Origin of the sequence: Cupriavidus sp. TMH.W2 (genome assembly GCF_050847365.1) — a bacterium.
Lineage (GTDB): Bacteria > Pseudomonadota > Gammaproteobacteria > Burkholderiales > Burkholderiaceae > Cupriavidus.
The window spans coordinates 216,174-330,097 of record NZ_CP193794.1; the positions used below are offsets into that span (position 1 = coordinate 216,174).

The 113,924-nt window shown below is 64.0% G+C and carries 102 protein-coding genes and 10 pseudogenes (2 of these 112 cut by a window edge); 42 read left to right on the forward strand and 70 right to left on the reverse strand.

Features of this window, described 5'->3' with window-relative positions; genetic code table 11:
• The 11 genes from ACREYQ_RS30850 to ACREYQ_RS30900 all read left to right on the forward strand — a co-directional run.
• Nucleotides 1–202, forward strand: the 3' portion of a protein-coding gene (locus tag ACREYQ_RS30850) for an inorganic phosphate transporter (protein WP_432262711.1). 881 nt of this gene lie to the left of the window's left edge; only the last 202 of its 1,083 coding nucleotides appear in the window; its start codon lies off the left edge, out of view; its stop codon occupies nt 200–202.
• 72 nt (nt 203–274) lie between these two features.
• Nucleotides 275–1,414 carry a methyltransferase domain-containing protein gene (locus ACREYQ_RS30855; protein ID WP_432262712.1) on the forward strand — a complete coding sequence of 380 codons (1,140 nt, stop codon included), beginning with the start codon at nt 275–277 and terminating at the stop codon, nt 1,412–1,414.
• 18 nt (nt 1,415–1,432) lie between these two features.
• Nucleotides 1,433–2,050, forward strand: a complete 618-nt coding sequence (locus ACREYQ_RS30860; RefSeq protein ID WP_432262713.1) for a carboxymuconolactone decarboxylase family protein — start codon at nt 1,433–1,435, stop codon at nt 2,048–2,050.
• On the forward strand, nt 2,050–3,015 hold the full coding sequence (gene arsS / locus ACREYQ_RS30865) for an arsenosugar biosynthesis radical SAM (seleno)protein ArsS (protein WP_195429164.1): 966 nt from the start codon (nt 2,050–2,052) through the stop codon (nt 3,013–3,015). The genes ACREYQ_RS30860 and arsS overlap by 1 nt, the downstream gene beginning before the upstream one ends.
• A gap of 22 nt (nt 3,016–3,037) precedes the next feature.
• Nucleotides 3,038–5,209 carry an FAD-dependent oxidoreductase gene (locus tag ACREYQ_RS30870; protein WP_432263078.1) on the forward strand — a complete coding sequence of 724 codons (2,172 nt, stop codon included), beginning with the start codon at nt 3,038–3,040 and terminating at the stop codon, nt 5,207–5,209.
• Nucleotides 5,206–5,931: a TVP38/TMEM64 family protein gene (locus ACREYQ_RS30875; protein ID WP_195429166.1), complete on the forward strand. Its 726-nt coding sequence runs from the start codon at nt 5,206–5,208 to the stop codon at nt 5,929–5,931. The genes ACREYQ_RS30870 and ACREYQ_RS30875 overlap by 4 nt, the downstream gene beginning before the upstream one ends.
• Nucleotides 5,931–6,641, forward strand: a complete 711-nt coding sequence (locus ACREYQ_RS30880) for a TIGR04283 family arsenosugar biosynthesis glycosyltransferase (protein ID WP_432262714.1) — start codon at nt 5,931–5,933, stop codon at nt 6,639–6,641. Before ACREYQ_RS30875 ends, ACREYQ_RS30880 begins: the two co-directional genes overlap by 1 nt.
• Nucleotides 6,617–7,267 carry a TIGR04282 family arsenosugar biosynthesis glycosyltransferase gene (locus ACREYQ_RS30885; protein ID WP_432262715.1) on the forward strand — a complete coding sequence of 217 codons (651 nt, stop codon included), beginning with the start codon at nt 6,617–6,619 and terminating at the stop codon, nt 7,265–7,267. The genes ACREYQ_RS30880 and ACREYQ_RS30885 overlap by 25 nt, the downstream gene beginning before the upstream one ends.
• Nucleotides 7,268–7,272: 5 nt before the next feature.
• Nucleotides 7,273–8,124: an S-methyl-5'-thioadenosine phosphorylase gene (gene mtnP / locus ACREYQ_RS30890; protein ID WP_195429181.1), complete on the forward strand. Its 852-nt coding sequence runs from the start codon at nt 7,273–7,275 to the stop codon at nt 8,122–8,124.
• A gap of 100 nt (nt 8,125–8,224) precedes the next feature.
• On the forward strand, nt 8,225–9,586 hold the full coding sequence (locus ACREYQ_RS30895) for a radical SAM protein (protein ID WP_195429191.1): 1,362 nt from the start codon (nt 8,225–8,227) through the stop codon (nt 9,584–9,586).
• An 84-nt stretch (nt 9,587–9,670) separates the two neighbouring features.
• Nucleotides 9,671–10,396 (forward strand): DUF547 domain-containing protein, encoded by a 726-nt coding sequence (locus tag ACREYQ_RS30900; protein WP_432262716.1) that lies wholly within the window; start codon nt 9,671–9,673, stop codon nt 10,394–10,396.
• Nucleotides 10,397–10,573: 177 nt separating this feature from the next.
• Here ACREYQ_RS30900 and ACREYQ_RS30905 read toward each other — a convergent pair.
• From ACREYQ_RS30905 to ACREYQ_RS30950, 10 genes and pseudogenes are all read right to left on the reverse strand, one after another.
• Nucleotides 10,574–10,786, reverse strand: a pseudogene (locus ACREYQ_RS30905) (solute carrier family 23 protein); the annotation flags it as partial.
• Nucleotides 10,787–11,186: 400 nt separating this feature from the next.
• Nucleotides 11,187–13,841 carry an FtsX-like permease family protein gene (locus ACREYQ_RS30910; RefSeq protein ID WP_432262717.1) on the reverse strand — a complete coding sequence of 885 codons (2,655 nt, stop codon included), beginning with the start codon at nt 13,839–13,841 and terminating at the stop codon, nt 11,187–11,189.
• Entirely contained in the window at nt 13,838–14,515 is a 678-nt protein-coding gene (locus ACREYQ_RS30915) for an ABC transporter ATP-binding protein (protein ID WP_432262718.1), read from the reverse strand. The genes ACREYQ_RS30910 and ACREYQ_RS30915 overlap by 4 nt, the downstream gene beginning before the upstream one ends.
• On the reverse strand, nt 14,508–15,170 hold the full coding sequence (locus tag ACREYQ_RS30920) for an ABC transporter ATP-binding protein (RefSeq protein WP_432263079.1): 663 nt from the start codon (nt 15,168–15,170) through the stop codon (nt 14,508–14,510). Before ACREYQ_RS30920 ends, ACREYQ_RS30915 begins: the two co-directional genes overlap by 8 nt.
• Nucleotides 15,148–15,756, reverse strand: a complete 609-nt coding sequence (locus ACREYQ_RS30925; RefSeq protein ID WP_432262719.1) for a hypothetical protein — start codon at nt 15,754–15,756, stop codon at nt 15,148–15,150. Before ACREYQ_RS30925 ends, ACREYQ_RS30920 begins: the two co-directional genes overlap by 23 nt.
• A 195-nt stretch (nt 15,757–15,951) precedes the next feature.
• Nucleotides 15,952–16,521: a DedA family protein gene (locus ACREYQ_RS30930; protein WP_432262720.1), complete on the reverse strand. Its 570-nt coding sequence runs from the start codon at nt 16,519–16,521 to the stop codon at nt 15,952–15,954.
• A 244-nt stretch (nt 16,522–16,765) separates the two neighbouring features.
• The gene (locus tag ACREYQ_RS30935; RefSeq protein WP_432262721.1) at nt 16,766–17,002 is read right to left on the reverse strand and encodes a hypothetical protein; all 237 of its coding nucleotides are present in this window, start codon (nt 17,000–17,002) and stop codon (nt 16,766–16,768) included.
• A gap of 117 nt (nt 17,003–17,119) precedes the next feature.
• Nucleotides 17,120–17,515 carry a PepSY domain-containing protein gene (locus ACREYQ_RS30940; protein WP_432262722.1) on the reverse strand — a complete coding sequence of 132 codons (396 nt, stop codon included), beginning with the start codon at nt 17,513–17,515 and terminating at the stop codon, nt 17,120–17,122.
• A gap of 149 nt (nt 17,516–17,664) precedes the next feature.
• The gene (locus ACREYQ_RS30945; protein ID WP_432262723.1) at nt 17,665–19,116 is read right to left on the reverse strand and encodes a sensor histidine kinase; all 1,452 of its coding nucleotides are present in this window, start codon (nt 19,114–19,116) and stop codon (nt 17,665–17,667) included.
• Nucleotides 19,097–19,771 (reverse strand): response regulator transcription factor, encoded by a 675-nt coding sequence (locus ACREYQ_RS30950; RefSeq protein ID WP_432263080.1) that lies wholly within the window; start codon nt 19,769–19,771, stop codon nt 19,097–19,099. Before ACREYQ_RS30950 ends, ACREYQ_RS30945 begins: the two co-directional genes overlap by 20 nt.
• Nucleotides 19,772–20,240: 469 nt before the next feature.
• Between ACREYQ_RS30950 and ACREYQ_RS30955 the strand changes: the two genes are divergently transcribed.
• Together ACREYQ_RS30955 and bfr are read left to right on the forward strand one after the other, a co-directional pair.
• The gene (locus ACREYQ_RS30955; RefSeq protein ID WP_432262724.1) at nt 20,241–21,020 is read left to right on the forward strand and encodes an FTR1 family iron permease; all 780 of its coding nucleotides are present in this window, start codon (nt 20,241–20,243) and stop codon (nt 21,018–21,020) included.
• Between the two features lie 897 nt (nt 21,021–21,917).
• Nucleotides 21,918–22,394 carry a bacterioferritin gene (gene bfr, locus ACREYQ_RS30960; protein ID WP_432262725.1) on the forward strand — a complete coding sequence of 159 codons (477 nt, stop codon included), beginning with the start codon at nt 21,918–21,920 and terminating at the stop codon, nt 22,392–22,394.
• Between the two features lie 93 nt (nt 22,395–22,487).
• Here bfr and ACREYQ_RS30965 read toward each other — a convergent pair.
• Nucleotides 22,488–22,595 (reverse strand): annotated as a pseudogene (locus tag ACREYQ_RS30965) (transposase domain-containing protein); the annotation flags it as partial.
• 6 nt (nt 22,596–22,601) lie between these two features.
• Here ACREYQ_RS30965 and ACREYQ_RS30970 point away from each other — a divergent pair.
• Nucleotides 22,602–22,802 (forward strand): annotated as a pseudogene (locus ACREYQ_RS30970) (transposase domain-containing protein); the annotation flags it as partial.
• Between the two features lie 157 nt (nt 22,803–22,959).
• Here the strand turns inward: ACREYQ_RS30970 and ACREYQ_RS30975 are convergent.
• The 3 genes from ACREYQ_RS30975 to ACREYQ_RS30985 all read right to left on the reverse strand — a co-directional run bounded on the left by ACREYQ_RS30975 (nt 22,960) and on the right by ACREYQ_RS30985 (nt 26,055).
• Nucleotides 22,960–23,361, reverse strand: a complete 402-nt coding sequence (locus ACREYQ_RS30975; protein ID WP_432263081.1) for a 5-carboxymethyl-2-hydroxymuconate Delta-isomerase — start codon at nt 23,359–23,361, stop codon at nt 22,960–22,962.
• Between the two features lie 4 nt (nt 23,362–23,365).
• On the reverse strand, nt 23,366–24,952 hold the full coding sequence (locus ACREYQ_RS30980) for a sensor domain-containing diguanylate cyclase (RefSeq protein WP_432262726.1): 1,587 nt from the start codon (nt 24,950–24,952) through the stop codon (nt 23,366–23,368).
• 233 nt (nt 24,953–25,185) lie between these two features.
• Nucleotides 25,186–26,055 carry a flagellar brake domain-containing protein gene (locus ACREYQ_RS30985; RefSeq protein ID WP_432262727.1) on the reverse strand — a complete coding sequence of 290 codons (870 nt, stop codon included), beginning with the start codon at nt 26,053–26,055 and terminating at the stop codon, nt 25,186–25,188.
• Between the two features lie 459 nt (nt 26,056–26,514).
• Here ACREYQ_RS30985 and ACREYQ_RS30990 point away from each other — a divergent pair, with 459 nt between their 5' ends.
• The 8 genes and pseudogenes from ACREYQ_RS30990 to ACREYQ_RS31025 all read left to right on the forward strand — a co-directional run.
• Nucleotides 26,515–26,772, forward strand: a complete 258-nt coding sequence (locus tag ACREYQ_RS30990) for a hypothetical protein (protein WP_432262728.1) — start codon at nt 26,515–26,517, stop codon at nt 26,770–26,772.
• 85 nt (nt 26,773–26,857) lie between these two features.
• Nucleotides 26,858–27,100 (forward strand): hypothetical protein, encoded by a 243-nt coding sequence (locus tag ACREYQ_RS30995; RefSeq protein ID WP_432262729.1) that lies wholly within the window; start codon nt 26,858–26,860, stop codon nt 27,098–27,100.
• Between the two features lie 438 nt (nt 27,101–27,538).
• Nucleotides 27,539–28,819: a cytochrome-c peroxidase gene (locus tag ACREYQ_RS31000; protein ID WP_432262730.1), complete on the forward strand. Its 1,281-nt coding sequence runs from the start codon at nt 27,539–27,541 to the stop codon at nt 28,817–28,819.
• 17 nt (nt 28,820–28,836) lie between these two features.
• Nucleotides 28,837–30,222: a porin gene (locus ACREYQ_RS31005; RefSeq protein WP_432262731.1), complete on the forward strand. Its 1,386-nt coding sequence runs from the start codon at nt 28,837–28,839 to the stop codon at nt 30,220–30,222.
• 74 nt (nt 30,223–30,296) lie between these two features.
• A pseudogene (locus ACREYQ_RS31010) lies at nt 30,297–30,856 on the forward strand (FMN-binding protein).
• Between the two features lie 7 nt (nt 30,857–30,863).
• Nucleotides 30,864–31,403: an FAD:protein FMN transferase gene (locus ACREYQ_RS31015; protein WP_432262732.1), complete on the forward strand. Its 540-nt coding sequence runs from the start codon at nt 30,864–30,866 to the stop codon at nt 31,401–31,403.
• 82 nt (nt 31,404–31,485) lie between these two features.
• Nucleotides 31,486–31,650 (forward strand): hypothetical protein, encoded by a 165-nt coding sequence (locus ACREYQ_RS31020; protein ID WP_432262733.1) that lies wholly within the window; start codon nt 31,486–31,488, stop codon nt 31,648–31,650.
• 853 nt (nt 31,651–32,503) lie between these two features.
• Nucleotides 32,504–32,661 (forward strand): annotated as a pseudogene (locus tag ACREYQ_RS31025) (LysR family transcriptional regulator); the annotation flags it as partial.
• 59 nt (nt 32,662–32,720) lie between these two features.
• Here ACREYQ_RS31025 and ACREYQ_RS31030 read toward each other — a convergent pair.
• Nucleotides 32,721–33,695 (reverse strand): annotated as a pseudogene (locus ACREYQ_RS31030) (Bug family tripartite tricarboxylate transporter substrate binding protein).
• Between the two features lie 268 nt (nt 33,696–33,963).
• Here ACREYQ_RS31030 and ACREYQ_RS31035 point away from each other — a divergent pair.
• Nucleotides 33,964–34,110, forward strand: a pseudogene (locus tag ACREYQ_RS31035) (DUF4142 domain-containing protein); the annotation flags it as partial.
• Nucleotides 34,111–34,118: 8 nt separating this feature from the next.
• A complete protein-coding gene (locus tag ACREYQ_RS31040; protein WP_432262734.1) occupies nt 34,119–34,487 on the forward strand; it encodes a plastocyanin/azurin family copper-binding protein in 369 nt (122 codons plus the stop codon).
• Between the two features lie 22 nt (nt 34,488–34,509).
• Here ACREYQ_RS31040 and ACREYQ_RS31045 read toward each other — a convergent pair.
• The 21 genes and pseudogenes from ACREYQ_RS31045 to ACREYQ_RS31145 form a co-directional block, all read right to left on the reverse strand.
• Nucleotides 34,510–35,065, reverse strand: a pseudogene (locus tag ACREYQ_RS31045) (altronate dehydratase); the annotation flags it as partial.
• 182 nt (nt 35,066–35,247) lie between these two features.
• A complete protein-coding gene (locus tag ACREYQ_RS31050) occupies nt 35,248–36,438 on the reverse strand; it encodes a type III PLP-dependent enzyme (RefSeq protein ID WP_432262735.1) in 1,191 nt (396 codons plus the stop codon).
• A 23-nt stretch (nt 36,439–36,461) separates the two neighbouring features.
• Nucleotides 36,462–37,250: an HpcH/HpaI aldolase family protein gene (locus ACREYQ_RS31055; RefSeq protein ID WP_432262736.1), complete on the reverse strand. Its 789-nt coding sequence runs from the start codon at nt 37,248–37,250 to the stop codon at nt 36,462–36,464.
• Nucleotides 37,247–39,016 carry an IucA/IucC family protein gene (locus ACREYQ_RS31060; RefSeq protein WP_432262737.1) on the reverse strand — a complete coding sequence of 590 codons (1,770 nt, stop codon included), beginning with the start codon at nt 39,014–39,016 and terminating at the stop codon, nt 37,247–37,249. Before ACREYQ_RS31060 ends, ACREYQ_RS31055 begins: the two co-directional genes overlap by 4 nt.
• 6 nt (nt 39,017–39,022) lie before the next feature.
• Nucleotides 39,023–40,846 carry an IucA/IucC family protein gene (locus ACREYQ_RS31065; protein WP_432262738.1) on the reverse strand — a complete coding sequence of 608 codons (1,824 nt, stop codon included), beginning with the start codon at nt 40,844–40,846 and terminating at the stop codon, nt 39,023–39,025.
• 4 nt (nt 40,847–40,850) lie between these two features.
• Nucleotides 40,851–42,053, reverse strand: coding sequence for an MFS transporter (locus ACREYQ_RS31070; protein WP_432262739.1), 1,203 nt, complete (start codon nt 42,051–42,053; stop codon nt 40,851–40,853).
• Complete coding sequence (locus ACREYQ_RS31075) at nt 42,050–43,426, reverse strand: IucA/IucC family protein (protein WP_432263082.1); 1,377 nt, start codon at nt 43,424–43,426, stop codon at nt 42,050–42,052. Before ACREYQ_RS31075 ends, ACREYQ_RS31070 begins: the two co-directional genes overlap by 4 nt.
• A 398-nt stretch (nt 43,427–43,824) precedes the next feature.
• Entirely contained in the window at nt 43,825–44,853 is a 1,029-nt protein-coding gene (gene sbnB, locus ACREYQ_RS31080; RefSeq protein ID WP_432262740.1) for a 2,3-diaminopropionate biosynthesis protein SbnB, read from the reverse strand.
• Nucleotides 44,850–45,872 carry a 2,3-diaminopropionate biosynthesis protein SbnA gene (gene sbnA, locus ACREYQ_RS31085; protein WP_432262741.1) on the reverse strand — a complete coding sequence of 341 codons (1,023 nt, stop codon included), beginning with the start codon at nt 45,870–45,872 and terminating at the stop codon, nt 44,850–44,852. The genes sbnB and sbnA overlap by 4 nt, the downstream gene beginning before the upstream one ends.
• Nucleotides 45,873–46,013: 141 nt before the next feature.
• On the reverse strand, nt 46,014–48,308 hold the full coding sequence (locus ACREYQ_RS31090; protein WP_432262742.1) for a TonB-dependent receptor: 2,295 nt from the start codon (nt 48,306–48,308) through the stop codon (nt 46,014–46,016).
• A 90-nt stretch (nt 48,309–48,398) separates the two neighbouring features.
• The gene (locus ACREYQ_RS31095; RefSeq protein ID WP_432262743.1) at nt 48,399–48,668 is read right to left on the reverse strand and encodes a hypothetical protein; all 270 of its coding nucleotides are present in this window, start codon (nt 48,666–48,668) and stop codon (nt 48,399–48,401) included.
• 378 nt (nt 48,669–49,046) lie between these two features.
• Nucleotides 49,047–49,169 (reverse strand): hypothetical protein, encoded by a 123-nt coding sequence (locus ACREYQ_RS31100; protein ID WP_432262744.1) that lies wholly within the window; start codon nt 49,167–49,169, stop codon nt 49,047–49,049.
• Between the two features lie 147 nt (nt 49,170–49,316).
• Nucleotides 49,317–49,517, reverse strand: coding sequence for a DUF4158 domain-containing protein (locus tag ACREYQ_RS31105; RefSeq protein WP_432262745.1), 201 nt, complete (start codon nt 49,515–49,517; stop codon nt 49,317–49,319).
• Between the two features lie 3 nt (nt 49,518–49,520).
• Nucleotides 49,521–50,672 (reverse strand): MFS transporter, encoded by a 1,152-nt coding sequence (locus tag ACREYQ_RS31110; RefSeq protein WP_432263083.1) that lies wholly within the window; start codon nt 50,670–50,672, stop codon nt 49,521–49,523.
• A gap of 44 nt (nt 50,673–50,716) precedes the next feature.
• Nucleotides 50,717–53,821 (reverse strand): efflux RND transporter permease subunit, encoded by a 3,105-nt coding sequence (locus ACREYQ_RS31115; RefSeq protein ID WP_432262746.1) that lies wholly within the window; start codon nt 53,819–53,821, stop codon nt 50,717–50,719.
• A 9-nt stretch (nt 53,822–53,830) separates the two neighbouring features.
• The gene (locus tag ACREYQ_RS31120; RefSeq protein ID WP_432262747.1) at nt 53,831–54,988 is read right to left on the reverse strand and encodes an efflux RND transporter periplasmic adaptor subunit; all 1,158 of its coding nucleotides are present in this window, start codon (nt 54,986–54,988) and stop codon (nt 53,831–53,833) included.
• Between the two features lie 11 nt (nt 54,989–54,999).
• On the reverse strand, nt 55,000–56,334 hold the full coding sequence (locus ACREYQ_RS31125; RefSeq protein ID WP_432262748.1) for a TolC family protein: 1,335 nt from the start codon (nt 56,332–56,334) through the stop codon (nt 55,000–55,002).
• Nucleotides 56,335–56,395: 61 nt separating this feature from the next.
• Complete coding sequence (locus ACREYQ_RS31130) at nt 56,396–56,764, reverse strand: hypothetical protein (protein WP_432262749.1); 369 nt, start codon at nt 56,762–56,764, stop codon at nt 56,396–56,398.
• A gap of 194 nt (nt 56,765–56,958) precedes the next feature.
• A pseudogene (locus ACREYQ_RS31135) lies at nt 56,959–57,457 on the reverse strand (DUF2127 domain-containing protein).
• Nucleotides 57,458–57,483: 26 nt separating this feature from the next.
• Nucleotides 57,484–58,086: a phosphatase PAP2 family protein gene (locus ACREYQ_RS31140; protein ID WP_432263084.1), complete on the reverse strand. Its 603-nt coding sequence runs from the start codon at nt 58,084–58,086 to the stop codon at nt 57,484–57,486.
• Between the two features lie 151 nt (nt 58,087–58,237).
• Nucleotides 58,238–58,615, reverse strand: coding sequence for a sensor histidine kinase (locus ACREYQ_RS31145; protein ID WP_432263085.1), 378 nt, complete (start codon nt 58,613–58,615; stop codon nt 58,238–58,240).
• A 54-nt stretch (nt 58,616–58,669) separates the two neighbouring features.
• Here ACREYQ_RS31145 and ACREYQ_RS31150 point away from each other — a divergent pair, with 54 nt between their 5' ends.
• Entirely contained in the window at nt 58,670–59,068 is a 399-nt protein-coding gene (locus ACREYQ_RS31150; RefSeq protein WP_432262750.1) for a hypothetical protein, read from the forward strand.
• Nucleotides 59,069–59,961: 893 nt separating this feature from the next.
• Here ACREYQ_RS31150 and ACREYQ_RS31155 read toward each other — a convergent pair.
• The gene (locus tag ACREYQ_RS31155; protein WP_432262751.1) at nt 59,962–60,240 is read right to left on the reverse strand and encodes a hypothetical protein; all 279 of its coding nucleotides are present in this window, start codon (nt 60,238–60,240) and stop codon (nt 59,962–59,964) included.
• Between the two features lie 306 nt (nt 60,241–60,546).
• Here ACREYQ_RS31155 and ACREYQ_RS31160 point away from each other — a divergent pair, with 306 nt between their 5' ends.
• The 7 genes from ACREYQ_RS31160 to ACREYQ_RS31190 all read left to right on the forward strand — a co-directional run bounded on the left by ACREYQ_RS31160 (nt 60,547) and on the right by ACREYQ_RS31190 (nt 69,983).
• Nucleotides 60,547–62,124, forward strand: coding sequence for a glycosyltransferase family 39 protein (locus ACREYQ_RS31160; protein ID WP_432262752.1), 1,578 nt, complete (start codon nt 60,547–60,549; stop codon nt 62,122–62,124).
• Nucleotides 62,125–62,310: 186 nt separating this feature from the next.
• Entirely contained in the window at nt 62,311–62,973 is a 663-nt protein-coding gene (locus tag ACREYQ_RS31165; protein WP_432263086.1) for a hypothetical protein, read from the forward strand.
• Between the two features lie 506 nt (nt 62,974–63,479).
• Nucleotides 63,480–65,171: a phage integrase family protein gene (locus tag ACREYQ_RS31170; protein ID WP_432263087.1), complete on the forward strand. Its 1,692-nt coding sequence runs from the start codon at nt 63,480–63,482 to the stop codon at nt 65,169–65,171.
• 128 nt (nt 65,172–65,299) lie between these two features.
• On the forward strand, nt 65,300–65,971 hold the full coding sequence (locus tag ACREYQ_RS31175; protein ID WP_432262753.1) for an ArsR/SmtB family transcription factor: 672 nt from the start codon (nt 65,300–65,302) through the stop codon (nt 65,969–65,971).
• A 25-nt stretch (nt 65,972–65,996) separates the two neighbouring features.
• On the forward strand, nt 65,997–66,734 hold the full coding sequence (locus tag ACREYQ_RS31180; RefSeq protein WP_432262754.1) for an MBL fold metallo-hydrolase: 738 nt from the start codon (nt 65,997–65,999) through the stop codon (nt 66,732–66,734).
• Between the two features lie 3 nt (nt 66,735–66,737).
• A complete protein-coding gene (locus ACREYQ_RS31185) occupies nt 66,738–67,982 on the forward strand; it encodes an MFS transporter (protein ID WP_432262755.1) in 1,245 nt (414 codons plus the stop codon).
• 549 nt (nt 67,983–68,531) lie between these two features.
• Nucleotides 68,532–69,983, forward strand: a complete 1,452-nt coding sequence (locus ACREYQ_RS31190) for a hypothetical protein (RefSeq protein ID WP_432262756.1) — start codon at nt 68,532–68,534, stop codon at nt 69,981–69,983.
• A gap of 29 nt (nt 69,984–70,012) precedes the next feature.
• Here the strand turns inward: ACREYQ_RS31190 and ACREYQ_RS31195 are convergent, their stop codons facing one another.
• From ACREYQ_RS31195 to ACREYQ_RS31260, 14 genes are all read right to left on the reverse strand, one after another.
• The gene (locus ACREYQ_RS31195) at nt 70,013–70,273 is read right to left on the reverse strand and encodes a helix-turn-helix domain-containing protein (RefSeq protein WP_432262757.1); all 261 of its coding nucleotides are present in this window, start codon (nt 70,271–70,273) and stop codon (nt 70,013–70,015) included.
• A gap of 62 nt (nt 70,274–70,335) precedes the next feature.
• A complete protein-coding gene (locus ACREYQ_RS31200) occupies nt 70,336–71,982 on the reverse strand; it encodes a Fic family protein (protein ID WP_432262758.1) in 1,647 nt (548 codons plus the stop codon).
• Between the two features lie 338 nt (nt 71,983–72,320).
• On the reverse strand, nt 72,321–73,601 hold the full coding sequence (locus tag ACREYQ_RS31205; RefSeq protein ID WP_432262759.1) for a hypothetical protein: 1,281 nt from the start codon (nt 73,599–73,601) through the stop codon (nt 72,321–72,323).
• A 151-nt stretch (nt 73,602–73,752) separates the two neighbouring features.
• Nucleotides 73,753–74,106 (reverse strand): ASCH domain-containing protein, encoded by a 354-nt coding sequence (locus tag ACREYQ_RS31210; RefSeq protein ID WP_432262760.1) that lies wholly within the window; start codon nt 74,104–74,106, stop codon nt 73,753–73,755.
• Complete coding sequence (locus ACREYQ_RS31215; protein WP_432262761.1) at nt 74,106–74,870, reverse strand: hypothetical protein; 765 nt, start codon at nt 74,868–74,870, stop codon at nt 74,106–74,108. Before ACREYQ_RS31215 ends, ACREYQ_RS31210 begins: the two co-directional genes overlap by 1 nt.
• A 376-nt stretch (nt 74,871–75,246) precedes the next feature.
• Nucleotides 75,247–76,092, reverse strand: coding sequence for a hypothetical protein (locus ACREYQ_RS31220; protein ID WP_432262762.1), 846 nt, complete (start codon nt 76,090–76,092; stop codon nt 75,247–75,249).
• Between the two features lie 11 nt (nt 76,093–76,103).
• On the reverse strand, nt 76,104–76,406 hold the full coding sequence (locus ACREYQ_RS31225; protein WP_432262763.1) for a hypothetical protein: 303 nt from the start codon (nt 76,404–76,406) through the stop codon (nt 76,104–76,106).
• 6 nt (nt 76,407–76,412) lie between these two features.
• Nucleotides 76,413–76,811, reverse strand: coding sequence for a hypothetical protein (locus ACREYQ_RS31230; protein ID WP_432262764.1), 399 nt, complete (start codon nt 76,809–76,811; stop codon nt 76,413–76,415).
• On the reverse strand, nt 76,804–77,088 hold the full coding sequence (locus tag ACREYQ_RS31235) for a hypothetical protein (protein ID WP_432262765.1): 285 nt from the start codon (nt 77,086–77,088) through the stop codon (nt 76,804–76,806). Before ACREYQ_RS31235 ends, ACREYQ_RS31230 begins: the two co-directional genes overlap by 8 nt.
• 23 nt (nt 77,089–77,111) lie before the next feature.
• Nucleotides 77,112–77,555 carry a tyrosine-protein phosphatase gene (locus ACREYQ_RS31240; RefSeq protein WP_432262766.1) on the reverse strand — a complete coding sequence of 148 codons (444 nt, stop codon included), beginning with the start codon at nt 77,553–77,555 and terminating at the stop codon, nt 77,112–77,114.
• 96 nt (nt 77,556–77,651) lie between these two features.
• Nucleotides 77,652–78,173, reverse strand: a complete 522-nt coding sequence (locus ACREYQ_RS31245) for a hypothetical protein (RefSeq protein ID WP_432262767.1) — start codon at nt 78,171–78,173, stop codon at nt 77,652–77,654.
• 140 nt (nt 78,174–78,313) lie between these two features.
• Nucleotides 78,314–78,637 carry a hypothetical protein gene (locus tag ACREYQ_RS31250; RefSeq protein WP_432262768.1) on the reverse strand — a complete coding sequence of 108 codons (324 nt, stop codon included), beginning with the start codon at nt 78,635–78,637 and terminating at the stop codon, nt 78,314–78,316.
• Nucleotides 78,638–78,643: 6 nt separating this feature from the next.
• Nucleotides 78,644–80,056, reverse strand: a complete 1,413-nt coding sequence (locus ACREYQ_RS31255) for a hypothetical protein (protein WP_432262769.1) — start codon at nt 80,054–80,056, stop codon at nt 78,644–78,646.
• On the reverse strand, nt 80,046–80,486 hold the full coding sequence (locus ACREYQ_RS31260; RefSeq protein ID WP_432262770.1) for a hypothetical protein: 441 nt from the start codon (nt 80,484–80,486) through the stop codon (nt 80,046–80,048). Before ACREYQ_RS31260 ends, ACREYQ_RS31255 begins: the two co-directional genes overlap by 11 nt.
• A 360-nt stretch (nt 80,487–80,846) precedes the next feature.
• On the opposite strand from ACREYQ_RS31260, the gene ACREYQ_RS31265 reads away from it, so the two are divergent.
• Nucleotides 80,847–81,785, forward strand: coding sequence for a DNA-binding protein (locus ACREYQ_RS31265; RefSeq protein ID WP_432262771.1), 939 nt, complete (start codon nt 80,847–80,849; stop codon nt 81,783–81,785).
• Nucleotides 81,782–83,284 carry a tyrosine-type recombinase/integrase gene (locus tag ACREYQ_RS31270; RefSeq protein WP_432262772.1) on the forward strand — a complete coding sequence of 501 codons (1,503 nt, stop codon included), beginning with the start codon at nt 81,782–81,784 and terminating at the stop codon, nt 83,282–83,284. Before ACREYQ_RS31265 ends, ACREYQ_RS31270 begins: the two co-directional genes overlap by 4 nt.
• A gap of 175 nt (nt 83,285–83,459) precedes the next feature.
• Here ACREYQ_RS31270 and ACREYQ_RS31275 read toward each other — a convergent pair whose 3' ends face one another.
• From ACREYQ_RS31275 to ACREYQ_RS31320, 10 genes are all read right to left on the reverse strand, one after another.
• Nucleotides 83,460–86,426: a Tn3 family transposase gene (locus ACREYQ_RS31275; RefSeq protein WP_432262773.1), complete on the reverse strand. Its 2,967-nt coding sequence runs from the start codon at nt 86,424–86,426 to the stop codon at nt 83,460–83,462.
• On the reverse strand, nt 86,423–87,607 hold the full coding sequence (locus ACREYQ_RS31280; protein WP_432263088.1) for an MFS transporter: 1,185 nt from the start codon (nt 87,605–87,607) through the stop codon (nt 86,423–86,425). The genes ACREYQ_RS31275 and ACREYQ_RS31280 overlap by 4 nt, the downstream gene beginning before the upstream one ends.
• A gap of 47 nt (nt 87,608–87,654) precedes the next feature.
• A complete protein-coding gene (locus ACREYQ_RS31285) occupies nt 87,655–90,759 on the reverse strand; it encodes an efflux RND transporter permease subunit (RefSeq protein ID WP_432262774.1) in 3,105 nt (1,034 codons plus the stop codon).
• A gap of 9 nt (nt 90,760–90,768) precedes the next feature.
• Nucleotides 90,769–91,926, reverse strand: a complete 1,158-nt coding sequence (locus tag ACREYQ_RS31290; protein ID WP_432262775.1) for an efflux RND transporter periplasmic adaptor subunit — start codon at nt 91,924–91,926, stop codon at nt 90,769–90,771.
• 11 nt (nt 91,927–91,937) lie between these two features.
• A complete protein-coding gene (locus ACREYQ_RS31295; RefSeq protein WP_432262776.1) occupies nt 91,938–93,272 on the reverse strand; it encodes a TolC family protein in 1,335 nt (444 codons plus the stop codon).
• Nucleotides 93,273–93,333: 61 nt separating this feature from the next.
• Nucleotides 93,334–93,699 carry a hypothetical protein gene (locus ACREYQ_RS31300; protein ID WP_432262777.1) on the reverse strand — a complete coding sequence of 122 codons (366 nt, stop codon included), beginning with the start codon at nt 93,697–93,699 and terminating at the stop codon, nt 93,334–93,336.
• Nucleotides 93,700–93,899: 200 nt separating this feature from the next.
• Nucleotides 93,900–94,385, reverse strand: a complete 486-nt coding sequence (locus tag ACREYQ_RS31305) for a DUF2127 domain-containing protein (RefSeq protein WP_432262778.1) — start codon at nt 94,383–94,385, stop codon at nt 93,900–93,902.
• 35 nt (nt 94,386–94,420) lie between these two features.
• Entirely contained in the window at nt 94,421–95,023 is a 603-nt protein-coding gene (locus ACREYQ_RS31310) for a phosphatase PAP2 family protein (protein WP_432263089.1), read from the reverse strand.
• Nucleotides 95,024–95,174: 151 nt separating this feature from the next.
• The gene (locus ACREYQ_RS31315; protein WP_432262779.1) at nt 95,175–96,527 is read right to left on the reverse strand and encodes an ATP-binding protein; all 1,353 of its coding nucleotides are present in this window, start codon (nt 96,525–96,527) and stop codon (nt 95,175–95,177) included.
• Between the two features lie 167 nt (nt 96,528–96,694).
• On the reverse strand, nt 96,695–97,828 hold the full coding sequence (locus tag ACREYQ_RS31320) for a tyrosine-type recombinase/integrase (protein ID WP_432262780.1): 1,134 nt from the start codon (nt 97,826–97,828) through the stop codon (nt 96,695–96,697).
• A gap of 167 nt (nt 97,829–97,995) precedes the next feature.
• Here ACREYQ_RS31320 and ACREYQ_RS31325 point away from each other — a divergent pair, with 167 nt between their 5' ends.
• The 3 genes from ACREYQ_RS31325 (at nt 97,996) to ACREYQ_RS31335 (ending at nt 100,846) form a co-directional block, all read left to right on the forward strand.
• Nucleotides 97,996–98,943, forward strand: a complete 948-nt coding sequence (locus ACREYQ_RS31325) for a DNA-binding protein (protein WP_432262781.1) — start codon at nt 97,996–97,998, stop codon at nt 98,941–98,943.
• A gap of 509 nt (nt 98,944–99,452) precedes the next feature.
• Nucleotides 99,453–99,641 (forward strand): hypothetical protein, encoded by a 189-nt coding sequence (locus ACREYQ_RS31330; RefSeq protein WP_432262782.1) that lies wholly within the window; start codon nt 99,453–99,455, stop codon nt 99,639–99,641.
• A gap of 1,049 nt (nt 99,642–100,690) precedes the next feature.
• Complete coding sequence (locus tag ACREYQ_RS31335; protein ID WP_432262783.1) at nt 100,691–100,846, forward strand: hypothetical protein; 156 nt, start codon at nt 100,691–100,693, stop codon at nt 100,844–100,846.
• Here ACREYQ_RS31335 and ACREYQ_RS31340 read toward each other — a convergent pair.
• The 3 genes from ACREYQ_RS31340 to ACREYQ_RS31350 form a co-directional block, all read right to left on the reverse strand.
• A complete protein-coding gene (locus ACREYQ_RS31340) occupies nt 100,832–101,482 on the reverse strand; it encodes a carbonic anhydrase (protein WP_432262784.1) in 651 nt (216 codons plus the stop codon). The genes ACREYQ_RS31335 and ACREYQ_RS31340 overlap by 15 nt on opposite strands.
• A 189-nt stretch (nt 101,483–101,671) precedes the next feature.
• Entirely contained in the window at nt 101,672–102,052 is a 381-nt protein-coding gene (locus tag ACREYQ_RS31345) for a response regulator (protein ID WP_432262785.1), read from the reverse strand.
• Nucleotides 102,053–102,119: 67 nt separating this feature from the next.
• A complete protein-coding gene (locus ACREYQ_RS31350) occupies nt 102,120–102,341 on the reverse strand; it encodes a hypothetical protein (RefSeq protein ID WP_432262786.1) in 222 nt (73 codons plus the stop codon).
• A 352-nt stretch (nt 102,342–102,693) separates the two neighbouring features.
• Here ACREYQ_RS31350 and ACREYQ_RS31355 point away from each other — a divergent pair, with 352 nt between their 5' ends.
• A complete protein-coding gene (locus tag ACREYQ_RS31355; protein ID WP_432263090.1) occupies nt 102,694–102,996 on the forward strand; it encodes a DUF2188 domain-containing protein in 303 nt (100 codons plus the stop codon).
• A 245-nt stretch (nt 102,997–103,241) separates the two neighbouring features.
• Here the strand turns inward: ACREYQ_RS31355 and ACREYQ_RS31360 are convergent.
• A pseudogene (locus tag ACREYQ_RS31360) lies at nt 103,242–103,895 on the reverse strand (hypothetical protein); the annotation flags it as partial.
• Nucleotides 103,896–104,466: 571 nt separating this feature from the next.
• Between ACREYQ_RS31360 and ACREYQ_RS31365 the strand changes: the two are divergent.
• The 4 genes from ACREYQ_RS31365 to ACREYQ_RS31380 all read left to right on the forward strand — a co-directional run bounded on the left by ACREYQ_RS31365 (nt 104,467) and on the right by ACREYQ_RS31380 (nt 108,228).
• Nucleotides 104,467–104,730: a hypothetical protein gene (locus tag ACREYQ_RS31365; protein ID WP_432262787.1), complete on the forward strand. Its 264-nt coding sequence runs from the start codon at nt 104,467–104,469 to the stop codon at nt 104,728–104,730.
• Nucleotides 104,731–104,979: 249 nt separating this feature from the next.
• Entirely contained in the window at nt 104,980–105,303 is a 324-nt protein-coding gene (locus tag ACREYQ_RS31370) for a DUF1488 domain-containing protein (RefSeq protein WP_432262788.1), read from the forward strand.
• Between the two features lie 354 nt (nt 105,304–105,657).
• Complete coding sequence (locus tag ACREYQ_RS31375; protein WP_432262789.1) at nt 105,658–106,749, forward strand: sigma factor-like helix-turn-helix DNA-binding protein; 1,092 nt, start codon at nt 105,658–105,660, stop codon at nt 106,747–106,749.
• 249 nt (nt 106,750–106,998) lie between these two features.
• Entirely contained in the window at nt 106,999–108,228 is a 1,230-nt protein-coding gene (locus ACREYQ_RS31380; RefSeq protein ID WP_432262790.1) for a sensor histidine kinase, read from the forward strand.
• A 476-nt stretch (nt 108,229–108,704) separates the two neighbouring features.
• On the opposite strand, the gene ACREYQ_RS31385 is transcribed toward ACREYQ_RS31380, so the two are convergent.
• The 5 genes from ACREYQ_RS31385 to ACREYQ_RS31405 all read right to left on the reverse strand — a co-directional run.
• Entirely contained in the window at nt 108,705–109,268 is a 564-nt protein-coding gene (locus ACREYQ_RS31385) for an Hsp20/alpha crystallin family protein (protein WP_432262791.1), read from the reverse strand.
• A gap of 415 nt (nt 109,269–109,683) precedes the next feature.
• Complete coding sequence (gene dnaK, locus ACREYQ_RS31390) at nt 109,684–111,621, reverse strand: molecular chaperone DnaK (RefSeq protein WP_432262792.1); 1,938 nt, start codon at nt 111,619–111,621, stop codon at nt 109,684–109,686.
• Between the two features lie 87 nt (nt 111,622–111,708).
• Nucleotides 111,709–113,331, reverse strand: coding sequence for a chaperonin GroEL (gene groL / locus ACREYQ_RS31395; RefSeq protein ID WP_432262793.1), 1,623 nt, complete (start codon nt 113,329–113,331; stop codon nt 111,709–111,711).
• A gap of 41 nt (nt 113,332–113,372) precedes the next feature.
• Entirely contained in the window at nt 113,373–113,660 is a 288-nt protein-coding gene (locus ACREYQ_RS31400) for a co-chaperone GroES (RefSeq protein ID WP_022540319.1), read from the reverse strand.
• 148 nt (nt 113,661–113,808) lie between these two features.
• On the reverse strand, nt 113,809–113,924 hold the final stretch of the coding sequence (locus tag ACREYQ_RS31405) for a hypothetical protein (RefSeq protein WP_432262794.1). 265 nt of this gene lie beyond the right edge of the window; 116 of the gene's 381 nt are visible here — the last part of the coding sequence; its start codon lies off the right edge, out of view; it ends in the stop codon at nt 113,809–113,811.

Sequence of the window (113,924 nt, forward strand, 5' to 3'; positions counted from 1 at the left end):
GGTCTTGCTGGCCTCGCCGCTCGGCCTGCCGGTGTCCACGACCCACGTGAGCACCGGCGCCCTATTGGGGGTCCGCTGGAACACCGGTCAGCAGCCAGCGGGGGGAGACGCACTCAAAGGCGTGCTTTACGGCTGGCTGGTCACTTTCCCCGTCGCCGGCCTGATTTCGGCAGGCGCCGTGGCGCTGTCGCGCCTAACGTAGGGCCCGGGCGATTTCCCGGTAAGGCAAGCACAACGACGGGCCCAAGGCGGGCAACTTGGAGAGGAAGCAACCATGTCGATGCAAGACGCAGTGTACGAACGCTATAGCGAGGGTGTCCGGGCCACCGAACCCCAGCTATGTTGTCCGGTCAGCTACGATCCCCGCTATCTGGCGGCAATCCCACCCGAGATCCTCGACAAGGATTATGGCTGCGGCGACCCCTCGCGCTACGTGCGGCCCGGCGACACCGTGCTCGATCTCGGCTCGGGCGGGGGCAAGATTTGCTACATCGCCGCGCAGATCGTCGGCGAGGGTGGCCAAGTGATCGGCGTGGATATGAACGACGCCATGCTGGCGCTCGCGCGCAAGTACCAGCCACACATGGCACAGCAACTGGGCGGCGACAGGGTGCGTTTCCTCAAGGGGAAGATCCAGGAGCTGGCGTTGGATGTCGCTGCCATGGACACCTGGCTCGCCCGCAACCCGGTCCATGACACGCGCGGACTGACCGCGCTTCAAGCCTGGCAAGCCGAGCAGAAGCGTCAGGCGCCGCTGGTGCCTGACGACTCGGTGGACCTGGTGATTTCGAACTGCGTCCTCAATCTGGTGGACGAGCACGAGAAGCAGGCCGTCGCGCGGGAGATTTTCCGGGTACTCAGGCCTCATGGCCGGGTGGCAATTTCCGATATCGTTGCCGATGAGCCGGTGCCCGCAGCACTGAAGAGCGACCCGCAGCTTTGGAGCGGCTGCATCTCCGGCGCGTTCACCGAAACCGCGTTCCTGCAAGCGTTCGTGCAGGCGGGCTTTGTCGCCGTGGGGATCGACACATGGGCGCCTACGCCGTGGCAGGTCGTCCATGGCATCGAGTTCCGCGCGGTCACCCTGGTGGCGCAAAAGCCGTCGAGCCAACCATGTATCGACAAGGGGCACGCGGTCCTCTACCGCGGTCCGTTCGCCTCGGTGACTGACGACGAAGGCCACCTGTTTCCCCGCGGCGAGCGTATGGCGGTGTGTGAGCGGACCTATCAGCTCCTTATGCAGGGTGACTACCGGACGCATTTCATCGGCATCGAACCGGTCAGCGAGCAGGCCGGCAAGCCGTACTGTGCGCCGCCTGGCACTCACCGACCCGCATCGGAAAGCAAGCGGGCGGTGCATTTTCCTGCTGACCAGCGCGCCACCAGCTGCGATCCCAGTACGGGATGCTGCTGACGCGATGAGGCTTGTGCCATGTCCATGATCCCAACGCCAGATGACGCGACCTATCCATGGTACGTGCGCCTGATCTTGTGGCTGCAACGCAGGAAATATGGCGCCGAACTCGAGCCGGCCAGGTTGTGGGGCCGCTCCCCGAGAGTATTTCTCGCGTTGACAGGGCTCTATCGCGCGCTCGACCGGGTGTCTTCCCCCATTGAACCTGCGCTGCGCTCGCTGATCACGGTGCGGGTCTCGCAAATCAACTGGTGCGAGTTCTGCGTCGATCTCAACTCCGCGACATCGCTGGAGCGCAGCGTGGAAGCGGCCAAACTCTCGGAACTGGCCGACTTCGACCAGTCCCCGCGCTACAGCGCTCGCGAAAAAGCGGCCCTGCGCTATGCCGAGACCGTCACCATCACCGGCCGCCGCGTGGACGCCGCCCGGATGAGTGAACTCAAGGCGCATTTCAGCGACGACGCCATCATCGAACTCACCGCGCTGATCGCTTTCCAGAATTTGTCGAGCAAGTTCAACGCGGCGCTGCACGTTCCGGCCCAAGGGTTCTGCCGGATGCCGCCGGGTCCAGCGGACGATGCGGCCAGACAGGCGTCGCAAAGATCGCCAAGTTGCGATCCCACGGAGAAGTGCTAATGCATGCCATCTTCCCTTTACTACGGACGACCGACTTCCCGGCGATACGACGCAGGGCATTGGAGACGCTGCAAGTCAACCTGGGCTATCGCTGCAACCAGACTTGCGTGCATTGCCACGTCAACGCTGGACCGAACCGCATCGAAATGATGGACAGTGCCACCGTCGATCTGGTACTAGAGGTGCTGCGCACCCGCAGGCTCTCGACTCTCGATCTCACCGGCGGCGCCCCGGAACTCAACCCGCACTTCCGCCGACTTGTGGCGGGCGCGAGAGCGCTTGGTGCGCGCGTCATCGATCGCTGCAACCTCACCATCCTGTTCGAGCCGGGGCAGGAAGATCTCGCGGAATTTCTTGCCGCTGAACGCGTGGAAGTCGTTGCCTCCCTTCCGTGCTATTCGGCGGACAACGTCGACCGTCAGCGGGGCGCCGGCACGTTTGACAAGAGCGTATCGGCGCTACGGCACCTCAACGGCCTCGGCTATGGCCAGCCTGACACCGGCCTCGCGCTGCATCTCGTGTATAACCCGCAAGGCCCGGTTTTGCCGCCCAATCAGGAGAGGCTCGAGGCGGACTATAAGCGTGAGTTGTACGTGCATTTCGGCATTGTTTTTAACCAGCTCTTTGCGCTCGCGAATATGCCGATCCAGCGCTTTGGCAGCACGTTGGTCTCAAAGGGGCAGTTCGCGGACTACATGCGCCTGCTGAAAGACAATTTCAGCGCCGCCAATCTTGACGGCCTGATGTGCCGCAGCCTTGTCAGCGTTGACTGGCAAGGCTATCTCCACGACTGCGATTTCAACCAGATGTTGGGCCTGCCGCTGAAGCTCGGCGTTTCGTCTCGGGCTCACTTGCGCGATCTGCTGAGCGCAGAATTGATCGGTCGGCCTATCGTCGTGGCCGATCATTGCTACGGCTGCACCGCAGGTCAGGGCAGCAGTTGCGGTGGTGCGTTGGCCGCCTGAGCCGGAATCCGTGAAACAAACAATGCGGCTCAACTGGTCCTTGATCATTCTGTTGGTGGCAGCCGTGCTGGGCTCGGCTTACTTCGTCCTGGACGTGGGCCAGTATTTGCACCTGGATTACCTGCGGGCGAGCCGCACTGTTTGGCAGGCTTATCGCGCCGACCATCCAGTGGCCTCAATGGCGGCCTATTTCTTGGCCTACGTGGCCGTGGCCGCGTTGTCGCTGCCCGGCGCCACGGTCATGACGCTGGCCGGCGGCGCGATCTTCGGCCTGGTTGGCGGCACGCTGCTGGTGTCGTTTGCGTCGAGCCTCGGCGCCACCCTGGCCTTTCTCGCCTCCCGGCACGTTTTGCGCGACGCGTTGCAACGTCGCTGCGGGGATCGGCTTGCCGCAATCAACGCCGGTATTGCAAGGGATGGCGCCTTGTACCTGTTCTCGCTGCGGCTGATCCCGGTCGTTCCCTTCTTTCTCATCAATGTTGCGGCCGGCGTCACGCCGATCAGGACGCGTACCTTCTATTGGGTCAGCCAGGCCGGCATGCTCGCGGGCACGGTGGTGCGGGTGAACGCCGGCGTGCAGCTCGGCTCCATCGAGCACCTCCCGGATATGCTTTCTCCGGGCTTATTGGGAACGTTCGTGCTGCTAGGCCTCCTTCCGCTGATGGTGAGAAAGGTGGTAGCAGCGGCCGGACTGCGACGCGTCCACGCCCGCTGGCCGAAGCCCCGGCGGTTCGACCGCAATCTGGTCGTCATCGGCGCCGGGGCAGCCGGACTCGTGACGGCCTATCTTGCGGCGGCGCTGAAAGCGAAAGTCACACTCGTCGAAGGCGGCAAGATGGGCGGCGACTGCCTGAATTCCGGGTGCGTACCTTCCAAGGCCCTGCTGCGCTCAGCGCGTTTCGTCAAGCAAGCAAAGCATGCAGCCGCCTTGGGCATGGCCAGCGCCGAGATCAGTTTTGACTTTGCCGAGGTGATGGCGCGTGTGCATCGGGTGATTGCAACGGTGGCCCCGCACGATTCGGCCGAGCGGTACGCCAAGCTCGGGGTGGAAGTCATCCAGGGGCGAGCCACCATTACATCGCCCTGGACCGTCGAGGTCAACGGCCGGACGCTCGCTACCCGCGCCATCGTCATCGCGGCCGGGGCCGAGCCCTTGGTGCCGCCGATCCCGGGGCTGGAGGCGGCCGGCTATTACACCACCGAGACGATTTGGTCCCTCCGTGCGCTACCCCGACGGCTGGTTGTGCTGGGCGGGGGCCCGGTGGGCTGCGAGCTCGCGCAAGCTTTCGCCCGCTTTGGGGCGGAAGTCACGCTGGTGCAGCGGTCGCCGCGACTCCTCGTCCGTGAGGACACAGAGGCCTCCGCACTGATCGCGGCAGCGCTGGCGGCGGACGGTGTGCGGATTCTAGTTTCGCACCGCGCGGTGCGCTGTGACCAAGTCGGTGGTCTCAAGCAGTTGATCGTCAGTCGCGGTGAACAGGAAACGGGTCTGGAGTTTGACGCTCTGTTGTGCGCAGTCGGGCGTCGCCCACGCACTGCGGGTTATGGCCTGGAGGCGTTGGGTATCCCCCTGACACCGGCCCACGCCATCGAGACCAACGCCTATTTGCAGACGCTCCACCCGAACATTTACGCCTGTGGCGATGTCGCGGGACCGTTTCAGTTCACCCACGCTGCGGCCCATCAGGCGTGGTACGCGACGGTCAACGCGCTGTTTGGTGGGGTGAAGCATTTCAGGGCCGACTACACAGTCATGCCATGGTGCACCTTTACCGATCCGGAGGTGGCCCGTGTGGGGCGGAGCGAGCGGGACTGCAAAGAGCAAGGCATTCCCTATGAAGTGACCCGCTATGACCTGGGCGAGCTGGATCGCGCGATCACCGACGAGTGCGCCCGAGGCTTCGTCAAGGTTCTGACCGTGGCGGGGCGGGACAGGATCCTCGGGGTCACAATTGTCGGAGACCATGCCGGAGACCTGCTTGCAGAGTACGTGCTGGCGATGAAGCACGGCTTGGGACTCAATAAGATCCTTGCTACCGTCCACACCTATCCGACGCTGGCCGAGGCCAACAAGTACGCGGCCGGCGCGTGGAAACAAGCGCACGCCCCGCAACAGGTGTTGAGATGGCTCGCGCGGTTTCATGCCTGGCGGCGCGGTGGCGTAGCAGCAATGCGCGGGGAGCCTGGAAAATGAAGGCATCCGGAACCGCCTCCCCGAAAGTCAACCGTACCCGTGTCCTGATCGTGGTGACAGTCGTCGCGCTGCTGGCGGCATATGTAGGCTTCGATCTCGGCCGTTACCTGAATCTGTCACAGCTCAAAGCGGGTCAGGCGGCTTGGCAAGCCTACTACGCGGCGCATCCGGCGGTGGCGATGTCGGGCTATTTCCTGCTCTATGTCGCTGTCACCGCGCTCTCCCTGCCCGGCGCCGCGATCATGACGCTGGCCGGTGGCGCAATCTTCGGTCTGTGGGGCGGCACCCTGCTCGTGTCGTTCGCCTCGACCATCGGCGCCACCCTGGCATTTCTCGCCTCGCGCTATGTATTTCGCGACGCGGTGCAACACCGCTTCGGTGATCGACTTGCCGCAATCAATGCCGGCCTCGCGAAGGACGGCGCATTCTATCTGTTCGCGCTCCGGCTGGTTCCATTGGTACCGTTCTTCACGATCAACTTGGCCATGGGGCTGACACCGATCAAGACCAGCACGTTCTACTGGGTCAGCCAAGTCGGCATGCTCGCCGGCACGGTGGTCTATGTGAACGCCGGAACCCAGTTGGCGGGGATCAGCAGCATCGCCGATATCCTGTCACCAGCGCTGCTCGGCTCGTTCGCCTTGATTGGGGCGCTGCCAGTTGCCGGGCGGGGTGCCGTGCGACTTCTTCGGACACGTCACTACTTTCGGGGAGAACGCTAATGCGCCTGTCGATCGTGATCCCGACCTGGAACGAAGCCGAGCACATTGAAGACGCCCTTGCCGCGCTGCAGTCGCTGCGCCGCAAGGGCGTGGAAATCATTGTCGTAGACGCAGACAGCGCGGACGGCACGGCTGGCCTGGCAGGACCGTTGGCTGATCGGGTCATGATCACTGCCCGCGGGCGGGCGCGCCAGATGAATGCTGGCGCCACTGCAGCCCGTGGAGAGTTGCTGATTTTCCTCCATGCCGACACACGCTTGCCGGCCGATGCTGACCAGGCTGTCCGCGCCGTCATGCAATCGGGACAACGGCTGTGGGGTAGGTTCGATGCCAGCATAGCGGGAAGGCTGCGGCTCCTTCGCGTTGTCGCGGCCTCGATGAACCTTCGCTCGCGGCTCACCGGCATCGCCACCGGGGACCAGGCGATGTTCATGCGGCGCGAGACCTTCTTTGCTGTCGGTGGTTTTCCCGATCTGCCGCTGATGGAAGACATTGTGCTGTCGGCCCGCTTGAAGCGCCTCGGGTCGCCGGCGTGTCTACGTGCGCGCGTGGTCACGTCCGGGCGGCGATGGGAGCGGCGCGGACTCTGGAGAACGATCTTGCTGATGTGGTGGCTGCGCCTGCAGTTCTTTTTTGGATGCAGCGCCGCAGCACTGGCGCAACACTATGAAGCCACGGAGCACGCATGCGCCCCTCCCATTGCGAAGTGATTGTCTTTGCCAAAGCGCCGGAGCCGGGGTATGCCAAGACCCGCCTGATTCCCGCATTGGGCGAGAATGGCGCCGCGGCGCTGGCCGAGCGGCTGCTTCGGCATACCCTTGCCTCGGCCTATGCGGCCGAAATTGGTCCGGTGGAGCTTTGCTGTACGCCGGATACGGGGCATCCGGCATTCCAGGCCTGTGCGCGAGAATTTAAGGCGACGCTGTCGCGTCAATGCGACGGCGACCTCGGTCAGAGAATGGCCACGGCGGCCTGCCGGGCCTTGGCGCGTGCCGGTAGCGTGCTCATCATCGGCACCGACTGCCCCGCGCTGGAGCCAACGCAGATCAATGCTGCGGCGAGAATCCTGAACGCCGGAAATGATGCGGTGCTCGTTCCCGCCACCGATGGCGGATACGTCCTGCTGGGTCTGCGACGCCTTGATGCCCATCTGTTCTCGGCAATACGCTGGAGCACCGACACCGTCATGACTGAAACACGCAAGCGCCTGACTGCGCTTGGCTGGCGGTGGGCGGAACTGCCTGCACTGCCGGACGTTGACGAGCCAGCCGATCTGCAACATGTCCCCATCGCGCTGTTGTCAGCAGCGCCGAACTCGCGTACCGACGAGGAGTAGTCACCATGCTAGGCATTATTGGCGGAACCGGAATCTATGCCATCGACGGGCTCAGCGTGATCAACGAGCACCTGGTCGACACGCCATTTGGCGCGCCATCGGCGCCTGTGCTCCATGGCCGTCTTGGCGCCACGGAGGTCATGTTCCTGCCCCGCCATGGTAGGCAACATGAACTGCTTCCGCACGAGGTCAACTACCGTGCCAATATCTACGCCTTGAAGGCACTCGGGGTCCGCCAGATCATTGGCCTGTCCGCCGTCGGTAGCCTGCGCCAGGAGATTGCGCCCGGCGACTTCACCATCCCGACCCAATATGTGGACTGGGTGCGCGGCAACCGCGCCAAGACCTTTTTCGGGGACGGGCTGGCCGCGCACGTTTCCTCGGCCGAGCCCACTTGTAGCCGGCTCGCCTCGACACTCGAAGCGACCATCAGGGATCTGCGACTGCCCGCGCATGCCAAAGTGACTTACGGCTGTGTCGACGGCCCGCGTCTGGGCACACGCGCCGAGAGCCATTTCCTGCGCAATGCGATGGCCTGCGATGTCGTGGGCATGACGAACGTGCCGGAAGTCTTCCTCGCCAGAGAGGCCCAAATCTGCTACTGCACCTTGGGTATCGTCACCGACTATGACTGCTGGCTGGAGGATCCCGCGCAACATGTCACCGTGGCGGCGGTGATCGCCCGCTATGGGGCGAGTGTCGGCAGGGCCAAGCAGATTTTGACCCAGATCCTGTCGACAGGCTTGCCCGACCACGACGCTTGTTCCTGTCGCCACGCGCTATGCGATGCGGTACTTACCCCGGAGGGGGCCGTTCCCGCAGAAAAGCGGGCGCTGCTGCAACTCTTGCGGGCCTAGTATGACCGGAGAGGTTCCGAATGTGTCGAAATCCGCGCCGCGGTGCGGCAGCGTCCGGGGGAAGGGGAACGCGAGCGGATTGCGCCAAGGGAGATGCGTCATGCCATACATGTCCAGAGCGGAAATCGATGCGCACGGCGCTGAGCCGTGGCCGCCATCTCCCGCCGACGCCTTGGCGCGCGCGCGGGCCGTGATGGCCAAACAAGGGCTCGCGCAACCTAACCAGCAGATGGGTCAGCGATGGCCGATCGGCTGCGTCGCGCTGGAGATCACGCAGCGCTGCAATCTGGACTGCACGCTGTGCTACCTCTCCGAAAACTCGGAGGCGGTCAAGGATATCCCCCTCGACCAGGTGATGGCCCGAGTGGAGAGCATCTTCAACGCCTATGGGATAAACACCGACGTCCAGGTCACCGGCGGTGAGCCGACCTTACGCAAGCGCGACGAGCTGCTCGCCATCGTGCGCAGGATCCATGCGTTGGGCATGCGTGCCACGCTGATGACCAATGGCATTCGGGCGACCCGGGCCCTACTTGGCGAATTAGCGGCCGCCGGGCTGGCGGACGTCGCCTTCCATGTCGATACCACCCAGCAAAGACGGGGTTACCAGACGGAAGCTGACTTGAATGCTCTTCGCCAGCGCTATCTGGAGCGAGCCGCCGGACTGCCCCTGTCGGTGATGTTCAACACGACGGTTCATGACGGAAACTTCGACGAGATTCCGGCCGTCGTCGCGTATTTTCGGGGTCAGGCGGGGAGAATCCGCACGGCGTCGTTCCAGTTGCAGGCTGACATCGGCCGGGGTGTGCAAGGTGCGCGGGGCCAGGCAATTACCCCCGAAACCGCCGCAGCCCAGATTGAGCGCGGGGCGGGGACGCCGCTCCAGTTCTCGGCCTCCCTGATCGGGCATCCTTCCTGTAGTCGCTATGGGATGTGCCTGGCGGCGAACGGTAACCTCTACAATGCGTTTGACGACTTGCAACTTGTGGCTGCCCTGCAGCGCGCTACGGCTGGTGTCGTGTTTGACCGAACCCGCCCCACCGCGACCGCTCGCCGGCTGGCGTATTGGCTATGCGGACACCCCGTCTTTTGGGCGCCGGTCATGCGGTGGCTGACGCGAAAGGCCTGGGCAATGCGGGAGGACCTCGTCAGGAGTCGGGGCCGCGTGCACACCCTCTCATTCGTCATCCACAATTTTATGGATGCGTCGAAACTGGAAGCGGACCGGATTGAAGCCTGCGCGTTCAAGGTCATTACCGCCGACGGCCCTATGTCCATGTGCTTGCACAATGCCAGGCGCGACGCCTTCATTCTGCGGCCCATCCGATTTCATCGCGGCACGTCGTCGCTGTCTTGGAACCCACTGACCGGCACCGAGACAAGCGAGGCCGCTGCGAGCAACGGGGATACATGTCAACCGCGCTCGCAACCGGTCGCCCCGACGCTCACTTCAATAGCGTGAAGATTGCCCTCAAGCTCTGCTATGTACCCCAGGATACCGCGCAATTCACTCCTCGTCGTTTGCATGACGCTAACGGCGGCTTGGGTGGGGCCAGTCGCCGCGCAGGCCGGAGAGTCTGACCCCGACGTGTACTGGGCGCGCGTACTGCACCGGTACGTGAATGATCATGGACAGGTGGATTTCTGCGGACTGGCCAAGAACCCGGCCGATTTGCGCGCTTACGTCGACTATCTCGGGCGCGTGAGTCCGCAGAACATGCCGGCAGCGTTCCCGACGCGCAGTGCGGTGCTTGCCTACTACATCAATTCCTATAACGCGCTCGCGATGTACAACGTCCTCGTCTCCGGCATGCCAAAGGAGTTGGGATGGCTAATGCGGCTCCGGTTCTTCGGGGGCAGGCGCTTTACGATCGGTGGAAAGGCCATGACGCTCTACACTTATGAAAACAGCGTGATCCGTCCCATGGGGGATGAACGTGTCCATTTTGCGCTGAACTGCATGGTGATCGGCTGTCCTCGCCTGCCCAATCAGCCATTCTCTGGCGAACATCTTGACGCCCAACTTGAGGAGGCCGCACGGCGTTTCTTCAACGAGCCGCGGAACCTTCAAGTCGATCTGGTGGGAGGCACCGTCCGAGTCTCGTCGATCCTCAGTTTCTACAAGGACGACTTTCTGAAGCGGAGCCCCACGTTGCTTGCCTACATCAACCGCTATGCGCCGCTGACGCTTCCTGCAGGCATGGAAATCGAGTTCATTTCCTACGACTGGACGATCAACACTCAAGGTCGCAGTTGTCAGTCTATCAATTGACGTCCCCGCCCACGTCGCGACGGGTGTGGCGTGACTCGGCGCTCAAATCTGTGTCGACCCCCATTCATGACTGCACGACCGGGGCCTGAGGATCGCTGCCAGCATAGCAGGCATTGGCGAACACCAAGTAGAGGGTCGGCCGGGATTCGTGAATATCTGAAGCTTCAGATATTTACGAATACCGGCCGACCCTCGATCCGCGTTAATCAAGAGCGCAATCTGTTCCTTGGGCAGCTTGAGTGCGGCGCCCATGATCAGCGGCACGGCTACCGCGCCGGCGTACATGACGAGAACGTGTTGCAGGCCAAGCGCGAAGAGCTTGCCGCCCGGCAGCCTCTGATCGACGGGGTGAACGCCGGTCACGGTCACCGTCGCGTTTGAACTAGCCATGCCTGTCTCCTCTCCCTCAATGGGTCTTGGCGCCGAGGGCAAACTAGGGCGCGCTCAGGGTGCGCCCCGCGTCAGTCATTTGCGTCAGCTTAACGATGGGCATGTCGCGATTGCCCGCCGTCTCAGCCAGCTTGGCTGCTTGTGCGCTGATCTGTTCATTGCTTTGCAGCCCCCCATTTCTGCGATTGCACGAAGCCCACTTGCATCGGCTGCGCGGAGTGACAGGTCACACAGCGCTGCTCGATCACCGCGTTCCCATCCAATGGTACTGCCAGTGGAGCGCCTGCGCTGCCACGATAACGACTAACATGATGGCGAGCTCGGTTAAACCACTCGATTGCGTAAGCCTCTGTTGGCAAAGCCTTCATGGCTCCCAGCCGCCCCCCTCAGGCCTGAAAGGTCAAAGCTCGCGTATCCGTTGCACCGCTGGGATGCGCGTCTGCCAGAGGGCGCCCATCACGGCGCACACGACCGCGAGCAAGGCCACGACCACCAGGGCACCCAAGTAGAGCCACGGCACACTGAGAAGCTCGGGCGGGGGATCGAACACCCCGGTCAAGAGCTTGACCAGCATCCAAGCAAGCGCAAATCCGCTCAGTGTGCCAATGGTCGTTCCCGCAAGAAACAGTAGTAGCGCTTCGCTCCACAGAAAGGCACCGAGCTGCGCGGGTGTCGCACCCAGGGCGGAAAGAATGGCGAAGGTGCGCCGCCGGTCGGCCAGCCCGAGGGCGAGGACAAGGCCGGTTGCGCCGGCCACCATGAGCACGGCGAAATCGAGCTCCAGGCGCGTCAGCCCATCAAGGTCCACCGCCGTCAGGCTGGATCCGATGACGCGCTGAGCCTGACCAACGTCGGTCACCTTGACCCCCGGCAATCCGGCAACAACGGCCCGCGCGGCGAAGGCGACCTGTGCCGGTGTCACGGATGTCTTCAGCAAGACGATTTCGGAAGCGTCCAAACCTGTCTGACGCCCAACGTAGCTCGCATTGGCCACCAGGAAGGAGTCGCGCGGTGCCGTTGGGAACTCGCGCACAGCACCGATGAAATGAAATTTGACGACGTGATACTGATGGTCTATCGCGCTCTGCAGCCGCAGGTTGAGCTCGTCGCCGGGACGGAGCTGGAAATCCCTGATGGTCTCTTCCGATACCAGAATGCCGTCGGGGGTACGCGCGAGCAGATCCAGCGTTGTTCTGGCATTTCGGCCCTCAAAATAAGCGTCCGACATTCTTGTCGCTGTCGCAAGGTGGGTGGCATCGATCCCATATAGGTCCTGCAAATCCGTGCCAACGTAGGCAAGCCGGTGCTGCATCGGTTGGGCGGCGCTCACGCCGGGCAAGGCTGCGAGTTCCTTGAGCCTGGCTGACGCGGGCGTCTGCGACGTACCGGTGACCGCCACATCGGCGCCGTTCGTGAGTTCGGCGTCAATGCGCGCCTGCGCGTTGTAGGTCGTGTTGAACACGGCGGTCGAGGTCGCGAAAGTGAAGGACAGCGCAACCAAGGCCACCCCCTGCGTGATGCGTCTGCGCTGCCGGCTGAGGGCCGCGGCAACGACGCCTGCCAAGGACCCGGCCAGAGGAGCCAGCCACATGGTCAGGCGTCCACGACCGCGATCAAGGCCGGCCACGCACAACCTGATCGTCAGCAACCCAAGGCCCAGCCATAGCAAAACCGGCGCGAGAAAGGCCGGGTAGTCGACCGAGGAGGACGGGGTGCCTTCGGGGGCCAGCACCACCTGGTAGCCGGTGCGCCATGTGCTCCAGAAGACGATGGCGGACAGGGCAAGGAGCATGAAATCGAGTCCGCCGCGTTGCCAGAGTCGGGGCCGTTCATGACCGATTGTCATCCGCGCCGCAGCGACGGTGGTCTGGCTGGCATCGACCCATGCCATCGCGAGCATGGCGGCCGGGGCAAGGAGGACGCCGACCACGACGGCAGCGGCGATCCAGCCGATGGCAGACGCGGCGAACATGCGAAAGTCGAGCAGCACCTCGGACAAGAGTGTGGCAAGGAGCAATCCGGCCGTCGTGCCGCCAACGCCAACGCACGCAGCTTCGGCCGCCGCCAGCTTGAGGATTTGCGCGCGCGAGGCCCCACGAATTCGCAACAGCGCCTGATCGCGCCGGCGCCGGCCGGCACCGGATGCCACCACCGCCAGCGTCAGGAAGGCCGCCAGCAGGGCCCCCGGTGCGCCGAGGAACAGAAACAGCACCCTGGCGTACAGCGCGTCAGCGCGTACCGCGTCGAGCCGCGCCGCCAGATTGTCGGCCATGATCCCGTTGCCCGCGATGCGTGCCTCCAGGTTCCTTGCCGCACCGTGCACCGCTGCGAAAGCTGCCTGCGGATCGCCCGGAAGCTGGTCATGCAAGAGTCGGACATGCAGTTGAACGCGGACTGAATCCGGCCGGATCGCCGCCTGCGGGTCAAAGACGCCGTGCCACGCATCAATGGGCATCAGCAGGACGTTATCCGGCGGCGCTTGCGGTGCTGCCCCAGCCGGAACGCCGACGGCCTGAAACATTGAATCGGCATGTGGCAGATCGACAATCCCGGCGACCCTGATATCGGCCGGCGCCAGGCCGACCCGATGAATGGTCACCGTGTCGCCGACCGTCACATGCAAGTTGGCCGCCGTTTGCTGTGCAACGAGCACGCCATCCGGGCTGCCGAGCAGCGTGCGGAACTGCGCCGGATAATCGTGGACATAGGTCGCATGGAAGCCGACCACCTTGCCTTTGCCGGTGGTCTGCACGGTGGCGCCGGTATGGGCGTCGAAACCGTCCGCCTCGGCATAGCCGACCGTTTGCAGCCGCGAAACTGCCGTGGCTTCGCCAATGGCGCCAGCTACCGCCTGGACGTCCGTCCCGGGGACCAGTTGCACCTGCCAGTCTACCGGCACCCCCGCGATGGCCCGGCGCGTCATGGAAGCGGTGCTCTGCGCCAGAAATGCGCCAAGCGAGGCCAGCAACGCGACGGTGAGCGCAATGCCTGCCGCAGCACCCGCCAGGCGACCCTTACGCTCCGCCATGAGCCCGAAAAGCCAAAGCGTGATCATAGGCTCCTCGCCGTGTTACCGGCGGCAATCAGTGTGCCGCGCTGCATGTGCCAGATCTTGTCCATCCGCGCGGCGACCGCCGGATCATGGGTGGCGATGACGAGTGCCGTTGCCGTACCGGCCAGATGGGCAAGCAGGGCATCAAGCAAGGCACGGCCGGTTGGCTGATCCAGTTGGCCAGTCGGTTCGTCGGCCAGGATCACGCTTGGCTTACCGACAATCGCCCGTGCCATGGCGACCCGTTGCATCTGGCCACCGGAAAGCGCTTCGGGCAGTTTGTGGGCCAGATCCGCAAGACCGAAGGTGGCGAGCGCGTCCGCCACCGCCCTGCCGATGTCGCCTTGCGCCTTGGCCATGAGCAGCGGCAACGCGACGTTCTCACTGACTGTCAACGGCTCCAGCAAGCTCGGCGTCTGAAACACCAGCGAAATCTTCTCGGGCAGGAGGGTCTTGGCGGCGCCAAGCGCGGGCCATCTGAGTGCGCCGCTCGTTGGCACGTCGAGCCCGGCCATGAGGTGCAACAGGGTCGACTTGCCGCTGCCGGACCGGCCGACCAGCGCCACCCTGTCTTGCGCGCACAAGCGGAATGTCGCGGAGGCGACCGCAGCAATGGATAGCCTGCCTTGTGGGTAGCGCCGGCCAACCGATTGGGCCTCGATCAGGGTGTCAGGCATCAGTGATCCGCCCATCGCGAATGCCGAGCAGACGGTCGGCATTCGCCGCGAGCCCCTTGCTATGGGTGGCGATCAAGACCGCCGCCCCGCCGCGGCATCGTTCCATCAAGTGGGTCAGGATAACGGCTTCGGTGGCTGCGTCCACTTCCGCCGTGGGTTCGTCCGCCAGCAGTACCCTGGGATTCGTCGACAAGGCAACCGCCAGCCCCGCGCGCGCCGCCTCACCGCCCGACAGTTGCGAGGGATGTGCGCGGCGTTGCCGGGTGAGGTCCATCACCTCCAGCAGGCGGTCGATGGTGCGCGGATCGGATCGCTGGGCCAGTGCCATCGGCAGCCGCATATTGGCCTCGACCGTGAGGTGTTCAAACAGGTTCCCCGATTGCATCAGAATGCCGATGTGCCGCGCCCGCAAGGCGGCGCGGGCGGCTTCTGGCCGCTGCGACATACGGCACCCCATCACCTCGACATGCCCGCCATCCGGCTCATCCAGCCCGGCGAGGCAGGCCAGGAGCGTGGACTTTCCGCTCCCGGACGGCCCAGTCAGGGCGACGAATTCCCCGGCGTGGAGTCGCAGCGACACGCCGCGCAACGCCGCGGTCTCGTCGTCGCCGCTATGGTAAAAACGGTAGAGTTCAAAGGATTCCAACGGCCGCACTTCGGCGCCACTGGAATGAATTCGACATGAATTTCCATTGGTCGGCATTGTCGGCTCCGAGCGGTGCAGAGAGGTCGAGGATGGCTAACTTGCCGCCCCGGTAGATCAGATAACGATGGCTCTCCAGGCGCAACGGCTTGTTCGTGACCGGGTTCGGTTCGGAATTCGAGCTGTAGACGATCAGGAGCGCCGGACCGGATCGAAGCACCACGTTCCTGATGGCCTCAATCTTGACCGCACGCCCGACCTTGACCAAGTGCGCGGCTGCATTCTCGGCGGTAGGCGCCGCGGAAGCCGATGCCACGGTGACGGAGACCGCGTTGTATTTGTCCGCAAAGCCTGCCCCATCGGGCCGCTCCGTGCGCGCCCAACCCTCTGGCACCTTGAGCGAGAAGCCCAATGGCGACGTATAGGTCACGAAGACCTGGTTGTCGGGGATGTCACCGGGCGGATTTTTCTCCGGTGCGGCGGGTCGTTCCGTGGCCATGGCTGGGGTGCCCACCATTGGAGCGCTGCCGATCAGGGTTGCCAACGCAACGATGGCCATGGCGGCGATGCGCGGGTATTGCTTGACTCGGTGCGGCATGGTGTCTCCTTTTCCTGATCGGGCCTGGTTCACGTGGCGGGCCTTTCGCGCATGCTGGTTAGCGCCGATGGCGGGATAGGTTGCCCGCACCGGTCCGCACGACGCATGGGTTGCATGGCTTGAGCGCCGACACGAGGATTCACATGGCATCCTTTCGCAGCTTGCCTACTCGTTTTCGCCGCATGGTGAGGGAGGCTATCTCTTGCCAAGGCGCGTCCAGCGTCGGCGACGTGCGACCAGCCACCACAGCGCTCCCGAGAGCAAGATCGCGGCTAGCATCCAGGCTTCGTCACTATCAAAACCCCCTAGCACATACGCCAGAGCCTGTCCGAAGCCGTAGCCCGCCCCGGCAATGACGATGGCCCAGACGACTGCCCCCATCAAGTTGAGCACGAGAAATCGGAGCCAGGGAACCTCGCTCATCCCAATCGCGATCGGCCCGGCGATGCGCAGGCCATACAGGAATCGGATGGACAGGATCAGCGGAAGGTGATGCCGCTCCAGCAGCGCCTTGGCGCGCGCGGCGCGAGTTTGCACGGACGGAAATCGCTTCAGGAGTGCGGTCCCGTATCGTCGGCCGACGTAGAAGTAGAGCTGATCACCGAAGAAGCTGGCAATCGTGCCAATCATGATCACCGTCGGCAACGTGAGATGACCTCGATACGCGGCAACGCCTGCCATGAGAAGAATGGTTTCCCCTTCCAAAAAAGTGCCCACAGCGACCGCGAGGTAGCCGTAGTTCTGAATCAAGCCTGCGATATCCATAACATGGGGGCTCGTTCTGGGGGGCGACCGGGCACTGGGACACGTGCAATGGTCGCCCTTGGCATCACTGGGGTGTGACCCACCAAATCGCGCTCCCGCATTCGATTCCCAACTCGCGGCAAGCCGACGGCGAATCGGCAATCTCATCCGCGCCGATGCTATGGATCAGCCTTCCATAGGCAGCCGACGCATGGCCTCCCGACTACGCGGCCACAGGTGGCAGTCGCAGGTCGTGGTGACGGTCTCATTTCTCTTTCATTTCCTGCTGCTTGGTTTCCTTCATTTCATGCCTCTTGTTCTCCATGCTTTCCTCCTTCCTTTCACGCTTCTTAGTCTCTCCTTGGTACTTCTTCGCGGGCTTGGCGGTTTGCGTCTTGGCGGCGTCAGCAGCGGCTCCCGACGCCCCCGTATCGGCGGCTAGGGCAGAGACCGTGACGGCCGAAAACGCAGCCGCAATGAGGATGGAAAGTAGTGTTTTCATTTCGATTCCTTTCATCGAGCCAAGTCGTTTGACGTTCTCGCAAAGGTCCCAAGTCGGTGCCCGGCAACCCGGCGCTGACCATCTGGCGGCGGACGCGAGAGCACCCATCGGTGGCGGCTAATCCTCGTCTTCACCTTCGTCGCCGCCTGCATCCACGTGCAGGACCGCGCCGTTGCCAGCGTCGACCTTCACGTCCTGGATCTCATTAGTGGCAGTCTTGATCTCCACGCTGTACACGAGATTGCCGTTCTCGTTGTCGAGGGCAACCCTGAGCACGGTCCCGGATACCTTGGCCTGAGCGGCCGAGATCGCCCGGGTCGCGTCGATCTTGGCCAGTGAGGCGAGGCGGGCTGCCTCTCCCCGCTCTCCATTTGCCTGGTCCGGCACCCGGATGCTGGACTGATAGGCGGGGGACTGCGTTTTCCCATTGCCAGCCGCGTCGGCGCTGCCAACCAGCCCGGCTCCCAGCGTGAACGCGCCCAGTACCACGCTGATGCATTGCTTCCCGTTCATGGCCGATACCTCTTGAGTGAACCGCTTGCGTTGCGAGTCCGACTCGATGCGAACTGCGTGCGCGGCGTCGTGCTGCTGCGCGGGAAATCAGTCGGCTGCTCACAGAGACCACTTTGGTCGCCGAAGCTTGCCGGCACCTTTCCGGAACATTACAGCTTGGTAAGGATTGGCGGATCGTCGGAACGACGCGGGCTGTCGTCGGTGCCGACGCGGGGAAGCGTGAGTGTGAAGATGGAGCCGACCTCGGGCTGGCTCGATGCCTCGACCTGGCCTTTGTGCGCCGCGACGACGGCCTTCACCAGGCTCAGTCCCAGCCCCAGGCCGCGCTGCGAGCGGCTGCGGTCACCGCGGTATAGACGATCCCAGATTTTCGGCAGCTCATCGGCCGTCATGCCGATGCCGGTGTCCGAGACGCGGATCACGATCGCATTTTGCCGGGCAAAGGCTTCCACCTCGATGCGCCCGCCCGCTGGAGTGTATTTGATGGCGTTATCCAGCAGATTCGCCATGACCTGGCGAAGACGGGCACGGTCTGCGGTCAACCAGACCGACGGTGGCGCGCTGATCGAGACCGTGATCGCTTTCTCCTCGGCAACTTGCTGGTAGAGATCAACCGCATCGGCCAGGAGGATCGGGATGCTGACAGGCTCCAGGTGCAATTTGAGCGTCCCGGTTTCCGCCTCGGCAATGTCCATCAGGGTGTTCAACATCCGGAGCAATTGGTCCGATTCCTCCACGCAGTCGGCTAGCGCGTCCCGGCAAATGGCCGGCTCGCCGTCCGACCGCAGGGCGATTTCGGCGATGCCGCGCAGGCGCGCCAGCGGCGTGCGCAAATCATGCGCGACGTTATCAATCGCTTCGCGCATGCCCTGGATCAGGATCGCAATCTGGTCCAGCATGCCGTTGAAGAGCGTCCCCAGTTCGTCCAGCTCGTCGCCGGTCGCGCGCAGCGACACTCGCGCCTCCATTGCCCCAGACTTGATCGCGTGCACGGTCTGGATGAGCTGGCGAATCGGCCGTAGGGCCCGCCGCGCGAGGAATGCCCCGCCGAGCACGCCGACGATCGCCATCGGAAACATGACACCCGCGACGATCCATCCAAAGCGCTCCAGGACGCTGTCACGCTCCTCGGTGCTCTTGCCGACTTGCAGGAGTCCCCCGTCGGGCAGGCGGGCGCTGGCGATCTCCAGCACGGCCTCGTCGTCATTTGCCCGCAACTGGATCCAGGTACCGGGGTCGGCCATCGGCGCGTGTTCCAGGCGGTTCAGGTCGTACTCTGCCCACTGGTCGGGAATCTCGAGGAACACCGTGGAATTGGCGGGTCCGGCAATGCGAATGAAAAAGGGCTTCGTCTTTCGCAGCCTCGCCTCAAGGGCGAGCTCTTTCTTCAGTCCGGCGAGGTCCTCTGCTTGATACTCGGCTGCCAGTTGGTGAAGCCGCTGCTCAATGCTGTCGCGATCATGCTGTCGCAGCGAGGAAGCCAGCAGGGCATAGGCGAGCGCAAACAGCGAAAGGGTGCTGAGGATGAAGAATACCGAGTACCAGAGCGCGATCCGAACGCCGAGCCCTTTGCGGAAGAAGTCAGGGACCCTTGAGAACATATCCCACTCCCCGGATGGTATGAATCATCTTCACGGGAAAGTCACGATCGACCTTGTTGCGCAGGCGACAGACCAGCACGTCGACAACGTTGGTCTGGGGGCAGAAGCTGTAATCCCAGATGTGCTCCAGGATCATTGTCTTGGATACGGGTCGGCTTACGTTGCGCATCAGGTATTCGAGTAGGGAAAACTCGCGCGGCTGCAGTTCGAGTTTTTGTCCCTGCCGTCTTACCTCGCGGGCCGGCAGGTCAAGAATCAGGTCACCCACGATCAGCCGGGCCGGTTCCACGGCCCCGGTGGCACGACGGATCAGCGCGAAGACACGCGCGAGCAGTTCGGCCAGCGCAAAGGGCTTTGTCAGGTAGTCGTCGCCCCCTGTCTGCAGGCCTTTGACACGGTCGTCGACCGAGCGTTTGGCACTGAGGATGATGACCGGAGTGGCAACCTTTTGGCGGCGCAGTGTCTCGATAAGCGACAGCCCGTCCAAGCGGGGTAGCATGATGTCAACAACGGCCGCGTCGTACCGGGTGGAGAGCGCCAGATCCAGCCCGCTTGCGCCATCCGCCGCGTAGTCGATTGCGAAGCCGGCCTGCTGCAGCGCCTGGCTGACAAACGAGCCGATCTTTCTGTCATCCTCCACGACCAGAACACGCATGCCATCCACCCCCTTGCTTGCCGGCCACGGCACTTTTCCATCGAGGATGATGAGTCGGCTCACCCTTGCTGGGGTGCCAGACCGGAACCTGCGAATTCACTTCCCCGGGGGCACGTTGGCCTAGTTTCTTCGCAGTATTGTTAGTCGCCACGCGATCTTCAAGGAACATGCGAGGCCGTGTGGCTCATCTTCTTTGCTCGCTGCCCCTTGCAATTTGCCCTGGAGAGGAACTCCCGCGCACATCGTTCGCCGATGCAGGCCCTTTGTGCTCATGTCGGGCCAGGGTCGAGCCATTATGTGTCTAGTCGTTCAAAATACCTGTTGGCTTTGTAATGGCTTGTAATATTTTGGTGCGCAATCCCGGAGCCGTCACCCTTCAGAGCGTAAACCGCTGGAATGTCTCGCGGAAGTGGCTATATTGTTGAGAACAATTCGCGTTCTTGTTTGGTGCAAAAAGAAGAGCCTGCCCATGTTCTCGATACTAATGATTACGTTCCGGGAAGGGGTTGAGGCCTTCCTCATCGCCGCGATTACGCTTGCGTTCTTGCAAAAGACAGGCCGCGACCATCTCATCAGCGCCGCAAAGGGCGGCATCGTTGCGGCACTGCTTGGATCAGCAGCCCTTGGCATCGCTCTGTTTCGGGTCGGAGGCATCAGTGCGCAGGCAGAAGGGTGGCTCGCGCTGCTGGCAGGCGCCTTGGTCATCTCCTGCACCTGGCACATGCTCCGACATGGCAAGGCAATGGCCGGCCAAATCCGTGGCCGGCTTGCACAGGTGCCCGAGAAGAAGACCCTTGGCCCTTGGCTTACCGTCTTCGCCTTTGTGCTGCTGATGGTGGGCCGCGAGGGCGTGGAGGCAGCCACCATGATTGCGTCGCTTGCCGCCGGCGCTGGCACAGGGCATCTCGCCCTTGGCGGCGTACTTGGCCTGGCTTGTGCGGGCATCCTTGCCTGGGCGTGGAGCAAGTACGGGCGGCGGGTGAACTTGTCGTTGTTTTTCCAGGTAACCGCTGTGTTCATGGTGCTGTTCTCGGTGCAGCTCGCCATCTATGCCCTGCACGAGTTTTCGGAGGCTGGCGCACTGCCATTTGTCGACAATCGGTACTGGCACGACATGACAGAGCCATACGGCCCTGACGGCATCTACGGTGCGTGGTTGAGCTATAGCCTGGTCCTCGCCCCGCTGGCATTTCTTGGATTTGCGTTGCTTTCAGGCCGAAAGGATTCAGCGCCTCCTGAAAAGAAATGAACACAATTCTCGGTCCACGCGAGTGTTCTGCAATGCGAGTGCAAATCAGCCTCCCATCTACTTGTGCGTATGCAGAGCCGATGACCTTCGGCAGTCTGGCGACAGTGCTATCTGGCTTTTGGCGCCTGCGGAGGCCGCAGATGAGCGTACAAATGCCCCCTGATGTTGCTGGCAGACGAGCATGCTAGCGCGAAGTCTAGGCCAAGCAATGCCGAACTCTACGCTGCCCTCGAGATCGCCCTCCGCGACGTTGCAGATTCCTCGCAAAAGACGGTGGTCGCTCTATGGCGCGTTTGGCATATTGCTTGTCACTGGACTCATGTGGCTTGCTTTGCGCTTTCTTGATGCCGGCGGGGTGGCATTTGCCCCTTGGCGAGAATGGAGCATGAAGCTCCATGGGGCTGCGGCCTTCGCTTCGATGTTTCTGCTCGGCGCTATTTGGTCTTCACACATATCTTGCGCGTGGAAGCAGCGCCGCAATCGGTTTGCCGGGGTAAGTTTCGCCAGCGCCGTAGCTGCGCTGGTCCTGACCGGTTATGGTCTTTACTACTTCAACGGCGAGGGGCTTCGTTCGCTATCGGAATGGGTCCACTGGACCGTAGGCGTAATGCTCGGCTTGCTGTTCTGGAACCACCTTGCTCGCGGGCGTCGAGGCCTGCCTAGGTAATTGAGCGCCTCCTGAAGCCTTTCTGAATTTCGCTGACCCGAGTACGGTACCCGTGCGGAATTCTGTGTTCGGTGGGAGGATGTTGAATGGAAATTAAAACCATACGTATTTGCGATACGCATAATTTTCATTGAGAAAGTCTTGAAGTTTTCAGGTGGAATATTACCCTACCAATTGCAGGGCGTTCACTCCCGGGGAACAGTTAGGCTCAGTTAGGCGGGGTAAATATCATGAAGGCTGATAAGAAGGTTATCCAGCTCCTCAATGGTCAACTCAAGAATGAACTAACGGCGATTAACCAGTACTTCCTGCACGCGCGCATGTACAGACACTGGGGTCTGAGCGAACTCGGAAAGCACGAGTACGAGGAATCCATCGAAGAGATGAAGCATGCAGACAAGCTTATTGAGCGTATCTTGCTGCTCGATGGCCTGCCAAATCTACAAGACCTCGGCAAGCTCCTTGTGGGGGAGAATACCGAAGAGATGCTGGGTGGTGACTTGAAACTTGAATTGGCTTCGCAGGCTGATTGCAAGGAGGCAATCAAGTACTTTGAGTCCGTTGGTGACTACGTGTCGCGAGAAATCGTGGAAGATATTCTCGATGATACGGAAACCCATATTGACTGGCTGACGACGCAACTCGAATTGGTCAAGAAGGTGGGGCTCCAAAACTACCTCCAGTCGGCGATGGGAAGTCCGTCGTGAACGCGCCCATTGTGAATCGGCTTGACGAGAGTCGTAAGCGATCCTTTGAGGACGGTACTTGCGGCGCGGTGACGGGTGTGCTGATGGCTTGCGTCAGCTAATGGGCGTCGTTAAGCGCCAAGGCAGCAAGGCTTCGTAGTCATCTGCGGTTTGCGCCACCGGCAAGGCCTTGAACACTGCGACGAGGTAGTGGTATGGCTCGTGAGCAACTGGTTGTTTGCTGGCTCGCTGCGCGCGGGCCAGCGTGCGGCTGCCATCATGAGCCTGATCCATAATCGGCCAAGCTCAACGGGCATGATCCCTACGCCTACCTGAAAGACGTGCTCACGCGACTGCCAACCCAGAACACCGCCGACATCGCTGAACTCCTGCACCCATCGCTGGGCCGCTTCTGCCCTCGCTGCATAACGCGGTCAAGAGGGTTCGTCGGGCGCTCACGAATATTGCGACGTATAGCCATGCTCATGCGCTGGCGCAGTCAGAAGCAGCGATGCTGATGAAATCGTCCCCACAACAGGAAGTCGTCTAATGAAGTGGCTACTGCGCGCGCTTGATTGATCGCCTGCTAACGCGGCTCCATGGCACCAGCAAAACGCGCATGCACGTTGTTCTCGACATGAAAGCCGTGCGTGTCGAACTCCACCAGTTCCAGTGTCAGCCCGAGATAGCGGCGCGCGAACAGATCCGCCAGGTGCGCGCGCATCGCGGCAAACAGCTCGGCGCAGACCTGCCCTGTTATCACTTTCGGGCGGCCCGCCTTGACGCGCAAGGTCGCGTGGATGAAGGCGTCGTCCTCGATGCCGTCTGCCATGCGGTACTGATCCAGCCGCAGCGCCCGCGTGCGGATGCCACCGGGCGGGAACACGTCCGCATGCGCCATCAGCGCGTCGCTGACCACACGCATTAGCTCGGGGATGCGCGCCTCGTCCTCAACGTTGGCAGTGTACTCGATGATGATGTGCGGCATCGGGTCAAGCCCCCAAGGTTCGTGCATCACCCTTGCCATCGATAGCGTGGCTGGCAATTTCCGGCGTGGCGCGGCAATCAGGCTCACTGGCTCGGTGCCGATCACGCGGAAAGACGCAATTCCGGCCTGCGGCCTTGGCCGCATACAGATTTTCGTCTGCTCTATGCAGATAGCCGGCCGCCGAATCCCCATCACGGGTGTCCCCAGAATGGACGCTGACCCCAATACTGACCGTCACCCGACCGTGTTCGCTGAAGGCGTGTGGCTCGTTTTGCGCCTCGACCGACGCCCGTATCTTATCGGCGACCATAAGCGCTCCGACAAGATCCGTGTTCGGAAGCAGCACGCAAAATTCCTCGCCGCCATATCGACCAGCGACGTCACCCGGACGCCGAATATTTTCCCTCACGCAACGCGCCACCATCCTCAGTGCTGCGTCACCCGCCGTGTGACCGTATCGGTCGTTGAACAGCTTGAATTCGTCGACATCGATCATGAGGATAGCAAGCGGTTGATGATGTCGGCTGGCCCGCCGCCACTCAGTGTCAAGTGCGCTATCAAGGGTTCGTCGCGTTGCCAAGTCCGTAAGCCCGTCGGTATTGGCGAGCACCTTGAGCTGATGCTCAGTCTCCAGGCGCCGCCGCAACTGTTCTGCAAAGGAAATGGATACGATTAGCATAAGCGCGTCGAACATGACAACGATGCCGCCGATCACCCAGGCGCGCTTGCGCCAGTCTTTGTAGATGTCGCTAGTGGCAAGACCAACCGACATGATCAGCGGATAATCACCGACATGTCGGTACGTATAGAGCCGTTCGACACCGTCGATGGATGAGACTGAGACAAACCAATCCGCCTTCGCCTGTTTGGCGCGGTCAAAGTTGACGCTCTTGGACACGTTGGAGCCAACCACACGAGCACTATAAGGGCGTCGCATGTAGATCGTGCCGTCATCATTTGCAAGCGTAATCACACCGCCGGGCCCAACATTGACACCTTCAAACAGGCGCTTGAAGTAGTTGATTCGGAGCGTGCCAACAACAATCCCGGAGAACTTTCCATCAAGGTCGGCAAGGCGCCGACTTAGACCAATCGTTGTATCCGCTCCCTGGGTACGAGGCGTGAACGGTTTGCTGATAAAGAGCCCGGAATCGCTTTGATCCTTGTGGATCAGAAAGTAGTCTCGATCACCAATTTGGACCGATCGCGCCGGGGCAAAACGGGAATCGAGAATAACGTGCCCAGTGGCATCCGTGACGAGCAGCGAGCCCAAGTCGCGCGCGTTGCTTGACCTGTCGAACAAAACCAATTGCCGGATTGTGGGTGGTAGCGCCATGACTTCAGGAGCCTTGACGCCATCGATAACTGCCTGCATCGAGAGGTCGTACACCTCAATGTTTCGCGCGATGTCGTGCTCCAAGATCAATGCGATGTTTTCCGAAGACTCCCGCGCGCGCAACAACGCATCGGAACGCATTTGGTACAAGGAGACCGCTGCCAGTACAGAGATAATTGCCGCGATAACCACGGCGCCGGCCGTGAACAATGAGGGTCTAGAAGAGAGAACGACGGCGAGTCGGCGGGCGGGCATGCGGATTCTTTGGCTTGTTATAGATTGGCAGCCGGCTTTCGCTCATTCCAGTCGGCGAAGCAAAAATATGTGGCGATGGAAGCTATAGAGTATGGCTGGTCAAGCGTTGCTGACGCTGGGGATGGTGTAACAACGTCCGCAGCGCCGAATTGATCGTCTGAGCGCGGCCAAGTGAATTCGATGACCTATTCCACCGGAATTCGATCCCAGATTCGGCGTGAGCAAGGGCATCGTTACTTCGGCATACCCCCTGGCCTCATCGTCGCGCTCTCGAGCAATTGCTCGTGGACAAACAAGCGAAGCAGCAGCGCTTCGCGCTCCCCATAGCCGTCAAAAGCGACACCGACATTATGAAACGGCTCCGAGGGCTGGGCATCGGGATCTTCGCGCGTCCAGCCGTCGAGGGAAAATTTCGATTTCATGCCGCCGGCACGAAGCGTGAATTCTAGGCGAACCTGGCGTCCCGGTGTGGCCAGCGAACTCGTTGCAGTCGAGACCGACGCCCCGCCGATGCTCAGATCAGTGATCAGCACCGTCTGTGGCGGGAGGCTTTCATCGTCTATGGAGAGCTTGCCGACCAACCTGACCGGCACACGGATGCTCCCGCGCATTTCGCGTGCTTCCACGTGTGCGATATCGCTCAGCATCAAGTAGGGAAACGGCGTGCGCGACGTCGCATGGACGCGCGCAGAGAAGCTGTGGATGCTGGTACCAGTAAAACCGCGAAACAGCAACGTTTCGCCGTCCGAGATCTCGGCGGCTTTTCCCGCGAGGCTAGGCCAGGCGATAAATGCCGCACTTTCGTTGAAGCCGATCAGCCGGCTGACCGCTGCGCGATTCGCCTCGCCCGGGCGCTTGACATGCAGCAGCGTGCCGACCAGAAGCCCATAGCGATCGTGCCATGTTGATGACGGATCGTCGGACCTGAGTGGCGCCATGTCGTCCGCCCAGAAACAGCGTCCAGCTCGCAAAACGAGGAATCGTTCTCTGTCGGAATAGAAAACCGTGTCCTCATCGGCAACCGGAAAACCCAACTCATCGACCAGCGCCGACTTCAGCGGCGTTCCCAGTTCGATATCGTCAGCCTGAACTTCTCTACGCATGCTGGACCCTCTCTCGTTCCGCTCTTATGGCCGCTACTCTACAGGCATCCGGACCGGCTGTGGCGTGATGCCGTCCAAGCCGATCCTTATTCCCTCAGAGGCGCGCAAATCAGACCGCGTGGCGGACCTCGGGAGGACGGGTTACGACCTCGCGGTCCGCATTGCACGCCTGCCCAGTACGTCGCTGATCAGCCGCGGTGCATTCGCCCCCCGCTCCCAGCCACATGTCTCCTCATGGACGCCGAGAGCTTGACTTGCTTCCTTGAGTGACCAACCTCGAATGCACCGGATGTAGTAGATGTAGTACAACCGCTCGGGGAGCATCGCGGGTTGCGGAAGCGGCACATATCCCAAGGAGCGAATGAGCGACAAAGAGAGGCGAGGGATCGTGCAGGCATTGGATACTCCACAGTGCAGATGCGCCAGAATTCAGCTTAATCGTCCCAGACCATCCTTGCGGTGAGCGACGCCGTGTGCAATCCAGGCAATCCGTTCTCGCTGGTGGTGACCCTCACCGAGTACCTTCGTGAGCGTGGTTTCCGCGCGCCGCTGCGCTTCCTTGGCCCCATTGGCTTGCAGCATGACGTGCTTCTGCGCGCCTTCCAACCGTTCGGCCTTGTCGATCTCGGCCCGTGCCGCCGCTTCTCGTTCTACAAGCGCGGCGCGCAGATCTTCAATTCGCGTGCGCTGCCACGCTTGGCTTCCGCCAGGACCTGAGTTGCCTCATTGCGCTGGCTTGCCAGCGCCTACGCCGCGACAGTGGCGTCGAGGCGGATGGCTCCCTCCCTCCTTGTGACTCCTTGTGGGAGCGTTCGCCGCTTCGGCCGACAACTGCCGGACTTGGCTGACAAGCTGCTCATTCCGCTGCTGCACCACCAACGGCAAGCAGACCGATGCCAACGTGCTGCAGGCGTACTCGGCCGTCAACCGGCAGTCGGGCCAGTTCCGCAGCCTGATCCGTTTCGTCGCGCCCGCGCGTGACGTGAACAAGCTGATGCTCAAGACGGGCAACGGAATATCTGAAGCTTCAGATATTCACGAATAGCGGCCAACCCTCTTCCCGCGCCTCCTCTGTGGCGCCCGTGAATTGCTGCTGCATGCGCTCCGCCAGGCGCTGCTGGCTTCATCATGGTTGCTCATCAGGGAAGACATTCAAGGCTGTGCTTGTACGTTCGCTAATGTCTTCAATATCGATTATCAATGTGCAAAATTGATGCTAACTGGTGCGTGGAAGCAACACTTTTCCACTTGACCTCGCCTTGGTGCGTGGGAGTGCTAACCGTCCGGCAGTCCCCCTCAATATAATCCGTAACGCAAATCGTTCGTATTCTTGATCCCTAAGAAAACGACCCGTCGATTACGGAACATCGCGCATTTCACGCGCACCAGGGACATGACAACAAGAGTCAGCCGCGCGCAGCGGCATCGAGGGGAGGCAGTTGGGCGCCGCTTGGCCGGATTGGGCGCCGCGGGCTTTAGGGCTGTGCTGCCTTCCGCCTGCGGCGGCGACAGCGGCGCAGCGAACACCGACGCGGCACCGGCGGACCGCCCACTTTCGGAGAAGATCTTTTCCGACACGGCCCTGTCGGCTTGCGGCAAGCAATTGTGCGCGACCTGCCATGTGGTGAGGTGCGCTTACGGCGCCGATAATGGGCTGGCCGTGCCGCTGGGCGGCCTCAACATGGACCTGCCGGGCTTGCGCAATGCGCCTGCGTTGACGTGCACGCAATTCACCCCCGCCTTCAGCTTCCAGGCCGATGGCAACGCCGTTGGTGGATTCTTCCGCGATGGGCGTGCGGCCTCGCTGGCGGGCCAGGCCGAATTGCCCTTCACCACGCCATTCGAGATGGCCAACACCTCGGCCGACGAAGTGCTGGCGCGGTTGCTGACGCGTCCCTACCTGGTCGAGTTCGCCGCGGTGTTCGGCAAGGCGTCAGTGGGAGAAGCCACCACGGCGCCGCATAACATTGGCCAGGCGCTGGCCCGGTATCAGAAGGAAGATCCGTCCTTCCACCAGTTTCCCAGCAAGTACGACGCCTATCTGAAGGGCAGCACGCAGCTCACTTCGCAAGAGCTCAACGGCCTCGCCTTGTTCAACAACCCGGCCAAGGGCAACTGCACGGCCTGCCATGCGTCGACGCCGACCGCCACCACGGCGGCGCTGTTCACTGACTTCAGCTATGACAACGTTGGCATTCCGCGCAACAGGAAGATCGCGGCCAATACCGGTGGCAACAAGCTCGACTACATGTCCAGGAATGGCGCCGCCCTCTGCGAGCCCAACCATGACTGCTACGACCTCGGCCTGTGTGGCCCGTTGCGCAGCGATGTCTCGACCCGCAAGCGTTTGTGCGGCACCTTAAAGGTGCCGACCCTGCGCAATATGGCGCTGACCGCGCAGTACTTCCACATCGGCGTGTTCGACACGCTGGAGGAAGCCGTGACGTGGTACATCGCGCGCGATACCGATCCCACGCGCTGGTACGTCAAGGCTGACGGCACCCCCGACATCCCTTACAACGACCTGCCCACGGCCTATGGCGGCAATGTCAACGGGGCCGAAGTGCCCTACATTCCCAGCCTGGCCCCAACTCTGACCAATAGCGTAATCGCCGATCTGGTGCGCTTCCTGTGCACCGTGACCGACGGGTTCGATTCCGCCAATCCGGCGGCCTACCAGGTACCGGCACAGTGCCAGTCAACCGCGGTCAGCATGGCCGCCACGCGCGCCGGACCGGCTGCGCTTGCAAAGCAAAGTAAATAAACAGGAGGGAGAGAGTGATGAAACGAACCATGATTGCCGCGGCGGTGCTAGCCGCGGTGGGGACGCCTGCGCTTGCCGCACAAGGGAATGTCAGCCCTGCGGTAGTGCAGCAGCTCGAGCACAAGATCAGCGATATGGCCAGCCAGCTCGATGCCCTCAAGGCCGAGCTCAAGGCCATGAAGGAACAGAACACCGCGCTGGCGACGCAGCAGCAGACCCAGGCCAAGCAGCAGGCCGACCAGACTGCTCAGGTCGCACAGTTGCAGGCCTCGCAGGAAAACCTGCAGCAGGTGGCCGCCAAACCGTCGCCGCTGGATAACCTGAGCGTGTCCGCCTACGGCGAAGTCAACTATTCGCGGCCCAGCCGCAACACCAACGACACCCGTGCAGACCTGGGCCGCGCCGTGTTCGGCTTCGGCTATCGCTTCGATGAGAAGACCCGCTTCAACTCCGAGTTCGAGGTCGAGCACGCGATCGCCTCATCGTCCGATCCAGGCGAGTTCGCGGTGGAGCAGTTCTACGTCGACCACATGTTCACCCCCAAGGTCGGCGTCACCGCCGGCCTGTTTCTGATGCCGGTCGGCCTGCTGAACGAACATCACGAGCCGACCGCCTACTACGGCGTTTCCCGCAACTTCATCGAGACCCTGATCATCCCCACCACTTGGCGCGAAGGCGGTTTCGCCCTGCATGGCAATACGGATATCGGTCTCGACTGGAACGTAGGCCTGACCACCGGGCTCGATCTGGCCAAGTGGAATTTCACGACACAGACCCCACTCTACAATTCCGCGCTGGAACTGCAGAACAGCAAGGTAGCGCCGATGCAGGCGACCCACCAGGAAATGGCCCTGGCCAATGCGAAGAACGCCTCGCAGTATGTCTCGCTGAACTATCGCGGCGTGCCCGGGCTGCTGGTGGGCGGCTCGGTCTTCACCGGCAATGCCAACCCGGCTGCCGGCGCGAGCAGTCAGCGCGCGACGCTGTGGGAAGCGCATACACGCTGGACGCCCGGCAAGTGGGACCTGTCCGCGCTTTATGCGCAGGGCCATATCAGCAATACCGCCCAGGTCAACGCGCAGTTCCCGGGCACTGCCAACCCGATGCCGGCGTCGTTCTACGGCTGGTACCTGCAGGCTGCCTACAATGTGTGGCAGCACGGCACCTATCGTGCCGTGCCGTTCGCCCGCTATGAACGCTACAACATGGGCGCCAAGTACGAAGGCATTGCCCCTGGCTTCTCGGCACAGCCGGCGGGGTTCCCCAATCCGAACGATACGGTCTGGACTGCCGGCCTGAACTTCTACCTGAACCCGAACGTGGTATTCAAGGTCGATTACCAGCGCTTCCGCACCAACCGCGATTTCAGCCGGTTTGACCTGGGCCTGGGCCTTTATTTCTGACCTTTCGCCTGCCGTGCCCCGGCACACCGGCGCCTTCACCGTGCGCCGATTTGCCGGGGACAAAGGAAGCATCGATGCGCTACCAGTCTGTTCCTACCGTTCTCGTCTGTGCCGCCGCGGCGGCCTCTGCCGGATTCGTCGTGACCAAAGTACACGCGGCGGAATACATGAGCGTGGCCGACAGCCAGAAACTGATGTTCGTCGACGCCACTGAGTTCGTGCCGCAGGTAGTCGCGCTCAACCCGGACCAGCTCAAACAGCTCGCGGAAGGCACGGGCGGGCCGCCGCGCATGGGCGCATGGCGGATCTGGCAGGCCCGGCAGGGCAGCAAGCTGCTTGGTTACGTGGTGGCCGACGCCGTGATCGGCAAGTTCGGACTGATCAACTATGCGGTTGCGCTGAGCCCGGCCGGCGAGATCCGCGATGTGGAGATCCTGGCCTATCGTGAAAACCACGGCTATGAGGTTCGCAACAAGCCGTGGCGCAGCCAGTTCACTGGCAAGTCTGCACGGTCCCCGCTGCGCATCGGTGAGGATATCCAGAACATCAGCGGCGCCACTTTTCGTGCACCCATATCGCCGACGGTATCCTCCGCATTGCCGTGATGGCGCAGCCGGCGCTGGTGAAGGGCTGAGCGCATCGTGGTCCGTGTCGCCGATCTCGCGCAATGTCGCCGCGCCCGCCCCTTGTTGGGCACGCTGGTTGAGATCCAGGCACGCGGCGCTGGCGCTGCCGAGGCGGTGCGCGCGGCATTCGGCCAAATCGAAGAGATACAGCGCCTGATGAGCTGCCACGAACCTGGTAGCGATATTGGTCGTTTCAATGCCGCGTCGGTGGGCGTACCGGTCGAGATGGATGCGCGCACGCTCGCCGTACTCGCCGTACTCGCCGTCGCGGCCGAGTTGCAGGTGGCGAGTGACTTCGACTGTGAGCGAAGTCCGGCGCGGACGTCGCCTTCCGGCTGCCCCGCCTGGACCCACGAAGGCGTGGAGCTACACAAGCACCGGCCGGTGCGGCTCGATCTGGGTGGTATTGCGAAGGGCTATGCGGTGGATTGCGCCATCGCGGCCTTGCGGAGCTTTGGCTACGCGCTTGTCAACGCGGGCGGCGACATGCGTCATGTCGGCGCCGCTGCGCGAGCCGCGCCGGCACGCACCGCCATGGGTGTGGCAACTCGATAACGCGGCGTTGGCGAATTCCAGTGTGGACGGCCTGGCGCCGGGGCCCGGCACGGCGCCGCGCATTTCCAATCGGTGTGGACCCTTGGAGCTGCCGGCAGCACCCGGCGCCAGCGTGCTGGCACTTTCGTGCATGCTGGCCGATGCCCTGACCAAGGTGGTCCTGGTCTGCCGCGCGCCACGCCATCCATTGCTGGCCCGGTATGGCGCCTGTACGCTGCTCAATCGGGATGGCAAACTAACCGGCTAGCAACTTTCCGCCCGCCCGACCAACCCGATGTCCGATCTCCATTTCCACTCCCACCCGCCGCGCTGGACTCGGCGGGCTCTTTGGTGGGGTCGTCGCGCTGCTGGTCGCCACCGGCTATGGCTTCAACGGTGAGGGCCTGCGCAGTCTGACCGAGTGGCTACACTGGCTCGGCGGCGTCGCCACTGGCGGGCTGTTCTGGGTCCACCTAGCCGCAGGGCGTCGCGCTGTGGCGGGCCGCAATTGAGCGTCGCGGCTCGCCCGGCAGCCAGTGCGACCGTGGCTCGACCCCAAGGACGAGGGCAAATCCTAAAACGTTGTGCACTGGAAGAAACCGCGATGCCCGAAGCAGCTTGTCGAAGTTGGATAACGGCTGTAGCGCGCAGTGCTTTCCTTAGCATCCAGACTCAAAACGCAATCCCTCCATGGGTCGGAGTTGCCTTTATATCCGAGTTTCTCGCACGCCGGGCCATACACCCTGATCATCTGGTCGACCTCGCGTTCCGCCTGCGCGGCGCGGTCGGCTTGGGTTGTGCAACCGGCGAGCAAGGCGGTCAAAACCAAGTGCATAAAAATGCGCATGACGACCTCCATCTCCTTCAATCTATTGGAGGCGGAAACTGCCACCCAAGTTTCCCTTGAAATGGAGTTTAGTGCGCGGTGGAAACGGCATTGCATTAGCTTAACCAGACCTGGTCTCGTCGCACTGCTTCCCAACCAGGCTTCCAGCGATGTATGGAGGTCGCCCCTCGTCGCCGAGCTATTATTATCGAGGCCTCGTTCTGAGCGGACTCGATGAAGCAGATCACCGGCCCAACTCGCAAGACTGGGGGGCATTGCAGCGGAATAAAAGGGAGCCCTGCTTGAGATCGCGGCCGGCACCGTCGCCCAGCAGGGCATCGTCAAACGTCTGCTGACGGGACCGGTGACGGAGCGCTCCATCGGCCTGGTGACCGGACGCAATCGCAGCTGTCGCCGGCGGCAGCAGCGCTGGTGGACATGCTGCGCGCGTAACTGGACGCCGCGGGGACCACGGCGGCAGCGGTGCGATGAAGCGTGCCTCCCCCCTGCGCTTAGTCCACCGTCGCGCCCGTCTCCCGCACGATTTTTCCCAACCGCGTCATTTCGTTGCGAATGAGCACGCCGAAAGCCTCCGGCGTGCCGCCCACCGCTGGCGTTCCAATGGCCTCCCAACGCTTGCGGAACTCGGGATCGGCGAAGATCGTATTGATGGTGCTGTTGAGCTTGAGCACGATGTCGCGCGGCGTCGCCGCCGGTATGGCAATGCCGTGCCACGACACGAACTCGAACCCCGGCATGCCGGACTCCGCCAGTGTCGGGACATCCGGCAGCGCGGGCACGCGGGCCTTGGTGGTGACGGCGAGCGCGCGGAGCTTGCCGGACTTGATCTAGGGCAACGAGCTGGCCAGGATATCGAACATCACCGGAACCTGGGCGCCCAGTACATCGTTCAGGGCAGGTCCTGCCCCCTTGTATGCGACATGCTGCATCTTCGTGGTCGCGGCGGTATTGAACAACTCGCCAACCAGATGCTGCGGTGTGCCATTTCCGGCCGAGGCAAAGCTGTAATCGACGGGCTTGTTCTTGACTGCGGCAATGAAAGATTTCACGTCCTTGACCGAGCTGGAGGGATGGACTTCCAGCACCAGCGGGAACGCGGAAATCTGGATGACTGGCGCAAGATCTGCCTGCGGGTTATAGGGCAAGCGCTTGTACAGGGTTGGGTTCACGGCCATGGGCCCGCTTGCGGCAAGCAGGATCGTGTAGCCGTCAGGGGCGGCTTTGGCAACGACATCCGTTCCGATATTACCGCCCGCACCGGTACGGTTTTCCACAACTACCGGCACCCCAAGCCGCGACTGAAGGCTGGCCTGCAACAGCCGCGCCATCAGATCAGTGGGCCCACCCGGCGGATAGGGCACGATAAAATGGATTGGCTTGGATGGGTAGGCATCCGCCGCCGCCACGACGTTCGCGGTCAATGCCAGCATTAGGCCGACACAAGCAGGTCCCAGTCTACTTCTCATAGATATCTCTCCACCTCGGTCACGGTCAGATCTTTGCCGTGTTGCGGATCTGTTGTACCGCTTAACGGCGTCTTGGGGCGCCGGCCGAAGTATAGGGGGCGAACCTATCCGAGAATCCGCAATTTTTGATTGATTGATCTTGTGCGTAGATCAGGCGGCCGTAACGCGCTGTCCAGTAGTTACCCCGATCACGATCGAACAGGTAGCCGACCGTGATGCTGAAGTGTCGAGGCAACATGAAGACCGCCGGGGATCGCGCGCGCCAAGGCAGGCCGTGATCGATGCCATGGACAAGACCTTGATTCCAGGTGCCAAGAACGAAGAGCTGAAATCGTTGCTGGTGAAGGTGCGCCCGGCCTTCGTGGCGCATCTTGAGCACGCCAAGCAGATCCAGGGTTCGCTGGGCAAGAAGTGACAGAGGACGTGGCCAGCACCGAGCGCCGGCATCGGCTTACAGTCTGGATTCCGCTGCTTATGGCGGCGGGCGTCTGCGCCAGTTGGCCGGCGTTTGGCAGGCCGGCCATCCATACCGTGCTGATGGAAGGGACTGCGTTCGTACCCTGGACACTCGCCGTCCGGCGCGGTGACGTTGTCGTGTGGGTCAATAAGGACCCGTTTCCCCATACGGTGACCGCCTCCGGCGACGGCTTTGATTCAAAGGCCATCGCCCCGGGCAAGTCGTGGAGGTACGCGGCAAGGAAGACCGGTGTGTTCCCGTACACCTGTACCTTGCATCCGACCATGACAGGCACGCTCAGCGTGGGGCCGGATGCAAAGGCCAGTGGCGAATGATGGCGGCCACGCCGATGTCCCGTCAGGTGATCGCGCCAAGCTGCCAGGGAACGAACTCGTTCTGGCCATAGCCGTGCAATTCGCTCTTTGAGCGCTGTCCCGACGCTGACGCCAGCATGAGGCGGAAAATCTCGCCCCCAAGCTTGTCGATCGTCTGCAATCACGGTGCCGCAGTTCAGGTCGATATCCTCATGCTAGCGCTGCCACAAGGCGGTGTTGGTGCCGAGCTTCAGGGAAGGGGCCGGCGCACAGCCGTAGGCAGAGCCACGCCCGGTAGTGAAACAGATCAGCGGCCACCTGTCCGGTGACCGAGACGGAGATCGTAGCCGGGGGTGTCCATGAAGACCAGGCCAGCCGACTCCACTCGCTCCGCGTAGCCGTATACGTCGACCAGGTTGGTGGTGCCGCCCTTTGCCACGGCACCGAGCGACTTCTCCAGGATGGTGGTGAGCCCGCCATCCCTGTTGTCCGCGGACGGGTCGTTGTCCAGGCTGGCGTTCATGCGCGCGCAGTAGGCTTCCCACCAGCGGATCCGGTCGAGCAGTTGTGGCCGACTCCGGCGCTATGGCACGGCGCGTGGCATCTATACTCCGCTGCTGAAGGGGAAAGCGCCGCGCGCCGCCGGCACGGAATAGATCCGGTCAGGCGGCTTCGCCCGCGGCATTGCCGACGCCCAGCGTTCCCAGCAAATGCGAGCGCCAGTAGAACCGTCGTCAGCCGTGAGGGGTGGTCTTCCACCTTGACGTGATCGCCCTGCGGGCTACTGGCCGACGAACACCCTGTCAGGATGCGGATGGCTGAGAAAGTCGTGGTGCGAGATGTGCCAGCCGTAGGCCCCAGCCAGCATAAAGACGATGCGGTCGCCCACGCGCACGCACGGCACCGCCACCTCCTGCGCGAAGACGTCCTTCGGCGTGCAAAGCTCGCCGCAGATCGTGAGCTTCGCATCGGTGAATTCCGGGCGCGCAAACGGGTAAGGCCACGCGTCGTTCGGCGCGACGAAGAACGGATGATCGTGCTGCCACGACACCGGCAGCCTGAAGTGATGCGTGCCGCCGCGCACGATGGCGAAGTGCTTGCCGTGATTGCGCTTGAGGTCGATGACTTCGGCTACGTAACAGCCGCAGTCGGCGCTGATGAAGCGGCCGCATTCCAGCACGATCCGGCAGCCGGGCCGCCGCTCCCGCAGAAGCTGCGCCAGCCCGGCACAGAACCGGGGCCAGTCGAAGCTGCGGGCGGGGTTGGCGTAGTCGATGCCGATGCCGCCGCCGACGTTCAGCCATTCGAGCGCCAGTCCGTGCTGGTCGCGGCATTGCTGCGCCAGGGCGAGATGGCGCGCGATCAGTTCGAGATGGTTGTCGGCCTCCAGGCTGTTGGAGCCCGCATGCAGGTGCAGTCCCACCAGACGCACGCCGGGCAGGCAGCGTGCCAGCGCGATGACGGCAGGAAGTTCCGCTTCGTCAATGCCGAACTGGGTCGGGCGCCCGCCCATCTGCAGCGTGGCACCGGGGAGGCCGTAGGTCGGATTGACGCGCAGCAGCACGTCGACGCGCTGGCCCATGCGTTGGGCGATGCGGTCGAGCCGGCGTAGCTGCAGTTCGCTTTCCACGTGCATCAGCCTGACGCCGAGGCGCAGTGCGCCCTCGAGTTCGGCGTCGGTCTTGCCCGGGCCGCCAAATACGATGGACACGTTGGCGTCGACGGCGCGCACGCGCTCAATCTCGCCCAGCGATGCGACTTCGAAGCCTGCCGTCACGCCCAACAGCGCCTGCAGCACCGGCGCGTCGCTGTTCGCCTTGATCGCGTAATAGAGATCGCAGTCCTCGGGCAGGGCCGTCACGAGGCCGGCTGCGCGCGTGCGCAGGTGGTTCAGGTCGTACAGGTAGGCGCACGCAGGCCCCTCGCGTGGATCGAGCTCATCCAGGTAGCGGGTGATGATTTGAGGATTCATGGTTGTGGCGATAGGGGGCGGCGTTACGTTGGCGACTGGGAGTGGGATTGCAGATGTGCGGCCATGGCTCGGCGCGCGATGCCGCGGTCGTCGCCGAGCAGCAGCATGCGGGTGCCTTGCTGGCGCCAGAGGGCGGCGTCTTCCGGGGCGCGGGGTAGCGCGCAGAAATGCTTGCCGTGGCGGCGCGCGGCGTCTGCGATACGCACCACCGCGGCGCGCACCTGCGGATGACGCGTCTGCCAAGGCACGCCCATCGATTGCGAGAGATCCGCGGCGCCTTCAAGCAGGACATCGATGCCCGGCACGGAAGCAATGTCGTCGAGTGCATCGAGCGCCGCGCCATCCTCGATCATCGCAACGACCAGCGTGTTGCGGCCGGCATCGGCGGCGGCTGCGGCAAGGTCGTCGCGACCGAATGCGCTATGCAAGGTTGCGTTCAGTCCCCGCTCGCCAGGCATCGAACCGGCACCGAGCGGATGTTGCGCGTAGTGACAGAGCCGGGCGGCCTGCCTTGCCTGTGCGACCCCGTTGATGCGTGGGAATACGATGCCCTGCGCACCGGCGTCCAGCGCCGGCGCCACGTGGTGCGTGGCCGCCACGCGCACCAGCGCCGCGATGCCGCTTGCGCGGGCCGCGAGCAGCATGGCGCCGAGCTGGGCGCCATCGATCAGCGTGTGTTCCAGGTCGATCACCACGAAGTCATAGCCCGCCGCGGCGATCAGCTCGATGGTCAGGGCTGCAGGCGTCGAACAGAACAGGCCGTTCACCGGGCCGCCGTCTGGCGCCGACAAACGCGCCTTCAGCGATCTCATGGCGCCTCCGCCAGCGCCAGCGGATTGGGTGCCTGCCGCGTGCGCAGCCGGATCTCGGGCATGAAGCGGCGGCTGGCCAGCAGTTCGATCGACATGGTGGGCGCAAAGCAGTCGAAGCGCTGGAAGCGTTCGGCCAGGCGCGGGTGCGCGCGCTGGTAGCTGCGGATCACACCGGCCACGATGGTCCAGAATTCGGCTTCGTCCAGCTGGTAGTGCTCGGAAAACAGCGGGGCCAGTTCAGCCAGGTTGACGAAGAACAGCGCGTCGCAGGTGAAATCTCGCAGTTCGTCCGCATCGTTCGTCTCGATAAATGAGTTCGGATTGACGCGCGCATGCTCGGCCGGCGGCGGCGTGAGCTGCGGCGCGGCGCTGGACAGCCACTGGCGCGAGAAGCGTACGCCATCGTGAAAATCCTTGAGCGCCACGCGTTGCGGCAGGCCGCCGGAGTGCAGCAGCAGCATGTTCTGCGCGTGCGACTCCAGCGCGGTGCCGTGCTCCCACAGCAGGTGCAGCACCGGCAGCCAGGCGCGTTCGACCAGGCGCTGCAGCCACGGGCGCACGCCATAACGGCGAATCCAAGGCTCGATCAACGGGTGGCCGTCGACATCGATATGCGTGAGCGCAGTCATGGGGATGGCGGCCTCGCCGGGTGCCAGATAGCCATGGATGCTCTCGCGCCAGATACAGGCAAGCGCTCCGTACTGGCCCTGAACCGGCGCCGCGGGCACATGGCTGACGCCGGCGACTTCGCGCAGCAGCACAGGCGCCGCCATTGGCTCAGCCCATTCGGTGCGCGCCACCAGGCTCGTCAGCCAGTCGCTCAGCGTGGCGGCGTTGCACACCGTGTGCGGCGCCAGCACGCGCGAGGTCGAGGTATTGACGAGGCTCATGGCCAGCTTCAGCGACAGGGCCTCCGGCTGGTCGGCGTTGGCCAGGGTGCGGATCGATTGCTGGGGCAGGTAGCGGCCGGGCATCTCGCCCACGGCGAGCAGCTCACCGCGCGCGAACGCGCCGTGGTAGCCCGGCGCAATGACCTCGTCCCATTGCCACGGGTGGACGGGAAGCGGCAGGTAGTCGGCTGGATCGACACCTTGCTCGCGTAACGCGGCCTCGAAGGCGGCGCGCGCCGGCGGCGGCAGCAGGTCCTGAGGCGATGCCTCGAAGTGGCCGAGGTTCCAGCGGCAGTGCGCGCGGCGCGCCGCCAGCAGCACCGGCTGCAGCGGTGCCGCGCATTCAGGGGCGTAGCGGCCGTTGTCCGCCAGCGTGAAGCCCATGCGCGACTTGTAGCCGGGATGGTAGGGATGGGCGCCCGTCAGCCGCGCCTCGATGACATCGTAGCCGGCATCGCGCAACGGTTGTCCGGCATGCCCGTTGGCATGATGGGACTGCGCGTCCTTGACCTGCGTGGACAGCAGCTCCAGGCCGAACTGCCGCAGGCGGACCGGGTCGGCATCAAGCTGGCCGGCGAGTTCGGCCAGTAGCATCGCGACATCGTCGGCTTCGGTCTGCGTTTCGCCTTCGTAACGGCGCACCGGCCCTCGGATGCGGATGCGGCCGAAGCTGGCGGTGCGCTGCGCGGCGCAGCGATAGCTGACGGGCCGGCCGTCGGCAGCCACGCCGGGCAGTTCGACGCCATCTGCGGTGGCAAGCACGTCGCGCAGGCAGTCTTCGAACAACAGGGCTTCCAGCAGCTGGCGCACCACGCGGCGGGCGGCTTGCCGGTATTGCGGGCTCTGAATCAGTCGTTGGTAGTCGGTCGTGTTCATCGGGGCTCAGGCTTGCGGTGCGGATGCGAGGAAATTCGGGACGCCCGCCCAGGCAGGCGTTTCGCCGTGGCGGCCGAAGCAGCTAAGCATGTTGGCTTTGGCGGGAAGGGTCGGCAGGCCCTGCAGCGACGCCAGCAACTGGCGCAGCAAAGGTCCGCCGGCGTCGAGCGCGGCGGCGGTGTCCTGCCACAGCGTGGCTTCATCGCAGCGGCCCGTGCGGGCCAGGCAGGCGATGAAGTGGCCGACGTGGTTGACCAGAACGTAGTAGGCAAAGCGATGGAGGGCGGCTTCCTCGGTGTACATGGCGGGGCTGTCGGCGTCGAACTCTGCCGCCCGCGCAAAGCGGGCGCGGCTGATGCTGGCGCCTTCCATGTCGCGGACGTAGCCGTGCACCGGCCATCCACCCTCGAACGCGACCATGCTGTTCTGCAGGTGAGCCTCCAGGCTGACGCCGTGGTCGGCGAACAGGCGCGCCAGGGGCAGCAGCGTGACCCCGAGGTAGCGCGACCACCAGTGGCGGATATCCGGTTCGCGCGGGTTGTGGCCCAGCGCCTCTCGCAGCAGGCCGTCGAGAATGCCGGCGCCATGCGCGGGTTCCTCCAGCACGGTGGCGAGGACTTGCGCGGCGTCGGCGTGCGGGCCGGTCATGCCTTGCCGGAAGATCACCGCGGTGCTGGCACGCAGGGCGCTGTCCGGCATGGCCAGCACGGCGTAGCCGGTTTCGGCCAGCACCGTGAAGTGCCTGGACGAGCGGGCCGCCTCAGGCAGCATCGCGATGGCACGGCTGGCATCCAGGGCGCGCCGCACATGCTCCGGCGGATTGTTGCGGACAAAGTTGGTGATGCGGATGTCGAGCGCCAGCTTGAGGAAGCGTTGCTGTTGTGGCAGCCATACTGTGCGCACTGACGACGTCGCCCACGCCAGTTCGCCGAGGGGCCCGAGGGAAATCATCGCGCGGCTGGCCAGCAGCGGCAGGATTTCTCTGTGGGCGAGCAGCTGCGCGGCCTGCCAGGGATGGCAAGGCAGCAGGCGGTAGTCGCCCTCCCTGAGCAGGTCTGCAGCGGCCTCCATGACGGCAGGATCGATCGGCAGCGGCTGGCCGTCGATGGCGCCGCTCTCAAGCATCTCGCTGGCGACGGCGAAGTAGTGCAGCTGGAAAGCGGCGCCCAGTTCCGGCGCGTAGCGTTTCAGCTCATCGTCGCAGAAACCTTCCGACGCCTTCGACGTGGCGTGGAAGATATGGCCGAAACGCAGGCCTTGCTCGGCCGCTATAAAGCGAGACGGCGCTTGCGGCTCAGGCGCTTCGCGGTGGTACAGGCGCACCTTCTGGACGCCGTTCTTCATTAACGCGGCGAAGCGCTCCGGCCAGTTGGTGGCGGCCGATTGGGGGTAGGCGTGCGCAAGGGCCTCGGTGATGGCATCGGCCAGCTTCTCAGTGCGGCGCAGCGGCGCGAAGGCGCTGCCTTCGGACAGCACCGCATCCGCCAGCCGGTGATAGCCGATCGGGGAGACGTAGGCGAGCGCCGCAGCCAGCCAACGGTGGCCGCCATTGCGATCTGCCAGCGTCAGCACGGCCGGTTCCAGCCCTTCGGCACGCCAGCGGCCAAGGGTACTTTGCAGTGCGGCAGGCACCGGGGCGGGAAGGTGCGTGGCAAGGCGGGGGTCGACGATGCCGGTTTCGCGGCAGTAGGTATTGAAGAATTGCTCGATCAGGCGGCGCTCGACGGCGTCGGGCTTCACGCCGGCCAGAGCGGCATCCTGGTCCGCGCGATGGGGGCGTACGCGCCCTTGCGGGGCCACGGATGTCGGGGGCAGGAAAGTGGAAAGCATGCAGTTACCTCGCATCAGGAACGGTGGCAAACAACGATGAGCGATCAGGGACTACGAGTGCGGCGGCCAGCGCGAACATGGCGGCGATCAGCCATAACGTGGCGGCCGGATCAGAACGGGGTAGCCATGCCATCACGGCCAGCGGCCCGACGAGTTGCCCGGCGGTCATGGCGCTCTTGGCGATACCGGTGGCGCTGCCGTGCAGACTGGCGGGCAGGCGCGCGCAGCAGTAAGACAGCAGGGATTGCGCGAGTGCCGCGAACAGCGCGCCCTGCACGAGCCGGAGCGCACCGATCTGCCAGAGGCTATCCGCAAGCGGCAACAGCGCCAGAGCGATTGCGCAGCCGCCGGCGGCCAGCAGGAACGCACGCACCGCGGGGCCGCGGTCGTTGAGCGCGCCCCACAGTGGGCTGGCGAGCATCGCGGCGAGCCACCCCAGGGCGTGCAGGAAGCCCGTCTTGCTGCCGAGCAAGGCATCGTGCGGATAGCGCTGCTGCAGGTAGAGCGCGAACACGTTCACCAGCGCGAACGCGCCGGCCTGCGTCAGGCAGCCTGCCAGCAGCCAGCGGCGCAGCGAGGCGTCGGCCAGCATGGCGGTGAAGCCGCGCGACCTCGCGGCGCTTGCGGGTCCCCGCGGCGCCGGCTCGCGCAGCCGCCACGCGAGCAGCAGCGTCAACGCCACGTTGGCCGCGGCCACGGCGAGCAGCATCGGCCGTACCGTCCACCAGTCCTGCAGCACGCCGCCGAGCACTGGGCCCAGTAAGGCGCCGGTGGCCACGGCCGATTCCTGCATGCCGAAGGCGCGGCTGCGCATGTCGGGGGCACTGACGCGGCCGATGCAGATGGTCAACAAGACGCCAACGGCGCTCGCCCCTTGCAGCAGGCGGCCAGCCATAAGGCCGGCCACGTTCGTGGACAGCCCCATCAGCAGCAGGCTTGCGGTGAAGGCGGAGAGTGACAGCAGCAAGGGCCGGCGGTAGCCCCATCGTTCGCACCAGCTGCCGGCGAACGGCGCCAGCAACAGCGCGCCGAGCCCGGGTGCGGCCAGCGCCAGGCTGCTCCAGTGCGCGGCTTCCGGGCCGGCGAGGTCGCGCAGGTAGAGCGGCATGATCGGCACAAGCGTCATCAGGCCGGTCGTCACTACCGCCTGGCCGGCCAGCAGCAAGGCGATGTCGCGGGACGGGGCGTGTTGCGGCGCTGGCGTCATGACGGCACCCCGCGCAGCGGATTGCGCATGCTGCCGAGCGCGCTCGGCATGCCAGTGCTGGCTGTCTCGCGCGCCAGCAGCGGCGCCAGCAGCTGCTTGAACGGCCATTCCGGCGCATCCAGCAACGCAGCCCGCGCAGTGGCTGCGAGTCGGCTGCCGGTGCCGGCGGGCAGCAGCCGCGCGATCTCGTCGCGCAATATCCACCAGCCCACGGCTTCGTCGCTGTCGAAGGCTACGGCGATAGCGGCGGCGATGGCATACAGGTTCACCTCGATCGCCAGCGTCTGGAAGTACGCGAGCAGCTGGCCGGGCGCATCGAGCATCAGCGAATTCGGCGTGGAGGTGTCCACCGCGTACGCTGGCACGTCTACACCGGCCTCCGCGAGCAGGGACGGGCAGATGCGCAAGGTGTCGTGATCGCGCAGCAAAAGCGCCTGCGGGCCTTCCTCGCCGACCACCAGCACGACGTTCTGCCCGTGCAGCTCCGGCATGACGCCGCTGGCGAAGCAGCGCAGGCCGGCCTCCAGCAACAGGGCGGCGATGCGACGGAACGCCGCCCAGGCCTCGTCGGCGTCCGTGCAGGACAGCCGCCGCAGCGCCGGCAGGTCGTCACCGGCGGTCAGCGCGGCGCACGCCGCCATGGGCAACAGCCACGTGCCCGGCGCCAGGTCACAGGGGTAGCGCCTGAGCACGCACGCGATGTCGCCCGCCTCCCGGATCAGCGAGTCATGCTGGCGTAATCCCCACCAGTCGCGCTCGTCGCAAAGCAGCAGGTGCTGACCGAGCCATGGGTCGCGATCCTGCAGCTGCGTCAGGCACCGCTGCGCGAGCGCGCCGTTGTGCAGGTAGCGTGCGGGCAGGGTGCGTCTGGCTCCAAGCGCCTGCACACCCAGCGACAGCTTGAGGTGGAGATCGGGCTGCGCATGCATGACGAGCGAGCGCAGCGACGCGGTCGGGTAGGCCGCGCCGATGCCGCCGCCCAGGTCGATGCATGGCACTTCCCCGGTGTCGCACGCGGCCTGGGCCTGCTGCTGCCATTGCCATGGATGCATGGGCATCCACAGATATCCGCGCTGGGCGCCAGCGGCTTCGGCGCGCGCCGTGAGGTGATTCAGTCCCTCGGGCTGCAGCAGCGAGCGGGCCAGGGGTTGCGCAAATGCTTCCATCGTGGAGCCGGTACGTACCCGGTGCGCGGGCACGGCGATCCAGTGCAGCCATACCGGCTGCCCGGATTCCGCGTCGAAGCCGGCGCGCGGCCCGGGCTCATCGCCCCACGCCTTGGCGCGGGCGAGAGGATGGAAGGGGCGGTCGCGCAGGCAGCAAACTGCCTCCCACGCCAGCAGGGAGCGTGGCGCCGCCGCGAGGCGGTCCACGATGGCCGCCTCGTGGGCAAGCGTATGCGCTGCCTGCGCCTCGGCCAGCGCAAACAGCGTTGCCAGTCGCTCGCTGCGGCCCGGCCACCAATCCGCCGACTGCAATGCATCGAGCGCGGCAGCGGCGCCGAGCGCCGTCGCGCTGCCATCGCGATGCAGCACCACCAGCGGCGTATCGCCGCCGGCGCCAAGCTGCAGCGGCCTGGGGCCATCGAGCCTGCGGCCATGCCAATGCAGTGTGCCGGTGGACCCAAGCTCGACGGAAAGAGTCGCCATGCGCGCCTCGTCGGTGGCAACGCGGCAGTGGGCGCGCACGCCGTACAGGTCCTCTTGCCACAGTGCGTCCAGCAGGTCCTGCGCGAGCATCCGCTCCCGTACGGGGTCGTGAGGCAGCACCGTCATAGCAGGGGCAGGCGGACGCCGACGTCCCGCTGCAGCGCGAGCTGGTAGAAATGGCGCGCGCATACCATATCGTCCAGTGCCATCCCCATTGGGTTGAGCAGGATGATCTCGTCGTCGCGCTCGCGCCCCGGCTTCGCGCCGATCACGATCTCGCCAAGCTCCGCATGCAGCTGCTCGCGGCTGAAGCGGCCTTCCAGCACCAGTTGGTTGATGATCTTCTTCTCGCGGTTGGACTGGTCCCAGTCGTCCACTACGACCTTGTCGACCTTTTCATAAACATCCTTGTGCACGTCCATGATGGAGACGTTGGCAACGAAGGCGCCGGGCTTGAGCCAGGCATGCTCGAGGTAAGGCGCATCCGCGACGGTGCAGGTCACGGTCACATAGGCGGCGCGGACCGCGGCTTCGGCGCTGGCAGATAGCTCCCAGCCGACCGCCGGGAAGCGCGCGCCCAGCTGGCTGCGCATTGCCTGCATGGCGTCGCGTGACAGGTCGAACAGGTGGATGCAGCGGATGCCCGGGAACTGCTCCAGCAGCGTCTGCAGCTGCATGCGCGCGATCGGGCCGCAGCCGATGCAGGCCACGTCGGTGAAGCCCTTGCGCGCCAGGTGGCGCGTGGCCACCGCGGTGATGGCCGCGGTGCGCATGCCGCTGATCAGCCCGCCTTCCATGATGGCGACCGGATAGTTAGTCTGGGCATCGTTGAGCACGATCACGGCGCTGGCGCGCTCCAGGCCGTGGCGCTGCGGGTTGTGCTGCCGGCTGCCGATCCACTTGATGCCCGCCACCGGGTTGTCGCCGCCGACGTAGCACGGCATCGCAATGATGCGGTCGGCGATATGGTCGGCGCCGGCCCAGCGCAGGTAGGGCTTCAGCGGCTGCACGCATTCGCCGCGCGCATGCAGCGCCAGGCCTTCGGCGATGGCCTGCACGAAGGCGTCCGAGTGGTCGGCGCCGAGGGCGATCAAGTCGGCGCGGCTGAGGTAGCGCAGCTCGGCTGCGGGGATCTGGATGGGGGCGTTCATGCGGTCACTCCGTGTGCAGGGATGGACGAATGCGCGGTGGCGGAAGCCGTCCGCGCACGATGGATGGCGGCGACGCGTTCAAGCCAGGCGTCGTCGTAGACAGTGTCGAGATAGCGTTCGCCGCGGTCAGGAAACAGGGTGAGGATGCGAGGCGGGCGTGCCCCGCGTGGCAGCTCGCGCAACAGGCGGCCGATCGCGGCGACCACCGCGCCCGAGGACCCGCCGGCAAAGATGCCTTCCTGCGCCAGCAGGCGCCGGCAGCCGAGGGCCGCGGCGTGGTCGTCCACATGGATGACCTGGTCGATTTCCTCGCGACACAGCAGCTCCGGCACGCGGCTCGCGCCGATGCCGGGCAACTCGCGGCTGGCCGGCGCGTGCCCGAACAGCACCGAGCCGGCGGCGTCCACGCCCACCACCTTCAGCGCGGGCCACGCCTCGCGCAGCCGGCGCGCAATGCCATGCACCGTGCCCGAGGTGCTGACGCCGAGCACCAGCATGTCCACGGGCTGGTCCAACTGGCGCAGGAGTTCCTCGCCTTCGCCGTGATAGTGGCTTTCCCAGTTGCGCGGATTGCCGTACTGGTTGATCCAGACCGCATCCGGCAGGTCGTGCAGCATCTGCCGCACGCGTGCGATGCGCGTTTCGAGGTAGCCGCCCTGGCTGTCCTTCTCGGTCACCAGCTCGATCCCGGCGCCATAGCAGCGCAGGATCGTCAGGTTGGTCTGCGAGATCTTCGGGTCCACCACGGCGGTGAAGCGCAGCCCTTTCAGGCGGCACACCATGGCCAACGCGATCGCCAGGTTGCCCGACGAGCTCTCCACAATATGTGCGTTGGCGCCGATGGTGCCTTCCGCCAGGCCCTTTTCGATGATGTAGCGGGCAGGGCGGTCCTTCACGCTGCCGGCAGGATTGAATAGTTCCAGCTTGGCAAAGACCTCGGCGCCGGTGTCCCCGAACAGGCGGCGCAGGTGGACCACGGGTGTCCCGCCGATACTCTCGATGATGCTGTTGCAAACCATGGCTTACCCCTCATTCGATGTTGCCCGCCATGCCGCCCGGGCAGTTGTATCATTTTGTAAATGAGAACTATTTACATTGGATTATAAAAAAACGCCGGACGGCAATGGCCCCGACAAGGTCATCGCCGTCCGGCGGCGGCTTTACCAGCGGTGCTGGTACATCGCGGTCAGCGTGATGCCCGCCGCCGGCAGGCGGCTGGTGTTATTGCTGTTGCGCATCAGCTGGCTATACAACGGGTAGTAGTAGCGGTTGAACAGGTTCTCGATCCCTACCGTGATCGTGTCTTTCTTGCTGACCTGGTAGCGGCTGATCAGGTCGACGGTGGTGTAGCTGCTGACCTCGCGCCGCCCGAAGCCGTTCTGCCCGTTGAGCCGGTAGTCGCGGCCGCCGTAGTACGTCACCTGCAGGCGATTGCTCCACGTGCTGATTGGCCGGTACTGGACGTAAGCGGTCAGCTTCAGCGGCGGTATGCGGTAGCCCGTCATGTTCTGGAAGCCGCTGCTGCCTTGCGGCTGCTCGCGGCCGTTGATCCAGGTAAACGTGCCGCCCGTGCCCCAGGTCTCGTTGTCGCTCAGGTAGTCGGCGGAAGCTTCCACGCCCGCGATGTGCTCCTTGGTGCGGGTCAGGATCAGGCCGTTGTTGAAGCTCTGCACGTCGCCCAGTTGCGAGGTGGTGTAGAACAGCGCCAGGCTCGCCATCGTATTGCCGAACGCGCCGCGCCAGCCGATTTCATAGTTGTTGGTCTTGACCGGCTCAAGATTCGACGAATTGATATTGAAGCCCGGGCGCGCATTGCGGATCTGCAGGCCGATATCGGGCAACTGGAAGCCCTGGCCGAACGAGGCATAGAACTCCTGGTTTTTCACCGGCGCGTACGCACCCCCGATATTGAAGAGCCAGGCGCCGTAGTTGACCGTGCCGCCCTGGACCGCGACCGGGTTGCTGACCCGCGATTGCGACAGCGGCACGAAGTCGTCGAAGCTGGCATTGGCGCGTTCATAGCGCACGCCGCCCTCCATCGACCACTGCTCGTTGAACTTGTGCTGCAGCTGCCCGAAAGCGCCGCCGCTGCGGGTGGTCAGCGGCGGCATGTAGGTCAGCGAACCGGTCTTGTTGAAGACCAGCCCGCGGCTCTGATCGTAGGCGCGCGGATCGAACACGTCGAGCGGCATGTCGCTGCGCTCCTGGTTGTAGTCCGCGCCCCACAGCAGCTTGGTCTTCTTGTCGGCACCCAGCGGGGTGCTGATGGTCAGGCGTGCGCCGAACACATCGCTGTTCTGGCTGACCTGGTCGACGTTGCCGCCACGCGTGGCCACCGCGCGCGCATCGAACGGCGGGAAGCGGGTGAAGTAGTCGCGGTAGTAGATCTGTGTGGACACCGTGCTGCCGAGCAGGTCCAGGTTCTGGTAGCCCAGGTTGACCACGGTATTGCGCAGCTCGTTCTGGTTTTCCAGCTGCAGCCCCTTGATCGCCCGCGCGGCGGCGGTGCCCGGCGCCAACTTTGCCACCGACGGATCGGAGGCATAGTCGGTGTTCTGTTTGGCCTGGTACTGGCTGACGCTCAGTTCGACGCGCTGCTGGCTGTCGATGCGCCAGCCCAGCTTGCCGCTGACGTTGTAGACGTTGGAATCGAACAGGTCGCCCTGGCTGGGCTCCGGCGCAATGCGGTGGCCGTGGGCGTCATAGGGACTGCCGATATGCTGCGCGCCCAGGTGGAACGCATAGTCGAGCGGCCCCTGGCTGCCAGAGAAATGCTGCTGGATATTGGCACTGAGCCCTTCCTTGCTCAGCCGCGTCAGCGGGGTGCCGAGCGTCACCGCGGTATCTGCGCTCGGCGGGCCGCCCGCGGGCCGCGTGCTGATTGAGATGATGCCGCCGTTGGCGCCGGCGCCGTAGATCGCGCTGCTGCCGCGCATGATTTCGATGCGCTCGATGTTGCTGGGATCGATGGTGGCGAGGTTGCGCGCCGAATCCCGGTTGGTGTTGAGCGGGATGCCGTCCACCAGGATCAGGGTGCCGCGGCCGCGCAGCGTCTGCCCGAAGTCCGTGACCGTGCGGCTGGAGTCCGCCATGCCCGGGATCAGCTTGCTCAGCATGGTCGCGAGATTGTTGGAACCTACCTTCAGTTCCTCGATGTCCTCGCGCTCCAGCACCGTGACCTGCCGGGTCAGGCTGACGAGGTCGCTCTTGATCCGGTCGACCCTGACCTCCACCGCATTCAGTTCGCCGCCATCGGCCCTGGACGGCGGCGCGTTGGGCTTCGCTCCCCCGCCCGAGGCGCTGGTCTGCGAGACAGCGGATTCGGCGGCCACTGCCTGCGCCTCGGACAGCAGCAGAGTACCTGCGCCGATGGCAGCGACGAAAAGGGCGAGCGGACGCACCCGGAAACGGCCGGCAGGCCCCCTCAGGGTTTCAATGCTTGTTGCGGTTTGCATGGTGATGGTCAGGCCAACGAAAGGATGTTGTAATGTGCTGTGACACGACGCTGCGAATTGTAATCGGAATGATTCGTATTACCAACAGAATTATGGCCTGATCTGAATTTTTATCAGAGTTGCTGCGATGGCCTGATAGGACTTGCCTGATGGTTGGGTCGGGACGGAGAGAGCGCCCGCAGCATGGCAGCCGCCGTTTTTGCCCTGGATTCCCTGGTCGGCGTAGGCAACGTCTGCGGCGGCCGATGCCATCCGGTGGGCGAGCGGCACCTGTTCGCCCACGGCCAGCGGCATTCGAAACTGATAGGCCGGCACCGGCAAGCTGCTCGCGCGGATGCTGCCGGTGGCGGAGGACGGCACGCCGGTGGCGCCGCGCGCTCGTATATGCGATCTATCGTTTCACCGCAACGCCATCAATCCTGCTGCTCGATCATGTGCTCTTATGAGGGGGCAATGTTTCCGCTCTAGTCGTCAGGAGATGGAGATACAAACACGGACCAACTGGAGGTGTGATCAGGATGGACGCAAACAAGCACGAAGGCGACGTCGCCGTGCGAGCGCTGCCTGCAGCCCTCGCAGTCCGCCGGCAGGCGGCCTCCAGCGGTTCGTCGCTGTATTGACGTGCGAACCGCAACAGTCCTTGGACAGCACGCAGCTTGATCACACCCGACCGCCGAACAGCACGCGCATCAGGGCGCACCAGGATGGACCGATACGCTTGGCTTCGCGCAAGCACCACTAGACACAATGGCCAAGCCTGTGCCTCGGGTGGCAACGGTCGGTGACGGTACTGTGGTCGCCGGGCTTACTCTGTCGCCAGTGTGTGGCAGCCAGGATGTGTTCCTCATACAGGTGCACCATCGTCGCCGTAGCCTTGAGCCACAGCGACTTGCCGGCCAGCCGGAACGGCGCCGAGTAATTCTGTCGCGACTGGAGACCTCGGCCAGTTCAGTGTCGGTGGGCAACGGGGTGTCGGGAGCTAGCCACGGTTGGTTTAGAATTCGGAATTTATCGTACGCCAACGGACTGAGAGGCCCTGGACCGGGGCGTCTTGAGCAGTACCAGCAAGATCAAGCGGGCGGCGTCCGAGCGGGCATTGCGCCGGACGAAAATCAGCTCGCTCGCCGTGGTCATATAGATCTCGGCCAGTTCTTGCTCAGTGAGTTCCGGTTTGAAGCGCGGATACGCTGTCTCGTGAACCGCGGTCATCGGTCAAATTGGTCGCAGCCGCCGGTTGCGCGCGACGAGAAGAATCAGCGCAATAGCGGCGGCGCAGAAAGCCGCGCCCGCATAGAACGTGAAGGCTGCGCCCAGCCGGTCCCACAGCAGGCCTGCCAGCACGCTGGCGACGAGCAGGGCGAGCCCGCTTGCCAGATTGAAAAAACCATATGCCGTCCCGCGCAGGTCATTGGGCGCGGTATCCGCCACCATCGTGGCAAGCAGGCCTTGCGTCATGCCCATGTGCAGGCCCCATAGTGCCACCCCCGCCAGGGTGACCGCCCAATGGGTGCCACGCGCCAGCACGAGATCGGCGAGCACCAGCACGACCAGTCCCCAGGCCAGGAGCGTCATGTGACTTAGACTATCGGACAGTTTTCCGAACGGATACGCCGACAGCAAATAAACGAGGTTCATCGCCACCAACACCAATGGCGCCAAGTAAAGCGGCAAGCCGACCTGCTGGGCGCGCAGCACGAGGAAGGCCTCGCTGAAGCGCGCCAGCGTAAAGATCGCCCCGATCGCAACCACGTGCCAGTACGAACGCCCCAACCGAACAAGGTTTGCCCACTTGATGGGGTTGGTGCGCCTGACGCCGCCTTGGGATTCGGGCTCCCGCACGCCAGCCATCAGCAGCAGAACCGAGAGGAGGCCTGGAAGCACCGCCACCCAGAAGACCGCCCGGAAGTCGTTGGCCCAGAGATACATCAGGCCGATGGCGATCACGGGCCCCAGGAATGCTCCTACGGTGTCCAGCGATTGCCGCAGCCCAAACGCGGCACCCCGGAGATGGGGCGGCGCGATGTCGGCCACCAGCGCGTCGCGGGGCGCCCCGCGCACGCCCTTGCCGATCCGGTCCGTGAGACGCGCCGCCAGCACGGTCCCCACCCCGGGCGCCAGCGCAAACAAGGGCTTGGACAGGGCCCCGAGCGCGTATCCGGCGACGGCCAGCCCTTTGCGCTTGCCGAGGTAGTCGCTCAATGTGCCGGAAAACACCTTGACCACCAGCGCGGTTGCCTCCGCGACACCTTCGATGAGTCCAACGTAGAAGGCGCTGGCGCCAAGCGTCGTCACCATGAAGACCGGCAGCAGGCTGTGAATGATCTCCGACGAGATGTCCATCAACAGACTGACGAAGCCCAACATCCAGATGCCTGTCGGAATTTGGCTGAGTGTGCGAGTGGACGTGGTCACAATGACTCCTTTGTTGCCTGGTTGAGGCTCCTGGCGCGGCGCAGCATGAGCCATTCAAATAGCATGGGGATCAGTAAGAGGGTGAGCGCGGTGGAGGTCAGCAAGCCGCCGACGACCACGGTAGCCAGGGGGCGCTGCACCTCCGCGCCAACCCCTTGCGAGACCAGCATTGGCAGCAGGCCAAGAATGGTCACCGAGGCGGTCATTAGCACGGGCCGCAAACGCAGGAGCGCGCCGCCACGGACCGCCTCGCGCAGGGTCTTGCCCTGGGCTAGCTGTGCATTCAGGAAGCTGACCAACACGATGCCATTGAGCATGGCGACGCCGAACACGGCGATGAAGCCGATTGCCGAAGGGACCGACAGGTACTGACCGCTGAGGAACAGCGAAATCAGTCCTCCCATCATCGCAAACGGGACGTTGGCCAGAATGATGCCGGCGAGCGCTGCAGAATTGAAAGTCGTATAGAGCAGCACAAAAATGATCCCGATCGTGAGCGGAACGATCACGGCCAGGCGCGCCATCGCGCGTTGCTGGTTTTCGAACGCGCCGCCCCATTGCAGGCGGTAGCCGGTCGGCAGCTTCACCTCCCGCTGGATGGCCGCTTGCGCGTCCCGCACGAAGCCATTGACGTCGCGCCCGCGCACATCCATCTGGATCACGGCATTGCGCAGCAGCTCGTCATGTCGGATGAAGGCGTAGCCTTCGCTGGTCTCGACCTTCGCCACGCGCGAAAGCGGTAGGAGCGCGCCCTGCTTCGTCTGGAGTGGCAGGCTGCCAATGGCCTCCACGCTGTTCCGATACTGCGGCTGGAACCAGACACGAATGTCAAAGCGCTTGCCACCGTCCAACACCACGCCCGCGGTCTTTCCCCCAATCCCGGTCTGCACGACCTCCAGGATGTCATCCGCACTCAGGCCGTACCGTGCCGCTGCGGCTCGGTCCACTGTCACGGTGATCTGGGGCTTGCCTTGGTTGGCCTCGAGCGCCAGGTCGGCCGCGCCCGGCACCTTGGCAAGCACTACCTTGATCTGGGTCGTGAGCCGATCCAGTTCCCCGAGATCTTCACCGTAGAGACGCAGCGCCAGGGGTGCCCGGACCCCAGACACCAATTCGTCGACCCGGTTCTGGATCGGCTGCCCCATCGACACCACTACGGTTGGCAGCGCCTTTTCCAATGCCTCGCGCATCTGGCTGGCCAAATCGCCGTAGCTGATATGCCTCGCCCAGGCCTTGCGATCCTTCAGGTTGACCAGCATCTCGACGCGATTGACATCCTCCGGCTCGCCGCGCTCGGCGCGACCGATCAGTGCCACCGCCGTCTCGGCCTCCGGAAACTGGCGCGCGATCCCCTCGGCGCGTTGCGTGACCGCGATCGTCTCCTCGAGCGAGGTCGATGGGATGGCGGTAATGCGGAACATCAGCGTGCCTTCCTGCAGGGTTGGCATGAACTCGCGTCCCAGGAACGGAATCAGCGCGAGGCTCAGGCCAAGGACGCCGACCGCGATCGCCATTGTCTTGCGCTTGCGCGCGAGCGTCAGGTCAAGCAACGGCAGGTAGAGGCGCTTGGCATGCGCGACCAGCCAGGTGTCCCGTTCGGGCTTGGGCCGCAGGATGAAGGAGGCGAGCACCGGGATCGCAGTCAACGTTAGCACCAGCGAGCTGGCCATGGCGAAGCTGATGCTCAGCGCCATGGGCTTGAACAGCTTGCCCTCGATATCCGTTAGCGTAAACAAGGGCAGAAACACCACCAGGATGATCAGGATGGCAAAGGCGACCGGTTTGGCGACCTCCGCAGTGGCCTGCAGGATCAGGCCGCGCTGGCTGTGTCGCCTCTGCGGAGCATGACTGAGCAGCCGGTACGCATTCTCGACGACGACCACCGCGCCGTCGATCATCATCCCGATTCCCACCGACAAGCCCGCCAGCGACATCAGGTTGGCCGATAGGCCAACGCGCTGCATTAGGATGAAGGTAAGCAGCATCGCCAGCGGCAGGCTCAGCACCACGACCAGCGCCGAGCGTAGCTCGCCGAGAAATAGCAACAGGACAATGGCTACCAGCACGGCACCTTCGATCAGCGACGAGGTCGCGGTCGATACCGCGCGGTCCACCAGATCCGTGCGGTCATACACGGGAAGGATCTTGGCGCCCGGCGGCAAGGTCTGCTGGATGGCGGCCAGCTTGGCCTTGACCGCGCGCACGACGTTCTTGGCGTTCTCCCCAATCCGCTGCAACGCTATGCCGAAGACGACTTCACGCCCATCCCGGGTCACGGCACCGAAGCGCAGGCCGCCGGCCTCGCGGATTTCGGCCACATCCTGCAGATAGATGGAGGTGCCATCGATCTCGCCAAGGGGAATCTTCCCAAAGTCAGCAAGCCGCTCGACCCGCCCGACGCCGCGCACCAGATACTGCTCCTGGCCAACGTTGAGGTACTGCCCCCCCACCTGGCGATTGTTTGCCAGCACCGTGTCGAGCACTGTCTTGAGCGAAATGCCGTACTTCACCAGCTTGTGCGGATCGACCAGGATCTGGAACTGCTTCTCCGTGCCCCCCCAGGAAATCACCTCATCCACGCCCGGCGCGGTTCGCAGTTGCAGGCGGATATTCCAGTCATGCAAAGTGCGCAAGTCCATGTTGGAGAGCTTGCCGTCCCCAGACTCGACCGTATACCAGAAGACCTGGCCCAAGCCGGAAGCGTTGGGGCCTAACTCTGGCTCTCCGAAGCCCTCCGGAATTCGGGTCTTGGCTTCCTGCAGGCGCTCGGCGACCAGGCGGCGGGCAAAATAGATGTCCGTGCTGTCCTCAAAGAAGACCGTGACGGTGGACAGACCAAAGAGCGATAACGACCGCACCGTTTTGACCCCCGGCAGGCCGGCCATCGACGACTCGATCGGGAAGGTGACCAGCCGTTCGACGTCTTCCGGCGCCACCCCAGGGGACTCGGTGACCACGCTGACCTGTATCGGCGTGACATCGGGAAAGGCATCGACCGGAATGTCGTGCCACGCGCGGATGCCGCCGAAGGCCAGCGCCAGCAGCAGCACCATCACGAGGAGGCGGTAACTGAGTGCAGCAGAGACGATTCTTGTGAGCATGGTCGTCCCTCAGTCGTCGGTGCCAAGCTGGCTTTTCAGCAGGCGGGCTTTCAGCGCATAGGCGCCACTGACCACAACCGGCTCCCCGGCACTGAGGCCCGCCTGGATCGTTGTCTGCCCGCCCATGACGTGGCCGGGCTCGACCGCCCGCGGCACGAACCCGTCCTTGCCGGCCACGAACACCGCCGGCTTGCCCTGGATCTGGACGATGGCCCCCGTGGGCAGCGCCAGCGCATGGGTCCGGTTCGGGGTGGCCAGCGTGACGGAGGCGAACATGCCCGGCCGCAGCTTGCCGTCGGGATTCGCAATCTCGACCCGGGCCTTGACTGTGCGGCTTGCCTTGTCCATCACCGCGCCCAGATAGGTCAACTTGCCACGGAACGCCACGTTCGGGTAGGCCTCGACGGTGACCGCGGCATCGATACCTGTCGTAAGCTTCGCCAGGTCCTTCTCGTAGACGTCGGCCTCCAGCCAGACGGTGGACAAGTCCGCAATCGTGAAAAGCGGCTGGTCAGCTTGCACCAGGGTGCCGATCACGGCCTGTTTTTCGATGACGGTACCGGCAAAGGGGGCGACAACCGGAAAGCGCGAGCGTGCGCCAGGCGCCTCACTGGCCGCCACGCCCAGCATCCTGAGTTTGTCGCCGGCCGCGCGCAAGGCCGCGCCGGCCCGTTGCGCATCGGCTTGTGCCCGCAGCAGGTCTTTTTGCGGAATGATGTCGTCCGCAGCCAGCCGCTTTGCGCGGGTCGAGCCTGCCTCGGCCACACGCGCCTCGCCCAGGGCCTGTTGGTAGGCCGCCTGGGCTTCGCCCAGTTCGATGCTCTCTAACTCCGCAAGACGTTGCTGGGCGCGCACCGGTTGCCCCAGCGAGGCCTCGGCCGCTACCACACGTCCCGGCAGCCTCACACTCACTTTGGCAAGCTTGTCCTGGTTTGCGGTCAGCGTGCCGGTCAATAGCAGCGGCTCGGCGAGATCCTGCATTGCCGCCGGCGCGCTCTGGACCCCTGCCTGCCGGATTTCGTCCGGGGTCAGTTTGACAGTATTAGGGTGTTGCTCGGTCGGCGCGGCAGCCGCTTCGGGCTTGGCATCGGTCGCACGCTGGCATCCGGACAAGACGATTCCGGTCGCAATCAGCAGTGCGAGGGTTGGGGAAAGGAAGGCTCGCATAGGGATTAGGTTCAGCGCGGTTGTTCGGACAGGGTTGCTGGCAGTTGAGCTGGCCAGCCCGCGGCGTGTTCGAGCGAGCTTTGCGTCAATCGCAACTCGGTTCGGGCATCGAGCAGGTCGCGCTGGCCATCCAGCACTTGCCGGCGCACCAGGAGAAACTGCGTCAGGCCGATCTCGCCTTCGCGCAGGGCCTTTAATGAGAGCGCCTGGTTCTCGTCCAGCGCCGGCATGACGTCGCCGCGCAGGCGGTCGACCCGCGCACGCAGGCTCTGCAGACGCTGCCAGAGGGTCGGCACCGCCGTCTGGATCTCACGCCGGGCCGCCTCGCGTTCGATCCGGCTTTGCGTCAGCTCCGTGCTGGCGCGCCCGATGCCCGCCTGGTTGCGCCGGAACAGAGGTAGCGGCACGGAAATGGCAAGGGTGGTGATTCGGTCTCGACCGTCTATGCCCTTCTCGGGGCTGTAGTTCAGGCCCACCGTCACATCCGGATAGCGCATGCCGCGCTCGAGTTTCAGGCGATAGTCGGCGCCACGTTCTTGCGCCTCCAAAGCTTGCAGCCGCGACTGGCCAGCGGCCGCGGCCATGAGTCCATCCAGGGTGTAGCCCGGCTGCGTGCGGTCCAGTTCACCGACCGCCTCGGGCGGCGCTGGCCGATCCCACTGCAGCAGAACGGCGAGGGCCGACCGTGCCTGAGACAGGTCTTCCTGCGCGCGCGCCAACTGGTTGCTGCCCCGTTCGGCTTCGACCCGAGCAAGATTGCCGTCAAGCCGGCTGTCTTCGCCGGCCTGCACCCGCCGGCGGACCAGGGTTGCCGCGCGCTGCAGTAGTTCAAGTGACTCTCGTTCCATTTGCACGCGCAACTGCAGCGCCTGAACTTGGACAAACTGACGCTCGACCTCCGCACGCAGATCGCGCCGGGTCTGCTCGATGGAAGCCATCAGCCCGTCCGAGTTCGCCTCGGCGGCCCCGCGGCGGGCGGACTGTTGTCCGCCGGTCTCAAAGGTTTGCGCAATACCCAGCGCCGCGTCCTGCTTTTTCACGGACGGCGCGCCGGCTTGTGAAAGCTGCCGCCAGCGATACTCCCCGCCAAGCTGGGGGTTGTTCCATAGCGGTGCGCGGGCCTCCTGGAGTTCGCCCTGGACGGTCGTGGCGGCGGCCTGCTTGGCCTGTAGCACGCTGCCGCGCTGTTCGGCGAGAGAGAGCGCCTCGTCCAATGAAAGCGGATCGGCGTGGGCTGGCCCGGCGAAGGCCGTGATCAGGAGTGCGAGCAGCGCCGGCGTGCCGGCTACCGACGAGAGCCGGTATCGCCGCGTACGGGCGATACTAGGCAACAACAGGGAAACCATACTGAGTCTCTGTCAGAGCAATAGAAACCATCCCAAGCGCTGGCTTGGGGACTGGATATGATCAGGACAGAAAGAAGGAGGGCGGGCGGTCGATCGTCGGCAGGCTGCGTGACGCGAAGCGCTGTTGGATCGAGGTGGGGAAGGCGTTGGAGGTTTTCGCCGCGGCGAAGGATAGCGGTGGCGCGGTATCGAGCAGATCCATCAGCGTATGGTAGACGCTGGCGGCGGAATACTTCACGGTAGCGGGCGCAGAGCTGCGCACCGCGTCGCCGTCCGGCGTGGTGGACGCCTGGGCGCTGGCAGCGGCCTGTGTTTGCTGGACTGCCTGGGTCTGCTCAGCCAAAATTTCGTCGACGAGCGGCCACTCCACTACATTGAGCACCAGGCTCAATAGCAGCAGGTAGGTCGTGGTCCGGAAGAATTTCAGCATGGGGCGAATTCTAACATCAGCCGTCGGAATGCCGGCCTCACACGGCCGAGCGTCGGCCTGACGCGAGGGGGGAGGAATGACGCGCAGTCAGTGCATTCGACGCCTTCTGCAACGGCATGACACCGGTGGGGTCAATGTCTGCCAGCACGCTGGCCGAATGTCGAGAGATTTCCTTTGTCATGGTCGGCCGCAAGCTAGTTCCGTCCATTTGACAAGATGCGCCGCAAATGCTGGTACTCAAACCACGTCAGCCCAATGACGACCACATCCAATGCAGAGATGAGCAGCAACAGCAGTGAATGCGTAAAGCTGTATCGATACCCTTGATAGAGGATGAACAAGCTGAAAATCACGATGGCGGCCGGATAGTACGCCAGCCTCTTCCGCCACAGACCAATGATGAGCCAGAGCTTGATGACGGCTGAGTAAATAGAAGGCGGTGAAGTATTGGCTGCTCACGGACAGATCTTGCGCGGCGTGGACCAGATAATTGGCAACGAGGTCGCGCGGATCCTCCGTCAATTCCGTTCGGGTGATCGCGTGCACCAGGTCGATCAAGAACTGCCTGGTAACGACGTAGGCGAAAATGCCGGCGGCGATTTCCGCCAGTGCAAACGCGCCTTTGAGCACAAGGCTGATCTCAAAGGCAACGTGTACGTTCTTTTCGTCAATCAGCGTATTCATACCGATCATTCTCAGCAATGCGTGACATTGCGCGGCTAGCGCCGAACCCGTCCAGACGCGATGGGTCGCGCCAAGACCGCACGGTACAGCCGCTCAGCAAGGTCGGTAAGCGTGCCCCCAGCCATTCGCCAAAGTGGCGCGACAACGCTATAGGCCACAGCGGCTACCGCGACGGCTCCCACCATGTCCAGCGGGAAATGGACCCCGAGGAACACCCGCGCCCAGCCAACGACAACGCCTGTCGTTAGGACGGCGGCCGCGAGTCGGCACGCACCACCGAACAGCAAGGTCAGGCCGATGCCCGCAAACACGGTCATGTGATCGCTGGGGAAAGAGGACTCGGCGGAGTGATACATCCAGGCGTGGCCAAGACCCAGCATAAACGGCCGTGGGTGCAACCAGACCATCCCGATCACTTGATTCGCGCCAAGCGCCAACAGGGTAACCAGGCTTGCCTTAATCGCCTGACTGCGGCGCGTACTGTCGCCCCACAGCCACATGCCGAGCAGCAGCAACGGTATCAGATAGATGAGGTCGTCAGCGATGTCCATGGCGACATGGATCAGCCAGGTTGGTGTGTCGTCGCCACCATTGATCTGCAAAAACAGGGCGCGGTTGAAGGCTTCAATCTCGTTCATCATTTCTCACTAGTCCAATTGCGATTCGGGGCAGATCACCAATCGGTCGTAGCGGCAGATATCCTTGGCGACGCGGTCAGTTCGCAGGGCCGCTAGGTGTCGGCGAACGCCAGACCGAGCGGCCGCCACTACAATGCTGCACGCCTACTCCTCAATCGTTGGCGAGGGCTTGCGTGTACACAAACCGCAAACCTGTCTTGCCGTCCGACGTGATGGTATGCAAACTGACCTGGCCACGAAGTCTTGCCGCTGCGCTCCGGACGATAGCCAGCCCAAGCCCACTCCCTGGCTGCCTCGACCCTACAACCCGATAGAACGCGTCAAACACCCGGGGAAGCTCTCCTTCTGGGATGCCGGGTCCGGAGTCTTCCACTTCAAACACGGCAGCATTACCTTCTCGATACAGTCGTACATCAACCTTCCCGCCTGGTGGTGTGTACAGGACCGCTGTGGGGAGCCAGCCTTCGGCCTGCGAGCTGATGCCGCCAACCCGAAACAGTGCGAGACCCAGCGCTGCCGCCCCCAGCACAGCGGCGACGATCCCGGCTTTTGCGGCGCTGGCGAAATGCTGGCGACCGGTCTTATGCAGAAACGCCAAGGTGATCGCGGCGATGAGGAAGGCCTCAACCCCCTCCCGGAACGCGTAATCATCAGGATCGAGAAAGCATATTGCTCTGGTGCAATGGCGATTTTCTTCCTGGCACTAAGCAGGACCACAGCGACCTTCAAGCCTTGGAAAATGGGTTCCTATGGCTCGCGCTGCTGGAATTCGTGGCGGGAACCGCCGCTTGCCTATACAGACTGCATATTGACGCCAAATGCGCCGACGCGATCGCGCAGCAAAGAGCAGCCCGGCAGCGAAGATCCTGGGTCCGACCAGGAGAGACTGAAGGCGCTACGCGCCAGGTTGATGCAAACCTCCGCAAGCGCGGGTTGCGGCACACTTTTCGCCGTTCATTATTTGATCTCCCGTACCCTCTGACCGTTGACGGGCAAGTCGAGAAAGACCATGCGGACCATGGGCCGGGATCACTCATCGCTTCGATCAATCTGGATAATCCGGCGGACGGGCAACGGTTGGAAGCTGATACGCTTGCGACTCCCCGTTGCCCCCGCGGCTGGCCGACAACAGGTGGCGGTAACGACTGCTAGTTCAACAGAAAATGTTTAAGATTAGCGCACGGCACTCTGCGATGCGGGAAACGACCCAGTCATTGGTCGGCCGTGACTCGAGTTACCGGAGTTGCGTGAGCTGGGGGCCAATTTCTGATTTCTGTTATGTCGCGCTGTACCTCGAACTTGGAGACGACAGCGTGTATGCGCTCGCCTCCGGCCTCGGAAAGAAGCAGGTTATTGAGGTAAGAAAGATCGCCGACGGCGGGGGCCCGCCCCCATATCGACGATATGCCATACAGTGAACTAGCGGCGACGAATTCGTCAGCCGTGGACGGATACGCCAGGCAGGACAATGAACTCTAGTCTGACCAACCCCTTCCGTAATTCTTATTCGTGGCACTCAGGCAAGCCACTGCGGCCGCTCTGCAGCTCGGCGCGTGAAGAGGGGGAGGCGAGCGCGACAATTTCCGACATGGCTCGCCGAGCGCAGCGGTAGGCCCTAAGAACGCTGTGGACAATTGGCGCCGACGCTTGCTCGCCACGGGCTGCGGGGCGCTGCCCAGCAATATGGCAAATCACATGGCGCCCTCCGGCTACGCCACCCCGATCTGCCATGCCAGCACATCGACGGATCGGGTGGCGGGAGGGAATCGGAAGGCGCCGTCTGCGCGGCGCCGCCACCGACATCCATCGCGCCCTCTTCGGCAAGCTCATTGCGCTGGGTAGGTGCGCGAGTGAGCGGCCTATGCCTGGGCTAAGTCAGTCCTGCCAGACTGATTGCAAGAAAGCATCCACCTCGGCCGGAGAGAACACACAACACACTGCCTGCAACCGATTCCAGCAACTGGTGCAGCTGCTTTGCCAAGGACAGTTTGGACGGTTTCCTCTTCGTGCGAGTCGCATCCAGCCGTCCGGGTAAACGCTGACATGCGGCCAGTCGTTCAGCACGATGATGGCGATGAGCCCCGGCTCCTCGGTGACGACGCCGCAGGGAAAGCCCAGCGCCTTGAGTTGGCGCTGGACGATGGCGGCGTGCATGGCGGTGCTCGCGCTAGGGGCGGCATTGTGCAGGTGGTAGCCCTGGGGACCTCAGTACGGCACCGCACCGCGAGCCGCCCCCAATCTCAGCAACCTCTGGCACCGAGCATCCCGACCCCATTGCGTCAACCCCCATGGTCTTGTAATGAACTGTAATATTTTGAGATAATTGCGCGTTTGCTCAAAGTGTGTTTCGTACGCTTGCACCAAACGTAGTCGTGTGGCTTAGCCGCGAAGATTGCCGGTGGTGTGATTTCATCTGTTTGCCTCGTGTAGCCAGGTCGCAACGCGAGATCCAAGGCTAACGTGGACAAAATCTCAGATCCTACTGCAGTTCGCCGGTCGGTCTGGCAGACGCCAGCCATTCTTTTCGGTGCGTTGCAGAAGCAGCCAGCATTCCAGAACCTGTCCGCCGGTCAAGTCTTTGCCATTGCCACGCTCGGCCATGTGCTTCTCTGGACACTGCTGCCGAGCCTGCTACTGAAAAACGCCTCGCTCGACATGATCGAGGCCTTGGCGTGGGGCCATGAATGGCAGCTTGGGTATGAGAAAGATCCCCCGCTCTGGCCCTGGATCACGGAAGCGATAACGGCATTGTCCGGCAAGAGCCTTTGGCCTTGCTATCTGGCCGCGCAGCTTTGTATCGGTACCGTCTTCCTGGCTACATGGCAGCTGGGGCGTCGCATGACAACCAATCGTGAGGCACTGGTTGGCGCCCTTCTGCTGGAAGGAGTTTATTACTTCAATTATCCCACGCCTGAGTTCAACGATATCGTCCTGCAGATGCCGTTTGCGGCCCTGTTTGGCTGGTTGCTACATCGTGCGCTCATTGACAATCGGCTTGCCGACTGGTGCTTGAGCGGATTGCTTGCCGGCTTGGGGCTATGGACGCGTTACTCGATGGGCGCTTATATCGCTCCGATGGCCATCTTTGTGCTGTTGCACCCGCAGGCTCGCCGGCGTCTTGCGGAGCCGGGCCCCTGGCTTCTGGTCCTTGCCGCACTTCTCGTCTTTTTGCCGCACATGCACTGGATTCTCGATAGTGGCTTTATCTCCATCGACTATGTTGGCAGACGTGCCCCTGCGGTAGCGGGAAGCGCAGACTATCTTGCCAAGCTTCTGTCGTTCATGGGCGCGCAGCTTGCAGCTTTCATTCCAATGCTGGCCCTAACCGCCATGCTCTGGCGTTGGAGAAGCGCTGAGCCTCGCGGGCAGTCGGATCTGCGCAGATTTAACCAAGCCTATCTGACTGTCCTGGCTTTGGGACCGATGGCTTTTTCCATCGGTTTGTCGGCCGTTACGCAACGGCCGCCAAGGGTCATGTGGGCCGCACCGCTTGTGTGTTTCGTGGGCCTGTTTGCCGCCACCACAATCCGGCCAGTCTTGACCCCCGAAAGACTGCGTTCGTTCGGGCGCGCGTGGCTCGTTGTCCTGCTGCTTCCGGCATTGCTATTCGTGCTGGAACAACTATGCCGGCCTATGATTCCCGGTAGGGAAGGTAGGACGCATTTTCCCGGGCAGCAACTTGCCTCCGCAGTGACAAGTCGATGGAACGCCGAGACGGGGAAGCGACTGAGATATGTGATCGGCGATACGTGGCATGCCGGCAATGCGGCTTTCTATTCTGGTGACCGCCCATCCGCCCTCTTCGCGCACGGCGGCTATCGCTTCAGCCCCTGGGTCACTCACGAAAAGCTGAAGGAGTCTGGCGCCGTGCTGGTCTGGGATGCCAGGCAGGAGGGGATCGGCATTCCGCCGGGCCTCGCTGCACAGTTTCCAGGTGCTGTCCTACAGCCGGAACTTTCTCTCTACCAAAACGCGTCGGTATATGGGATCGGCGTAGCGTTCCTTTATCCACGGTTAGGACTGCAAGGGGAGAAGTAAGGGTGCAAAACCGATAGAGAGGATGACGGGTGGGGCAACCGACGGCACAAATGCTCTCTGCCAAGCACCAATCCATCGCACCGATCGCGGCGTCCGCTGCTGTTGGCCACATGCTTCAGCACGACACCGTGCTCCGCGAAGGCCTGGACGCGGGCATGTCCGTCAAGAGATGGTTTCTAAAGGAATATAGTGGACAATCGGCCAATTCTGGCTGCACCGGTGGCGCCCGTGCTTCGTCATCTGATTGATGACGCGGTCCATCGCGCCGTGTCAGGCGTTACAAGCAAAGACGGGTACATGCGCTGCGCAGACTATGCAATCGTCGGCGCGCGCGTGCTTACACTGCTGACGCAAGTCACCTACCGGCCGGTCGCGGGCGGCGAGGTGATGAATTTTGGCGACGGCATGTTATATGTGTTGTGTTCGCCGCGCGCGCGGCGCCGTAACGCAAAGCATCTTTCACAACTGTCCCGGTACCATTGCTGGATTGAAGGCAAGCACGCCTATCCTGACGGCTCGTCCAGAGTGGAGGTCGTCGACTTCACGGTGCGGCACGACCATGCGGCTGCCAGCGAGGTTGGTATTCCGTTCAAACGCATGCACGAGTGCTTCCTGTGGACCTGGAAAGATGAGGATGTCGTGCCGCCGGAGCTGCACAGCCATCCGGCGTTCGCAAAAGGAGGCTTGCGTTGGCGGTGGGCTGAGCGCGACTGCACTGATCTGCTGCGTGCCTACGAGAAGGAACGCCCCAACCATTTTGCGCGCCAAGTTTCGCGCGCCTTGGATCTGTTTGCTGACCGGGTCGAAAATGGCGTAGATCATCTGAAGTCATTTGCCATGTCGAAGTAGCCGAGGCATCAAAACTCCGACTGCCAAGCTAGTGCCAGGGAATTCCGTCGATGCACGCCGGATGGTGGTCGGGTCGATCTGTCGGTAGGCACAGCGGATGGCCGCGCCGCGCTGCGCATCCTGGACACCGGCCCCGCCATCCCGTCGGCCGAGCGCAAGCACGCATTTGACCCGTCCCATCGCACCCTGGGCAGCGATCAGATCGATCGGGCCTGGGTTTCCCTCGTCAACGCCATCGTGGACCGGATTGGAGCAGGGATGCGCTTTTGGACGTGGCGATGGAGGAATCTGTGGATGACGCGCGGGCGATTGCTGCGCGCGGCCAAGGTATGAGTGCGCCCGTCCTCGACCAAGTCGCCCAGGCCGGCACAGGCACCGACCTGCCAGCTTTCTGCATGCGGATCTAATCAGTGGCACGAAGATCGATGCGTCTTGGAGACGTGCTATTGTGATAACTATCCTTATCGCAATAGATTCGTCGATGTACTAAACTGGTCAACATGAAAATGCTGCCGGCCACCCCCCAGACCAATCCCGCGCCGCCTGACTTCCCCGATGCGGCTTCGCTGGCCGCGCTACGCGCCTGGTACGAAGGGCTGTCGGCCCGCGACGCGGTGGCGCGCTACCTGGGCGAGCGCAAGGCCAGCGGCCAGTCCGCGCGCGGCATCCTCGGCCACATCCGGCGACAGCTGGCCGATTTCGCGCGCCGCCGGCAGCGCCAGGACCTGGCCGCCTTGTTCGCGCACGGCGCGGCCGAGCGAGTCGGGCGGGCGAAGGCCATCCACCAGGCGATCGACACGCTGCGCCGCCTACCGCCGCCGCAACCGCAGATCAGCGACGACATCGGCCAGTGGCTGCCGCCTCGTGCCTTGGGCGCGCTGCGCGCGCACGGCATCGAGACGCTGGCGGACCTGACGGTGCGCATCCCGCGCCGGCGTCGCTGGTGGACGGCCGTGCCCGGCTTGGGCCCAGCGAGCGCCCGGCGGATCGAAGCCTTCTTTGCCGAACACCCACAGCTCACCGAGCGCGCCCGTGCGCTGATCGCCGAGGCGGACCACGGGGTGATCGTGCCCTGGGAGCACCTGCGCCTGCCCCACGAAGTCGACGGCTCGTCCGGGGCCTTCCGCGCCCCGCGGCAAACCTGCACCCTCGGCGCGTCGAACGACTACGAGGCGGTCCAGGCCTGGCTCGCGTTGCACGAATCGCCGGCGACCCAGCGCGCCTATCGCAAGGAAGCCGAGCGGCTGATCCTGTGGGCGATCGTCGAGCGTGAGCGTCCCCTGTCGTCGCTGACCACCGAGGACGCGATTGCCTATCGCGCTTTCCTGCGTCGGCCGACGCCGCACAAGCGTTGGGTGGGGCCACCGCGACCACGCACCTCGAGCGAATGGCGCCCGTTTGCGCAGGGCCTGTCACCGCGTTCAACGGCCTATGCCTTGTCGGTGCTCGGGGCCATGTTGCGGTGGCTGATCCAGCAGCGCTACGTGCTGGCCAACCCGTTCGCCGGCGTCAAGGTGCGCGGCAGCGCGCGTGCCGCGCCGCTGGATACGTCGCACGTGTTCACCGAAGGCGAATGGCTGCTGCTCCGCACCCTTGCCGATGGATTGGGGTGGTCCTATGGGTGGGAAGCGCCGGCGGCCCAGCGCCTGCGGTTCGTGCTCGACTTCGCGTATGCGACCGGCCTGCGCGCCAGCGAACTCGTCAGCGCAACCCTTGGTGGCATCGAAATCGATGCCCATGGCGACCACTGGCTCAGCCTGGTCGGCAAGGGGGCCAAGGCGGGCAAGGTGGCGCTGCCGCCGTTGGCGCGCGTCACGCTCGACCGGTATCTGGTCGAGCGCGGCCTGCCAGTCACGCGGGCACGCTGGGACCCCCATATCCCGTTGATTGGCGGCCTTGGCCAGGATCCGGCCGGCGGCATCACCGGGACGCGACTGTGGGCCGTGTTGCGGCGATTCTTCGTGCAAGCGGCGGACTTGATCGAGGCCGACCACCCGGTTGCCGCCGAGAAGCTGCGGCAGGCCAGCCCGCACTGGATGCGGCACACTCATGCGACCCACGCGCTGGCGCGCGGCGCGGAATTGACGACGGTCCGGGACAATCTCCGGCACGCGTCCATCTCGACGACCTCGATCTACCTGCACGGCGACGAGGTGAAACGGGCGCGGCAAATCGAGGCGGCGTTCTCCGCTACTTGATGGCCCCCGCTAGGCTTCCCAGCCAGCGCTTGCGGAGTACAGCCCTGTCCTCCCCGCTGTCGGAATCTATGCTCACCGATTTCTCAGATCATCTTTGCATTTATTCGTATATTCGCTAGAATGATAGAATGAATAAGCGATCCATCAAGGACCACCTGTACGAACAGGTCGCCCGCATCGGCAAGGCCGTCTCGAGTCCAAAGCGGCTCGAGTTGCTGGAGTTGCTCGCACAAGGGGAAAAGACGGTGGAGGTGCTGGCGAGCGAATTGTCCGCCGACATTAGGCTCACCAGCGCCCATCTGAAGGCGCTCAAGGATGCCCGCCTGGTCGCTTCCCGGCGGGAAGGCAAGTACGTGGTGTATCGCCTGAGCGGAAAGGACGTCGCCGCCTTGTGGGTGGTCTTGCGGGAAGTGGCCGAGGAGCATCTGCTCGAACTGCGCGTGGCACTGGCACAGATGGTGGCCGATCCGGGCCGGCTCGCCTCAGTCGGGCGGGAGGCGTTGCTGGAGCGGGCACGCCACGGCGAAGTGATCGTCATCGACGTACGTCCGGCATCGGAATATCAGGCGGCGCACCTGCCGTTCGCCCGGTCGATGCCGCTGGCCGAGATTGAACAGCGTTTGGCGGAGCTGCCCACCGAGAGGGAGATCGTCGCGTACTGCCGCGGCCCATTCTGCCTGATGTCCGGTGAGGCCGTGACGCTGCTAGCGTCCCGGGGGTACAAGGTGAGCAAGATACTGGACGGTGTGAGCGAGTGGCAAGCTGCGGGCCTTCCGCTCCAGGTCGCATGCGACGAGTGAACCGGGCTTCGACAAGGAAAGGATCATGTTTTTCAGACAGCTGGCAACCCGGGAATCATCCCTTTCCTACTTCTTCGGCTGTGGTGGCCACGGTAAAGGGGTGGCCGTCGATGTCGTCGCCGGCGACGAAGCCTGGTTCATCGACGAGGCGAAAAAAGCCAACGTCACGATCACCCATGTCATCGACACCCATGTTCACGCGGACCATTATTCCGGCGGACGGGCGCTGGCGCAGACGGCGGGCGCACCGTATTGCCTGCATGAGTCGAACCAGTCGCAGGTGCAGTATGACTTTGAGCCCCTGCGTGACGGACAGGTTCTCGATATCGGGAACGTCAAAATCACCGTGATCCACACGCCGGGCCATAGTCCCGACAGTGTCTGCCTGCTAGTGACTGACATGCGGCGCGGCGCGGCGCCATGGTTCGTGATGACCGGTGACACGCTGTTCGTTGGTGCGACCGGCCGTCCCGACCTGGCCGGCCGCGAACGTGAAATGGCCGGTCTGCTGTATGAAAGTCTGCACAGCAGGCTGCTGTCGCTGCCCGATGACATCGAGATCTTTCCCGGCCATCAGGCGGGTAGCCTCTGCGGTGCGGGCCTGTCCGGCAAACCGTCATCGACCCTGGGGTTCGAAAAGCGCTGGAACCCCGCGCTGTCGATGGATAGGTCCACCTTCGTCGATTACCTGACCCGGGAGATTCCGCCGCGTCCCACCGGCATGGACGCGATGGTGCGCTTCAATCTGGGACTGGCGGCCTGACGCATGCGTGCGGCCCCCATTCGCCTCGGACTGCGCGAGAACCTCGGTCAGTTCTCGCTGCTGCTGCTCGTCAATGCTTTCGTGGGCGCCATGGTGGGGCAGGAGCGCAGCATTCTGCCCGCCATCGCCGAGCAGGAGTTTCACATCGCGGCCAAGGCCGCGATTCTCTCGTTCATTGTGGTTTTCGGCATTACGAAGGCGCTGACCAACTACTTCGCCGGACGTCTTTCCGACCGTTTCGGCCGCAAGCAAGTGCTGGTGGCCGGATGGCTGGTCGCGATCCCCGTGCCGTTCGCGCTGATGTGGGCGCCCGACTGGAACTCGGTAGTCGCAGCCAACGTGCTGCTGGGCGTGAGCCAGGGGCTGACGTGGTCCACCACGGTCATCATGAAGATCGATCTGGTCGGGCCCAGGCAGCGCGGTCTCGCGATGGGTCTCAACGAATTTTCCGGCTACTTCGCGGTGGCCGGCAGTGCACTGGCAACCGGCTGGATCGCAGCGCATTTCGGGCTCAGGCCTGAGCCATTCTATCTGGGCATTGCCTATGTCGGTGCCGGACTCCTGCTTTCCGCCCTCGTAGTTCGCGAAACCCGCGATCACGTCGCCCAAGAATTACGCGTACACCATCCCCCTGCGACTGGCGAAAGCGGTCTCACGCAAGGCGAGATCTTCCGCCGCACCTCGCTCACCGACCGCAACCTTTCCAGCATAAGCCAGGCAGGACTCGTCAACAACCTGAACGACGGAATGGCTTGGGGGCTGTTTCCTTTGGTCTTCGCTGCAGCCGGTATGACGCTGGCCCAAATCGGAGTCCTGGCCGCAATCTATCCGGCGGTCTGGGGCATCACGCAGATTTTTAGCGGGGCTTTGTCCGACCAGGTCGGCCGCAAATGGCTGATCGTGTGCGGAATGTGGCTCCAGGCCGTGGGTATCGCAGTCACTGAGCTAACGGGTCTTTTCGCTGCCTTCGCGCTCGGCGCCGTGTTGCTCGGCATAGGAACAGCAATGGTGTATCCCACGCTGCTGGCCGCCATTGGCGATGTGGCCCACCCCGCGTGGCGTGCGTCCGCAGTAGGCGTCTATCGGCTCTGGCGTGATCTCGGCTACGCGGTCGGAGCCCTGCTTGCCGGCCTCACCGCCGATCTGTTCGGCTTGGCTGCAGCGATGTGGGTGGTCGCGGGACTGACCTTCGTGTCCGGCGTCATCGCGGCGGTGCGGATGAGTGAGACCCGATGGGTTGGCAAGTGACGTAAAATCACCGGCACGTCACATGGACGACCACCTGCGCAAGGTGGCGACGTTCCTGCGACTGTCCCGCGCGACATCATTGGTTTTCAACTGGAACATGTTCAGGCGCCTGCCGCAAACTGGTAGTGGCCGCGATTACGCTGTGGGACACCGCGTATCTGGACGCGCAAATGCTGCCCGATAGCGGCACGAGGGCGACGACCGGCTTCTGGTGCACTTTGCACCGCTGGGGTGGAACCACATCACCCTATCTGGCGATTACGTTTGGCAAGCCAACGAGCGCGTCGGCCGCTGCGCGCGGTCAAGGCGAAGTCTTAGCGTTCCGAAAAGTCCGTTCTTGACGGGACCCCTTAGTGAGTCGCTGTGTCTCCAGTTGGGCGGCGGCGAATTCGCGCATATACCAAAACAAAGGGAATTCGCGTTATCGATATAACCGCAAGGCTTATGATAGCGGATTACCCCTATCTTGGCATGACCCCCTGACCCCGTGACAGCTCGACGCGCGCCCCCGCGCGCCGGGGGCCCACCCTCCCACGCCACCGACATGCCATGAGCCAAGGACCCAGTCACCACGCCGCTGCGGAGCCGCGCGCCAGCCGAACAATCTCAGGGCCACCGCCGTTCCTGCTGGTGCGCGTCCAGTCGCGGCTGCATCACGCCACCGTGGACGCGGCGGGTCTGCGTCTCCCGTACGTCAGGCAATCCGAGTTCGGCCGCTATCGCAACACGATGCACTGGACCGTGAACACGTTGGTGGCCGACCACGCCTATGGCCGCTTCAACGAGCGCGCCGACGGGTCCTTCAAGGGCCGGGTCGTCATCCTTGCCGATCCGCGCGAGCTGCCCACGCCGGCGGGGCTGGGGCAGGTCGATACGTGGTACCGCATGGACGCCACGCGTGGCGACGATGGCGGACTCGATCGCGGCCTGCATGTCGGCCGCCATGCAGTGGTGGTGGCCCCGGAGGATGAGCCGGTACCGGACGGGGTCCGTGTGGTGCGGTACGCGGGCGGCATCGAGGCCCGCGATGCTGCCGTGCACGCGGTGCTGCGCGAGCAGGGCATCGCGCCGGCAGTGGCCAGCATGTGGGGCTGGGCCGGGTCGGACGCGACCCAATGGGCCAAGGATACGATCACCGCCCACTATCCCGATGACGCGTCCCGCATTCACACCGGCGCACACGATGCGAGTCTCGATAACCGCATCGAGGAGGGTATCCGCATCGATGACATGGTCGGGCGATTTCGGACCGAACGCCTGCATACTGGGCCCGGTGGCGTCGAGCTACCGATAATCGACACGATCCGCGCGCGCATCGAGGCGCAGCGCACGGTGCTGCAGACCGTGCTCGACAGCCTGTCGGCCGAGGAGGTCGTGCGCACCGGTCAGTTCTATACCGGGCATCTGGACGCGCTGGACCGGCTGGCGCGGGAGGCCGACCGCATTGCCCGGGAGTGGGAAGCCAAACTGGACGCGCCAGCGCCTGCCATGCCGCTGGCCTTCACGGCACCGCCGGCGGACCTGCGGGCCAAGCTGCCGCCCCTGCCGCCGGGCGCGGTGGCCGCCCCGGCTGCGGCAACACGGCCCTTCGGGCTGCCCGTGCCGTCGCCCTTCGGCGGGCTGCGCGCGCTGCAACAGCTTCCGCCGCCCGTGCCCCAAGCGCCCCCGGGCGTCGCGCTGCCGTCCGCCCGCAAGCCCGCGATCGATCCCGCCATCCCGCCCGGCACCGCCGCGCCACGTCCCCTCGACATGGACGAGCTGCTGATCGCGCTTGATCAGGCCGGGGAGGCCACCACCTCGGAGGCGGCGGACCGATACATGGCCCTGCTGGCGGGCAAGCCGCTGGATGCGACCAAGCCGCGCGCCGAGGCGGTCCATGCGGCCGTCCATGAGGCGGTCAACAAGCACCACGACGCGCGCCGGCTGGCGCCCCCTGCCGAACCCAACACCGCCGCGCCGGCGCGGACGGTCTCCGCCTCCCCTGACGCGCCGATGCCATAGGCCATCCCGGGCGCACGCGCGCGCCCGCTTTAGTTGTCGTCCTGCGCAAGAATCTCGGCCATCTCTTCGGCCGTCGGCCGGCGATCCGACAGCGCGATCGCCTTGCCCAGATACATGAGCGCGCCGAACATCAGGTGTACCCCGACGTTCATGCCGCGCTCCAGCTCGCCAATGGTCTGGCGGCGCACCTGCAGGGCCTCGGCCATCTCGCGCTGCGTACGGCCCTGTGCACGGCGCTGCTCGCGGATCAGCCGGCCGATGTCCTTGGGCAGATAGGCGTAGCGGGTCATGTTCGATATTCCGTACCGTGAGGAGCAAAACCGGCCAGCATGGACGGTTTGCCGAACATCTTTCAGGGGGCCATGCCGGCGTCCGGGGTGACAGCGGCCGCCCCCAGCTTGTCCGGGAAGGCCTCGCGCACGGCGGCCACCACATCGGCCGCGACATCGTCGCGTTGCAGGATCGGAAACTCCTTGGCGAGCTTGTTGCTCACGCGACCCTGATTGTCGCGGACCGCGCGGATGATGCGATCGATGTGTTCGTCCGGGCCTTCCAGCGCGTTCTTGACCGCGCTGCGCGCGCGGTCCCAGTTGCGCAGGTAGTCCGCCTCGTTGCGCATCTCCTGCGTGATGGTCTGGTCCACCAGTTGATGCAGGTATTCGGCCTGCCGCGTGAGATCCGGATAGCGCCATGCATGCAGCGCGTCGCGCTCCTCGGCGAACACGAAATTCGAGCGGATGCCGTCCGGGTAGTCGGTCGCCGCGTCCGTGAACGCATACATGCCCGCATAGCGCGCCATCAGCGGCTTGGAGAACGCTTCGAGCGACTGGTCGTAGCGGGCGATGGTCTGGGGCTTGGCGACGATCGCCGCCGAGATCGGCAGCACGAACGGACGCGGCACGGCGCCGTCGCGGCGCAGGATGTCGTTGACCAGAAAGCGGTGCGTGCGGCCGTTGCCATCGGCCAGCGGATGCACGAAGACGAATCCGAAGGCCACGGTGCTCGCGCGCACCAGCGACGGCATGCCTTGCGTGCGCGCGAGGAACGTGGAGAGGCCGGCCATCATGCCCGGCAGCTCGGCCGCCGGCGGCGCGACGTAGTGCACCACATCGCGCCAGTCACTGCGCGCGCCCACAAATACCGGGCTCTCGCGCAGGCCGAATTTCTCGATGGTGGTGCGGTCGCCCACGATCTCGCGCTGCAGCTCGGTGATGGCGTCGAGCGCGAGCGGATCGGGATACTCACCCACCCGCGCCTCCATCACCGCCGCAAAGCGGCGCACGCGGTCGCGCTGGTCCTGCTCGTGCTCGATCTTGAACGAGGAGAGCGATTCCTTGATGGTGAGCCAGACAGCGCTGCGCATCAGCACGTCCTGTCCGAACTCCGCATTGAGCGCATCGAGCCGTGCCTCGCAGTCGTACTGCTCGGCCGCGCGCACGCGCGCGGTGCGGCGCACGACGGGGCAGAAGTCGCGCGTGCCCGGCAAGTTGTCGCGCACGCGCCAGCGCGGATGGTTCAGCCCGCTGCCAGCGAAATACTGCTCGGGATCCAGCGCGTCGACATAGTTGCCGCCGGTGACGTCCTCCACGGGGAGCTGGCGCCCGCTCAGCCATTCATAGTAGAAGCCCGCCATGCGCGCATAGCGTCCGGTGCGCTCGGCCTGCAGCCACTGGACCACCTCCGGGACCGGGACGCGGTCGAAGAGTCGCGAGAGAAATTCGAGGTGAATGCCCTCATGCTTGAAGGCAAAAGTGAGGTGGCCGCGCAACTGCGCGGCCATCTCCGACATACCGGCGTCCTCGGCGCGCGGCGCGGTCTGCGGGCGCATGCCCGCCGGATAGATCTCGCGGATGCCGTGGGGGCCCTCGACGGTGCGACGCGCCGTGCCGATCTCGCTCGTCACGGGCAGCGGCTGGGCCGATTCCACGCCGTAGCGCTGGGCAAGCCACTGATACCCGACCCGGGGATCCTCCGCCACGGTGACCGTCTCGTTGACCATATGCTGTCTCCCGCACGCCACGGGCCGGCGAACCGGTTGGACACCCGCCACTGGCGCTCAAAAATGGTGATGGATCTTCAAAAACGTTTAAATCTTACGCCTATCCCATAAAAACGTATATGGCGAGGGCGCCGCTGCGTGCGGGCGCCGGATCTCCAAAACGTTGAGCGGCACGGCAAAACGTTTAATTTGGGAAGAACTGTCGCAAAAACGTGTAAGGGCGTGGGCGTCGCGAGACCGATCGTTGGTATATAGCAAGCGCGGGGCGGAAATGGCCGGCTTTACCCCGGGTGTAAAGCCGGCCATTCACGGGCCGCCACCCCGCCCGGGCCGGTCGGTCAGCGCGGGCGCTTGGGCGGGGCGCGGCCGGTCGTGGCGGCCGGGGGTGCGGGATCGGGCCGCGCCGGCGCGGCGGGCCCGTCGTCCGCGCGCGGCGGGTCCGGCAGGCGTACGTCAAACGGCGCCAGCAACTCGCGCGCGGCCGCCTGCGCGGTCTGCTGCACGGCGGCCGGGTCGGCGGGGTCGGCCGGGACGCTTCGGCCCAGCAGCATGGCCCGCACGATCAGGTCGCTCAGGCTGTGGGCACTGAGCGAGCCGAAGCTCGCGAGCCGCGTGCGCAGCTCGTCGAGCTGGGTGTTCATGGCCTGCAACTGGCCCCGGGCCGTGGCCTCGGCGGCCTGCGCCACGCCCACCGCGTCGCGCGCGACGGCCGCCGCCTGTTCGGCGTCGGCGATCTGCTTGGCGCCGGCGTCCTGCAGCTGGCGTCGCGTCAGCTGTTCGCTCGCGAGCTGGGTCTTGAGCACGGCCATCTCCGCCACGCGGTCACGCTCTCGCTCATTCAGGGTCTCGATCTTCGCCAGTGCATCGGCCGTGGTCTTCTGGGCGAGCTTGGTTTCCATGCGTTCGCGCTCGATCGCGAGCAGGTTGCGCTTGTGGTCGGCGTCGAACCGCTGACGCTCGGCGTCGAGCTGGTCCTGCAGCTTGGTGAGCGCGTCGCTGTGCTCGCGCTCGCGGGCGTGCGCGGCGACTTCGAGCCCCTGCACGGCGCGCCGGCTCATTTCGAGTTCGCCCTCGACGTGGTCGACCCGGCCACGCAGCCGCTCAACCTCGTCCTTGGCCGCCTTCAGGGCCGTGTGCAGCTCGTCGATGCGGGTGTCCTGTGCCTGCTTCACCTCCAGCGCGATATCGAGCTCCTTGCGCGCCTCATGGCGTGCCAGCTCCGCGTCGGCCTGCGCCGCGCGCGCGACGTCGACGTCGCGGGCCGCCTGCGCGCGGATCTCTGCGGTCTCGTCGACGAACTCGTGCTTGGCCTGCTTCAGGAGATGGTCCCGCAGGGCATAGACCAGTTGCACCGTCTCGTCGGGCAGCTGGTCGAAAATGGGTTGCCGCAGCCGTTCTGACAGGACCGCGTAGCACGCCTTGATCCCCTCCGAGATCACGTTGCGGTTGGGCTTGGAATAGCCTTGCTTGGCCAGCCACTCGGTGACCCGGTCGACGGTGGGCGGCTGGGCATCCTCCAGCAGGATCGCGTGGAAGGCCTTGGGCACGAGCACTTCGCGGACCTCTTTGGCCGGGATCTTGGAAGCGGAGGGGGCGCGGGCGTCGGAGGCCGAAGTCATGGCAGGCGGGGAATCGTGGAAAAGGGTCGGACGGCCGGACGGCAGACGGCGCGTAGGCAGGCGCATAAGCGGCCGGGGATTTTACCGCACCGCTTGCCGGGGCCGCCGTGATGGGCGCCATGGGTACCGGTGTCGGGACGCAGGGACGGCATCATGGCGCGAGCGGCAGGTCATCGCCGGTGACGTCGATGGCCAGCACGGCGAGGGCCTCCCCGAAATGCTGGTGGGTGAGGACCTGTGGCGCGACCCCGCGCCACGCGCGGCGCACGCGCCGAGTGGCGTCGTCGGCCTTGGGGTAGCCGTGCGCCACTTCGACCGCATCGTAGGTCCGGCCGACGAGGCGCCGGCGCCAGTAGGGCGTGTCGAGCCGGAATTCCAGCGGCTTGGTGCGCTCCCGGATCGCGTGGAAGTACTCCGCCATGACGTGCAGGCGCAGCACCCGCAGTGGCGCGGCCGGCGGCCCATCACTGTGCCCAGCACCGGATGGGGTGCGGCGCGGCGCCATCAGGCGGCCTCCGCCGGGCGGGCCAGCGTCACGCCCGGGCGCGACGCCTGCCGCGACCCGTCCTCCTCGCCGAGCGCCCGGCGCGCGGCGGACCACGTCGTGCACCACGCGCAGGGCTGGCCGGCCAGCACGCCGTTGTCGGCATCCCAGATGCCGGGACGCGCGTGCGCATGGCCCGGGGCGTTGCCCGGGTGGTGCGGGCTGTGACGGTCCGCGCGCTCCTGCGCGAGCTCCCGGAGCACGGCAGCCAGCAGCGCCCGCCAGTCGGCGGCCGGCATGGTGGGCGTGGCGTCGCGCGGCGCGTGCGTGAGCAGGTGGGCGTTGTAGCCTTGCCCTTCGGCGCGGGCGAAGGCGCGGCGCGCCGCGTCCTCATCGTCGAAGGTGACGTCGCCCCGGTCGACATCCTCGAAGCGCAGCAGCCACCCCGGCACCTGTGTGGCGGCCGGGCCCGGCGCGCACCACGGCCCGACGCCGGTCTCGGTGGCCAGCGGCGCGGGTCCGGCGCCGGCCTCGGCCGTGGCGAGCGCCAGCTGCAGTTGCGGCTGCAGCGCCTCGATGCGCTCGCGCAGGCCGGTCCACCAGTCCTCGGTGGTCGGCTGGAGGCGCTCGGTGTTGGCAGGGTCCTCGGGATCGAGGGCCACCCGCCGCCCCGGCGAGCAGAAGGGGGCGGCCGCGTAGCGGGTGAGCGCAAGCGCCGCGCGCAAGAGCGCCATGGTGGCGAGCGTCGGCGGGGTCGGGGCGGGCAGCGTAGCGGAAGCGGTCATGTCAGGGTAGGGTTGTCGGTATCGAAGTCGCCGGCCAGCGCCCCGAAAAAAGTCGTGCCGCGTGCCAACGCACGGAAAGGTGGCGCATTACGAGACGGCTTTGCCGAGCCATGGCGAGGCCGGCCCGGCCGGGCCGGGGGTGCTTGGTGGGTGTCGGCTGTCTCTCCAACGCGATCGCTGGGGCAAGGCCCGCAGTGTGGACAAGGAGGGGAACCGGTGTGCAGCGCGTGGGCAACCTTCGGTTGTCCAGCCGCTGTGCACGGGTTCTCCGCCGCTCCCGGCCCCGGCCGGGATGTCCCCACGCAGGGCTGCGTCAGGGCGGTTCGCACATAGATGAACGACTCTTTCTGCCGCACGGTCCGTTCCATGACGATCATCACTTGGCCTCTTCCTGCTCGTGATGCAGGCGTGCCGCCTCGACGATCTCGCGCAGGCTGTTGCCACCGCGCAGCGAGTCAGGCACGGGAAACGCCACCTGCGCGGTCTCGTAATCGAAATTGACGGTGCCTTGCCGCTCCAGCCAGTCAAGCAGCGCCGTATCAGGGCTGGACTCGGCCGGCGCGGCTGTGGCCAGTACCGGGGCATGTCCGAGAAAGAACGGCTCCAGCCCCATGCCATCCCTGTACTTGGATTCGACGCGGCACAGAAACGCGCCACGCTTGGCCTGTTCCAGATGATCCCGCTGGATGAACGCCACAGGCGCCGACGCGCCGTGACGCAGCGCCTCGCGTACCATGGCACAGGCCTCGTTGTAAGGCACCCCGTGCTTGTCCGCGAACGCCTGCACCACCGTGTAGTCGATCGCGTGCCCTTCAGCAGCCCGCGTCCGCAGCCCGGCCGGCGCGCGCATGGCGCCGTGCTCCGGGTGCAGACGCTGGCGCAGGTGCGCGGCCGCTTCGTCCGCTGTCTTCGGCCAGATCTGGCACAGACCGGTCATCGCGTTGCGCCATGCCGCAGCCTCCATGACCGCGTGCAGGTTTCCATCGCGCACCGCCTGCGCCGCGCCCTCGGGCAACGCGTCGACGATCGCCTCGGCCAAGAGCGTGATTTCTGCCTTGCCCGTGCCGGTCGTGTTGTCATCCGGCGCGCACAGCTTGTCCACCAACGGGAAGCGCTCACCGCTCTCGGTGTCGCACGTGTGGGTCAGCAGGTGTTCCATCAGGAACGCCCGTACATGGGCACGCAACGCATCAAGGGCGTGCTGGTGTTCGTCGGTCATCATGTCCTTGTCCGTCAGAAAAGCGTGTCCTGTGTCGGCGCCGGCGCCGCCGGGGCCACCGTCGTCACCTTCATGCGCACCATGAATGGCACCACCATCCCATTGATCGTCAGGCCAAAGCCGTACACGCCTTCATCCATGTGTTCCAGCCGCTTCCACAGCGGATCGAAGCCGGCGCGCCGCGCCGCTCGCAGCAGCGCGTCCTTGGGCATGCCTTTGGCGCAGGCCTGCACGAATCGCTGACCCGCTTCCGGCACCAGATACGCGGGAAACGTATCCGGCAGGCCGAAGCTTTCGAGTACTTCCACGGTTGCCATGCTCAGTCACTCCACGGAGATCTTCGTAATGTGCTGGCCGCTATCATCGAGATGCACGTTGATGCGGCCAGTTTTCAAGTCAGCGGTATGGAAGCCCATCGGACTCAGGTAGCGCCAGTCACGCCCGGCGAGCACAGCCTCGGCCTCGCCAGCGGGCTGCCCAACCAGCGCGACCAGCTCCGGATCCGACCGGAAGGGCCGATCCGGGGCGGGCACACCCAACACCGCATAGCCCGCCCGGGTGAGCGCATTGCCATCGAGCCAACCGCGCTGACGCAGCGTTTGCACCCGCAGCATGGCCGCATCGAGCGCCTTGCGTCCGCGTGCGCTATGCAGCCAGTTGCCATGCGCATGGACGTCCTGCAGCATGCGCCGCTCTTCGGGGGTGGGCAGGATATCAGCCACGGGCGCGCTCCGGGCGCAGCGAGCGGAACGGGATTTCGTGACAGAAGCGCGTGCCATTGCCATCGCCCAGATCGATCGCTTCCGGGAATTCCACCGAGGTGCCATGCGGCACCTCGCCCTTGCGCCAGTGCTTGATGATCCTGCCTCGCAGATAGCCCGCCGGCGTCTTGGTATGCACGACCGTACCGAGCGGCCATTTGCGATGGCGTCGTGCCATGTCTGCACCGACGGCACGGTTCCAGCGCGACTGCTGGGCAGTCAGATGTCCTGCGCTCACGAGTATTCCTCCTATCGTTGATGTCAGCCACGCAGCCAACGGCGCGCTGCGGGCCAGATTGATCGCCACCCAGCGCGTGCCGCTTCCGTGCGCGGCCACGTCGGGTCGCGCAGCAGGGCGAGAAGGGTCCGATTTGGATCGTCCGGTACCGGGCCGTCGATCGTGGCGCCGAAGCGCTCCACCAGATATAGCGCCACGGCGCCCGAGCGTCGTTTGCCTGCGTGGCAGTGGACCAGCACCCGAACCAGCGCGGGATCCGCATACACGCCCTCGCAGAACTGTCGAATCGCTTGTGCCTGTGTCTGCGTCGGGAAGCCACGCATGGCCGGGTCAAAGGGCCGGCCATCAGTCATGCGCCGCCCGATATCGCCCGGCACATACTCAGCGTCGCTGAACTGCACCCGCAAGATCGAGCCCCAGCCGGGCCGCAGCGTGGCTGTGGCGCCGGGATTCGTGATCGAGATCACCGCCGTGTCCGCTCTGGCCTCACTGGCACAGGCCTCGTGCAGGGGAAGCAACCGAACGGTTCTCGCAATATCTGCTGGCATGGAACAGGCCTCTGGTCAGCGCGGGGGCAGCGGCTTCACGCGCGGCATCCAGTGCCGCACGTCGCTCATGGCGAGCTCGCCCGCGCCATCGGTCTCGAAATAGTCCCCGGTGTGGCCTTGCTTCCATGCCTTTCGCGCACCCTCGACCTTGCCCCACGTGGTGTGGATCCAGACTTCGGCGCCGTTTGCCGGTACGCCGTCGGCCAGCGTCAACCACGACGCTGCCGTCGAGGCCGGCGCATGCTCGAACACCGGTGTCAGCGCGACGCCGCGCGCGGCCCACTCGGCATAATGTTCGCGCTTGTCCGTGAACGACCGGACCGTTTCGCCGGCGTTCTGGTGTGTGCGCACCCAGCCGCAGGGCCCAGCCAGCAACGCGCTGGCTTGTGCGCGTGCCATGCGCAGCATGATGCGGACGAGCTCGGCACCGTCGGACTGGGGCGCGTCGGACGGCGCATCCAGCTCCGCCGTGGCAATGCGTTGTAAGACTTCGCGGTCTATCACCGCTGCGTGGTTCGGTTCATTCATCGTTGTCATGGTTAAAACGTGGGGCCCTTGCGGTGATGGCGCATGCTACGGGACAGCAGGACGAGCGCCGTGCCCGAGGCATTCCACATGATGAGCGTGTAAGTGATACGGCGTTTGCGCATTTGCATGATGGATCCTGACCTGCGTCACTACCGCAACCCCGTGCGCGGCGGACGCTCCCGGCACTTCGCCACACAGCGTGCTTCGCGATGGCAGTCACCACCGGCAGCCACGCACTGGGCGTACGGGACAAACACACTGCCCGGGGCATCGGTGAGACTGGCCCGATCCCGCCAGCCTTCCCAGCGGTCCTGTGTCGCGGCCCGGCCGAATTCGATGCCACCGCCGCTATGCGGGACAAAGTAACTGTCCGGCCAGCCCTTGGCCTTGTAGAAGGCAATGAAATCGGCCTGTTCTCGACCCAGCGTCTCGCTGTCGAGCGCCACTGTGCCGGGCATAGGTTCCTTGCGCATTCCCGATTACCCTGCGCGGTGCATCCGCCGTGCATCGACGGCGCGGGTGAAATGCTCCGCGACGCTGCCTTTCATCAGATTACCGGTACCGAGCGCCAGCACCGCACTGAGCGTGAAGATCTGGGTGCCCGTGTCGCTGTAGCGGGCGCCCACGCTGCCCAATACCTCGCGCCAGCGCAAGGCGTCCACGTCGACATCGACCGGCTCGGTGTGCGACGCGGGCGAGCCGTTTGCATTCAGTGCCTCGTTCAGACAGTCGAACACGCGACGGTCGAGGGCGGCCGGCAGGTCGGCCGCACAATGTTGCAACTGCGCGCGAACCGCAAACAGGATGCTCTCCAGATACGCCGTGCGGGTGGCTGCAATCGCGGTCCGCTCCAGAGCCGCGACGAACGGACTTTTACCGACCTTGTTGCCGCAGTGCTGGCAATAGCCGTCGACGACCTCGTCGGGCGGCGCACAGCGGCACCGTTCGCTGTCGGGTACCACTTCGGCGTCCATCGCCTGTGTCACCTTGCTGGCGGCTTCAGCACGCTCCCATAGGTACGACAGCGTCGCGCTGACATAGTCGGAGCCCTGCGGCGCATTGCTGCTGCCGTGCTGGGATCGTGCGATCTGGCGTACTTCGTCGGGGGTCAACGTAAAGCGATCTACAAAGGGGCTCGCCAGCGCCTCAATCGCGGCGGCGATCAGCGCCTTGTTGCCCATGCTGGGCGCGCTCCAGTCCGCCGCCTGCAGGGCCATGGCAATGGCCACCGGTCGCGTGGTGGAGGCTGCCGGCGACTCGGGCACTGCGCTGGCGGGCGCCATCACCAGCGCACGGATGCGCTCGGCCATGCGATCGCTCGCGTTGAAGATGGCCGTGAGTGCTTCCGGAAAGCGATTGCCCCATCCGGAACGTTCGAGGTCCTTGGCATACTCGCGCGGGATGCTCGCCGCCGCAGCAAGCAGGGCGGCCACGTCCCGGCCTGCCTCGCCGCTGTGCTGGCCGGTGTGCGGCTGGCCGGTGAGCCCCGGCGGCCATGGGTCCACCATGTAATGGGTCACCGTACGGGCCAATTCGGTACCGGGCTCGCCATCACCCTCCGGGTCAAGCTCATAGAAGTCGCTAGCCTTCATGTGGTGAAACTGCTGACCCGCGTAGTCGTGATACTGCGTAAAGGCCAGTACCTTGGCCACATCGTCATACGCGGGGATGCCTTCGGTGGCGACCGAGATCCACCTGAAGCCCGATGGCGGCCACACGGGACGCTCCAAACCGCGCACGACCTCACCCAGCGCATCCTTGATCGCGGCCTTGATGTCGGCCTGCTCCGTACCGTCCGCGTGGAAGTATCGCGCAGCGATGCGGTCCACATCGGTCGTCGAGAGGCCCGCGCGTTGCCACGTTGGCAGGTCCTGCACCTGTTCACTCATCATGGTTTCCTTGTTGAGGGAGACTGCGTGCCGCGTCAATCAGGGCACGATATCGGCTGTGGTCGCCTTGGAAGAGCGCGCGCACCACGGGCAAGGTCTGGCGCTGGCCATCCTCATCCTGATAGGAGATCGTCGACGGGTAGCCGTCGCGATCCCGATAGACTGCCGTGACGGTCCAGCGGATCAGGCGGTCACCTTTGGCAAGCACCGCGATCCGGCGAGCGAGCTGCGCATCGGCTGCCGTCTTGCTGGCAGCACGTGCGCACCGCGCGGCGTGTGTGTCTTCGCCACTGAGAATCTGCTCCATGGCTGCCGCGAGCGATTTGGCCTTCTGGTAGAGCGGTACGTTGCGGACCGCCGCGTCAATGGTCCGTTCAATGAGCCGGCCGCGCCGGCGGTTCAGGCGACCGATCCCCCGGCCACTGCCGCCCACCGTCCCGAGGTGAAAGGCCCGGCTGAGACCATCTACCCGGTTGTCGGCCGGGTGGGGGTCCCTTTGATTCCCATGCAGTTTACCGGGCTAGCCACCCCTAGCACCCACGCGGCTTTCCGGGCGACGCCTGCCAGAAACTCTAATCCAATCAGGTACTTGCTGACTGGTCCGTTTTTCCTGTTCTTGGAACATTGACCGGCCCCGGCGCGCGCCCACGCGCGCCCGTGGGGCGTGGGATCCGCTGTTTCGGCAAGATAATTGGATTTATCCGTCTTACCTCGCTTTCATCCACCAATAATTGCCTTTCCTAACGTTAGCATCGTGCGTAAGATAGCGTAACTATCTCGCCCGGAAGCCGCCATGTCCCGCCCCGCCGCCACCGCCGACCAGATCCGCGCCACCGTACTGGCCATGCTCACCGAGGCCGGCGACGCGGCGCCCCCGACCGCCGCGCGCTTCCGCCGCGTAGTCTCGGTGCGCAAGCTGCGCGCGCGCCTGGGCGGCGGCGACCCGGCCACGCTGTCGCGCACGCTCAACGCGATCGAGGCCGAAGTGGTGCGCGCGGGCCTGGCCGAGGTCGCCATCCCGGACCTCCCGCCCGAGATTGCCGAGTCGATGCGCGCGCTGTGGCAGGCCGCGGTCACGGTGCAGCTCGACGAGGTGGTGCGCCTCAAGCGCGAGGCGCAGGCGGCGGCCGAGGCCGCGCAGGGCGCCCGCGCCGAGGCCGAACTGCGGGTCGAGCTGCTGCGCCAGGAACTGACCGAGACCCGCCAGGCGCTCGCCGTGCGCGACACCGCGCTGGCCGAGGCGCGCGCGGCCCAGGCGGTGGCCATCGCGCGCGCCGAGGAGCAGGCCGCACGCCGTGGCGAACTCGAGGCGGCGCTGGCGGCCGCGCAGGAACGCGCCACGACGGGCGAGCACACCCACGCCGAGGCGGTCGCCACCATCCAGGCCCGCTACGAAGCGCTGTCCAGGCAGCTGCTGCAGGAGACCGCGCACCAGCGCGACGCGGTGCAGGCCGAGCGTGCCCAACTGGCCGCGCAGCTCAAGTTCGCCGAGCGGCGCCTCGCCGCGCTGGAGCAGGACCGCGCGCGCCTCGACGCGGAGCTGGCCAGCGAGCGGGCCGCGCGCCAGAGCGCCGCCGGCGAGGCGAGCGCGCTCAAGGCCGTCACCGCCAGCCAGCGCGCCCAGCTCGACGAACTGCTGCGCGCGGCCTTGGCCGCGGTGCCACCACCGACCAAGGCGCGCGCGCCCAAGTCGACGGGCAAGCCGGCCGGCAAGCGGGCCGCCCAGCCATGACCCCGGCCGACTGGGTCGACACCGCGGCGGTGCCGCCACGGCGGCTGCCGGACACGGTCGAGGCGGCACTGGCCTACCTGGCCGAGTCGCTGGGGCATCCGGTCTACGTGCACTGGACGCTCGCGCGCCTCAAGCGCCGCTACGGGTCGCTGGCCGAGGCCAAGGCCGCGCAGCCGGCGGTGCTCAAGCTGCTGCTGGCCCACGACGGCGCGATCGAGTACTGGGAGCGCGGGCGGCTGCGCACGGTGCCGGCGAACCGGGCGCCCAGCCCGGACACGGTGCTCGCGCGGCTGCTGCACACGCACCGGCGCCGCTTCCGGCCCGTCACCGCCGCCACGAACGCGCCAGCGGCGGCTGCGCAGGCGAAGGCGCCGGCCGCGCCGAGCTCGTGGCTGGCCACCCAGGGCCCGGCAGATCTGGTGTGGCTCGCGCGCGCCGGCCGCTTCGCCCAGCCCCACGCCAGCACCAACACGCTCGGCGCCGCCGACGACGCGCAGGCGCTGGCGCTGTTCCTGCGCGACCGCGCCGGGCGCTCGCCGCACACGCTGCGCGCCTATGGCGCCGAACTGCAGCGCCTGATGCGCTGGTGCAGTGCGCGTCAGCTCGGCCCGCTGTCGGACCTGACGCGCCAGCAACTGCTCGCCTATGGGCACGCGCTGCAGCACGGCGAGCGCGGCGCGGAGGGGCCCCCGCCTGCGGTTGGTCGCCTCAGCGAGGCCACCCGCACGCGCGCGCTGGCGGTGGTGGCGAGCTGCTACCGCTACTGGTATGACACCGGCTACCTGCACGCCAACCCGGCCGCGGGCCTGTCCACCGGCAGCCGCGCGCGCGCCGGCTTTGCCCCGACGCGGCTGCTCCCGCCGGCGCTGCTGGGCGCCTGCGACGCCTGGCTCGACGCGTCCGGGTGCGACGATTCGCTTCCGGCGCTGCGGCGGCGCGCGATCTGGGCGCTGTACCGCTACGCCGGCGTGCGCCTGGCGGAACTGGCCTGGTCGGCCGAGATTGGGCTGCCTCGATTGGAGGCGGAAGCGCCCGGGCGCTGGACGCTCTACGTCTGCGGCAAGGGGCGCAAGCCGCGGGCGATCCCGCTGCCGGCCCCCTGCGTGACGGTGCTGCGCGCCTACCGGCTGGGTCGTGGGCTGCCCGCCGAGCCGCCGGCGCACGAGGCACTGCCGGTCATTCACGGCCACAAGGGCGAAGCCCTACAGCAGGCCGGCCTGTACCGGGAGGTCAAGGCCATCTTTGCGGCCGTGGCCGATGCTCTGCAGGCACGCGGGCCGGCGCAGGCGCTGCTATTACGTGCGGCGTCGCCGCACTGGCTGCGCCACGCCTATGCGCGCACGCTGGCGGTCGACCACCAGGTGCCGCTGCCCGCTGCGCAAGCCTTGCTCGGGCACGCCTCGGTGCAGACCACGGCGGCCTACGCCCGAACCGACCTGAGCCAGCTGCGCACCTTTGTGGAGCAGACTTTCACCGATCCGTTGCGGAATGAGGACTGAGCATTTGAAAACCGCCGGAGGATGGCCTTGCGATGAGCGGGTGTGCTGGAGTCGCCGCAACGCTACGAGAAGCAGACACCGCGATCAAGTCGGGGGCGCTTCGAAAACGCCTATAGGAGGATCGGCCGGGATCCTGACGGAATCCGCCGCTTCTTGAGCTAAGTGGTTGATTTCACTAAATGATGCGCAGCTTGTAGTCCATCGGTGGCACCTTACGGCCTAGATTCAGCGTGTAGTCGCCGAAACGATTGATATGTTCGGTCCGATATGGCGCCAGCCCAGCGAGGACCTCTTCAGTGATCGATAGTCCCTCCCCCTGGAACGCCTTCAGGGTCCGGGTCATCGATTCCACATTGTGCAAAATCACCAAGTTGGCCACCAACTGATTGTATTTGACGATCTTGCGTTGCTCGTGGCGGACGTTCTCAGCAATGATGCCCTCGCCGCCGAAGAACAGCCATTTGATGAACTGGTTGAACTCTTCGCTCTTGTTCGTCGAGGATTGGATCACCTTACGCAGCTCGACATCGCCGATATATTCCAGCAGGAAGCTCGTGCGGACCACGCGGCCCAGCTCGCGAAACGCAAAATAGAGCTTGTTCTTGCGACTGGCCGTGCCCAGCCGTTTCAGTATGGTCGATGGCGTGATCTTGCCATTGCGGATCGACAAAGCGATGCGCAGCATATCGGGCAGATGGGTCTCGATTAGCCGCCAGTCGATGTTTTCGGTAAAGAGGTCGTTGATGTGCTCATAGCGGCTCGCTCGGTCGGGCCGAAAGAACACTAGGTGTTTCAGATTGCGAATCCGCGGCATCAGCTTGATACCGAGCAGGTAAGCGAGGCCGAACACCGGCGCGCTCTGGGCCTGGGTATCGCCGTGCAGCGTGTCGGGCTGGACATCGGAGTCGTTCTTGATCAGGCCATCGAGGATGTAGATCGCTTCGTACACGCCGCACGGGATGAAATGGCTGAAGAGCGCGATGTACATGTCGGACACATGGTAGTAGCCGATGCCGCCGTATCCGCCATAGCGAATGTGATACTCGGACAGCAGGTTCTGCTCATAGAGATTCCACTTGGTGCCGTCAGCCGATGCGCGTTTGCCCGAGCCCCAATACTTGGGCAGCAGGAACTTATTGTAGGCGTTGATGACCTGCACATTGGCCTTCTCCAGACGCTCCTCGGTCGTGTGGTGCAGGTTCAGCCACGCAATCTGCTTGCGACTCAGTCCCTTGACCGAGCGCGCGGTTTGCGTCGGGCCCAGATTGCAGCCGTAACAGAACAAGGTGGTGACGAACCGCTTGCGGGGATCGTCGATCTTCGCCTGGAGGCCGGACAGCGGGCCAAACAGCTTATGGAGATCCAACCAGCCCTCGGCCTCCACCAGGATGTCGAGGATGTTCTTGTCCGGTAGGCGCGCAGCGAGTTGCTTGTCGACGTGGTCCAGCGCGGCGGGCTTGGCCTCCTTCGCATGCTTGCGAATGAACAACTCTGCACCATCGAGTTCAACGTGCTCATTTTCGGGAAAGCCTTGATCAATCCGCGAGGCAGTTTCGGATAAGCTCCGCTTCAGATTCGCGACGAATTTTCCGGGCTCTGTCGCCAAGTCGAGCATACTGCCGTATTCCGCCACCTGGTCTTGATAGACGTCCCAGTCGATCAATTGCGTGCGGAAATCGCTGTACTGCTCGCTATTTTCGACAAAGAGGTCGCCCGATTGCAGCTCCTGCATTGCTTCCGTCAACACGCACAGTTCGAAGTATTTGCGGTTGACCAGCGTCGGGGCTTTCTTGGTGCCTTCTCCCGTAACCAAGCGCCGCCACTTGTCCGGAAGCCAGCGAAAACTCAAGCCGCTGTCTGCTACCGGCAGCCATGCCTTGTGGCTTTGCCGGTGCTCCAGCACAAAGGCAATCGCGTGCACCAACGACTGGTCGCGCGTGGTGGAAGCGACGTTGAGCAGCGTCAGGCAGTTCAGCAACAGCGGCCGAAGTGTCTGATATGGGCCCAATAGGAACGGCAGATAGTTGTTGCCGGCGTAGGCCATGTGCTGGTCGCATTCGGCGAGCAGTTGATCCGGTTCGGCACGCATGGCGGCGCCAATCTTGACCACGCGTTCTCGGTCCGTCTCCCCCTCCCGATAGGCCTCAACCATGGCGCGCAACTGCGAGACCAGCTTGTCCACGCGCTTCTGGTGGTCCACGTAGTACTGCTTGAGCTGCTCTTCCGCATTGCTGTGCAGCCCGCGCAGCCTGCGGATGAAGATGTCCACCGCATCATCCAGTGACTTGCGCAGTTGCGCATGGAACAGGACCACCATCAGCGCATAGCGCTTCGTGGCCTGGAGAGCCTTGAGATCGGCGGCATCCAGCGCGCGTGCTTCCAGCGCATATTGCCGGTACTTGGCAACCGGGATGTGGTCGATCGCGGGCAGGCGCAGTGCCCACCATTTCAGCCAATGGATGCGCTGCAGATAGGCGCGGACCTCGTTGTTGGTGGGCTTCTTCGGTTCCTGTTTCAGGTCCTGCCAGGCGCTGCTGTGCTGACCGTCGGCCACCATCAGGAGCGCGTCGAAGTCCCGCACGACATCCTCCGGCAGCGGCGCGCAAAGGCTATCGAAGTAGCGATCATTGACCTGCCCCCGGGCCCACCGCGCGGTGCGCAGCAAGGTGCTGAAGCCCAGCAGCTCGAAACGCTGTCGGATCAGTTCTTCGATCGTGACGTTGATGATGTCGGCGAATTCGTGCATGGTTTCGGCGGCCTTGAGCGACACCGTAGAAGCCAGTGCGTCCAGCCTGCCGGTGACAGGCTGGAGCTTCAGGCGTCGGCGAACGATGTCGAGCAGCCGTTGGCGTGCCCCAGATTGTTCGACCTGGAGCAACGCTTGTTGGGTGGTCGCACGACCGCCGAGAGAATCGGCCAGGTGCGTCAGGATCGAAGATGGCACGTCCGCCATCTTGACGAAATAGCCCAACCGCTGCACCGTCTTGAGCAGGGTCAGCAAAACCAGACGAGCCGCTTCTGAACGGGCATTCCGCCGCACGAACACCAGCTCGCTCGGCGCGGGCGTGTAAATCTCCGCCAGTTCGTGCTGTGTGAGATCGGACTTGAAGCGCGGATAGGCGGTCTCATGGATCGCGGTCATCGGCCACCAGGATCGCTGCCGGCGGCTTCACCTGACGCCAGCCGTTGTGCGCCAAGCCGAGCCAGAAGGATCAGCGCAATGGTCGCCGCGCAAAAGGCTGCCCCGGCATAGAACGTGAAGGCCGCTCCGAGCCGATCCCAAAGCAAGCCGGCCAGTACGCTAGCGACGAGAAGCGCCAGCCCGCTCGCCAGATTGAAGAAGCCGAATGCCGTGCCTCGCAGATCTTCGGGTGCGGTGTCGGCCACCATCGTGGCGAGCAGCCCTTGCGTCATGCCCATGTGCAGGCCCCATAGCGCCACGCCCGCAAGCGTTACCGCCCAGTGCGCGCCCATCGCCAGCACGAGGTCGGCGAGAATCAGCACCACCAAGCCCCACCCCAACAGCGTCGTATGACGCAAGCCGTCGGACAGCTTGCCAAAAGGATAGGCCGACAGCGAATACACGAGGTTCATCGCGACCAACACCAGCGGCGCCAGATACAGCGGCAGCCCGACCTGCTGGGCGCGCAGCACCAGAAACGCTTCGCTGAAGCGAGCGAGCGTGAACAGGGCACCAATTGCAACCACCTGCCAGTACGAACGGCCCAGACGGACAAGGTTTGCCCACTTAATGGGGTTGGTTCGCTTGGCGCCGGCATGGGTGTCGGGTTCGCGCACCCCGACCATGAGCAGCAACACGGAGAGGATGCCCGGGATGACAGCGACCCAGAAAACGGCTCTAAAATCGTTCGCCCATAAAAACATCAGGCCGATGGCGATTAGGGGCCCAAGAAAGGCTCCCACGGTGTCGAGTGATTGCCGCAGGCCAAAGGCTGCACCCCTGAGATGCGGCGGCGCAATATCCGCGACCAGCGCATCGCGAGGCGCCCCGCGGATGCCCTTGCCAACTCGATCCGTGAGACGCGCCGCCAGCACGGTACCCACCCCGGGCGCCAGCGCGAAGAACGGCTTGGACAACGCCCCAAGTGCGTAGCCTAGCACCGCAAGTCCCTTGCGCTTCCCGAGGTAGTCGCTCAACGCGCCCGAGAACACTTTGACCATCAGCGCCGTCGCCTCGGCGACGCCTTCGATGAGGCCAACGTAGAAGGCGCTCGCGCCAAGCGTGGTCACCATGAAGACGGGGAGCAGGCTGTGAATGATCTCCGACGAAATATCCATCAGCAGACTTACGAAGCCCAACATCCAGATCCCCGATGGGATCTGGCTCAAAGTGGTGCGAGTGGGTGCGGTCACAGCGAGTCCTTTTGGGTCAGGGTGATGGCTCCGCGGCGGCGGAGCATGAGCCATTCGAATAGCATCGGGATCAGCAGCAGGGTGAGCGCCGTGGAGGTGAGCAAACCGCCGACAACCACCGTCGCCAGGGGCCGCTGCACCTCGGCACCGACGCCTTGCGACACCAACATCGGTAGCAGGCCCAGAATCGTCACAGAAGCGGTCATCAGGACTGGGCGTAGCCGTAGGAGTGCCCCGTTGCGGACCGCCTCGCGTACCGGCTTGCCCTGCGCCAGTTGCTCAACCAGGAAGCTGACCAGAACGATGCCGTTGAGCATGGCCACGCCGAAGACGGCGATGAAGCCGATCGCGGACGGGACCGACAGATACTGGCCGCTGATGAACAGCGAGATCAGCCCGCCCATCACCGCAAACGGGACATTCGCCAGGATGATGCCGGCAAGCGCCGCCGAGTTGAAGGTCGTATAGAGCAGCACGAAGATGATGCCGATCGTGAGCGGCACGATCACGGCCAGCCGGCCCATGGCGCGTTGCTGATTCTCGAACGCCCCCCCCCATTGCAGGCGATAGCCGGTCGGCAGCTTCACCTCTCGCTGGATGGCCGCCTGTGCGTCGCTCACGAAGCTATTCACGTCGCGGCCGCGCACGTCCATCTGGATCACCGCATTGCGCAGCAGCTCATCGTGCCGAATGAAGGCGTAGCCCTCGCTGGTCTCGACCTTGGCCACCCGCGACAGGGGCAATAGCGCGCCTTGCTTCGTCTGGATCGGCAAGTTGTTCAGGACTTCCACGCTGTTGCGAAACTGGGGCTGGAACCAGACCCGGATGTCAAAGCGTTTGCCACCGTCAAGCACCACTCCGGCGGCCTTCCCCCCAACCCCAGTCTGCACGACTTCGAGGATATCGTCCGCGCTCAGTCCATACCGGGCCGCTTCGGCGCGATCGACCGTTACGGTGATCTGGGGCTTGCCCTGGTTGGCCTCCAGGGCCAGATCGGCGGCGCCCGGCACCTTGGCGATGACGGCCTTGATCTGCGTGGTGAGCCGGTCCAGTTCCTTGAGGTCCTCGCCATACAGCCTCAGGGCCAAGGGGGCCCGCACCCCTGAAACCAGTTCGTCAACACGATTCTGGATGGGCTGCCCCATTGACACGACGACCGTGGGCAGCGCCTTTTCCAGCGCTTCGCGCATGTTGCCGGCCAGGTCACCATAGCTGACATCCTTCGCCCAGGCTTTGCGCTCCTTCAGGTTGACCAGCATCTCGACACGATTGACGTCCTCCGGCTCACCGCGCTCGGCGCGGCCAATCAGGGCGACGGCGGTCTCCACCTCAGGGAACTGCCGGACGACGGCTTCGGCGCGTTGCGTGACCGTAATCGTTTCCTCAAGCGAGGTCGAGGGAATGGCCGTGATGCGGAACATCAAGGTGCCTTCCTGCAGGGTTGGCATGAATTCACGCCCCAGGAACGGCACCAGGGCAAGGCTCAGGCCCAGCACGCAGACCGCGATCCCCATCGTCTTGCGCTTTCGGTCGAGCGTCAGGTCAAGCAGCCGCAGGTAAATGCGCTTGGCATGCGCGACCAGCCAGGTGTCATGCTCCGGCTTGGGGCGCAGGATGAAGGAGGCCAGCACCGGGATCGCGGTGAGCGTGAGCAGCAGCGAGCTGGCCATGGCGAAGCTGATGCTCATCGCCATGGGCTTGAACAGCTTGCCTTCAATGTCCGTCAGCGTGAACAAGGGCAGAAACACCACCAGGATGATCAGAATGGCGAAGGCGACCGGCTTGGCGACGTCCGCGGTGGCCTGCAGAATGAGGCCGCGCTTGCTGTGTCGCTCCTTCCCGCCGTGGCTGAGCAGGCGATACGCGTTCTCGACGACGACCACCGCGCCATCGATCATCATGCCGATACCTACCGACAGGCCCGCCAGCGACATCAGGTTGGCCGACAGGCCGACACGTTGCATCAGAATGAAGGTGAGTAGCATGGCCAGCGGCAGGCTCAGCACCACGACTAGCGCCGAGCGTAGCTCGCCGAGAAACAGCAGCAGCACAAGCGCCACCAACACTGAGCCCTCGATCAGCGACCAGGTCGCGGTCGAGACCGCACGGTCGACCAGGTCAGTTCTGTCATAGACAGGCAGGATCTTGACGCCCGGCGGCAAGGTTTGTTGAATGGCGGCCAGCTTGGCCTTGACCGAGCGCACAACGTTTTTGGCGTTCTCACCGATTCGCTGCAGCGCCATGCCGAATACGACTTCCCGGCCGTCCTTGGTGACAGCCCCGAAGCGCAGTCCGCCGGCTTCGTGAATTTCAGCCACATCCCGCACATAGAAGGGTGTGCCCTCGACTTCGCCGAGCGGAATGCTGCCCAGGTCAGCCAGGCGCTCAACCCGGCCGATGCCACGCACCAGATACTGCTCCTGCCCCACATTGAGGTACTGTCCGCCCACTTGCCGATTGTTGGCCAGCACCGTGTCGAGCACGGCCTTGAGGGTGATGCCGTACTTCACCAGTTTGTGCGGATCCACCAGTACCTGGAACTGCTTTTCCTGCCCGCCCCAGGAAATCACTTCGTCGACCCCCGGGGCCGTCCGCAGTTGCAGGCGGATGCTCCAGTCATGCAAGGTACGCAAGTCCATATTGGAAAGCTTGCGATCTTGCGCCTCGACGGTGTACCAGAACACCTGGCCCAAGCCGGAGGCGTTGGGGCCTAGCTCCGGCTCCCCGAAGCCCTCCGGAATCCTGGTCTTGGCTTCCTGCAAGCGCTCCGCGACCAGGCGCCGTGCGAAATAGATGTCTGTGCTGTCCTCAAAGAACACGGTAACGGTCGAAAGGCCGAATAGGGAGAGAGAACGGACTGTCCTCACGCCCGGCAGGCCGGCCATCGACGATTCGATGGGAAACGTCACCAGCCGCTCCACATCCTCCGGCGCCACCCCTGGAGATTCGGTGACCACACTGACCTGTATCGGCGTGACGTCGGGAAAGGCGTCTACCGGTATGTCCTGCCAGGCGCGGATCCCGGCAACGGCGAGCACCAGCAACAGGACGATGACGAGCAGGCGGTAACTGAGCGAGGCAGAGACGATTTTCGTAAGCATGGCGTCCCCTCAATCCTCAGTGCCAAGCTGGCTCTTGAGAAGCCGTGCCTTGAGCGCGTAGGCGCCCCGCACCACCACCTGGTCTCCGGCGCTGACGCCGGCCTGGATGGCCGTCTGCCCGCCGACGACGGGGCCTGTTTCGACTGCGCGCGGCGCGAAGCCGTCCTTGTCCGCCACAAAGACCGCCGGCTTCCCTTGTATCTGGACGATAGCCTCGGTCGGCAGCGCCAGCGCGTGGATCTTGTTGGGCGTGGTCAATGTGACGGAGGCGAACATACCCGGCCGCAGCTTGCCATCGGGGTTCAAAATCTCGACCCGGGCCTTGACCGTGCGGCTCGCCTTGTCCATCACGGCCGACAGATAAGTCAACTTGCCATGGAATGCGGTGCCAGGATAGCTATTGACCGTGACCGTGGCCTCGACACCGGTACTGAGCTTCGCCAGGTCCTTCTCGTAGACATCCGCTTCCAGCCAGACGGTTGACAGGTCCGCAATCGTGAAAAGCGGCTGATCAGCTTGCACCAGGGTGCCGATCACGGCCTGTTTCTCAATGACGGTACCGGCAAAGGGGGCGACCACCGGAAAGCGCGAGCGTGCGCCAGGCGCTTCACTGGCCGCCACACCCAGCATCCTGAGTTTGTCGCCGGCCGCGCGCAAGGCCGCGCCGGCCCGTTGCGCATCGGCTTGTGCCCGCAGCAGGTCTTTCTGCGGAATGATGTCGTCCGCAGCCAGCCGCTTTGCGCGGGTCAAGCCAGCCTCGGCGACATGCGCCTCGCCCAGGGCTTGTTGGTAGGCAGCCTGGGCTTCCCCCAGTTCGATGCTCTCTAACTCCGCAAGACGTTGCTGGGCGCGAACCGGTTGCCCCAGCGAGGTCTCGGCCGCGACCACGCGTCCCGGCAGCCTCACACTCACCTTGGCAAGCTTGTCCTGGTTTGCGGTCAGCGTGCCAGTCAACAGCAGCGGTTCGGCGATATCCTGCATCGCCGCCGGCGCGCTCTGGATCCCCGCTTGCCGGATTTCGTCCGGGGTCAGTTTGACAGTATTAGGGTGCTGCTCGGTCGGCGCGGCAGCCGCTTCGGGCTTGGCATCGGTCGCACGCTGGCATCCAGACAAGACGATACCGGTCGCAATCAGCAGCGCGATGGTGGGGGAAAGGAAGGCTCGCATAGGAATTAGGTTCAGCGCGGTTGTTCGGACGGGGCTGCTGGCAGTTGTGCTGGCCAGCCCGCGGCGTGTTCGAGCGAGCTTTGCGTCAATCGCAACTCGGTTCGGGCATCGAGCAGGTCGCGCTGGCCATCCAGCACTTGCCGGCGCACCAGGAGAAACTGCGTCAGGCCGATCTCGCCTTCGCGCAGGGCCTTTAACGAGAGCGTCTGGTTCTCGTCCAGCGCCGGCATGACGTCGCCGCGCAGGCGGCCGACCCGCGCACGCAGGCTCTGCAGACGCTGCCAGAGGGTCGGCACCGCCGTCTGGATCTCACGCCGGGCCGCTTCGCGCTCGATTCGGCTTTGCGTCAGCTCCGTGCTGGCGCGCCCGATGCCCGCCTGGTTGCGCCGGAACAGAGGTAGCGGCACGGAAATGGCAAGGGTGGTGATTCGGTCTCGACCGTCTATGCCTTTCTCAGGGCTGTAGTTCAGGCCCACCGTCACCTCCGGATAGCGCATGCCGCGCTCCAGTTTTAGGCGATAGTCTGCGCCACGTTCTTGCGCCTCCAAAGCTTGCAGCCGCGACTGGCCAGCGGCCGTGGCCATGAGTCCATCGAGGGTGTAGCCCGGATGCATGCGGTCCAGTTCACCGACCGCCTCGGGCAGCGCTGGCCGATCCCACTGCAGCAGAACGGCGAGAGCCGACCGTGCCTGAGACAGGTCTTCCTGCGCGCGCGCCAACTGATTGCTGCCTCGTTCCGCTTCGACCCGAGCGAGATTGCCGTCAAGCCGGCTGTCTTCGCCGGCCAGCACCCGCCGACGAACCAGGCTTGCCGCGCGCTGCAGTAGCTCAAGTGCCTCTTGCTCCATTTGCACGCGCAACTGCAGCGCCTGAACTTGGACAAACTGACGCTCGACCTCCGCACGCAGATCGCGCCGGGTCTGCTCGATGGAAGCCATCAGCCCGTCCGCGTTCGCCTCGGCGGCCCCGCGGCGGGCGGACTGCTGTCCGCCGGTCTCAAAGGTTTGCGCAATACTCAGCGCCGCATCCTGCTTTCTCGCGGACGGCGCACCGGCTTGTGAAAGCTGCCGCCAGCGATACTCCCCGCCAAGCTGAGGGTTGTTCCAGAGCGGTGCGCGGGCCTCCTGCAGTTCGCCCTGGACGGTCGTGGTGGCGGCCTGCTTGGCCTGTAGCACGCTGCCGCGCTGTTCGGCGAGAGAGAGCGCCTCGTCCAATGAAAGCGGATCGGCGTGGGCTGGCCCGGCGAAGGCCGTGATCAGGAGTGCGAGCAGCGCCGGCGTGCCGGCTACCGACGAGAGCCGGTATCGCCGCGTACGGGCGATACTAGGCAACAACAGGGAAACCATACTGAGTCTCTGTCAGAGCAATAGAAACCATCCCAAGCGCTGGCTTGGGTACTGGATATGATCAGGACAGAGAGAACGAGGGCGGGCGGTCGATCGCCGGCAGGCTGCGCGACGCGAACCGCTGTTGGATCGAAGTGGGGAACGCGTTGGAGGTTTTCGCCGCGGCGAAGGATAGCGACGGCGCGGTATCGAGCAGATCCATCAGCGTGTGATAGACGCTGGCGGCGGAATACTTCACGGGGGGCGCAGAGCTGCGCACCGCATTGCCGTCCGGCGTGGTGGACGCCTGGGCGGTGGCAGCGGGCTGTGTTTGCTGGACTGCCTGGGTCTGCTCAGCCAAAATTTCATCGACGAACGGCCACTCCACTACATTGAGCACCAGGCTCAACAGCAGCAGGTAGGTCGTGGTCCGGAAGAATTTCAGCATGGGGCGAATTCTAACATCAGCCGTCTGGATGCCGGCCTCACACTGTCAAGCGTCGGCCTGACGCGACGGGGAGGAATGACGCAGTCAGTTGCGTCGACGCCTTCTGCAACGTCATGGCGCCGGTGGGGTCAATGTCTGCCAGCACGCTCGCCGCACGTCGAAAGATCTCCTTCGTCATGGTCGGCCGCAAGCGACTTCCGTCAATTGGACAAGATGCGTCGCAAATGCTGGTACTCAAACCACGTCAGCCCAATGACGACCACATCCAATGCAGAGATGAGCAGCAACAGCAGTGAATGCGTAAAGCTGTATCGATACCCTTGATAGAGGATGAACACGCTGAAAATCACGATGGCAGCCGGATAGTACGCCACCTCCTTTCGCCACAGACCAATGATGAGCCAGAGCTTGATGACGCCGTGGCTGAGTAAATAGAAGGCGGTGAAGTGTTGGCTGCTCACGGACAGATCTTGCGCGGCATGGAGCAGATAATTGGCAACGAGGTCGCGCGGGTCCTCCGTCAATTCCGTCCGGGTGATCGCGTGCACCAGGTCGATCAAGAACTGCGCGGTAACGACGTAGGCGAAAATGCCGGTGGCGATTTCCGCCAGTGCAAACGCGCCTTTGAGCACAAGGCTGATCTCAAAGGCAACGTGTACGTTCTTTTCGTCAAACAGTTTCTTCATGCCAGCGATTTTCAGCAATGGGTGACATCGCGCGGCTAGCGCCGAACCCATCCAGAAGCGATGGGTCGCGCCAAGATCGCGCGGTATAGCCGCTCAGCAAGGTCGGTAAGCGTGTTGCCAGCCATTCGCCAAAGTGGCGCGATAAGGGCATAGGCCACACCAGCTACCACGACGGCTCCCACCATGTCCAGCGGGAAATGGACCCCGAGGAACACTCGCGCCCAAGCAACGACAAAGCCTGTCGTTAGGACGGCGGCGGCCAGTCGGAGCGCGCCCCCGAACAGCAAGGTCAGGCCGATGCCCGCAAACACGGTCATGTGATCGCTTGGGAAAGAGGACTCGGCCGCGTGATACATCCAGGCATGGCCAAGACCCAACATGAACGGCCGTGGGTGCATCCAGACTGAGCCGATCACTTGATTCGCGCCAAGCGCCAACAGGGTAACCAGGCATGCCTTGATCGCCTGACTGCGGCGCGTGCTGTCGCCCCACAGCCACATGCCGAGCAGCAGCAACGGTATCAGATAGATGAGGTCGTCAGCGATGTCCATGGCGACATGGATCAGCCAGGTTGGTGTGCCGTCGCCGCCATTGATCTGCAAAAACAGGGCGCGGTTGAAAGCTTCAATCTCGTTCATCATTCCTCACTACTCCAATTGCCATTCGGGGGCAGATCACGAATCGGTCGTAGCGGCAGATACCCTCGGCGACGCCGTCAGTTCGCAGGGCCGCTAGGTGTCGGCGAACGCCAGACCGAGCGGCCGCCACTACAATGCTGCACGCCTACTCTCAATCGTTGGCGAGGGCTTGCGTGTACACAAACCGCAAACCTGTCTTCCCGTCCGACGTGATGGTATGCAAACTGACCTGGCCACGAAGTCTTGCCGCTGCACTCCGGATGATAGCCAGCCCAAGCCCACTCCCTGGCTGCCTCGACCCGACAACCCGATAGAACGAGTCAAACACCCGGGGAAGCTCTCCTTCTGGGATGCCTGGTCCGGAGTCTTCCACTTCAAACACGGCAGCATTACCTTCTCGATACAGTCGTACATCAACCTTCCCGCCTGGTGGTGTGTACAGGACCGCATTGTCGATGGCGTTGCGAATCAGAGCACGGAAATTCGGCTCGTCTCCTCGAATGGTCAGTGCCTCTCCGACATCCAAACCAAGGTCGATATCCTTGGAATCCGCAAACGGGAATATCTCCCCAAGGACATCGATGACCACAGCTTTAGCATCGATGCTGAGACTGACAGTCGGCGGGCCTGCCTCGCATTCGGCCAGAAGCAACAGTTGTTCAACCAGGGAGCGCACGCGCGTGACGCTCGCACCCAACGGAGCGAGGCGAGCCAGGATGACTTCAGGATCCGTCTCCACGCTCATCAAGGCGTTCTCCAACTGAAGCGTCATCGCGGCAACCGGCGAGCGCAGTTCATGCGCCGCGTCGGCGACAAACTGGCGCTGCTGTGCGATGGCAGACTGCAGTCGACCAAGCAGCCTGTTGGTCGAGCTGACAAACGGCAGGATTTCTGACGGTACACCCTCCGTGGCGAGCGGTGCCAAATCTGTGTCGCCCTTGCTATCGACCTCTGCAGAGAGTTGCTGCACCTTCCGAAGCAGGATTCGGATAAGAAATCCGGCCAGCAGTATCAGGATAGGTATCACGGACAACAGAGGAATCAGCGTGCGCAGCGCACTGTCGCGCGCAATCTCGTCTCGCGCCGACGTTCGCTGCGCGACAGCCAGACCATCCTCAGCTCTCACCGTTCTGACATAGATGCGCCACGCCTCCCCATGCGAGTCAATGGTGTGCAGTCCACCAGATAGCCCGCCCGGGACGGTCAACGATAGGTCAGGCGTGACCACTCCGGTTGCCAGCTTGGATGTCTTGAGCACCCAGATTCGGCTCTCCGGCTCGTCGACTTGCGCGAACCCACCTTGCGAGGAGAGCCTGGCATCACCAGGAGAGATCAGCCAAGCAATTTCCCGCAGTTCCCCGTCCTGCAGGTCGCGCGCTTCCTCAAAGGCGAACCAGAACGACGCCGCCGCTGCCAGCAGCCCGATGAGCAGAATCGTGCCGCATATCGAAACAGATAACATCCACAGGAGTGACCGATTCACTCCGCCTTTGGCTCCATCCATTCGGCTCCCCTGGTATGCCCGTGCGCAGCGTGGCAGTGGAAACTTAGCGGACACTTAGCAGAGACGAGGGGCCGCATAAAGCACATACCGACTTGAGCATGCTAAGTATTTTGGAGCGCTGTGGGGATAGAAAACCAGGCAGGCATGGATCCACAGAGAAAGTGGCGTCACAACGTGCCCGTCGTGTCAGCGTGGCGACGATCCTCCTCGGCATGCAGATAGATTGCCGTGGTTTCAATTGATGCGTGGCGCAGGTTCCTCTGGATGTGCCGGATGTCATTGCCGGCGTCGGCCTGATGAGAGGCAGAGGTATGCCGCAGCCAGTGCGTCGACGCCTTCCGCAGTGTCATAGCGCCAGCGGGGTCGGTAACTTCCAGGGCGCTGGCGGCACGTCGGAAAATGTCTTTCACGATGAGATAGATGGCGGTCGGGCTCAGCGGCTTGTCGGTTTGCCCAGCAACCGACATCACCAGGGGCGTCGATTCCTCGGGCAACGGGAGGCCGGGCAGTCCGTGGAACGCCCGATACCGCGCGAAATCCGCCATCAAAGCCTCACTGATCGGCACATCGCCCGCAACCCCACCCTTACCAACTACCGCCAGCCACCAGCGACCGCGGCGTTGGTACAGGTCGCCTGCCCTGGCTTGCGCCGCTTCGGAGGCGCGCAACGATGCGCCATACAGCAGCCGGAACAGCCAGCGCACGCGCTCATGGTGCTGCCGCTCGCGGGCGCTAGATTGCGGCGGCGTCTCGATGAAGTCCAATATGAAACGCCACAGATCCTGGCTCAAGTAACGCTCGACCGTTGCGCGCCGGGACACAACGTGCCCGCGCTGCCGGCGCAGCGCCAGCGGATTGCCAGCCAGGTAGCCAGCAGCCACCAAATAGTTGAACAGCCCCGACAGGATACCCAGTGCCTGCCGGATGCTACGCGGCGACAGCGGGCCCGCGAAGAGCCGGCGATCGCTGCCGTGGCGGGGCCGCGTGGTGTCGATCCAACCGGCCGGCGGTCGGCTCAAGAACGCCTCATAGGCGAGCAGATCTTCTCGCGTCAGACTCGATACCGGCTTGGCCTGCGTTCGCGTTGACCAGAGCAGCAGGCGCACCGCTTCCTTGCGGTAACTGCGCAGCGTGTGCGGCGAGCCAGCGTATTCGGCCAGCCAGAGCCGGATCGCCTCGATATCGGTGTCGGCGGCGATCTGGCGGATGCTGTGACGGCCTCGGTTGATGCCCTGCCGGCCATCGAGGTGCGTGGGCGGGCTTGGCAGCAGCGCGTCCGCGCGGATTGGATCGGTGATCAAGGTCTCGGGCAATTGGCAGGACGGCTTCAGTGACGTACAGGCGATCTTCTCACGATTATGGGGATTATCGTAAATTTCGGTGCGTAACGATTACGGCTATAACGTAATACAGTAATATACATTGCGAAAAAGCACGAACTCATACCCTCTCAGACAGGTTTTCCCTCATGAGCCGCATCAGCGATACCCGTCTCCGCACCCGGCAGGCCGCCGCCAAATTGGTGGCCAACGGCCGCCGCGCCCACAATTTGACGGTCGACCTCATCTACGCCGAGATTCGGCAAGGCAGCCGTACCACCATCAACGACGAGTTGAAGCTCTGGAAAGATGAGCAGGCGCGCGTCGATGCCCTCAGCGCGGCTTTGCCGCCGGCGGTGGCCAATGCGATGATCTCCGCCTGGGCGGTGGCCGTGGAGCACGGCGAGCGCGTGTTTGCCGAGCGGCATGAGGAAATGGAGGCCGAACTGGCCACGGCCGTCGCGCGGGCAGAAGCGCTGGCCGTCGCCAACGAAGGGGTCCAGGGGGAAGTGCGCGCGCTCCGCGCCCAGCTCAATGAGCGCCAGGCAGCCGCCGATCGCGCCTTGTCCGAACTAGCAGGCGAGCGTGCCGCCAAAGAAGGGGCGCTGGGTCAGTTGCAGAACGTCGAAAAGGCGCTGGCAAGCCAGCGCGATGAGGCAACTCAGGCCCTGGCGGACGCCAAGCGTGCCAGCGCACGCGAATTGGAAGCTCTGCGCGCCGCGCTGGCGGAACGCGAAGCGGCGGCACGGGCCGAGATCGACAAGGCGACCGAACGATTGGAAGGCGTGCAGAAGCACGTCATGCTGCAAGCTAATGAGGCCAGGGAAGCGCAGCGGCGCGCGGAAACCACGCTCACGAAGGTGCAGCAGCGAAATGAGCAGCTTGTCAGCCAAGTCCAACAATTCTCAGCCGAAGCGGCTAGCCAGCAGCGCTTGGCGGAGCGCATGCAGCAGCAGTTCACGGGCGCGACAGAAGAGTCGCGAGAGCTTCGAAAGGAGCGTGATGCCCTGGCACAGCAACTCGCCTTGCTTCAGGGGCGGATGGAAGCGCAATCTCAGCCGACGACCGCGCGAACAGTAAAGCAGGCCCGCGGATAGCGGGCAACATCCGCACTCTTTGCCGGCTCTCAGGGACTGATTTTTGAAGAGTCGCTCAATCAGACTGGGGTCAGTCGCACGAAGCAGTTGAGAAACATCGCCACGACCAGCGAACGGATTCTTCGTGATGGACAACGTCACCGGCATGTATTAGCGCACGCTCAAATAGCGTAGAGACGTTAATGCCAGATGCGGCTCAACAGGCCGCCGCGCCTGGCCAAGCGCGCAGCTTTTCCGCATACGACAGTTGAGGCGCCAGGATCAGCTTGGGCCAGTGAACGGAGTGCAGCTTCCGTGGAGCGGCCTTGTGCCGCTCGATGGGCAGTTCGCTGGAGGGCGAAGGCGCGACTTAGCGATCACAATGGCTGGTGCTTAGCGCTGGAGGTTCGCCGCCGCATCCCCCGGTCGCGTGGGTTGGTTCTGTTGTGTCGCAAACAGTCCTATCTCGACAGGGCACGTTTCTGAAGTGAAACTTAGGCCGTCGCTGCCGCGACCATGAGGGTACTGCCATGCGCGCTTATGAATCAGGATTGGCCACTTCTTATTTCCTGCTGTACCTGACGCTGACTCCTGAACTATGGGTTCCATGGCTGCTGCGGGCAGAATCTATTAAAGGTTTGATCGCCTTTGCGGTGCTGGCCAAGTGCATGCTGGTAGCCTTCCCACTCTTTGCAATTGGCGCCGGGGCAGGGAAATGAGGCAGGCTTCCAAGATGCGCACCTTTGCAGTGCTGCATTCCGAGTTGATGGCTGGCAGTAGGCTGCAACACGCTAGGCCCGCCGTCAGGCGGGTTGGGCAACCGACTGAGGTTAGACTGTGAGTACAACAGAAGCCGTACCTTGCTTACTATGCGCTGCGCTGGCGCGACGCTGGCTCGACCGACAAGATCGCCTGCGTGGTAGCCGCATCTACCGCTGCGCTGCCTGTGGCGGGCGATTCGTAGTCACTGGCGATGCTCTGGGCGCTATCGAGCAAGGGCGTTGGGATGCTGCTGAACTGAAGGCTGCGGTTAGGCAGAACATTGCTGCGGGCGCCCTCCCGCGCATCGAGGACGCTGAAGGAAAGGCGAGCGTGATCGCGGTCGGCCGTCAGGCATCCTGAGTTCCGCCGCATGACACTCCCCGGCTGTCGTCACACCTTCCATCGATAATTTGGGCTTGCGGTCAATCGGTGCAGGTAAGCGCTCGAAGAGCTTCGACCCGGCCCTGCACGAGCCGGACATATCGCCGCCAATTCGAAAGCGCCACCTTTTACAATCAATGACTTGGGTCGAAAAGCGGCGGATTTCGTCAGGATCCCGGCCGACCCTCTATAGCATCCAGCAAGGCCCCGAGTGCGGGCGAGACGCTGCTTCACGGCCACTTCGCTGGGCCAAGGAAGCCATCCGCAATGAAGTTCTACGCAAGACCCGCCGATGTGCCGGACAAATCGCATGACTCTTTCAAGCGCATGCCATTGCTTTTAGCGGCGCGGCCAAAGAAAGGAGGCCGCCGTAAGGCGGCCTCACATCAGAGCGCTGAGCGTTCTGGGCTTACTGGTTCGGTGCACCGGACTGCTTGCGCCAGACCACCAGTCTGGCTTGAAATCTAGACATTTCCCGCAAGGACTTCAAGTTCGCGCACGCCGCAACGCTTCGCTGGAAACAGGTGTGGTCTGCGAGGGCACACCGCCACACGGCCATAGAGCCCATCGATGTTCGCCGTGGCACTGCCCACGCCAAACAGCATCGGGATGCCGACCTGGACCCATGCTGGTCGATCTCGCTTGCCCTCTGGGCTGCGGCGGCAAGGACGGCGGGCGTTATGAGAGCAATTCGGTGGTGGAACCCAGCAGCAATCAGCAAGTGGCGGGGAGGATGAAAATCGGCTACGCCATCGACACGCATGCATCATACGTTGCGTGAAGTCACCGCAACGGTGGTCGGTGACTCGGCCAGCGGCACGAAGCGTCGTGTCGCGCCGTCGAGCGCATCGATGCTGCCCGTCCCGATGTCGTAGACCCAGCCGTGCAGATTCAGCCGTCCCTGTTCGAGCGCGAGTGCCACCGATGGATGGGTGCGCAGGTTCGCCAGTTGCGCGATCACGTTTTCACGCACGAGCCCGTCGAGCTTGGCGCGCGGCGTATCGAACTGATGCGCCGCGTTGATCGCTTTAGCGGCGTCCGCATGACGCAGCCAGTTCGCGACCGCGGGTAGATGGTCAAGGCACGTGCAGCGCGAAATCGCGCCCATCGCGCCGCAGTCCGAATGGCCGCAGATCACGATGTCCTGCACGCCCAGCACCGCGACCGCATATTCGACGGTGGCCGACACGCCACCGGGTTCTGGACCGTATGATGGCACGATGTTGCCCGCGTTGCGGATCACGAACAGTTCGCCCGGCTCACGCTGCGTGAGGAGTTCGGGCACGACGCGGCTGTCCGAGCAGGTCACGAACAGCGCCTTGGGGTTTTGTGTCGTCGCGAGCTGCTTGAAAAGCTCGACGCGTTGCGGATAGACTTCGCGCTGAAAGCGCAGGAAGCCGTCAATGATGTCACGCATGGCGTTTTCCAGGTTCAGAATGGCAGATGCCGGCACGCACGACCGTTCGAATACGCCGTCGTGCCGGTGCGGCCGCCATTATGTCCGATATCGAGCATTGCCGAACATTGGGTAGCACACAGCTTACAGAGAGCTGTGCCGAGACGGAACAGTCCGTACCGACCTCGGAATTCTGAAAAGCCGTCACCCTCATCCGGGGAGCAGCGACCCTATCAATTGAAGCAACGCGTCGCGATCGACGGGCTTGCGTAATACCCCTTCGCAAAGGCCTGTCGGTGCGGACCAGTTGGAAGCGGTGCAGACAATGAGCGGCATCCCTTTCAGCGATTCGTCAGCCCTGATGGCTCTACACAAGCCAGCACCGTCAAGCCCCGGCATATTCAGGTCCGTCACCACAATTGCCGGTCGCGTGCTGCGTGCCAGATCCAGGGCCTCAGAACCGTCGCTGGCCACGATCACGTGAAAACCTGAACCTTCCAAAAGGCGCGCGCAGGCATGCAGCAGCAATTGCTCGTCGTCAACCAGTAGGATGGTTGCCTTGGAGCGAGGCGCGAGAGTTTGACGGGCCATGGTCGATCTTGCGTGTCCCCTGTGTAAGACAAGTGTAACGCGATCGCTTCCAGCTGGGCGCGGGCCGCTATCGGCTCCGTTCGGACAACCTGGCATACAAGGCGATTCGGATGCCACCGTGCGGGGCGCGGTCGCCAGCGCGCCAGTCCGGCATGGTGACATCGACCTTGCACACGCCCGCCTCGAACAACCGGTCGGCCAACTCGCACGGATCCGCACACTCAAACTGGCGGCCATCCTCCAACGTTGCCAGTAGCCCATCGTCCCGCATCACCACATAGGCCTTCATGAATATCTCCTGGTACCGGGATCTCTTCGCATTCGGTTAGCGTGACCTCCGGCTCGTAACGCAAACTTCAGAGCCTTAAACCCCACTTGGCGCAACCGCAACTATCGGCGAAAACTGGGTGAAAACGCTGCAAGGGAGCCGCTCTCATTGGAAGCGGGAACGACGAGACCGTCCTGACTTGAGCGCGAATTCGTTGGACTGTTTCGCTCCTGTTGCACACTGTCCCTTGTCGATTGCGGATCGGCTCGTCGGTTTCACCCATCGACCTAGAGTCCTAGACCATAGGACGGATTGCCGCGGACCTTGTCGCCGGCGAGGATCGGAAAGGTCGCTGTTGCCAAGTAGGTGCATGATGCCAAGCAAGAACGTTCACATAGTGCCCGTCGGGAACGCCTGGGCCGTCGACCTAGATGGGGGCACTGACCGGACAGTTTACCCGAGTCAGATGGCAGCCATAGCAGCTGGATGGGAGCGCGCCAAGCGCGGCCAAGTGGAGCTGCTCTTCCATGATCGGGATGGCGAAATCTGGGCTCGCGACACCTTTGACAATGACTTGCCCGACGTCAAGCGACCGGCAATCGCGCAACAGCAACAGCTTACACCCGAGCAGGGCGCGTCGGTTCCGCCGTGCGGTGCGAGGGCAAACAGCCAATAGGGAATTGCTCTCCGTTGCGGGGAAACAACCCAATGATTAGTGTTGTAAAAACCCTGCTGTCGCGGCTGATTATTCCTGACCGAGCCGATTCTGCGGCCGCACGATGCATTTTCTGGCCCCGATCCAGCCGGGCCCAGGGGCATCCGATCCGCTCCCCGGCCGTTGCAGCTGCCTGAAATGCCGTCGCCAGCTATGGCCGGAACGGGTGCCGAATGTGGTTCAGTGCCCGTATCGCTGGCTTGATGCTATCTGCGCAGATCGAACCGGTCGAGGTTCATCACCTTCGTCCATGCTGCGATGAAGTCGTTGACGAACTTCTCCTTCGCGTCCGCGCTTGCGTAGACTTCGCACAACGCCCGGAGCTGGGAGTTTGAGCCGAACACCAGGTCGAGGGTCGGCCGGAATTCGTGAATATCTTAAGCTTCAGATATTTGCGAATTCCGGCCGACCCTCAGGTCGACGCGCGTGCCCGTCCACTTCCGCTTGCCGCTCTTGTGATCGACCCTTTCAAACACGTCGCGCGTCTCCGACAGCGGCTTCCATTCCGTCGCCATGTCGAGCAGGTTGCAGAAGAAGTCGTTGGTGAGGACGCCGGTACGGTCGGTAAGGACGCCATGCGCATCTGGCCCGGTGTGAACATCCAGCGCGCGCAAGCCGCCCAGCATGGTCATCTCAGGCACAGTCAGCTGCTGGGCCTTGTCGACCAGCAGATGTTCAGCCGGGATGCGGGACTTGTCCTTGATGAAGTTGCGGAAACCGTCTGCAAACGGCTCGAGCATCACCACCGACTGCACGTCGGTCTGTTCCTGCGAGGCGTCCATGCGCCCCGGCGAGAATGGCACAGTCACGAGATGCCCGGCCTTCTCCGCTAGCGCGGCGGGCCGGTCGCCCGCGGCACCGATGGCGGTGGCATACGACGGGGTCAGCGAATCGAAAGGGTAGCCCAGGCGCTGTCAGCGTCTCGCAATGCGCTGGAAGGCGTCCTGTTCCAGCAGGGTGCGGATGCGGTTGTCCTGGCCCAGGGCGACTGCCACGCCTGAGAAAATCCAGCCACGACGCGACACTTCTGGGCTATCCGATGACGCCCGCCGGCACAGGGATCATGCCGGCTCCAAGCGCAAGCGAGGCGGGCCGCCTTCGCGCGCACCGCCTGCCTCAATATTACAAGAGGGCAGGCGCGCTGCAAGCGCGTGGCCGCGCGCCACGCTACCAGCCGTGATGGCCGGGGTGAGCGCGGGCCTCGTATGGAGACGGTCGCCAGGGCCGCCAGGACCGCTCAATCCTCACTGTTTGCCCATGCCGGGCCAGTGGCGTTGCGACGGGGAGTGCACCGGCGCCGCTTGCCAGGTGCGCTAAGCTGGAAGAATTGGAGGCGAAGCCGGGCTTGGCTGCCGCAAGCGTTCCGGTGACCGACCCCACGGACGGGTGGATTCGGCAAGACGCCGCAGCCACCTCATGGGAGACATTGTCATGCATACGACCAAGAGCGATTCGCGATTGGCGAGCGCGAGTGAGATCCGCGAGATTGTGGGGCCCGTTGACGGCGAAGTCATCGCACGAATCCTGGATATCGAGCCGACCGTTGAAGATGTGCGGCGGGCGTACCAATGGTTGCGAGCCGACGAACCTCTGTTGCGCAACCCTGAGTCCAGCTTAGGACGCAAGGCGGAAGAGGTGTTCGAAATTCTGGACGACGAGTTGCCGGATTTCGATTCGTCGGGCCGCCCAGGGTAGCCGCCGATCGGGGCATTGTGCGCCCGACGCTCATTCCCCGGTCCAAGCTCATGCGGCCATCAACGCAAACGATAGGCCGAGTGTGGTGCCTGACGCCGGCTGCATAAGCAACGTTGATGAACCGGATAGCTGCGCCGCGAATCGCGTGCTTCGCGACTTGGTAGTCCATCGGAATCTGCCTACACTGGCAACAAATCGGCGCGGCGACGGTGTTCGCTGGCAACCTCGGTTTCTCTCCTGGTTATCGCAATGCAACAGATTGACTTTCCGCGCACCGAGCCGCGCTTTCGTGCCGCCGACTTGAGCCTCGAATGCGCCGCTCGCGTGGACGGAACGCCCGCATGCTATGCCATTACCGCGGAGGCGCTTGAGGATCACTTTGGGGCGCGCTCGCATCGGCCAGAGGATCTGGTACAGGCCCTACAGGGACATCGCGATGATATTGAAAGCGTCGCACGCACCCTATTTGACTTGACTGGATCACGCAACATCGTGCTGCACAGTGGGCATTTCCGTTTCGCCGTAAGGGCCGTGCATTGGGATCGGATTGGTTGGGCGCCTGAACCAGCCTGAACCGGCACACCAACTCGCCAAGGCAGGACCTATTCCCAAGTTTTGGTTGAACGCCGTGGTGCCAGGTGGAGCACGCAAAAGAGGTATTCTTGTTGCCCTTGGTTCTTTGGCTCAGGCAAGCCGAAGCGGACACCTTCAGCCCACAGCAACTGGGCCCGTGGGGAAATGTGGCCGCAACCGTGCTGGCGAGGCTCACGCGTGCGGAGGCCTTTGGTGGAGAGAAGTTGGATGTTGGCTGCCATCGTCCCGGGGCGCGATAGGCTATTGCAGCCCACTGCGTTCAGCAGAGGGCGTTAGCCGGCCAGGGGCACCCGACACGCGACCACTTGGCTGCAAACACATTGCGGGGATGTCGTGAAATTGCTGGTGAGATACCAAAACATCGCCGAGGCCTCGCACGCGCGGTGCGAGCAGATGCTCACCGAGTCTGCCGCGCACTATCTCAAGCGTCATCTCAAACGGATTTTGGCGGAACGGGTGCTGCTGCGCGCCGATCTCGCGATGGACGCCGCCCACCCCTCCTATCATGTCAGGCTGCGCCTGGCGCTGCCGCGTGGCACGTTAGTCAGCACAGAAGACGGGAAGTCGATCCGAAGCGCGCTGAGGGCGTCGTTCGTCGACCTTGAGCGCCAGATCGAGCGCCACCTCGCACGCCTGCGCAGGGAGGATACTTGGCGGCGCAAACAGCGCCGTGAGGGGCTGCGACGACTGAAGGCCGCCACCGCGGCGGCGACCCCGGCGGAATCGGCACGTTTCGACGAACAGGTTCGGGCACTGCTGTCGCCGCTGCAACGCTTCGCGCAGCGCGAACTGTCCTATCTGCGGGCGCGCGGCGACTTGGCAGAGACGGATCCGGCGCTGGACGATGTGGTCGACGAGGTACTGACTCGCGCCCTCGAGCGACTGAACCAGGCCCCGCAGGTGGTACTGAGCGAGGATGAACTGCACGGGCTCGCGCTGGCCGTGCTGGAAGCTGAGGTTGCGCGGCGGCGCAGCGAAGAAGGCCGCTGGGTTTCGCTCGAGGCCAAGGCCACGGTTGTGCCGGCACGCTCTCATGATGACATTGATGACGCGGTATTCGAGTACTGGCAACCGGATGAGTTGCTGCGGATGGAAGATGTGGTGCCTGACGCTGCCAGTAGCCCGGACGTGGTAGCCGCCCAGAACGAATTGCACGAGATCGTCGGCGAATTGCTGTCGCAGCTGCCTAACCAGTGGCGTCGAACTGTGCTGCTAGCACGCGTGGACGACGTGCCAGTGCGCAACATTGCGCGCTTGCTGAACACACCGGAAGGCGAGGTACGGAGCTGGCTGGATCACGCCGATGCCTTTCTCAAGGCCAGGCTCGAAGAGGACGGGCTGCAACCCGGGAGTGGGACTGGCCAGAAACGACACGGGCGAGCAAGTGGCGGTACCAAGACGGAGGGCCAACTGGCTGACACCTGAGCAGATGTCAGGATTGGATGGGCACGCCGGGTCAGATAGTGGCAGGGGCGCGATTGATCGGGGTCCCAAATGTAGGTACCAAAGCGAGTCTGAGCTTGATACTTGTAGATTGCCTGTGCATCACGCAAATCCCGTTCCAGAGGGAGAGGGCCGGTCTGACGGATAATCAAGCCATGCCGCCTCCTCGCTGGTCACCCGCCAACCCGTCCGGGCCAACCCTCGTTTCTCGTTTGCCGACCCAACCTGATCATGCCCGACCTGCAACCGGCGCCGCTTCGCGGCCTTGCCGCCTTTCTCCAGCAGCGCCGAACCGCGCTGACTGAGCGGTGGATGCGCGCTGTATCTGCGGATGAAATCCTGACGGAGGCTGACCGGCTGACGTACGAACAGCTCGCAGACCATCTGCCCCAGATTATCGACAGCATCTGCGTGGCGCTCGAGGCGGAAGATCTCGACCAGGCCGAGCCGGCAATCGGGCGGGGTGCGCGTCAGCACGGCAATGTGCGCTGGCGCCAGGGTTACCAGATCGTGGAACTGGTGCGTGAGCTGGACCTGTTGGGTCAGGTGCTGGATGACGCGCTCGACGAATATGCGCAGTCGGTCCCGAGCTTCAGCCGGCAATACGAAGCCCGCGCGCGTCGCCTGATCGATGAGGCGCGCAGTTTCGTGACGCTGACATCGATCCGGGAGGTCGTGTCCGAGCGCGAGCGCAAGATCGACCAATATACCGCTCGCCTCGAGCGCGCCAATGATGAGCTCGAACTCAGGCAGCGGCTGCTAAGCGAGCTGCACGAGTCGCGCATGCAGATTACGCGCAGCGTCGTCCACGACCTGCGCAATTTCCTGAACGCGTTTTCGATTGCGCTGCAACTGATCTCCCGTGCGCCGGCGAAAACGGAAGCCGGCGTTGCATTGGCGAGCCGGCAGGCTGCTGACATGAAGCAGCTGGTCGACCAGATGGTGGAGTATTCAGTCGTCCTCGGAGACGGTTCACGCGTCCTCCCCGAGACAGTTGACCTGGGCGAGCTATTTGACGAACTGGTGGCGACTTCACGTCCGCTGTTTGAAGCCAAAGGCTTGCGGCTCGAAGCCGAGCGTGACCCCGGGTTGAGTTCCGTTCGCTCGCACCGGCTCCGGCTGAAGCAGGTGGCGACGAATATGCTGTCGAACGCCCTGAAATACACGCCCGAGGGCGAGGTTCACCTGACGGTGGGCGGGGTGGACGCGGATCACTGGTATCTGCGGGTGTCGGATACGGGCGTGGGCATCGCGCCATCTGACCAGGCACGCGTGTTCAACGAATTCGAGCGGGCGGCAGACGAGGACATCCCAGGCGCCGGACTGGGCCTGGCAATCGTGAAGGAGCTCTGCCGGACGCTTGAGGGCGTCATCCATTTCAAATCGCGTAAAGGGCGCGGCACAAGCTTCGAGATCCATTTTCCGGTGAGGCTCAGGGAGCCGGAGACAGGCGAGGGCTGAATGCGGCCGGTGATCATCTGTCGGCGAGATTGATGAAAGGCAGAAGGTCTCTTGCGGGCACGAGAGCGTTACTGTTCTACGCGATGTTGACCGGTCGTCGTGTCTTTCGACTGCTCCCGCTCTGACGGCGTTGACCATGGTATCAGGCAATCCTCGCGTCTCGTCGGGTCACACGCTGCGCCGGCGCCGAGGCGAAGGAGCTTGCGTGATGGGGCAATGGTGGTGCGGTCGTTTGCGCGGGCGATTGCGACAATCTTCGTGGCCGGCCACTATCGTCTCGAACATCGTCGTGAGCAGTGGCTCAGGAATCTCGACCACGCCGACCGGCGCCACTGGACCGGCCCCGGCGCTAGTGGCCTTGTCCGGTAGGTCGTACTGGAGTCGAACCAGCGACCAACGGATCAACAGTCCAGTTGTGCTAATGGCCGGCCCGCACGATATCCGCCCGCCACCAAGACATTTCTTGCCTGCTTGGCCTAGCCAATATCGATCGTGCGACTCGCGGATCGCGCCGGCTCCGATTTCGGCACGGTCAACGTGAGCACACCATTGTCAAACTTTGCCAGGGTGTGATCGGGGTCGGCGTTTTCCGGCATGGGAATCGTGCGCACGAAGTTTCCATAGGCGCGCTCTAGCCGGTAGCAGCCATCTTCCTCGCTGCGCACGTCCTGCTTTTTCTCGCCGCGCAGCACGATCGCCCCGTCCTCGACGCTCACGTTCAGGTCTTCGCGCTCCATCCCTGGCAATTCGGCGGTCACGCGCAGCACCTGCCCTTCGTCGACCACGTCGATGCGCGGCTGGAAGCGCGATGAACTGAAGTCGCCAAACCATCGCTCGAGTGCACCACGGCCGGCAAACCGGTCATGAAAGAACTCCTCCACTGCGCGCCACGGTTCGCGTGAGAACAGTCGCGGAATGTCAGGCAAGGAGGCGCGCCATTGTTCGCTCGCCGGCGGGCTTTCCGGGCTGTCCCCATCGGACTTGCGGGCCGCCCCGCGAAGGAACTTGAAGAGATTCCACTTTTTCGGGTCGGTGTTCATAGTATCCTCCTCTAAGAGGTCTGGCAGGAGAACCGGATTCCAGTTGGTGTCAGCCGCATCGTCGATAATCTGTTAGCCGTAGGAACCCACTGATGTGCGGTTTCCTGACGGTACATGAATAGCGCACGGGGAAAACTCCCTGAAGACATCTCGCAGATGGCGGTTGCAGAAAGCAGGGCCGGCATATTTTCGGTACGTTATGACAGCCGTAGGGGTTGGTCTTCGGTTCTATGCGAAGGCGTCAGTCGTTGCTAACTGGTTTGACAAGCCCCTGGCTGTCGCAGCCACTTAGGCGTGTTCTTGGCCGTATATGCCGGCCGCGAAATCATTACAAGAAACCCCGACAGAGGCCGCTAAAACGTACGAAAAAAACCGTTTCTTGAAGGCACCCTAAGTTTGACGGACGTCGGCTAATTTACTGCTTGGCGCCCGCTTCTTTGAACTCAACATCCTCCACGTCCTCGCCTTTCTTCTCGGCGCTCGCCTCTTTCGCGTCCGCGGCGCGACCGGAGCCAGTGCCCGGCTGAGCCTGGATGTCCGCATAGACCTTTTCACCGAGTTTCAGCGAGGCCGTGGCCAGGGCCTGCGTCCTGGCCTCGATCTCGGTCTTGTCGGAGGTCTTCAGTGCCGCCTCAAGGTCCCTGATTGCGGATTCGATCTTCTCCTTCTCGCCCGCATCCAGCTTCTCGCCGTATTCGGCTAACGCCTTACGCGAACTGTGTGCCAGCGCGTCACCGTGGTTGCGCGCATCGACCAACTCCCGCTGTCGATGGTCTTCATCAGCATGAGCCTCGGCGTCATGTACCATGCGCTGGATCTCGCCTTCAGACAGGCCCGAGTTAGCCTTGATGGTGATCCGGTTCTCCTTGCCGGTGGCCTTGTCCTTCGCCGACACGTGCAGAATGCCATTGGCGTCGATGTCAAACGTCACCTCGATCTGCGGCATGCCCCGCGGCGCCGGCGCAATGCCCTCCAGATTGAACTCGCCCAGCATCTTATTGCCCGTAACGATCTCGCGTTCGCCTTGGTACACCTTGATGGTTACCGCCGCCTGGTTGTCGTCGGCCGTAGAGAAGACCTGAGAGAACTTGGTCGGGATGGTGGTATTCTTGGTGATCATCTTGCTCATCACGCCGCCCAGGGTCTCGATCCCGAGCGAAAGCGGGGTGACGTCGAGCAACAACACATCCTTGCGCTCACCGGTTAGTACCGCACCCTGGATCGCCGCACCCACTGCCACCGCCTCGTCGGGGTTGACGTCCTTGCGCGGCTCGCGGCCGAAGAACGCTCTGACCTTCTCCTGCACCCTGGGCATGCGGGTCATGCCGCCCACCAGAATCACGTCGTCGATTTTTTCGACCGCGATACCGGCATCCTTGATCGCGATGCGGCACGGCTCCATCGTGCGCTCGATCAGGTCTTCGACCAGAGCTTCGAGCTTTGCACGTGTGAGCTTCAGGTTCAAATGCCGCGGCCCGCTGGTGTCGGCCGTGATGTACGGCAGGCTGATTTCCGTCTGCTGACTCGACGAGAGCTCGATCTTGGCCTTCTCCGCGGCTTCCTTCAGACGTTGCAGCGCCAGCACGTCCTTCGACAAGTCGACCCCTTGGTCTTTCTTGAACTCGCCGATGATGTAGTCGATGATGCGCTGGTCGAAGTCTTCGCCGCCCAGGAAGGTATCACCGTTCGTCGACAGCACTTCGAACTGCTTCTCGCCTTGCACGTCAGCGATCTCGATGATGGAAATGTCGAAGGTGCCGCCGCCAAGGTCAAACACGGCGATCTTGCGGTCGCGGCTTTCCCTCTTGTCCAGGCCGAACGCGAGCGCCGCCGCGGTCGGTTCATTAATGATCCGCTTGACGTCCAGCCCGGCGATGCGCCCGGCATCCTTGGTCGCCTGGCGCTGGCTGTCGTTGAAGTAGGCGGGCACCGTGATGACGGCTTCGGTGACGGGCTCGCCGAGATAGTCTTCGGCGGTTTTCTTCATCTTGCGCAGCACCTCAGCCGAGACCTGCGGCGGGGCGAGCTTCTGGCCCTGCGCTTCGACCCATGCGTCGCCGTTGTCGGCCTTCAAGATCGTGAAGGGCATCAGGCTGATATCCTTCTGCACTTCCTTTTCCTCATAGCGGCGGCCGATCAGCCGCTTGACCGCAAACAGCGTGTTCTTTGGATTCGTGACGGCCTGTCGCTTGGCGGGTGCGCCGACGAGGATTTCCTCGTCGTTCACATAGGCGACGATGGACGGTGTCGTGCGTGAACCTTCGGAGTTCTCGATCACTTTGACCTGGTTACCTTCCATCAGCGCCACACACGAGTTCGTAGTGCCGAGGTCAATGCCGATGATCTTGCTCATGATGTCCAAGCGCCTGGGCGCTGTCTTGGTTGGAAACGTGAATCGAAAGCCGTGCGCTGCACCACCCCCGCGCGCCTATGCGTCCCTTCAATACTCCAGCTCCGGTGACGCTGCAGCGGCTTTGCCCATGTCTCTCGGTACTTCGACCACGGACGCGTCCGTGGTCAGAATCAGCCCGGCGACGGACGCGGCGTTCTGCAGCGCGGTACGGGTCACCTTGGTGGGGTCGATCACCCCCATCTCGAACAGATCGCCGTATTCACCGGTGGCCGCATTCCAGCCGAAGTTGCCGTCATGTCCGAGTACCCGGTTCAGCACCACCGACGCTTCCTCGCCGGCATTGGCGGCGATCTGCCGCAGCGGTTCCTCCATGGCACGCAGCACGATTCGGATGCCGGCTTCCTGATCGGCGTTGGCGCCTTGAAGCGGCTCAAGCTGGGTGCGGGCCCGCAGTAGCGCGACGCCGCCGCCCGCAACGATGCCTTCCTCGACCGCGGCCCGCGTGGCATGCAGGGCGTCTTCGACGCGCGCCTTCTTCTCCTTCATTTCCACCTCGGTGGCCGCGCCAACCCGGATCACCGCCACGCCACCGGCCAGCTTGGCGACCCGCTCCTGCAACTTCTCCTTGTCGTAGTCGCTGGTGGCCTCGTCGATCTGCCGCCGGATGGCCTTGATGCGGGCTTCGATTGCTGCGCGCTCGCCCGCGCCGCCGACGAGGGTCGTGTTCTCCTTCTCAATTTCGACGCGTTTGGCATGCCCCAGATCCTCCAGCACGACATTCTTGAGCTGCTTGCCCGTCTGTTCCTCGATCAGCGTGCCACCGGTCAGGATGGCAATGTCTTCCAGCATGGCCTTGCGCCGATCGCCGAAGCCCGGTGCCTTCACCGCAGCGGCCTTGAAGGTGCCGCGCAGGGAGTTGACGACAAGGGTCGCAAGTGCCTCGCCTTCCACGTCTTCGGCCACGACGAGCAACGGCTTGCCGGTCTTGGCTACGGCCTCGAGCACCGGCAGCAGATCGTGAATCGCCGAGATCTTCTTGTCATGCAGCAGGATATACGGCTCTTCGAGCATGACGGATTGTTTATCGGGCTGGTTGATGAAGTACGAGGCCAGATAACCGCGATCGAACTGCATGCCTTCGACGACCTCCAGCTCGCTCTCCAGCGACTTGCCGTCTTCGATCGTGATGGCCCCGTCCTTGCCGACCTTGACCATCGCGTCAGCGATGATCCTGCCGATCGCCTCATCTGCGTTGGCGGAGATCGCGCCGATCTGGCCGATCTCCTTGCTCGTAGTGCAGGGCCGGCTCAGCTTGCGCAGCGCCTCGACGACCGCGCTCACGGCCAGGTCCATGCCGCGCTTCAGATCGATCGGATTCAGGCCCGCCACCACGTCCTTCATGCCCTCCTGAACCATCGCCTGGGCCAGCACGGTGGCGGTCGTGGTGCCGTCACCGGCCACGTCGGATGTCTTGGCCGCAACCTGCTTGACCAACTGGGCCCCCATGTTCTCGAACTTGTCGCGCAGTTCGATTTCCTTGGCGACCGACACCCCATCCTTGGTGATCAGCGGGGGCCCGAACGATCGCTCGAGGACCACATTGCGCCCCTTGGGGCCGAGCGTGACCTTGACCGCGTTGGCCAGCAGGTTGACTCCCGCCACGATGCGGCGGCGCGCAGACTCCTGAAATTGGATCTCCTTGGCTGCCATGATGAGACTCCTTGCGAGACGCTAGTCTTCTGTTCCTTCCTCTATTCAACGACGCACAGAATGTCCTCGTCACGCATCACCAGCACCTCTTCGCCTTCAAGCTTGACGGTGGTGCCCGCATACTTGCCAAATAGCACGCGCTCGCCAATCTTCACGCTCGGCGCGCTGACATGGCCATCGCCCAGGCGCTTGCCGGGGCCGACAGCCAGGACCTCGCCCTGGTCCGGCTTTTCGGCGGCGGTATCGGGGATGACAATACCGCTGGCCGTCTTGTGTTCTGCGTCCAAGCGTTTGACGATGACGCGATCGTGTAGTGGACGGATGTTCATAGCCTTGCTCCTCGTCCGATCACTGTGATCATGAGTTTGTCCGGCCGATCGGGTCGTGTCCGGGCCGCCGTTCAGGACATTCACGTGTCAACGCCGGCGTGTGGATTCAAACCACAAGCATTATTGGCCAGGCACCGATCCTGGCGCTTCACTGAATGGCCGGCACGGTGCCGAGCTTCTCTGCCAGCATCCGCTCATATACGCCAAAATGCACATCCACCTCTGCCTGACTGACGACGACAATGTCAATCGTGATCTGCTCGG

Excerpts from the sequence above, each read along its gene's own strand:
- ACREYQ_RS30855 (WP_432262712.1), top strand. The coding sequence starts at position 275 with ATGTCGATGCAAGACGCAGTGTACGAACGCTATAGCGAGGGTGTCCGG.
- ACREYQ_RS30860 (WP_432262713.1), top strand. The coding sequence starts at position 1,433 with ATGTCCATGATCCCAACGCCAGATGACGCGACCTATCCATGGTACGTG.
- arsS (WP_195429164.1), top strand. The coding sequence starts at position 2,050 with ATGCATGCCATCTTCCCTTTACTACGGACGACCGACTTCCCGGCGATA.
- ACREYQ_RS30870 (WP_432263078.1), top strand. The coding sequence starts at position 3,038 with ATGCGGCTCAACTGGTCCTTGATCATTCTGTTGGTGGCAGCCGTGCTG.
- ACREYQ_RS30875 (WP_195429166.1), top strand. The coding sequence starts at position 5,206 with ATGAAGGCATCCGGAACCGCCTCCCCGAAAGTCAACCGTACCCGTGTC.
- ACREYQ_RS30880 (WP_432262714.1), top strand. The coding sequence starts at position 5,931 with ATGCGCCTGTCGATCGTGATCCCGACCTGGAACGAAGCCGAGCACATT.
- ACREYQ_RS30885 (WP_432262715.1), top strand. The coding sequence starts at position 6,617 with ATGCGCCCCTCCCATTGCGAAGTGATTGTCTTTGCCAAAGCGCCGGAG.
- mtnP (WP_195429181.1), top strand. The coding sequence starts at position 7,273 with ATGCTAGGCATTATTGGCGGAACCGGAATCTATGCCATCGACGGGCTC.
- ACREYQ_RS30895 (WP_195429191.1), top strand. The coding sequence starts at position 8,225 with ATGCCATACATGTCCAGAGCGGAAATCGATGCGCACGGCGCTGAGCCG.
- ACREYQ_RS30910 (WP_432262717.1), bottom strand. The coding sequence starts at position 13,841 with ATGATCACGCTTTGGCTTTTCGGGCTCATGGCGGAGCGTAAGGGTCGC.
- ACREYQ_RS30915 (WP_432262718.1), bottom strand. The coding sequence starts at position 14,515 with ATGCCTGACACCCTGATCGAGGCCCAATCGGTTGGCCGGCGCTACCCA.
- ACREYQ_RS30925 (WP_432262719.1), bottom strand. The coding sequence starts at position 15,756 with ATGCCGCACCGAGTCAAGCAATACCCGCGCATCGCCGCCATGGCCATC.
- ACREYQ_RS30930 (WP_432262720.1), bottom strand. The coding sequence starts at position 16,521 with ATGGATATCGCAGGCTTGATTCAGAACTACGGCTACCTCGCGGTCGCT.
- ACREYQ_RS30935 (WP_432262721.1), bottom strand. The coding sequence starts at position 17,002 with ATGAAAACACTACTTTCCATCCTCATTGCGGCTGCGTTTTCGGCCGTC.
- ACREYQ_RS30940 (WP_432262722.1), bottom strand. The coding sequence starts at position 17,515 with ATGAACGGGAAGCAATGCATCAGCGTGGTACTGGGCGCGTTCACGCTG.
- ACREYQ_RS30945 (WP_432262723.1), bottom strand. The coding sequence starts at position 19,116 with ATGTTCTCAAGGGTCCCTGACTTCTTCCGCAAAGGGCTCGGCGTTCGG.
- ACREYQ_RS30950 (WP_432263080.1), bottom strand. The coding sequence starts at position 19,771 with ATGCGTGTTCTGGTCGTGGAGGATGACAGAAAGATCGGCTCGTTTGTC.
- ACREYQ_RS30955 (WP_432262724.1), top strand. The coding sequence starts at position 20,241 with ATGTTCTCGATACTAATGATTACGTTCCGGGAAGGGGTTGAGGCCTTC.
- bfr (WP_432262725.1), top strand. The coding sequence starts at position 21,918 with ATGAAGGCTGATAAGAAGGTTATCCAGCTCCTCAATGGTCAACTCAAG.
- ACREYQ_RS30975 (WP_432263081.1), bottom strand. The coding sequence starts at position 23,361 with ATGCCGCACATCATCATCGAGTACACTGCCAACGTTGAGGACGAGGCG.
- ACREYQ_RS30980 (WP_432262726.1), bottom strand. The coding sequence starts at position 24,952 with ATGCCCGCCCGCCGACTCGCCGTCGTTCTCTCTTCTAGACCCTCATTG.
- ACREYQ_RS30985 (WP_432262727.1), bottom strand. The coding sequence starts at position 26,055 with ATGCGTAGAGAAGTTCAGGCTGACGATATCGAACTGGGAACGCCGCTG.
- ACREYQ_RS31005 (WP_432262731.1), top strand. The coding sequence starts at position 28,837 with ATGAAACGAACCATGATTGCCGCGGCGGTGCTAGCCGCGGTGGGGACG.
- ACREYQ_RS31050 (WP_432262735.1), bottom strand. The coding sequence starts at position 36,438 with ATGAATCCTCAAATCATCACCCGCTACCTGGATGAGCTCGATCCACGC.
- ACREYQ_RS31055 (WP_432262736.1), bottom strand. The coding sequence starts at position 37,250 with ATGAGATCGCTGAAGGCGCGTTTGTCGGCGCCAGACGGCGGCCCGGTG.
- ACREYQ_RS31060 (WP_432262737.1), bottom strand. The coding sequence starts at position 39,016 with ATGAACACGACCGACTACCAACGACTGATTCAGAGCCCGCAATACCGG.
- ACREYQ_RS31065 (WP_432262738.1), bottom strand. The coding sequence starts at position 40,846 with ATGCTTTCCACTTTCCTGCCCCCGACATCCGTGGCCCCGCAAGGGCGC.
- ACREYQ_RS31070 (WP_432262739.1), bottom strand. The coding sequence starts at position 42,053 with ATGACGCCAGCGCCGCAACACGCCCCGTCCCGCGACATCGCCTTGCTG.
- sbnB (WP_432262740.1), bottom strand. The coding sequence starts at position 44,853 with ATGAACGCCCCCATCCAGATCCCCGCAGCCGAGCTGCGCTACCTCAGC.
- sbnA (WP_432262741.1), bottom strand. The coding sequence starts at position 45,872 with ATGGTTTGCAACAGCATCATCGAGAGTATCGGCGGGACACCCGTGGTC.
- ACREYQ_RS31090 (WP_432262742.1), bottom strand. The coding sequence starts at position 48,308 with ATGCAAACCGCAACAAGCATTGAAACCCTGAGGGGGCCTGCCGGCCGT.
- ACREYQ_RS31100 (WP_432262744.1), bottom strand. The coding sequence starts at position 49,169 with ATGGTGCACCTGTATGAGGAACACATCCTGGCTGCCACACACTGGCGA.
- ACREYQ_RS31105 (WP_432262745.1), bottom strand. The coding sequence starts at position 49,517 with ATGACCGCGGTTCACGAGACAGCGTATCCGCGCTTCAAACCGGAACTC.
- ACREYQ_RS31110 (WP_432263083.1), bottom strand. The coding sequence starts at position 50,672 with ATGTTGGGCTTCGTCAGTCTGTTGATGGACATCTCGTCGGAGATCATT.
- ACREYQ_RS31115 (WP_432262746.1), bottom strand. The coding sequence starts at position 53,821 with ATGCTCACAAGAATCGTCTCTGCTGCACTCAGTTACCGCCTCCTCGTG.
- ACREYQ_RS31120 (WP_432262747.1), bottom strand. The coding sequence starts at position 54,988 with ATGCGAGCCTTCCTTTCCCCAACCCTCGCACTGCTGATTGCGACCGGA.
- ACREYQ_RS31125 (WP_432262748.1), bottom strand. The coding sequence starts at position 56,334 with ATGGTTTCCCTGTTGTTGCCTAGTATCGCCCGTACGCGGCGATACCGG.
- ACREYQ_RS31130 (WP_432262749.1), bottom strand. The coding sequence starts at position 56,764 with ATGCTGAAATTCTTCCGGACCACGACCTACCTGCTGCTATTGAGCCTG.
- ACREYQ_RS31140 (WP_432263084.1), bottom strand. The coding sequence starts at position 58,086 with ATGAACGAGATTGAAGCCTTCAACCGCGCCCTGTTTTTGCAGATCAAT.
- ACREYQ_RS31150 (WP_432262750.1), top strand. The coding sequence starts at position 58,670 with ATGCAGAAACGCCAAGGTGATCGCGGCGATGAGGAAGGCCTCAACCCC.
- ACREYQ_RS31155 (WP_432262751.1), bottom strand. The coding sequence starts at position 60,240 with ATGCACGCCGCCATCGTCCAGCGCCAACTCAAGGCGCTGGGCTTTCCC.
- ACREYQ_RS31170 (WP_432263087.1), top strand. The coding sequence starts at position 63,480 with ATGCTGCCGGCCACCCCCCAGACCAATCCCGCGCCGCCTGACTTCCCC.
- ACREYQ_RS31175 (WP_432262753.1), top strand. The coding sequence starts at position 65,300 with ATGAATAAGCGATCCATCAAGGACCACCTGTACGAACAGGTCGCCCGC.
- ACREYQ_RS31180 (WP_432262754.1), top strand. The coding sequence starts at position 65,997 with ATGTTTTTCAGACAGCTGGCAACCCGGGAATCATCCCTTTCCTACTTC.
- ACREYQ_RS31185 (WP_432262755.1), top strand. The coding sequence starts at position 66,738 with ATGCGTGCGGCCCCCATTCGCCTCGGACTGCGCGAGAACCTCGGTCAG.
- ACREYQ_RS31190 (WP_432262756.1), top strand. The coding sequence starts at position 68,532 with ATGAGCCAAGGACCCAGTCACCACGCCGCTGCGGAGCCGCGCGCCAGC.
- ACREYQ_RS31195 (WP_432262757.1), bottom strand. The coding sequence starts at position 70,273 with ATGACCCGCTACGCCTATCTGCCCAAGGACATCGGCCGGCTGATCCGC.
- ACREYQ_RS31200 (WP_432262758.1), bottom strand. The coding sequence starts at position 71,982 with ATGGTCAACGAGACGGTCACCGTGGCGGAGGATCCCCGGGTCGGGTAT.
- ACREYQ_RS31205 (WP_432262759.1), bottom strand. The coding sequence starts at position 73,601 with ATGACTTCGGCCTCCGACGCCCGCGCCCCCTCCGCTTCCAAGATCCCG.
- ACREYQ_RS31210 (WP_432262760.1), bottom strand. The coding sequence starts at position 74,106 with ATGGCGCCGCGCCGCACCCCATCCGGTGCTGGGCACAGTGATGGGCCG.
- ACREYQ_RS31215 (WP_432262761.1), bottom strand. The coding sequence starts at position 74,870 with ATGACCGCTTCCGCTACGCTGCCCGCCCCGACCCCGCCGACGCTCGCC.
- ACREYQ_RS31220 (WP_432262762.1), bottom strand. The coding sequence starts at position 76,092 with ATGATGACCGACGAACACCAGCACGCCCTTGATGCGTTGCGTGCCCAT.
- ACREYQ_RS31225 (WP_432262763.1), bottom strand. The coding sequence starts at position 76,406 with ATGGCAACCGTGGAAGTACTCGAAAGCTTCGGCCTGCCGGATACGTTT.
- ACREYQ_RS31245 (WP_432262767.1), bottom strand. The coding sequence starts at position 78,173 with ATGACAACGATGAATGAACCGAACCACGCAGCGGTGATAGACCGCGAA.
- ACREYQ_RS31250 (WP_432262768.1), bottom strand. The coding sequence starts at position 78,637 with ATGCGCAAGGAACCTATGCCCGGCACAGTGGCGCTCGACAGCGAGACG.
- ACREYQ_RS31255 (WP_432262769.1), bottom strand. The coding sequence starts at position 80,056 with ATGATGAGTGAACAGGTGCAGGACCTGCCAACGTGGCAACGCGCGGGC.
- ACREYQ_RS31265 (WP_432262771.1), top strand. The coding sequence starts at position 80,847 with ATGTCCCGCCCCGCCGCCACCGCCGACCAGATCCGCGCCACCGTACTG.
- ACREYQ_RS31270 (WP_432262772.1), top strand. The coding sequence starts at position 81,782 with ATGACCCCGGCCGACTGGGTCGACACCGCGGCGGTGCCGCCACGGCGG.
- ACREYQ_RS31275 (WP_432262773.1), bottom strand. The coding sequence starts at position 86,426 with ATGACCGCGATCCATGAGACCGCCTATCCGCGCTTCAAGTCCGATCTC.
- ACREYQ_RS31280 (WP_432263088.1), bottom strand. The coding sequence starts at position 87,607 with ATGTTGGGCTTCGTAAGTCTGCTGATGGATATTTCGTCGGAGATCATT.
- ACREYQ_RS31285 (WP_432262774.1), bottom strand. The coding sequence starts at position 90,759 with ATGCTTACGAAAATCGTCTCTGCCTCGCTCAGTTACCGCCTGCTCGTC.
- ACREYQ_RS31290 (WP_432262775.1), bottom strand. The coding sequence starts at position 91,926 with ATGCGAGCCTTCCTTTCCCCCACCATCGCGCTGCTGATTGCGACCGGT.
- ACREYQ_RS31295 (WP_432262776.1), bottom strand. The coding sequence starts at position 93,272 with ATGGTTTCCCTGTTGTTGCCTAGTATCGCCCGTACGCGGCGATACCGG.
- ACREYQ_RS31300 (WP_432262777.1), bottom strand. The coding sequence starts at position 93,699 with ATGCTGAAATTCTTCCGGACCACGACCTACCTGCTGCTGTTGAGCCTG.
- ACREYQ_RS31305 (WP_432262778.1), bottom strand. The coding sequence starts at position 94,385 with ATGAAGAAACTGTTTGACGAAAAGAACGTACACGTTGCCTTTGAGATC.
- ACREYQ_RS31310 (WP_432263089.1), bottom strand. The coding sequence starts at position 95,023 with ATGAACGAGATTGAAGCTTTCAACCGCGCCCTGTTTTTGCAGATCAAT.
- ACREYQ_RS31315 (WP_432262779.1), bottom strand. The coding sequence starts at position 96,527 with ATGGATGGAGCCAAAGGCGGAGTGAATCGGTCACTCCTGTGGATGTTA.
- ACREYQ_RS31325 (WP_432262781.1), top strand. The coding sequence starts at position 97,996 with ATGAGCCGCATCAGCGATACCCGTCTCCGCACCCGGCAGGCCGCCGCC.
- ACREYQ_RS31330 (WP_432262782.1), top strand. The coding sequence starts at position 99,453 with ATGCGCGCTTATGAATCAGGATTGGCCACTTCTTATTTCCTGCTGTAC.
- ACREYQ_RS31335 (WP_432262783.1), top strand. The coding sequence starts at position 100,691 with ATGCTGGTCGATCTCGCTTGCCCTCTGGGCTGCGGCGGCAAGGACGGC.
- ACREYQ_RS31340 (WP_432262784.1), bottom strand. The coding sequence starts at position 101,482 with ATGCGTGACATCATTGACGGCTTCCTGCGCTTTCAGCGCGAAGTCTAT.
- ACREYQ_RS31345 (WP_432262785.1), bottom strand. The coding sequence starts at position 102,052 with ATGGCCCGTCAAACTCTCGCGCCTCGCTCCAAGGCAACCATCCTACTG.
- ACREYQ_RS31350 (WP_432262786.1), bottom strand. The coding sequence starts at position 102,341 with ATGAAGGCCTATGTGGTGATGCGGGACGATGGGCTACTGGCAACGTTG.
- ACREYQ_RS31355 (WP_432263090.1), top strand. The coding sequence starts at position 102,694 with ATGCCAAGCAAGAACGTTCACATAGTGCCCGTCGGGAACGCCTGGGCC.
- ACREYQ_RS31365 (WP_432262787.1), top strand. The coding sequence starts at position 104,467 with ATGCATACGACCAAGAGCGATTCGCGATTGGCGAGCGCGAGTGAGATC.
- ACREYQ_RS31370 (WP_432262788.1), top strand. The coding sequence starts at position 104,980 with ATGCAACAGATTGACTTTCCGCGCACCGAGCCGCGCTTTCGTGCCGCC.
- ACREYQ_RS31380 (WP_432262790.1), top strand. The coding sequence starts at position 106,999 with ATGCCCGACCTGCAACCGGCGCCGCTTCGCGGCCTTGCCGCCTTTCTC.
- ACREYQ_RS31385 (WP_432262791.1), bottom strand. The coding sequence starts at position 109,268 with ATGAACACCGACCCGAAAAAGTGGAATCTCTTCAAGTTCCTTCGCGGG.
- dnaK (WP_432262792.1), bottom strand. The coding sequence starts at position 111,621 with ATGAGCAAGATCATCGGCATTGACCTCGGCACTACGAACTCGTGTGTG.
- groL (WP_432262793.1), bottom strand. The coding sequence starts at position 113,331 with ATGGCAGCCAAGGAGATCCAATTTCAGGAGTCTGCGCGCCGCCGCATC.
- ACREYQ_RS31400 (WP_022540319.1), bottom strand. The coding sequence starts at position 113,660 with ATGAACATCCGTCCACTACACGATCGCGTCATCGTCAAACGCTTGGAC.